Source organism: Chloracidobacterium validum (assembly GCF_018304825.1).
Classification (GTDB): Bacteria; Acidobacteriota; Blastocatellia; order Chloracidobacteriales; family Chloracidobacteriaceae; genus Chloracidobacterium; species Chloracidobacterium validum.
Window position 1 is genome coordinate 568,874 of the sequence record NZ_CP072648.1, and the last position, 115,343, is coordinate 684,216.

Annotated in this window: 101 protein-coding genes and 1 other RNA gene (2 of these 102 running past the window's edge); 55 read left to right on the forward strand and 47 right to left on the reverse strand. The window is 58.8% G+C overall.

Translation table 11 applies throughout. The features are described from left to right. Positions 1-1,542: the 3' portion of a protein kinase domain-containing protein gene (locus J8C06_RS02375; protein ID WP_211429197.1), read on the forward strand. Its footprint begins 567 nt before the window's first position; only the last 1,542 of its 2,109 coding nucleotides appear in the window; its start codon lies off the left edge, out of view; its stop codon occupies positions 1,540-1,542. Between the two features lie 127 nt (positions 1,543-1,669). Next, entirely contained in the window at positions 1,670-2,845 is a 1,176-nt protein-coding gene (locus tag J8C06_RS02380) for an alpha/beta hydrolase family protein (protein ID WP_211429198.1), read from the forward strand. Between the two features lie 96 nt (positions 2,846-2,941). Here J8C06_RS02380 and J8C06_RS02385 read toward each other — a convergent pair whose 3' ends face one another. From J8C06_RS02385 to J8C06_RS02405, 5 genes are all read right to left on the reverse strand, one after another. Continuing rightward, a complete protein-coding gene (locus tag J8C06_RS02385; protein ID WP_211429199.1) occupies positions 2,942-4,126 on the reverse strand; it encodes an acyl-CoA dehydrogenase family protein in 1,185 nt (394 codons plus the stop codon). Between the two features lie 92 nt (positions 4,127-4,218). Further along, positions 4,219-5,361 carry a peptidylprolyl isomerase gene (locus J8C06_RS02390; RefSeq protein ID WP_211429200.1) on the reverse strand — a complete coding sequence of 381 codons (1,143 nt, stop codon included), beginning with the start codon at positions 5,359-5,361 and terminating at the stop codon, positions 4,219-4,221. A gap of 105 nt (positions 5,362-5,466) precedes the next feature. Beyond that, a complete protein-coding gene (gene mce / locus J8C06_RS02395) occupies positions 5,467-5,916 on the reverse strand; it encodes a methylmalonyl-CoA epimerase (protein ID WP_211429201.1) in 450 nt (149 codons plus the stop codon). A 163-nt stretch (positions 5,917-6,079) separates the two neighbouring features. After that, positions 6,080-7,336: an ABC transporter permease gene (locus tag J8C06_RS02400; RefSeq protein WP_211429202.1), complete on the reverse strand. Its 1,257-nt coding sequence runs from the start codon at positions 7,334-7,336 to the stop codon at positions 6,080-6,082. Between the two features lie 56 nt (positions 7,337-7,392). Further along, positions 7,393-8,139 (reverse strand): ABC transporter ATP-binding protein, encoded by a 747-nt coding sequence (locus J8C06_RS02405; protein ID WP_211429203.1) that lies wholly within the window; start codon positions 8,137-8,139, stop codon positions 7,393-7,395. A 146-nt stretch (positions 8,140-8,285) separates the two neighbouring features. On the opposite strand from J8C06_RS02405, the gene J8C06_RS02410 reads away from it, so the two are divergent. Together J8C06_RS02410 and J8C06_RS02415 are read left to right on the forward strand one after the other, a co-directional pair. Continuing rightward, the gene (locus J8C06_RS02410) at positions 8,286-10,574 is read left to right on the forward strand and encodes a S9 family peptidase (protein ID WP_211429204.1); all 2,289 of its coding nucleotides are present in this window, start codon (positions 8,286-8,288) and stop codon (positions 10,572-10,574) included. Positions 10,575-10,839: 265 nt separating this feature from the next. After that, positions 10,840-11,583: a PspA/IM30 family protein gene (locus tag J8C06_RS02415; RefSeq protein WP_211429205.1), complete on the forward strand. Its 744-nt coding sequence runs from the start codon at positions 10,840-10,842 to the stop codon at positions 11,581-11,583. A gap of 93 nt (positions 11,584-11,676) precedes the next feature. On the opposite strand, the gene xth is transcribed toward J8C06_RS02415, so the two are convergent. Next, positions 11,677-12,471, reverse strand: a complete 795-nt coding sequence (gene xth, locus J8C06_RS02420) for an exodeoxyribonuclease III (RefSeq protein ID WP_246602065.1) — start codon at positions 12,469-12,471, stop codon at positions 11,677-11,679. Positions 12,472-12,527: 56 nt separating this feature from the next. On the opposite strand from xth, the gene dnaX reads away from it, so the two are divergent. Beyond that, a complete protein-coding gene (gene dnaX / locus J8C06_RS02425) occupies positions 12,528-14,312 on the forward strand; it encodes a DNA polymerase III subunit gamma/tau (RefSeq protein WP_211429206.1) in 1,785 nt (594 codons plus the stop codon). 29 nt (positions 14,313-14,341) lie between these two features. Here the strand turns inward: dnaX and J8C06_RS02430 are convergent, their stop codons facing one another. From J8C06_RS02430 to kynU, 9 genes are all read right to left on the reverse strand, one after another. Next, positions 14,342-14,890, reverse strand: coding sequence for a uracil-DNA glycosylase (locus J8C06_RS02430; RefSeq protein ID WP_343216869.1), 549 nt, complete (start codon positions 14,888-14,890; stop codon positions 14,342-14,344). A 152-nt stretch (positions 14,891-15,042) separates the two neighbouring features. After that, entirely contained in the window at positions 15,043-15,963 is a 921-nt protein-coding gene (locus J8C06_RS02435; protein WP_211429208.1) for a branched-chain amino acid transaminase, read from the reverse strand. An 83-nt stretch (positions 15,964-16,046) separates the two neighbouring features. Then, positions 16,047-16,985 (reverse strand): arginase, encoded by a 939-nt coding sequence (gene rocF, locus J8C06_RS02440; protein WP_211429209.1) that lies wholly within the window; start codon positions 16,983-16,985, stop codon positions 16,047-16,049. 76 nt (positions 16,986-17,061) lie between these two features. After that, positions 17,062-17,538, reverse strand: coding sequence for a S24/S26 family peptidase (locus tag J8C06_RS02445; RefSeq protein ID WP_211429210.1), 477 nt, complete (start codon positions 17,536-17,538; stop codon positions 17,062-17,064). A gap of 165 nt (positions 17,539-17,703) precedes the next feature. Next, positions 17,704-19,929 carry a tetratricopeptide repeat protein gene (locus tag J8C06_RS02450; RefSeq protein ID WP_211429211.1) on the reverse strand — a complete coding sequence of 742 codons (2,226 nt, stop codon included), beginning with the start codon at positions 19,927-19,929 and terminating at the stop codon, positions 17,704-17,706. 29 nt (positions 19,930-19,958) lie between these two features. After that, positions 19,959-21,149 carry a serine/threonine-protein kinase gene (locus J8C06_RS02455; protein ID WP_211429212.1) on the reverse strand — a complete coding sequence of 397 codons (1,191 nt, stop codon included), beginning with the start codon at positions 21,147-21,149 and terminating at the stop codon, positions 19,959-19,961. 7 nt (positions 21,150-21,156) lie between these two features. Further along, positions 21,157-21,537, reverse strand: a complete 381-nt coding sequence (locus tag J8C06_RS02460; RefSeq protein ID WP_211429213.1) for a DUF1987 domain-containing protein — start codon at positions 21,535-21,537, stop codon at positions 21,157-21,159. A 212-nt stretch (positions 21,538-21,749) separates the two neighbouring features. Then, the gene (locus J8C06_RS02465; RefSeq protein ID WP_211429214.1) at positions 21,750-22,415 is read right to left on the reverse strand and encodes a hypothetical protein; all 666 of its coding nucleotides are present in this window, start codon (positions 22,413-22,415) and stop codon (positions 21,750-21,752) included. Beyond that, positions 22,412-23,692, reverse strand: a complete 1,281-nt coding sequence (gene kynU, locus J8C06_RS02470) for a kynureninase (RefSeq protein WP_455423708.1) — start codon at positions 23,690-23,692, stop codon at positions 22,412-22,414. The genes J8C06_RS02465 and kynU overlap by 4 nt, the downstream gene beginning before the upstream one ends. A gap of 82 nt (positions 23,693-23,774) precedes the next feature. On the opposite strand from kynU, the gene prmC reads away from it, so the two are divergent. The 3 genes from prmC to J8C06_RS02485 all read left to right on the forward strand — a co-directional run bounded on the left by prmC (position 23,775) and on the right by J8C06_RS02485 (position 25,798). Continuing rightward, positions 23,775-24,701, forward strand: coding sequence for a peptide chain release factor N(5)-glutamine methyltransferase (gene prmC / locus J8C06_RS02475; protein ID WP_211429215.1), 927 nt, complete (start codon positions 23,775-23,777; stop codon positions 24,699-24,701). A gap of 17 nt (positions 24,702-24,718) precedes the next feature. Next, positions 24,719-25,282 (forward strand): hypothetical protein, encoded by a 564-nt coding sequence (locus J8C06_RS02480; RefSeq protein WP_211429216.1) that lies wholly within the window; start codon positions 24,719-24,721, stop codon positions 25,280-25,282. Between the two features lie 96 nt (positions 25,283-25,378). After that, a complete protein-coding gene (locus J8C06_RS02485; protein WP_211429217.1) occupies positions 25,379-25,798 on the forward strand; it encodes a hypothetical protein in 420 nt (139 codons plus the stop codon). 23 nt (positions 25,799-25,821) lie between these two features. On the opposite strand, the gene J8C06_RS02490 is transcribed toward J8C06_RS02485, so the two are convergent. The 4 genes from J8C06_RS02490 to J8C06_RS02505 form a co-directional block, all read right to left on the reverse strand. Further along, complete coding sequence (locus J8C06_RS02490; protein ID WP_211429218.1) at positions 25,822-27,381, reverse strand: glycosyltransferase family 39 protein; 1,560 nt, start codon at positions 27,379-27,381, stop codon at positions 25,822-25,824. Positions 27,382-27,399: 18 nt separating this feature from the next. Next, positions 27,400-28,512, reverse strand: coding sequence for a radical SAM protein (locus tag J8C06_RS02495; protein ID WP_211429219.1), 1,113 nt, complete (start codon positions 28,510-28,512; stop codon positions 27,400-27,402). A gap of 185 nt (positions 28,513-28,697) precedes the next feature. Next, a complete protein-coding gene (locus J8C06_RS02500; RefSeq protein ID WP_211429220.1) occupies positions 28,698-29,990 on the reverse strand; it encodes a DUF1501 domain-containing protein in 1,293 nt (430 codons plus the stop codon). 38 nt (positions 29,991-30,028) lie between these two features. Beyond that, the gene (locus J8C06_RS02505; RefSeq protein WP_211429221.1) at positions 30,029-32,107 is read right to left on the reverse strand and encodes a DUF1800 domain-containing protein; all 2,079 of its coding nucleotides are present in this window, start codon (positions 32,105-32,107) and stop codon (positions 30,029-30,031) included. Positions 32,108-32,311: 204 nt separating this feature from the next. On the opposite strand from J8C06_RS02505, the gene J8C06_RS02510 reads away from it, so the two are divergent. The 6 genes from J8C06_RS02510 to rpsR all read left to right on the forward strand — a co-directional run bounded on the left by J8C06_RS02510 (position 32,312) and on the right by rpsR (position 39,727). Then, positions 32,312-33,652 (forward strand): inositol-3-phosphate synthase, encoded by a 1,341-nt coding sequence (locus J8C06_RS02510; RefSeq protein WP_211429222.1) that lies wholly within the window; start codon positions 32,312-32,314, stop codon positions 33,650-33,652. Positions 33,653-33,669: 17 nt separating this feature from the next. Further along, positions 33,670-35,262, forward strand: a complete 1,593-nt coding sequence (gene lnt, locus J8C06_RS02515; protein WP_211429223.1) for an apolipoprotein N-acyltransferase — start codon at positions 33,670-33,672, stop codon at positions 35,260-35,262. 325 nt (positions 35,263-35,587) lie between these two features. Further along, on the forward strand, positions 35,588-37,018 hold the full coding sequence (gene pyk / locus J8C06_RS02520) for a pyruvate kinase (RefSeq protein ID WP_211429224.1): 1,431 nt from the start codon (positions 35,588-35,590) through the stop codon (positions 37,016-37,018). Positions 37,019-37,150: 132 nt separating this feature from the next. Next, positions 37,151-38,143 (forward strand): CobW family GTP-binding protein, encoded by a 993-nt coding sequence (locus tag J8C06_RS02525; protein ID WP_211429225.1) that lies wholly within the window; start codon positions 37,151-37,153, stop codon positions 38,141-38,143. A 43-nt stretch (positions 38,144-38,186) separates the two neighbouring features. Beyond that, positions 38,187-39,293 carry a tetratricopeptide repeat protein gene (locus J8C06_RS02530; RefSeq protein ID WP_211429226.1) on the forward strand — a complete coding sequence of 369 codons (1,107 nt, stop codon included), beginning with the start codon at positions 38,187-38,189 and terminating at the stop codon, positions 39,291-39,293. 227 nt (positions 39,294-39,520) lie between these two features. Next, positions 39,521-39,727: a 30S ribosomal protein S18 gene (rpsR, locus tag J8C06_RS15120; RefSeq protein ID WP_246602066.1), complete on the forward strand. Its 207-nt coding sequence runs from the start codon at positions 39,521-39,523 to the stop codon at positions 39,725-39,727. 140 nt (positions 39,728-39,867) lie between these two features. On the opposite strand, the gene J8C06_RS02540 is transcribed toward rpsR, so the two are convergent. The 8 genes from J8C06_RS02540 to J8C06_RS02575 all read right to left on the reverse strand — a co-directional run bounded on the left by J8C06_RS02540 (position 39,868) and on the right by J8C06_RS02575 (position 48,557). After that, positions 39,868-40,863, reverse strand: coding sequence for a Gfo/Idh/MocA family protein (locus J8C06_RS02540; RefSeq protein ID WP_211429228.1), 996 nt, complete (start codon positions 40,861-40,863; stop codon positions 39,868-39,870). Positions 40,864-40,872: 9 nt separating this feature from the next. Next, the gene (gene acsF, locus J8C06_RS02545; RefSeq protein WP_211429229.1) at positions 40,873-41,973 is read right to left on the reverse strand and encodes a magnesium-protoporphyrin IX monomethyl ester (oxidative) cyclase; all 1,101 of its coding nucleotides are present in this window, start codon (positions 41,971-41,973) and stop codon (positions 40,873-40,875) included. Positions 41,974-42,092: 119 nt separating this feature from the next. Then, positions 42,093-42,935, reverse strand: coding sequence for a signal peptidase I (gene lepB / locus J8C06_RS02550; RefSeq protein WP_211429230.1), 843 nt, complete (start codon positions 42,933-42,935; stop codon positions 42,093-42,095). 15 nt (positions 42,936-42,950) lie between these two features. Then, a complete protein-coding gene (gene ychF, locus J8C06_RS02555; protein ID WP_211429231.1) occupies positions 42,951-44,009 on the reverse strand; it encodes a redox-regulated ATPase YchF in 1,059 nt (352 codons plus the stop codon). 188 nt (positions 44,010-44,197) lie between these two features. Continuing rightward, positions 44,198-44,569: a c-type cytochrome gene (locus J8C06_RS02560; protein ID WP_211429232.1), complete on the reverse strand. Its 372-nt coding sequence runs from the start codon at positions 44,567-44,569 to the stop codon at positions 44,198-44,200. A 102-nt stretch (positions 44,570-44,671) separates the two neighbouring features. Continuing rightward, positions 44,672-45,148, reverse strand: a complete 477-nt coding sequence (locus J8C06_RS02565) for a c-type cytochrome (RefSeq protein WP_211429233.1) — start codon at positions 45,146-45,148, stop codon at positions 44,672-44,674. A 62-nt stretch (positions 45,149-45,210) separates the two neighbouring features. Next, positions 45,211-46,659 (reverse strand): glycine--tRNA ligase, encoded by a 1,449-nt coding sequence (locus tag J8C06_RS02570; protein WP_211429234.1) that lies wholly within the window; start codon positions 46,657-46,659, stop codon positions 45,211-45,213. Between the two features lie 152 nt (positions 46,660-46,811). Then, complete coding sequence (locus tag J8C06_RS02575; protein ID WP_211429235.1) at positions 46,812-48,557, reverse strand: type IV pilus twitching motility protein PilT; 1,746 nt, start codon at positions 48,555-48,557, stop codon at positions 46,812-46,814. A gap of 297 nt (positions 48,558-48,854) precedes the next feature. Here J8C06_RS02575 and J8C06_RS02580 point away from each other — a divergent pair, with 297 nt between their 5' ends. The 3 genes from J8C06_RS02580 to J8C06_RS02590 are packed head-to-tail and all read left to right on the forward strand — an operon-like array spanning position 48,855 to position 53,764. Beyond that, positions 48,855-50,672: a peptidase domain-containing ABC transporter gene (locus J8C06_RS02580; RefSeq protein WP_211429236.1), complete on the forward strand. Its 1,818-nt coding sequence runs from the start codon at positions 48,855-48,857 to the stop codon at positions 50,670-50,672. A gap of 52 nt (positions 50,673-50,724) precedes the next feature. Beyond that, positions 50,725-52,218 carry an HlyD family secretion protein gene (locus J8C06_RS02585; protein WP_211429237.1) on the forward strand — a complete coding sequence of 498 codons (1,494 nt, stop codon included), beginning with the start codon at positions 50,725-50,727 and terminating at the stop codon, positions 52,216-52,218. Next, positions 52,208-53,764, forward strand: a complete 1,557-nt coding sequence (locus tag J8C06_RS02590) for a TolC family protein (RefSeq protein ID WP_211429238.1) — start codon at positions 52,208-52,210, stop codon at positions 53,762-53,764. The genes J8C06_RS02585 and J8C06_RS02590 overlap by 11 nt, the downstream gene beginning before the upstream one ends. A gap of 57 nt (positions 53,765-53,821) precedes the next feature. On the opposite strand, the gene J8C06_RS02595 is transcribed toward J8C06_RS02590, so the two are convergent. Both J8C06_RS02595 and J8C06_RS02600 read right to left on the reverse strand, forming a co-directional pair. After that, positions 53,822-55,108, reverse strand: coding sequence for a DUF1501 domain-containing protein (locus J8C06_RS02595; RefSeq protein WP_211429239.1), 1,287 nt, complete (start codon positions 55,106-55,108; stop codon positions 53,822-53,824). 17 nt (positions 55,109-55,125) lie between these two features. Then, positions 55,126-56,835 (reverse strand): DUF1800 domain-containing protein, encoded by a 1,710-nt coding sequence (locus J8C06_RS02600; protein ID WP_211429240.1) that lies wholly within the window; start codon positions 56,833-56,835, stop codon positions 55,126-55,128. Positions 56,836-57,181: 346 nt separating this feature from the next. Between J8C06_RS02600 and J8C06_RS02605 the strand changes: the two genes are divergently transcribed. From J8C06_RS02605 to lipA, 11 genes are all read left to right on the forward strand, one after another. Continuing rightward, positions 57,182-57,811, forward strand: coding sequence for a 4Fe-4S binding protein (locus J8C06_RS02605; RefSeq protein WP_211429241.1), 630 nt, complete (start codon positions 57,182-57,184; stop codon positions 57,809-57,811). Continuing rightward, complete coding sequence (locus J8C06_RS02610; RefSeq protein WP_211429242.1) at positions 57,811-58,110, forward strand: hypothetical protein; 300 nt, start codon at positions 57,811-57,813, stop codon at positions 58,108-58,110. The genes J8C06_RS02605 and J8C06_RS02610 overlap by 1 nt, the downstream gene beginning before the upstream one ends. Positions 58,111-58,161: 51 nt before the next feature. Continuing rightward, a complete protein-coding gene (locus J8C06_RS02615) occupies positions 58,162-58,536 on the forward strand; it encodes a CBS domain-containing protein (RefSeq protein ID WP_211429243.1) in 375 nt (124 codons plus the stop codon). A 349-nt stretch (positions 58,537-58,885) separates the two neighbouring features. Further along, positions 58,886-60,109: a hypothetical protein gene (locus J8C06_RS02620; protein ID WP_211429244.1), complete on the forward strand. Its 1,224-nt coding sequence runs from the start codon at positions 58,886-58,888 to the stop codon at positions 60,107-60,109. A 539-nt stretch (positions 60,110-60,648) separates the two neighbouring features. Beyond that, positions 60,649-61,146, forward strand: coding sequence for an NADH-quinone oxidoreductase subunit J family protein (locus tag J8C06_RS02625; protein WP_211429245.1), 498 nt, complete (start codon positions 60,649-60,651; stop codon positions 61,144-61,146). A gap of 4 nt (positions 61,147-61,150) precedes the next feature. Beyond that, a complete protein-coding gene (locus tag J8C06_RS02630) occupies positions 61,151-61,846 on the forward strand; it encodes a hypothetical protein (RefSeq protein WP_211429246.1) in 696 nt (231 codons plus the stop codon). Between the two features lie 11 nt (positions 61,847-61,857). After that, positions 61,858-62,160, forward strand: coding sequence for an NADH-quinone oxidoreductase subunit NuoK (gene nuoK / locus J8C06_RS02635; protein WP_211429247.1), 303 nt, complete (start codon positions 61,858-61,860; stop codon positions 62,158-62,160). A 52-nt stretch (positions 62,161-62,212) separates the two neighbouring features. Beyond that, entirely contained in the window at positions 62,213-64,147 is a 1,935-nt protein-coding gene (nuoL, locus tag J8C06_RS02640) for an NADH-quinone oxidoreductase subunit L (RefSeq protein ID WP_211429248.1), read from the forward strand. 4 nt (positions 64,148-64,151) lie between these two features. Continuing rightward, the gene (locus tag J8C06_RS02645; protein WP_211429249.1) at positions 64,152-65,675 is read left to right on the forward strand and encodes a complex I subunit 4 family protein; all 1,524 of its coding nucleotides are present in this window, start codon (positions 64,152-64,154) and stop codon (positions 65,673-65,675) included. A 42-nt stretch (positions 65,676-65,717) separates the two neighbouring features. Beyond that, complete coding sequence (locus J8C06_RS02650; RefSeq protein WP_211429250.1) at positions 65,718-66,740, forward strand: DUF4351 domain-containing protein; 1,023 nt, start codon at positions 65,718-65,720, stop codon at positions 66,738-66,740. Positions 66,741-66,867: 127 nt separating this feature from the next. Further along, on the forward strand, positions 66,868-67,833 hold the full coding sequence (gene lipA / locus J8C06_RS02655) for a lipoyl synthase (RefSeq protein WP_211429251.1): 966 nt from the start codon (positions 66,868-66,870) through the stop codon (positions 67,831-67,833). A gap of 61 nt (positions 67,834-67,894) precedes the next feature. On the opposite strand, the gene J8C06_RS02660 is transcribed toward lipA, so the two are convergent. The 5 genes from J8C06_RS02660 to ffs all read right to left on the reverse strand — a co-directional run bounded on the left by J8C06_RS02660 (position 67,895) and on the right by ffs (position 71,740). After that, positions 67,895-68,623 (reverse strand): SIR2 family NAD-dependent protein deacylase, encoded by a 729-nt coding sequence (locus tag J8C06_RS02660; protein WP_211429252.1) that lies wholly within the window; start codon positions 68,621-68,623, stop codon positions 67,895-67,897. A 15-nt stretch (positions 68,624-68,638) separates the two neighbouring features. Continuing rightward, positions 68,639-69,550, reverse strand: coding sequence for a CDP-alcohol phosphatidyltransferase family protein (locus J8C06_RS02665; RefSeq protein ID WP_211429253.1), 912 nt, complete (start codon positions 69,548-69,550; stop codon positions 68,639-68,641). A 20-nt stretch (positions 69,551-69,570) separates the two neighbouring features. Then, a complete protein-coding gene (locus J8C06_RS02670) occupies positions 69,571-70,209 on the reverse strand; it encodes a phosphatidylserine decarboxylase (protein ID WP_211429254.1) in 639 nt (212 codons plus the stop codon). Between the two features lie 13 nt (positions 70,210-70,222). After that, on the reverse strand, positions 70,223-71,560 hold the full coding sequence (gene eno, locus J8C06_RS02675) for a phosphopyruvate hydratase (protein ID WP_211429255.1): 1,338 nt from the start codon (positions 71,558-71,560) through the stop codon (positions 70,223-70,225). Positions 71,561-71,642: 82 nt separating this feature from the next. Continuing rightward, an RNA gene (gene ffs / locus J8C06_RS02680) (signal recognition particle sRNA small type) lies at positions 71,643-71,740 on the reverse strand. Positions 71,741-71,948: 208 nt separating this feature from the next. On the opposite strand from ffs, the gene J8C06_RS02685 reads away from it, so the two are divergent. Further along, entirely contained in the window at positions 71,949-72,560 is a 612-nt protein-coding gene (locus J8C06_RS02685; protein WP_211429256.1) for a hypothetical protein, read from the forward strand. A 64-nt stretch (positions 72,561-72,624) separates the two neighbouring features. Here J8C06_RS02685 and J8C06_RS02690 read toward each other — a convergent pair whose 3' ends face one another. Together J8C06_RS02690 and J8C06_RS02695 are read right to left on the reverse strand one after the other, a co-directional pair. Further along, a complete protein-coding gene (locus tag J8C06_RS02690; RefSeq protein WP_211429257.1) occupies positions 72,625-73,215 on the reverse strand; it encodes a hypothetical protein in 591 nt (196 codons plus the stop codon). Between the two features lie 65 nt (positions 73,216-73,280). Further along, a complete protein-coding gene (locus J8C06_RS02695; RefSeq protein WP_211429258.1) occupies positions 73,281-74,906 on the reverse strand; it encodes a long-chain fatty acid--CoA ligase in 1,626 nt (541 codons plus the stop codon). A gap of 311 nt (positions 74,907-75,217) precedes the next feature. Here J8C06_RS02695 and J8C06_RS02700 point away from each other — a divergent pair, with 311 nt between their 5' ends. The 3 genes from J8C06_RS02700 to J8C06_RS02710 all read left to right on the forward strand — a co-directional run bounded on the left by J8C06_RS02700 (position 75,218) and on the right by J8C06_RS02710 (position 78,121). Further along, positions 75,218-76,552: a M48 family metallopeptidase gene (locus J8C06_RS02700; RefSeq protein WP_211429259.1), complete on the forward strand. Its 1,335-nt coding sequence runs from the start codon at positions 75,218-75,220 to the stop codon at positions 76,550-76,552. A 63-nt stretch (positions 76,553-76,615) separates the two neighbouring features. Continuing rightward, positions 76,616-77,179: a Fur family transcriptional regulator gene (locus tag J8C06_RS02705; RefSeq protein WP_246602067.1), complete on the forward strand. Its 564-nt coding sequence runs from the start codon at positions 76,616-76,618 to the stop codon at positions 77,177-77,179. A 42-nt stretch (positions 77,180-77,221) separates the two neighbouring features. Next, entirely contained in the window at positions 77,222-78,121 is a 900-nt protein-coding gene (locus J8C06_RS02710; protein ID WP_211429260.1) for a histone deacetylase family protein, read from the forward strand. A gap of 10 nt (positions 78,122-78,131) precedes the next feature. Here J8C06_RS02710 and J8C06_RS02715 read toward each other — a convergent pair whose 3' ends face one another. From J8C06_RS02715 to J8C06_RS02725, 3 genes are all read right to left on the reverse strand, one after another. Continuing rightward, positions 78,132-79,358 (reverse strand): ABC transporter permease, encoded by a 1,227-nt coding sequence (locus J8C06_RS02715; RefSeq protein ID WP_211429261.1) that lies wholly within the window; start codon positions 79,356-79,358, stop codon positions 78,132-78,134. 247 nt (positions 79,359-79,605) lie between these two features. Further along, positions 79,606-80,892, reverse strand: a complete 1,287-nt coding sequence (locus J8C06_RS02720; RefSeq protein ID WP_211429262.1) for a hypothetical protein — start codon at positions 80,890-80,892, stop codon at positions 79,606-79,608. Positions 80,893-80,983: 91 nt separating this feature from the next. Then, on the reverse strand, positions 80,984-81,967 hold the full coding sequence (locus J8C06_RS02725) for a CsgG/HfaB family protein (protein WP_211429263.1): 984 nt from the start codon (positions 81,965-81,967) through the stop codon (positions 80,984-80,986). Positions 81,968-82,120: 153 nt separating this feature from the next. Between J8C06_RS02725 and J8C06_RS02730 the strand changes: the two genes are divergently transcribed. The 6 genes from J8C06_RS02730 to J8C06_RS02755 all read left to right on the forward strand — a co-directional run bounded on the left by J8C06_RS02730 (position 82,121) and on the right by J8C06_RS02755 (position 86,819). Beyond that, complete coding sequence (locus J8C06_RS02730; RefSeq protein WP_211429264.1) at positions 82,121-82,414, forward strand: chorismate mutase; 294 nt, start codon at positions 82,121-82,123, stop codon at positions 82,412-82,414. 181 nt (positions 82,415-82,595) lie between these two features. Beyond that, the gene (locus tag J8C06_RS02735) at positions 82,596-83,420 is read left to right on the forward strand and encodes an LOG family protein (RefSeq protein WP_211429265.1); all 825 of its coding nucleotides are present in this window, start codon (positions 82,596-82,598) and stop codon (positions 83,418-83,420) included. Positions 83,421-83,467: 47 nt separating this feature from the next. Beyond that, positions 83,468-84,253, forward strand: coding sequence for an ABC transporter ATP-binding protein (locus tag J8C06_RS02740; RefSeq protein WP_211429266.1), 786 nt, complete (start codon positions 83,468-83,470; stop codon positions 84,251-84,253). A gap of 17 nt (positions 84,254-84,270) precedes the next feature. Next, entirely contained in the window at positions 84,271-85,317 is a 1,047-nt protein-coding gene (locus tag J8C06_RS02745) for a DNA-methyltransferase (protein ID WP_246602068.1), read from the forward strand. A gap of 27 nt (positions 85,318-85,344) precedes the next feature. After that, entirely contained in the window at positions 85,345-86,085 is a 741-nt protein-coding gene (locus J8C06_RS02750) for an ABC transporter ATP-binding protein (protein ID WP_211429268.1), read from the forward strand. Beyond that, a complete protein-coding gene (locus tag J8C06_RS02755) occupies positions 86,082-86,819 on the forward strand; it encodes an FkbM family methyltransferase (RefSeq protein WP_211429269.1) in 738 nt (245 codons plus the stop codon). Before J8C06_RS02750 ends, J8C06_RS02755 begins: the two co-directional genes overlap by 4 nt. 62 nt (positions 86,820-86,881) lie before the next feature. Here J8C06_RS02755 and hemE read toward each other — a convergent pair whose 3' ends face one another. After that, on the reverse strand, positions 86,882-87,913 hold the full coding sequence (gene hemE, locus J8C06_RS02760; protein WP_211429270.1) for a uroporphyrinogen decarboxylase: 1,032 nt from the start codon (positions 87,911-87,913) through the stop codon (positions 86,882-86,884). A 47-nt stretch (positions 87,914-87,960) separates the two neighbouring features. Between hemE and J8C06_RS02765 the strand changes: the two genes are divergently transcribed. The 7 genes from J8C06_RS02765 (at position 87,961) to purD (ending at position 96,419) form a co-directional block, all read left to right on the forward strand. Then, positions 87,961-88,536 (forward strand): DUF6941 family protein, encoded by a 576-nt coding sequence (locus J8C06_RS02765; RefSeq protein ID WP_211429271.1) that lies wholly within the window; start codon positions 87,961-87,963, stop codon positions 88,534-88,536. Between the two features lie 174 nt (positions 88,537-88,710). Beyond that, positions 88,711-89,274, forward strand: a complete 564-nt coding sequence (gene hslV, locus J8C06_RS02770; RefSeq protein ID WP_281423836.1) for an ATP-dependent protease subunit HslV — start codon at positions 88,711-88,713, stop codon at positions 89,272-89,274. A gap of 25 nt (positions 89,275-89,299) precedes the next feature. Then, positions 89,300-90,268 carry a stage II sporulation protein M gene (locus J8C06_RS02775; RefSeq protein WP_211429272.1) on the forward strand — a complete coding sequence of 323 codons (969 nt, stop codon included), beginning with the start codon at positions 89,300-89,302 and terminating at the stop codon, positions 90,266-90,268. Between the two features lie 71 nt (positions 90,269-90,339). Next, the gene (locus J8C06_RS02780) at positions 90,340-90,789 is read left to right on the forward strand and encodes a ferritin-like domain-containing protein (RefSeq protein ID WP_211429273.1); all 450 of its coding nucleotides are present in this window, start codon (positions 90,340-90,342) and stop codon (positions 90,787-90,789) included. Then, a complete protein-coding gene (rfaE2, locus tag J8C06_RS02785) occupies positions 90,779-91,336 on the forward strand; it encodes a D-glycero-beta-D-manno-heptose 1-phosphate adenylyltransferase (protein ID WP_211429274.1) in 558 nt (185 codons plus the stop codon). Before J8C06_RS02780 ends, rfaE2 begins: the two co-directional genes overlap by 11 nt. A gap of 13 nt (positions 91,337-91,349) precedes the next feature. Further along, positions 91,350-95,012 (forward strand): transcription-repair coupling factor, encoded by a 3,663-nt coding sequence (gene mfd / locus J8C06_RS02790; RefSeq protein WP_211429275.1) that lies wholly within the window; start codon positions 91,350-91,352, stop codon positions 95,010-95,012. A 123-nt stretch (positions 95,013-95,135) separates the two neighbouring features. Further along, complete coding sequence (gene purD / locus J8C06_RS02795; RefSeq protein WP_211429276.1) at positions 95,136-96,419, forward strand: phosphoribosylamine--glycine ligase; 1,284 nt, start codon at positions 95,136-95,138, stop codon at positions 96,417-96,419. An 87-nt stretch (positions 96,420-96,506) separates the two neighbouring features. On the opposite strand, the gene J8C06_RS02800 is transcribed toward purD, so the two are convergent. After that, positions 96,507-97,508 (reverse strand): alpha/beta hydrolase, encoded by a 1,002-nt coding sequence (locus J8C06_RS02800; protein ID WP_211429277.1) that lies wholly within the window; start codon positions 97,506-97,508, stop codon positions 96,507-96,509. 330 nt (positions 97,509-97,838) lie between these two features. On the opposite strand from J8C06_RS02800, the gene J8C06_RS02805 reads away from it, so the two are divergent. From J8C06_RS02805 to J8C06_RS02845, 9 genes are all read left to right on the forward strand, one after another. Further along, positions 97,839-98,708: a Uma2 family endonuclease gene (locus tag J8C06_RS02805; RefSeq protein WP_211429278.1), complete on the forward strand. Its 870-nt coding sequence runs from the start codon at positions 97,839-97,841 to the stop codon at positions 98,706-98,708. A 240-nt stretch (positions 98,709-98,948) separates the two neighbouring features. Then, entirely contained in the window at positions 98,949-100,166 is a 1,218-nt protein-coding gene (locus J8C06_RS02810) for a type II secretion system F family protein (RefSeq protein WP_211429279.1), read from the forward strand. Between the two features lie 29 nt (positions 100,167-100,195). Further along, the gene (locus J8C06_RS02815; protein WP_407064905.1) at positions 100,196-101,830 is read left to right on the forward strand and encodes a GspE/PulE family protein; all 1,635 of its coding nucleotides are present in this window, start codon (positions 100,196-100,198) and stop codon (positions 101,828-101,830) included. A gap of 92 nt (positions 101,831-101,922) precedes the next feature. Then, positions 101,923-104,616 carry a secretin N-terminal domain-containing protein gene (locus J8C06_RS02820; RefSeq protein WP_211429280.1) on the forward strand — a complete coding sequence of 898 codons (2,694 nt, stop codon included), beginning with the start codon at positions 101,923-101,925 and terminating at the stop codon, positions 104,614-104,616. 27 nt (positions 104,617-104,643) lie between these two features. Further along, positions 104,644-105,186, forward strand: coding sequence for a prepilin-type N-terminal cleavage/methylation domain-containing protein (locus J8C06_RS02825; protein WP_281423837.1), 543 nt, complete (start codon positions 104,644-104,646; stop codon positions 105,184-105,186). A 21-nt stretch (positions 105,187-105,207) separates the two neighbouring features. Beyond that, positions 105,208-105,612, forward strand: coding sequence for a type II secretion system protein (locus J8C06_RS02830; protein WP_246602069.1), 405 nt, complete (start codon positions 105,208-105,210; stop codon positions 105,610-105,612). A gap of 38 nt (positions 105,613-105,650) precedes the next feature. Next, positions 105,651-106,589, forward strand: a complete 939-nt coding sequence (locus J8C06_RS02835) for a type IV pilus biogenesis protein PilM (RefSeq protein WP_211429283.1) — start codon at positions 105,651-105,653, stop codon at positions 106,587-106,589. Between the two features lie 15 nt (positions 106,590-106,604). Next, positions 106,605-107,831: a M20/M25/M40 family metallo-hydrolase gene (locus tag J8C06_RS02840; protein ID WP_211429284.1), complete on the forward strand. Its 1,227-nt coding sequence runs from the start codon at positions 106,605-106,607 to the stop codon at positions 107,829-107,831. A gap of 63 nt (positions 107,832-107,894) precedes the next feature. Continuing rightward, on the forward strand, positions 107,895-108,377 hold the full coding sequence (locus tag J8C06_RS02845; RefSeq protein ID WP_211429285.1) for an EVE domain-containing protein: 483 nt from the start codon (positions 107,895-107,897) through the stop codon (positions 108,375-108,377). Between the two features lie 158 nt (positions 108,378-108,535). On the opposite strand, the gene groL is transcribed toward J8C06_RS02845, so the two are convergent. The 5 genes from groL to J8C06_RS02870 form a co-directional block, all read right to left on the reverse strand. Continuing rightward, a complete protein-coding gene (gene groL / locus J8C06_RS02850; protein WP_211429286.1) occupies positions 108,536-110,164 on the reverse strand; it encodes a chaperonin GroEL in 1,629 nt (542 codons plus the stop codon). 146 nt (positions 110,165-110,310) lie between these two features. After that, on the reverse strand, positions 110,311-110,634 hold the full coding sequence (groES, locus tag J8C06_RS02855) for a co-chaperone GroES (RefSeq protein WP_211429287.1): 324 nt from the start codon (positions 110,632-110,634) through the stop codon (positions 110,311-110,313). Between the two features lie 207 nt (positions 110,635-110,841). After that, positions 110,842-111,537 (reverse strand): DUF1361 domain-containing protein, encoded by a 696-nt coding sequence (locus tag J8C06_RS02860; RefSeq protein ID WP_211429288.1) that lies wholly within the window; start codon positions 111,535-111,537, stop codon positions 110,842-110,844. Further along, positions 111,534-112,787 carry a beta-ketoacyl-ACP synthase II gene (gene fabF, locus J8C06_RS02865; protein ID WP_211429289.1) on the reverse strand — a complete coding sequence of 418 codons (1,254 nt, stop codon included), beginning with the start codon at positions 112,785-112,787 and terminating at the stop codon, positions 111,534-111,536. Before fabF ends, J8C06_RS02860 begins: the two co-directional genes overlap by 4 nt. A 180-nt stretch (positions 112,788-112,967) precedes the next feature. Further along, a complete protein-coding gene (locus J8C06_RS02870; RefSeq protein WP_211429290.1) occupies positions 112,968-113,534 on the reverse strand; it encodes a DJ-1 family glyoxalase III in 567 nt (188 codons plus the stop codon). Positions 113,535-113,662: 128 nt separating this feature from the next. On the opposite strand from J8C06_RS02870, the gene nth reads away from it, so the two are divergent. Then, positions 113,663-114,340: an endonuclease III gene (gene nth / locus J8C06_RS02875; RefSeq protein WP_211429291.1), complete on the forward strand. Its 678-nt coding sequence runs from the start codon at positions 113,663-113,665 to the stop codon at positions 114,338-114,340. 21 nt (positions 114,341-114,361) lie between these two features. Here nth and J8C06_RS02880 read toward each other — a convergent pair whose 3' ends face one another. Next, positions 114,362-115,343 carry the 3' portion of a hypothetical protein gene (locus J8C06_RS02880; RefSeq protein WP_211429292.1) on the reverse strand. It continues 206 nt past the right edge of the window, so 982 of the gene's 1,188 nt are visible here — the last part of the coding sequence; its start codon lies beyond the right edge, outside the window; it ends in the stop codon at positions 114,362-114,364.

A 115,343-nucleotide genomic window follows, 5' to 3' on the forward strand; every position in this document is an offset into this window, starting at 1 on the left:
GCGAAGGCCGTTGGTGGACAGGAAAGCCTGGTTCCGATGACGCAAGTTGGGTTTATCGTGGGGACGCCGCAGTACATGTCGCCTGAGCAGGCAATGGGTGAACCGCTCGATGCCCGCTCGGATGTCTATGCGTTGGCGCTGGTCACCTACGAGATGCTGACCGGTGAACCCGCCTTCCAGGGCGATTCGATGCAGGCCCAGATGGTCGTCCGCTTGTCGGAGCCTCCCCGTCCGATGGCCCAGGCCGCGCCGCATGTCTCAGTTCCCCCTTCGATTGAAGCCGTGGTGCGACAAGGTTTGGCGCAGTCGCCGGCCCATCGTCCGGCTTCCGCCGGCGCGTTTGCCACGCAGCTCGAAAAGGCTTTTGCCGCCGATGGTACGCAGGCCATGTCCGCCACGCCGGCCGCCAGCCAGCCAACTCGGTATCAAGGGGTGACCATTGCCACGGCCGGGGCGCGCTCGCCAGTGGACACCCAACCCTCGTCCCCGGTGCCGGACGACGTGTTCCGTCCGCCCGCTGCCTATGCCGCGCCGCCGGGTGCGACCGTTGTGCAGCCGACGCCGTCTGCCCAACCAACGCCGTCATCCACGCCAATCCCACGCTTTGAGCCATCCCCCACGCTGCCAACGCCACCGGCGCATCCCATTGCCAAGCCAAGCGCCTCGAAGTCAAACGTCGTCCTGATCGGCGGTCTGGTCGCGGTGGTTAGCGTGGTGCTGCTTGCCATCGTGCTTGGCGTCGGGCTGTATGTTTTCTACGCGCCGCGCGAATCCAGCTCGGCCAAGCCTGACAATCCCGCGTCGCCGGCTAAAACTGACAGCACGGCGATACTTCAGCAGTCCCGCTCGTCGCGTGAAGCCGGCAACTACCCCGCTGCCTTGGAGTTGGTTGACCAGGCACTGACTACCAACCCGACCTCCCCTGAGTTGCGAATTGAAAAAGCTGAAATTCTGTTTGAGCAAGAGCGTTTCGTGGAGTCGGAAGACATCGTGTATGGTGTCTTACGCTCGCACCCCAATTATGGCCCGGCTTACCAGAATTTGGGTGTGTTGAAGTACCGCCAGGCAAAGACCGAGGAAGCGATTGCCCATCAGAAGCGGTGCCTGGAGCTTGATCCAGAGCCGGAATACGCTTGTTACGCCCACGCCTGTCTCGCCCAAATCTACGCCGATCAATACTTTTCCAACAAACGGAAGTTTGCCTCTGCCTCGGAAGCGGCTGAACGCGAGGCCCGCGCTGCCCTGTCAACTGCGACCCGAAAAAGCCTGGAAGCGCCGCCCCGGCTCGTGCTGGCGATGCTTTTCGTTGACCGCCAGCAGTTTGGACTGGCGCGTGAGCAGTTAGAAAAAATTTTGCAGGACAACGCGCTCCGGCGCGACCGCGACCTAGCGGCCGTCTATGCTCAACTGGCCGTGGTTGCTTTCTTCGAGAAACGCTATGCTGAAGCAGCGGAAGCTGCTGACCAGGCTGTTCAACTCGACCCCCAAAACAAAAGCTATCAAAAACTTGCCGACACCCTGCGCCGGTATCGAAAGCGTTAGGTCAACGAAATTTTTAGGCCGCCTTGGGCGCAACAATTCACGCACTGTTTCGATAACCAGAAAAACAGTGATTGATGCTGTGCGTTAGGCCCGCGCTACGGGTCATCACGCCAAGGAGTTTGCCGCTATGACGAACCGGATTCAGCCCCAACGAACAGCCCCACTTACCCGCGCCGTCCAGCCGAAGGTTTCCGAGCCACGGGCGACGCCGGCCGCGCCAACCAATACTGTGGCACCGGCGAATACGACCCGCCTCTCCGAGCTACAGATGATGGGTGCGCTGCGCAAGGGCCAGGTGTTGGCGGCTTCAGCCACGACTGCCGTTGCGACGCCAACGCGCTTGTCCCCAACCGGTCCGCTGGCCGGCGCGCGCCCCAACCCGGCGGCGCCAACCCGTTTGTCTCCACTGGCGGCTGACAGTCATCTCAACGGCGCGGCCTTTCGTGTCACTGCGCCCGGAGCGAATCCGAATGCGGCTCCGCCCGTCATTGTCGTGAATGGCATCAGCACGCCATTCTCTGGCGCGAGCCGTCTCGCCCAGGAAGTTTCGCGGGTGACGGGACGACCGGTTGAGATGGTCTATAACAACTCCGATCCGGCGGTGGCCGCTGGTGTCACCCTCGCCCACCACACCCGGCAAGCCCGCGCCCGCGCCGAGGCTGATTACAACAACCTTCCATTGCCGGTGCGGTTGGCAATCGGGATCAACCCCGCCAATCGGGAAGCGTTCATTCTGGGTCGGACGGCACGCTATGTCGCCGAGGCTGCGGTCAACCCGGCCACCGCAGACTGGACCAAGCGCAACGCGCTGCAAAATCCGCCGGCCGCCCAGACGCAGGCCAACTTAATTTTGTCCCAACTCGAAAACTATCCAAACAGTCCGGTTCGGGTTGTTGGGTACAGTCAGGGCGCGGCCATCAGCGCGGAGGCGCTCCGCTTGGTCGAGCAACATCTCGCGCGTCAACATGGCCAGGCTGCGGCGAACCAAATGCTGGCCCGCGTCCAGGTCATGACGCTTGGCGGGGCTGCCAACGCCAATGATTTTCCGGCCGCCGTCAACGTGACTTCCATTGCCCACCAGACCGACATCGTGAGTCAGTATTTTGGCGCGAATCGTAGCGCCTTCGGACGCGGCAACGTCGGCGACTTTGTGAACTTCATCCGCGAAGGTTTTGGTGTGCGCCAGCACCTGAACTACCTCGGCGCGAACGGCAACCCCGAAGTCACCCGCCGGATGCAGGATTGGATGGCCAATCCGGCCGGCAGTGATCGCAACATCATTCTGCCGGATTATCGCGGCTAGTCTGGTTCACCGGCTCAGGCTTGCGGGGCGGCTTCAAGGCTGAAGCCGCCCCGCGCTTGGTTTAAGTCTCAGATTGGTTTCGGGTCGAGGAATCGCCTAGGCGGTGGCTGATTTGGTTGAAGCGACCCGCGGACGCTCACTGTAGAAGCCCTCATACTTGGCAATAATGCCCATCATGATTTCATCCGCGCCACCGCCAATCGGGAAGAGCCGCGTATCGCGGAAGTACCGCGCCAGCGGGTATTCCTCGGTGTACCCCATGCCGCCGTGGAACTGGAGGCACACATCGGCGACCAGTCGAACGAGTTGCCCGCCCTTGAGCTTGGCCATGGAAGCTTCGCGCGTCATGTCCTGCCCGGCGATGAGCTTTTCCGTGCAGTGGTAGCAAAGTTGCCGCAGGCACTCAATCTCCGTGACGACTTCCGCCAATCGGAACTGAATGTATTGGTTGTCAATCAGTGGCTTGCCAAAGGTTTTACGTGTTTTGAGGTAGTTCTTCGTGATTTCGACGATGCGTTCCGCGCCGGCATAGCAGGTCACGGCGGCAATGAGCCGTTCTTTCTGGAACTGCTGCATCTGAAGCCTGAACCCCTGTCCCTCGTCGCCAATCCGGAAGGCCTTCGGTACGCGCACACCTTCAAACGCCAGCTCGGCGGTGTCGGATGACCAGTTACCCAGCTTCTCGATTTTCCGGCTTACGACAAAGCCTGGCGTATCGGTTGGCACCATGATGAGTGACATGCCCTCAAATGATTCGCCCGGGGAGGTGCGTGCCAACAGGCAGACCCAGTCGGCCTGGGTGCCGTTGGTAATCCACATTTTGTTGCCGTGAATCACGTAGTGGTCGCCATCCGACTCGGCGCGCGTCCGAATGCGGGCGACATCCGAACCGGCATCAGGCTCGGAAACCGCGATGGCGCCAACCTGTGTCCCCCGAATGGCCGGCTCAAGAAAGCGCTTCTTGAGGTCATGGGAACCAAACTCAGCCAAAGCTGGCGTGCACATGTCTGTGTGCACGGTGATCCCCATTGGAACTCCCCCACAGGGAATGCGCCCAAGCTCTTCGGCGCGAATCACGTTGTACCAGTAATCTAGGCCAAGTCCGCCATACTCGGTCGGATAGTTCACGCCAAGAAAGTCCAAGTCACCCATTTTTTTGAGGATGTCATGGGCGGGCCAAATGCCATCTTTTTCCCACTGGTCAACGTGTGGGTTAATTTCTTTCTCGATGAAATCACGAAGCGTTTTGCGAAAGAGTTGGTGTTCTTCATCAAACTGCATGGGGCAAGCCTCCTTACCGATGGGGATGGGGGAACTACTTCTCCGGGCTTGAGCAACTTCTGAGCTGGGGGCAAGCGCTGAGCGGAGCGCCCCTATGAAGTTGGTTCAGATGGGATGGTAAAATCGCTTGGGATGACAATGCCATATCGCGTGACAAGCTCATCGAGCTTGGTTTCGACCTTTCGCTGGCGGAGCTTTTCGCCAATCTCGCGCTTGGTTGGTTCGTCGAGCGCCTTGGGCCGTTTATCCTCAAGCTTGATGATATGAAATCCAAACTGGGTCTGCACGGGCATGGTTGAAATCCCCCCGACCTGGAGCGCTTTGACGCCTTCAAAGAAGGGCGCGACCATCATGCCTTCCCGAAAGTAGCCCAAGTCGCCGCCCTGCTTCTTTGAGCCAGGGTCATCGGAATACTGCTCGGCCAGTTTGGCGAAATCAGCGCCACCTTGAAGCTGCTTGATGATGTTTTCAGCCTTGGCGCGGGCTTCTGCCTCGGTAAGCGGCTTGGAGGGCGCTTTACCATCCGGCGGCGCGGTCGCCGGGGTGGTGGAAATCAAGATGTGGCTGGCCTTGTATTCTTCAAATTCTTCTGGATGTGCCTTGTGGTACGCCTCAATCTCTTCATCTGAAGGCTTGGCTGCTTCCTGAAGCTTGGCAATGATTTCATTGCCAACGATGTTAGCCTGGAAGAGTCGCCACTGGAGTTGAAAAGCCGGTGTTTTATTGACGCCGGCCGCTTCACCACGAGTCCGCGCGACTTGAAACTCACCGTATTTTTCCTTCAGTTCATCCATCTTCGGCGCTTGGCGAAACTGCGGATTCTGGGTCAGGAAATCTTCAAAAGCAGTCGGCTGGTCGCGGTAAAAGGCAGCCACATCTTCACTGGTGATTGGTTTTTCCTTGGCTTCAGGGCGGCGTTTCCACATTTCGCCAACCAGTTGCCCATAGGTAAGGTCGAGTTGGCTTTTGAGTTCAGGCTTTTGGAAAAGACCGCGCTGTTCGGCTTCCGCCACAATGGCTAAGGAACGGGCAATTTGTTTGCGGAATTCATCCTTGCCTTTGGGGTCTTCGCGGAGGCTGGCCAGATTGGCAGCCGGAAGTTCGGCTAAAAAGGCATTGATGTCAGCCGTGCTCAGGGTAAGTGGAGGCTGGGGTTTGGTCAGGTAGCTTTGGGCAACCAGCGCGCCGGACGCGAGAACGCACACGGCGGCGAAAATGATGAGTGATTTTTTCATGGAAGGACAGTTTCCTCAGCAATACAGTTCCTCAACAATACAGGGCTGTTGGTTGATGTTGTCTGCCACCACCAACCTACCCTCAATGTCAAGCAGAGCAGGCAGTCAATCGGCAGGGGCATCGGTTGGAGATAAAACGCTCGCCGATAATATGGTCTGAGTCGGCTTTTGGGAAAGCTCAACGAGCACCCCGCCCGTGCCTTTGGGATGAACGAAAGCCACGAGGCATCCTTCAGCGCCAAGGCGTGGCGTCTCGTCAATCAACGGAATGCCCTGCGCCTTGAGGCGTGCCAGAGTGGCTTCGATGTCATCCACGCCAACACAAATGTGGTGAATGCCGCCGCCGCGTTTGCTGATAAACTTGCCCACCGGCGTTTCTGGGCCGGTCGGTTCGAGCAGCTCGATACGGCTTTCCCCAATCGGAAGCATGGCGACCCGAACCCCTTGTTCATTGACGGTCTCGGTGTGGGTGAGGGTCAGTCCAAGCGCCGCTTGGTAGAAATCCAGGGCCTTTTCTATGGATTCAACGGCGATGCCAAGGTGGTCAACGTTCATAAAACACCGGCTCGGTCTTTCTTCAAAGCGTTCTACAAAAGTACCAATCGCTTGCCCAGCGAATGGCCACTGCATATTGCACGGCGCATCACGCAAGCGCCAGTGGGTACTGCCAGTGGGTACTGCCTGAAGTGTTTCCGCCAGCCAAAGCCCTACCCAAACACTAGGAGCGGAACAAAATTTCTTCACGGTTGAAAAGGGCTGTCCCCACGGCGACTGCAATTGCCGCGTAAATAGCTGAAGACAAAAAGGTAAGGCTAAAAAAGCCGACCGTGAGCGACCCGGCGAGCGACTGCTTGATGGCCAAGGCGCAGTTGAGCAACGGAATGAGGCTCATACCAAGTGGGTTTTCATCACCGACAAACAGCGACAGCATCGCCGGCAGGATGACTACCATCACGAAGGGCAGGGAATAGGACTGGGCTTCTTTTTGGTTGCGCGCAAAGGACGACAAAATCATGAGCAGCGACGAGGTAAACAGCGTGAGCGGCAGTGTAACCAGCGTCATGACGGCCACCGCCGTATAGGAAATGGCAATTTTCCCCTGCGTGAGTTGCGCAAAGTAGCTCAATCCAATGACAAACGACCCAACGAGTCCAATAATGGTGAAAACGGCGGAAGCAAAGCTAACGGTCGTAATCGTCAGGGTCTTGCCTAGGATGATTTCGGTCCGGGTGGCCGGCGAGACCAGCAGGGTTTCCATCGTGCCCCGTTCCTTTTCGCCAGCGCCCAAGTCAAAGGCGCTGGTCATGCCGCCAAACGCCGCCGTCATCACAATGAGGTAAGGCAGCAGTGCCCCCAGGATGAGTCCACCAACGCTTTTGTCGGAAGCAACGCTGCGTTTGGCGAGTGTCGTCGGCGTGATGAGCGCCGCATCGAGGTTGAGTCGCTTGAGGCGTTCGTTGGTGGTTGTCCGGTTGAACTCATCAATCACATCCTGAATGCGCCGCATCGCCGAAATGGATTTCTCATTGGATGGGTCAAAGACGAGTTCAAGCGCGAGCGTTCCATTCGCCACAAGGGTTTGCTCGCTGTCAGCCGGCGCAATGATGGCGGCCCGCGCGGTGCGTTGCTGCACGAGGGCGTCCGCTTGGCTCGTATCCTGGACCGTAATCACCGAAAGGGACGCATCGCGCGCGATGGCTTCCCGAAGCGCTGCCGGTCCATCAACGATGGCAATCGTGAGCACCTCGGCTTTGTCCTCGGCCGCCTTTCGGTTGGCAAAGTATCCAATTACGACCAGCAGCAGAGGTGTAATCAGCAGCGGCGAGATGAAAACGCCAAACAACACGCGCTTGTCGCGCAGTGTTTCGCGCATTTCTTTCTCATAGACGAAGCCAATGCGTTGCCATGACCACGGCGAGACCGGGTGGCGGTGTGGTGGCGGTGTGCGCGGGGAAGTTGGAAAGTCGTTTGGCATGGTTGAGCGTCATTGTCCAAGGTGAATGTCTGTGGTCGCCAACGGGACTGGCGGCATCAGTTGTCGGGATCATCTGGCGCGACGAGTCGGAGAAAGACGTCTTCCAGAAAGGTCGCGCCGGTCTGGTGGCGGAGTTCGGCCAGTGTCCCCACCGCCACAAGCCGGCCAGCATGGATGATACCGATCCGGTCGCAGAGCCGTTCGGCCTCGCTCATGATGTGCGTTGAAAAAACGACTGTGCGTCCCTCGTCCCGACAGCGCCGAATGAAGCCAACAATTGTGCGTGAGGTCATCACATCGAGACCAGTTGTCGGCTCATCGAAAATCATGACCGGCGGCTCATGGATAATCGAACGGGCAATTGACGTGCGTTGTTTTTGTCCGGTCGAAAGCGTATCGCAGCGCGCCTTGGCGAAGTCGTGCATGTCGAGCGTCGTAAAGATGTTCTCGATGCGCGTTCGTAGCGTCGCGCTGTCAAGGCCGTGCAAGCGCCCGAAGTATTCCACCATCTCACGGACGGTCAGCCGACCATACAATGCCGTGGTGGTTGAGAGAAAGCCAATGTTGGCGCGAACGTTTTCGGGTTCAAGTCGGACGTCGAAGCCCGCCACATAGGCTGTGCCGTCCGTTGGTTGAAGCAATGTTCCCAGCATGCGCAACGTCGTGGTTTTGCCGGCCCCATTCGCGCCGAGGAGTCCAAAAATTTCCCCGGCCTGAACGGAGAAGCTCACGCCATCCACCGCGCGGACATCGCCCCGCTTTCGGTCCCGGTAAACTTTGACGAGGTTTTCCGCTGCAATCATGCGCGCTAGTGTGCCGGAAGTCAGCGTGCCCGGACAAGTCAGTAACGTTCACGCCATCAAACAGTTGCTCTAATGGGCAGACATCGCATAAGGCATGGCGAAGCATCAACCCCGTGACTATCGCGTTAAACCAAGGAGAATCCGGTATGTACTTTCAACGGCAGGTAAGCTGGTCTGAGTGGTGGCTTGGTGTCCTGCTCACCGCTTCGCTGGTTGTGCCGGTGGCGGCCCAGTCGGCGCCGACCGCCGCCAAAAAAGCCACCAAGCAACTCACGCTCGAAGCGCTTTTTGACCCCGTTCAGCGCGTCAACTTCTCCGGCAGCCTGCCACGGCTTGTCTGGCTGCCCGGTGGCCAGCACTACCTAGCATTTGAGGTCAACGCGCAAACCCGCCAAACTGAAGTCGTTCGGGTCGAAACTGCGACCGGTAAGCGCACACCATTTCATGACCCGGCGCGCATGCAGTCCGCGCTCGAAGCGGCCGGCATGGCGGCCGATGACAGCCGCGCCGCCGCCAGCTTGCGGACGGCGGTCTTTGACGCCGGCTTTCGCCGGGCGCTCCTCAGCGGTGACAATGACCTGTACTGCTATGACTTCGTTGCCGAACGGGCGGAGCGCCTCACCATGTCGCCCGCCGCCGCCGAAGAAGAATATGACTTCAGCCCCGATGGCAGGCGGGTCAGTTTCGTGCGTGGCAACGATCTCTTTGTTCTTGATTTGGCGGCTTCGCCCCGGACTGAGCGCCGCCTGACGCAAGACGGTTCAACGAGTATTTTCAATGGCATTCTCGATTGGGTTTACGAAGAAGAAGTCTATGGGCGCGGGAAGCGCCGTGGCTATTGGTGGGATCCGTCGGGAACGCTGCTGGCTTACCTGCGCCTGGATGACACGAATGTTCCGGTTCACATCCTGACGGATGATGTTCCCTTTCGGCAGCAGGTGGAACGGACGCACTATCCGCAGGCCGGCGATCCAAACCCGCTGGTCTCGCTTCGAGTGGTGACGGTTGATGGCGAGCAGGCGGAAGTCGGTCTGCCGGACTACCCGGCCGACGACCGTATCATCACCCGTGTGGGATGGCACCCACGCGAGGCGAACCGGCTGCTGTTCGAGGTTCAAAATCGGCGGCAAACCCGGCTTGACCTGAATGCGACGACCGTTCTGATGCTGGAGAGCATGCCACCGCAGCCGCGTCCGGCGGCCGTGGAGCGCCTGCTCCGCGAAGAAAGCACAACGGCCTGGGTCGAAGTCGTCGAGCTTCCCCTGTTTCTTCCTGACGGTTCGTTCCTCTGGCAGAGCGATGAAAGTGGCTTTCGGCATATCTATCGCCATGCCGCTGATGGAAAGCGCCTCCGCGCGCTCACGCAGGGGGAATGGGACGTGCGTGAGGTGTATGGCGTCGGAGATACCCACGTGTATTTTTCCGCTGCCGCCCACTCACCCATTGCCAACCACCTGTACCGCGTCAAGCTCGATGGTCGTGAGCTAACGCGCCTGAGCCAAACCGAGGGGACGCATGCGGCCGACTTCAATGCTGACTGTACGGCGTATTTCGATGTGTCGAGCACGGCGGCTGAACCCCCGCGCCTGAGCCTTCACCGGGCAGATGGAACGCCCATCCGGGTGGTCGCGGATAACGCTGAAGCGCGCGCCCTGGCGGATGAGTATGGCGTCGCGCGACCAGACTTCCTGCAAGTCAAAACCCGCGACGGCTTCGTGATGGAAGCCATGGTGTTGCGTCCACCGGATTTCGATCCACAGAAAAAGTATCCGGTCTGGTGTTATGCCTACAGTGGACCCGGCGCGCAGTCGGTTGTGGATCGGTGGGGCGGACAGCGCATGCTCTGGCATCAACTGCTGGCGCAGCGGGGCTATCTGGTTTGGGTATGCGACAATCGTTCGGCCAGTGGCAAGGGGATGCGTTCGATGGCCCCAGTCTATGGCAAGCTGGGCGAGTTGGAGCTGCGTGACCTTGAAGATGGCATCGCCTACCTAAAAACCTTGCCTTACGTGGACGGCAACCGGATTGGCCTGTGGGGTTGGAGTTATGGCGGCTACATGACCGCCTATGCGTTGACGCACAGCACGGCGTTCAAGTGCGGTATTGCCGGCGCGCCCGTCACGGATTGGCGCAACTACGACTCAATCTACACAGAACGCTACATGAAGCTGCCGGAGGATAACCCGGAGGGCTATGCGCGTAGCTCGGTTGTCGCGGCTGCCAAACAACTCCACGGCCCGCTGCTGCTCATCCACGGTCTGATGGATGACAACGTCCATCCGCGCAACTCCGTGCAGTTGATGGATGCGTTACAGAAAGCTGACCGTCCTTTCGACTTTCTGGCTTATCCACAGTCTCGGCATGGGGTGGTCACGCCCTACCGGGTCAAGCATCTGTATGGTCGTATGCTCGCGTTCATCGAGCGGCATCTGTAGCTTCTCAAAGCGCGGCGGAAAATCCCGCCGGGTATCGCGCCCCCGTTTCTCCCCGTCAGAGCTTTTCAGACGAAATGCTCCGGGGAACTAACCGGCTTCCGTCCGACTGCGTGACGTGGCGCTTGGAACTTCCAACCAAGGCTGTTAGACTCGCGCCTGATTGGGCACGACTTGGGCTGCGTGAGCCGGTTGAAGCGGGCAAGTAACGTGTGACGCGGTCCTTGGAGGTTGGTTCAAGATACTTTGTCGCGGAGGCAACTGGCACATGTGGGAAAGGTTGAAGCGCCTGTTCCGTTCAATTTTCGGGGGTATGATTGACGCGGCTGAAGACCCCGAACTCATTCTTCAGCAAATCATTCGAGACATGCGCGACCAGGTTCCGAAGCTCAATGAGAACGTGGCGCAGGTGATGTCGAATGAAAAGCTGCTCGAACGCGAAGTTGCCACGCTCGAACGAGAGATTCCAGAGCTTGATAGCAAGGTCAAGGCTGCTATCAAGATGGGACGCGATGATATTGCCACGACCTACATCGCCTCATTGCAGGAAAAGCAAAACACACTGACCCGTGTCAAAGAACAGCTCGTCGTCGCAAAGAAAGCTTCGCAGCAGGCGATTCGCTTTCGGGATGACTACTTGCTCAAGATGAAGCGCAAGCAGGACGAAGCCACGCAACTCATCAGCGAGAGCAAGCGCGCGCGGATGCAAGAGCAACTTGCCGCAACGATGGCCTCCTTCCAGATTGGTGACACGGCGGGTTCATTTGATGAAATGCGCGAGAAGATCAATCGGCGCGCGGCGGCGGCAGAAGCCAAGATGGAACTGTCCAACTCTGGTGTTGACGCTCAAATGATGCAGCTTGAACGTGATTCCTACAACATCCAAGCCCAGGATGCGCTCATGGCGTACAAGCGGCAGATGGGGCTGATCCCCGACGAGCCGGCGGCCCTGACGGAATCAACCGGTGGCGAGCGAACCCTGGGCCCGGCGCAAAAGAAAGCTCTGGAATAACCAGCCCTGATGGACCGTGTTTGACCGCCCAGACGCCCACCCTCTCCGTGGGCGTCTGGTGTTTGGCGCGGAACAGCCGGCCCGGCCTGCCAATCACGCTGAAAGGCGAAAGGTTGCGATGACCGGCGCGTGATCGGAAGGTCGCTCCTTGCCACGCTCGGCGCGGTCAATCGAGGCGGAAGTGCAAGCCTTGGCCAAAGCCTCAGTCGCCCAAATATGGTCAATGCGCCAGCCACGGTTACGGGCGAATCCGCCAGTCCGGTAATCCCACCAGCTATAGAGGCCTAGTGTGTCTGGATGCTGTTGACGGACACTATCCCGCAGTCCCCAGTCCTCCCAGCGTCTTAGAAAGGCATGCTCCTGAGTATGAAACATGACGGTTTCGCGGTTGCCCTCTGGATCATGGAGGTCAATGTCCGCCGGGGCGATGTTGTAATCTCCGCAGAGCAGTAGCGGCTCGCTGGATGCGAGATACCCCTTGAGAGCATTGGATAGGCGTTCGAGGAAGGCCAGTTTGTAGGCAAATTTCGGCGAACTCACCGCTTCGCCATTCGGGACATATACCGAGGCCACGCGAACCCCCCGAATGGTCGCCATCAAGAAACGACGCTGGTCGTCAGGCACATCGTCCGGCAGGCCACGCTGCACGTCCGTCTGTGACTCGAATGACAAAATGGCGACGCCATTATAGGTTTTCTGGCCGTACACGCTGGCAATATAACCAAGCTGCTCAAATGCTTCGCAGGGAAAGTCAGCATCCGGTATTTTGGTTTCCTGGAGGCACAAAACGTCCGGTTCGGTGCGTTTGAGCCAGTCCAGGACGTGCGGTAGCCGAACGCGAATGGAGTTGACGTTCCAGGTGGCGACAGTCAGTGTTTCACTCGTCATGCGCCAAAGTGTATTCGGGCATCCAATGCAAGGCAAATCGGTGAACTTTTCTGTCTATGGCGTATCAGGTTATTGCTCGCAAGTGGCGGCCTCGGCAATTTGATGATGTGGTGGGGCAAGGCGCGATCACGCGCGCTTTGCAGAATGCTCTGCGAACGGGGCGACTCCACCACGCTTACTTGTTTGCCGGCCCGCGCGGCGTTGGAAAAACGACCTGCGCCCGGCTTTTGGCGCGGGCGCTCAACTGTGTGGCTGGCCCAACCCCGCACCCCTGCGGTGAGTGTCCATCCTGCCGGGAAACGATGTCGGGTGATGCCCTTGATGTCCTGGAAATTGACGCGGCTTCCCACACCGGTGTGGACAACATCCGGGAAGTCATCCTGGCTACCGTGGGGAATCGTCCGGCACGAGACCGCTACCGGGTGTTCATCATTGACGAAGTCCACATGCTTTCGACGAGCGCCTTCAACGCCTTGCTCAAGACGCTCGAAGAGCCGCCTGCGCATGTGATGTTCATTCTGGCTACGACGGAGTTACACAAGCTCCCGGAAACGATTCTCTCGCGCTGCCAGCAGTACGAGTTCCGAACCATTGGCGTTGAGGTCATTGCCGACCGGCTGGAGCGAATTGCTGAAGCCGAGAAGATCAACATTTCACGGGCGGCACTCATTCAAATCGCCCATGCCGGTCGCGGTAGCCTGCGGGATGCGCAATCGGCTTTCGATCAAGTGCTGGCTTTTACCGGGTCGGACGCCGTTATTGACGAAGCGGACGTCCGCGAATCGCTGGGTCTGATTGGCTTGAACGTGCTCGGCGAGGTCGTGGCTGCCATCGCGGCGGCCGATGCCGCCGCCGTCGTGCGACAAGTGGAGCAACTCATCCGCGCCGGACATGACTTGCGGCAGTTTTTGCGTGAACTCATGACCTATTTGCGTCATTTGCTGGTTGCCCAAGTCGTTGGACTCGACCGCGAGTTGTTGCCGGTCGCCGACCGTGAAATGGCACTGATCGAACGCCAGTGTCGGCACTTCACGGTGGCTGACTTGGTGCGGCTTTTCTCGCTCGTGGCCGACTTGGAAACCCAGGTTCGAGCGTCTGAAGATGCGCGCCCGCTCGTTGAAGTCGGTTTGGTGAAGCTGACGCAACTTGGGCAGCTCAAACCGCTCGAAGACCTCCTGACCCGACTCAATCGGTGGTTGGACGACGGACTGCCGCCAGCCCAGTTGCCGGCGTCAACAGTTCCGTCGGTTACCCCCAAGTCGGCGTCAACCCTGAATCCACCAGCTCGCCCGTCTGGAGCAGCGGCCAGGGACCGGCCTAAAGCTTCATCGGAGCGGCCGTCCCTGCGATTGGCCGCGCCGCCGCCTGAACCACCAAGCACGGAACTTATCGAACCGTCGCCAGCCAACTTGGTCGAAGCTGAAGATTCACTCGTGGAAGGTGTAGGCGATCCCACGAATGCCGATGAGCTTTTGACGCGCCTCAAAAAGCAGGCTGAAAAAGAGCGACGCCTGCTGTCAGTTCACCTTGACTCGGTCAGGGCCGCGCGCTGGCAGGGAAATGATTTTGAGCTGCTGTTTGGACCGGGCGCAAAAGCGGCGGAGGAATATGTCGCCCAGCCACGCGAAAAGATTTACCTGCGCGAACGGCTTCAGCCGCTCGTTGGCCGGGTAGTCAACGTTGTCACGCGCCTCGACCGCGACCAAGCGCAATCCCCAGTATCCGAGCAGAAGACTCGTGAGATAGACCTGCGGGCTGAAGCCGAACGACACCCGGCCGTGAAAGAGGTTCAGAAGTCTTTTGGGGCTGAACTGTTGGAAGTCAAGCTACCACTTGAGTAGCTTTCACTTGTTCGCCCTTGGTTCAGGCTTCAGCGCAATATCTGACGTGCCGTGGCAAACACGCTATCGAGCATCGGCGCGGTCAAGCGTCCGGTCAGCGTGTTTTGCTGGCTTGGGTGGTAGCAGCCAAGCAACGTCAGGTGGTTGTCGAGTTCATGACGCGCGCCATGAGAGAAGACTGGCTTCGGGGTAGGGATAGATACGCCAAGCTGGCGCATCGTTTTGAGTAAGTGCTCAAAGGCAAACCGACCGAGTGCCACGATGACGCGCACTTGGGTTAGTGCGCGCATTTCACGCGCTAGAAACGGCAAACACTGCCTTGCCTCGTCCGGGCTTGGGCGGTTGTCGGGTGGTGCGCAGCGAACCACCGCGCAAACGTAGCAGTCTGCAAGCTGCAAGCCATCATCCAGATGGGTCGAGGTCGGCTGATTGGCGAATCCAGACCGATGTAGCGCGCGAAAGAGCCAGTCTCCACTCCGGTCGCCGGTGAAGATGCGCCCAGTCCGGTTGCCGCCATGGGCGGCCGGCGCCAGTCCAACCACGAGCAGCTTGGCGCGCGGGTCTCCGAACCCGGGCACGGGTTTTCCCCAATAGGCGTCAGCCCGAAAGCGACGTACTTTCTCCAGCGCCACCTGCTCACGCCAAGTCACCAAACGCGGACAGCTTCGGCAAGCTATGATCTCTTGCCGAAGCTGCTCCAAGTGCCGCAAGTTTTCAGCCTGGGGCTTGACTATACCGCGGTGAGCCATTCGTGCCGGTCTTCGCGCTCCCCTTGAATGATGCCGAAGTAGGCATCCTGAAGCTGTTTGGTGATTGGACCACGCTTGCCTTCGCCAATCTTGATTTTGTCGAGGGTGCGGGCCGGCGTGATTTCACAGGCCGTACCAGTGAGGAACATTTCATCGGCAATGTAGAGTTCTTCACGCAGGATGCTCCGTTCGACGACTGGAATGCCCAGGTCTTCGCACAGGCGCATGACGGCGTCGCGGGTAATGCCCGGAAGCACCGCCCGCCCAATAGGAGGCGTGATGACCGTGCCATCGCGCACCATGAAGATGTTTTCCCCACTGCCCTCGCTGACATAACCGGCTGCGTCGAGCGCAATGCCCTCAGCGTAGCCGTTGACGATGGCTTCCATCTTGATGAGTTGGGAGTTCATGTAGTTAGCCCCGGCCTTGGCTGTGGTGGGAAGCGTATTGGGTGACATCCGCGCCCACGAGGACGTGCACAGGTCAACCCCGGCTTCAAGGGCGTCGCTGCCAAGATACCGTCCCCAGGGAAAGCAGATGATGTAGGTCTCGACCGGCGCGGGAAAAGGGTTGACGCCAAACGCCCCATAGCCCCGGAAGACAATCGGGCGCACGTAGCACTGCTGGAGCTTGTTGACCCGTACGGTTTCAATACAGGCCGTGAAAATTTGTTCCATGGTGAATGGAATGGTCATCCGATAGATATGGCAGGAGTCAAACAAGCGGCGAACGTGCTCACGCAGGCGGACGAGCCGCGGCCCGCGTGGCGTTTGATAGCAGCGAATCCCCTCGAACACTGAGGAGCCATAATGGATGACGTGCGACATGACGTGAATGCGCGCGTCCTCCCACGGGAGCAGTTTGCCGTTGTGCCAGATTTTTTCGGACGTTTCGAGTGCCATGGTCGGTTCCTCCGTGGAAAGCGAGACCGAGCCAGCCGCGCGTCGGCTACATCCAAGACTAGCTCGCCCAGCGCCCCGAAAACTTACAGGATTTTTTTGCCAAGCGCGGAAAGAAGAAGTTCTGCGCCAAGTTCGCCGGTTCGATTATGGGTATCGAGAACGGCATTAATCTCGACCATCTCGACCGAGAGCATGTTGCCCGAATCGTGAATTTTCTCCATCGCTAAGTGGCTTTCACGATAGGTGCCGCCGCCTGGAACAGGCGTTCCAACACCTGGAGCATAATACGGATCAACGAAGTCCATGTCGAATGTCGCGTGAAAGCCAATGGTGTGGCGCGTCACGAGGTCAAGCGCTTCATCCATGACCGCGCTCATGCCGCGCTCATCGAGGTCACGCATGGTGTAAACCCGCAGTCCTAATTGACGCGCCAATTGACGCTCGCCGTCATCAATTTGACGCACGCCAATAATAGCACAGTCTTCCGGGCGAACCTTGGGTGCAAAACCCCCGATCTGCGTCAAAAGGGCAGGCCCATAACCGAGCAATACAGCCAGCGGCATACCATGAATGTTGCCCGATGGTGAAGATTCTGGAGTATTGATGTCGGCGTGGGCATCAATCCAGATAATACCAATCCGGTGGCCGCGTCGCCGGTAATAGGCGGCAATCCCCGCAACGCTACCAATCGCAATCGAGTGGTCCCCGCCAAGCACAACTGGTAGCGCGCCCTGTTCGAGAATCGCTTCAACGTGATTGGCCAGAATCTCATTTGATTTTGCCACTTCGGATAAGTACTTGTGCCGAGCATCGGTGTCAGTCACCCGGCGCATTTCGGCCAGTGCCACTGGGACGTTCCCGATGTCTTCGACGGTGTAGCCCAGTTCGGTCAACTTGGCGCTCAGACCGGCGATGCGCACGACGGATGGCCCCATATCCACCCCACGCCGGTCTGCCCCCAAGTCCATGGGGACACCGACAATGGTTGCCTTGCGCTGCCGGGAAGGATGGTTGTTTGCCATGGAGAACCTCCAGCAAGTCCTTGGGCGCGCGGCATGTGGAATGGCTTGCCCCTGACGAAAAAGGTGCGCCCTCGGGCTAAAAGGATTTGACTTTGCGGAAGCGCCAGCGATTGAGCCAGCCGGCAAGCCGAGTCCGTAGGCGACGCCAGAAAGTGGTCAGGTCTTGGCGGACGCCGTTGCTTTCAATCCGCAGCACGCGCCCAATGACATTCGAGACCGGAACCGATACGTCTAACTCTTCCGCCGCATCGCCGCGTGTCACGACGTACAGGGTCGCATGACGCTGTTCAAAGCGCAGGATACGATGAACGACAGCGGTCTGGCTGCTCGTGCACAGAAGCACGATGTCCCCGGCGCCAAGTTGCGCTGTGGAGATTTGCTCAATCGTAAGCCAATCGCCGTCGGCAATGGTCGGGCGCATGGCGCTCCCATTGACCCGAAAACGATAGAAACCCTCCCGCAGGAGTTCAGCGCGGGCCGTCCGTAAAATGTCAGGCGATTCTAAGGTGTGCTCTCGGATTGGAGACGCTTTTGTTTTCCCGGTCGTCCGCATGCGCCACGCCCCACCGGATGGTAAGAATGGGTAGTATTCTCAAGGTTATAGCCAAGGCATATTAGTTTGAGCCACGGCTGCATTTCAATCTGACTGGTCATCTTTTAGCTGGTCATCTTTGCGCCCAGCCGCTATCGCTGACTTAAGACTTTGCCAAGTTTGAAGTCAAGTGCGTCGGTAAGCGGCTGGGGCCACGACGGTGGCATTGCCGCCGCGGGTTGTCACGTGGGCTAGCGCATCCTGGAGGACTGAAACAAACTTGTTGAACGGCATGCCTTCAAACAAAGGAAGATCGCTCGTAACGGCAACGCTGATGGTCACGACCCGATGTGGCGACGCCGCATGCGGGATGCCTTTGTTCTGGATGGACTGTCGCAGGGCTTCCGCCTGAGCATAGGCCTGATCGGCGTCCGCATCTGGAATGAGCACAAAGAACCCCTCATTCGGGTCATAGGCGGCCATCCCGCCTGACTCAGCGAGTTGCGCATCAAAGAGTCCGGCGACGATTTCCAGGCACGGCTGGCGGAAAGCCACTGGGTATGATTCAAAGAAATCAAGTCGCGCCAAGCAAAGCGCTAGTGGGTAGCCGTGGCGGGCAGCGCGTGTCCACTCCCGCTCATGGAGCTTCTGAAACTGGGCTGGGGTGAGAAGCTCACCGAGCCGACTTGTGCTGAACGGCATTTCGCTTGGTGGCCCTGGTGTCAGCAAGTTGCCCAACCCGCCTGGTATTTCAAAAGAAAGGGGTGGTGGGGCTGTCACGCTCGGCGGCGCCACCGGTAGCAACTCGGCCTGAGGGTCGAGCGCCAAAGCTTCGGCGCGCAAGTCGGCTGCCTTGTCGCTGTCGCCGCGGGATTGGTAAAGCCGCGCCAAGACCATGCACTCACGGGCTGCATCCGTTTGGCGTCCGGCGTCCAGGTAGAGTTCCTTGAGCTGGAGGCGGGTTTCGATGGCGTCTGGCTGGGAGGCGGCCATGCGTTCGACGAGTGCCAGCCGGGCCTGCATCAGTTCAGGGTTTTGAGCCAGCAGGCTATCGAGCAACGCGACGCTATACTCACCAGAAGTCGTATCGGCGCGGTTCGGCGTGGGGGCTGAACTGGCTTTGGCGCCTGCCTCAGATGCCGTGGTCATGCGGTCGTAGTAACCGGCTGCTGAAGGCGACTCGAAGCCTTCGGGAAATCCGGCCGATGGGGGTGGCTCGGCTTGCTCAGGCTTCTGGCTGGTTAGGGCTTCAAGTCGCTGCCGCGCCTTGCGGCTGGGTTGGTAGTGGATGGATTGTTCAAGCGCCCGGATGGCATCCGCTTCACGACCGGCGTCAAGGTAAGCCTGGGCCAAGAGGTCAAGCGTGCTGGCCAGCTTACGCTTTTCGCCAACCCGCTCATACGCCTCAGCCAGGCACTCAATGGCCGGAATGTGGTTCGGTTGGTGTTCGATGATGCTCCGAAGCAGCGCCGTCGCGCGTTTTTTCTGTCCCCGGTCAATGATGATACCCAACAGGCTACGGACAATCTGAACGGCGCGGTCGGGCTGTCCGTGTTGAACGCAGGCTTCGGCGACTTCGAGGCGGTGTTCAAAGCGGCTTTGATCAATGGCATACAGGCGGTCGAACGTGGCTTCGGCCGCGTCGAGTTCGCCGCTCCGAAGATAAGCGCGCCCCAAAATCACAGTGAGGTCAAGGTTATTTGGCGTACGACGAATCTGTTGTTGAATGCGCTCGTAACCGATCAACGCTTGTCCAGCCGCGGTGCACGTTTCCGCGTAGCCGTCAAGCGCGCTGGTGCTGTCTGGGTGGATGGCCATCGCCCGGTCGTAGGCGGCCAGCGAACCTTCCCAATCCTGGCTGCCCCGGAGGACGGCTCCGGCAGCCAGAAACTGCTCAAAAGCATCAGTTCGTTGACCAGCCCGCACATAGGCTTCCGCCAAGTCCAGTTTGATTCGTCCATCGGCAGGATCAAGTTTGGCCAGTTCGCGCAGTGCGGAAATCAGCGTTCCATCCGCGCCTTGTTTACGAGCGACGTCAACGGCCAGCCGATAGGCTTGTTTGGCGTCAGCCAATGTGCCTTGTTTTCGATGGAGGTTTCCCAGCGCCAAGGGATACTCTGGCCGCTCCGGCTGAAGTCGGGTAACTTTTCTGTAGAGTGCAATCGCCTGGGGTAACTGTTGTTGGCGGACGTAATGCTCAGCGACAAAGACAAACCGTTCAGCGGCTTCGTCGGTGCGGTTCACCCGTTGGTATAGGTCGCCCAGAATGTTGGCGATGGTGATATCCCGTGGGTCGGTGCGCGCCACGAGTTCATAGTCCTTGATAGCCGCATCGAGCTTGCCTTGCTGGGCATGCTTTTCAGCCTGCTTCAGTGTCTTTTCGCGGTCAAACGAGCGGGAGAATAGGGCCATAGCCGTCTCCGTGTGTTATGGAAGTGAGGTCAGTGATTGCTTAGTGGTCTCAAGATACGTACGACTTCCTGCGCCGTTGGGCGGGCAGACGGGACTTTGTGCAGCATGCGCATCGTAACAGCTTCGAGAATGGGTGGCACATCTGGGGCAAAGCTCGCTAGTGGCGGGGGCGCGCTCTGCAAGTGAGCTGTCATCAGTGCTGCCACATTGCCGTTCTCGGCCGTGAAGGGAGGCCGCCCGGCGAGAATTTCATAGGCCACGACCCCCAGGCTGTAGATGTCCGCCCGCCCATCGTAGGGCAGAAAGCTGAGTCGCTCCGGCGGCATGTACTTGGGTGTTCCGACAATCAACCCGCGGGTGGCTTCTGGGTGGAAGCCGTCCTCGCCCATCAGTTTGGCGAGTCCAAAGTCAAGCAGTTTGACAACTTCGCCGGTTGGTGGGCGATGCAGAAAAATGTTATCCGGCTTGATGTCGCGGTGAACGATGTGCATGGCGTGGGCTTCAACCAGCACTGAGGCGACTGGAAGGATGATCTCCAGGCAGCGTTGAGCGGACATTTGCCCCAATCGCTTGAGTTCCTGCCCAAGGGTCGCGCCGTGCAGAATTTCCATCACCAAGTAGGCAAATCCATTTGAGGAAATGCCAAAATCGAGGACATTGACGGCGTTGGGATGCTGGACCCGGCAGGCCGATATTCCCTCTCGTTTGAACCGTTCGAGTTCCTCGGGCGTGACGCTCCCGCCGCGCGGCTGCAAAATCTTGACCGCGACCGAGGTGTTCAGCGCCAGGTGGGTTGCTTCATAGACCGCGCCGTAGCCACCAGCCCCGATCTTTCGTTCGAGCCGGTAGCGTCCATCGAGAACGGTTCCGGGCAAGGCTTCCGTGTAGGCCGAAAAAATTGTTTGCGCCCGCGCCTGGGACTGCAACAACGCTTCCTGAGCGCGAACTAGGGCTTGATTCTTTTCAAGCAGCTCACGGTTTTTGGCCTCAAGCTCGTGCTGGATGCGGAGGAGGCGACTCTGGGTGGTGTCGCCAATCCCGGTCATCTTGACGGCTTGCTTGAGGAGCGCACGATACTTTTTCGTCAGCTCTGAAAACTGATGCTGCCATTCTTCAGGTTTGGCAAGACCTTCAGCCGCTATTCGCTCGGCCGTGGTTAGAACGGCAAACTCCGTGGCAAAGACTTCTTCAGCGGCTGTTTTGGGTTTTGGTTCAGGCATGCGACCGTCAGGAGGGGATCGCTACAAATTTGAATGGAATCGAGAAGTCTTCGGCAAACTCTTCCCCGTGTTCTTTCATGTCGTCGTCGTCTTCGTAGTAGTGCCAGTTCATGACGACGGGGCGTCCTGATCTCACGGCATTTTCGACCATTTCCAGAATCGTGATGATGCACTTTGAGGAACTGGTATTGAAGTAGTCCAAACGGAAGTTGAACGTAACCGGCGTAGAAGACTCATTCAGAAAACGGGATAGCCACTCCAGCACCGGTTGATAGAAGTGCATCGCATTTTCGGGGTAGGAGTCGCCTTCCATTTCGAGAACGCCGGTTGTGGCGTCGAAAGCGATACGTGGCGTCGCCTTGGCTTTCTCGATGACCAGATTTTCCATGGATCCACTCTCTTCAGATGGTTGGCTTTTTGGGGTGGCCGCAACCGCGACCAGCGCCAGTGTGAAGCATGCTTCAACACAGAGTTTTGCACTGAACACCGGTTGATTGATTCAGAGCCAACAATAAACGAAGTCTGTCCAGACTGCAAAATAGTAAGGACACGGCTTGTTCTTGAGCCGGTTACCTACCAGTTGGCTACGGTGAGTGCCGGCTACGCTGGCCACCGCGCGTAAAAATCTGCCAGCTCTGGTAGATGCAGGGTATGTCCCAGTTCTGTGATCCGCGCTTGGCAATCTGGTTCTGAACCGTAGGGCGGCGGGTGGAGGCGGGCGTCGCCGCGCGCCACGGTTTTGACCGTCAGAAGACCGCGCCGTCCTCCACGGCGGGCCTGCCAGTGAACATACAGACGCAGCCCATTCCAGGCAATGAAGACGTTTGGGCCGGGCAACAGGCCGAGGAGTAAGGTGATGGGGAGTAACCCGATGTTGAGCCAAAACCCTCGCTCGTGGACGCCAACCCGCGCCGCAAGCCACTGTCTCCATTGGCTTTGGATGGCTTCGTCAGCCAATTCCCCATCATGGATGAGTTCGACGGCATCAGCGTGTCCAATGGCCCGCAGCAGCCCTTCACCGGGATGGGTCCACCGCTCAAGCCACTGCCAGACCCGCCGGATGCCACGCCAGAACCGGTTGGGTGGCTCATGCAAGAGCGTCTGGGCCGCGTCGTGAATGCGATGAACCCGGTGCAGTAGCTTGTCCAGAAAACCACTTGGTGGTCTTTCATCATAGGCGGTCAACATTTCGGGCGGCGCATAAAATACCCAGCCCCGCATCTGGCAACGGATGACATAGACTCGAATGACACGTCGTTGTTTCACGACTCACCACGCTCCGTCGTCAGGGCGCGCCAGGCCGTTGCAAGTCGCCAGATGTCCTGGAAGCTGTTGTAAAGCGGCGCTACGGCGCAGCGCAGGATGTCTGGTTCGCGCACATCCACAATGACGCCATGGCTTTGCAGCCAGTTCGCCAATCGGCGCGGCTCAGGCACGCGCCACGAAAGCTGGCCGCCCCGCAGTGCCGGGGCGCGTGGGGTCAAGAGCTGGAGATTGAGTCCATCGAGGAGCGCCAGAGCGTACTCGGTCAGCCGCAGTGATTTGGCCCGTAGCCGCGCCATTTTCGCCTGGTGGAACAAATCCAATGAGGCCCGCAGCGCCGCCATGGACAAAATCGGCAGATTGCTGAGTTGCCAGCCCGCCGCGCCGGGAGCCAGTTCGTAGGTGTCCGGCATCAGAAAGCGCGTGTCGGAACGGTGTCCCCACCAGCCGACCAAGCGCGGCAGGTCAAACCGACGGGCATGCCGGGCGTGAACAAAGAAGCCGGCGACCGCCCCAGGCCCGGCATTGACGTACTTGTAGTGACACCAGACCGCGCAATCCACATTCCAGTCATGTAACGCCAACGGGACGTTGCCAATGGCATGGGCCGCGTCAACACACACGACACAGCCCTTGGCATGGGCGAGTTCAACGATGGGGGCGATGTCAAAAAACTGTCCGGTGGCGTAATTGACGGCTGCCAGCAGAACGACCGCAACTTGGTCGCCTTCCCGATCCAGTTGCTCCAGCATATCTTCCGTGCGTAGCAGGTCCTCACCGGGCCGGGGACGGATTTCAACAATGGCTTCCTGGGCGTTGAAGCCGTGGAAGGCCGCTTGACTGGCTGCCGCGTAACGGTCAGAAGGAAAGGGACGCGCTTCGAGCATGATTTTGAAGCGTTGCTGGGTTGGGCGATAAAACGACGCCATGAGCAGGTGTAAATTGACGGTCAGCCCGTTGGCGATGGCGACTTCCTCCGGTTGCGCGCCGACGAGTTCGGCGACCAAGGGCAGCAAGTCGGCCGCATAGTCAGCCCAGGGATGCGGCGGCGTGAAATGGCCGGCAACGCCCAGCGACGCCCAGCGATCGAGTTCGGCCAGGACGGCTTGCCGAACCGTTTTGGGTTGCAATCCAAGTGAATGACCGCAGAAATAGTGTTGTGGCTGCCCGGTTGACGGGGCGATGGGCAGGCAAAAATGCTCACGGAAGCTGGCGAGTTCGTCAGCTTGGTCTTGTTCGCGGGCAAAGGTTTCATCGGCGCGAAAACGAAAGTCCATCATAACCATCCGTGGGGTGTGAGCGGGGGAAGTGACGTGCAGCTGCCACGTCCCTAGCGTATAACGGCTGGGCGGTTGAGGTGCAATGTCAGTGACACTGGGTGAACTCGTCAAGGAAGGCGCTCAACGCCTGGCCGCCGGTCAGGTTCCAGACCCCTACCGAACGGCGGTCCACTTGGTCCGGGAAACTTTGGAGGTTGACGCTGCCAAGCTCATTGCCCATCCCGAACACCAAGTGGATGAGGACGTGGTCGCCTTGGTTCGGCAAGCGTTCGCGCGTCGCGCCGGCGGTGAGCCGTTACAATACATCACGGGGCGACAGTCGTTCTACGGACGCACGTTTCAGGTTACGTCGGATGTGCTCATCCCACGCCCAGAAACCGAGCTACTGGTGGAGGCGGTGCTTGACTACACTCGTGGCCAGGTGCGAACCGACTGGCGCGTCCTCGATGTAGGAACTGGGTCCGGCTGTTTGGCGGTGACACTGGCGGCTGAACTGCCCGGCGCTCAGGTGTGGGCCGTGGATATTTCACCGGCCGCGCTGGCTGTCGCCACCGCCAACGCGCAATGCCAGGGGGTTGCCGAGCGCGTTGCATTCGTCGAAAGCGACTGGCTATCGGCATTGCCGACAGACACGCCGCCATTCGACATCATCGTATCGAACCCGCCATACATCGCCGAACATGAGTTCACCGGGCTACAACGCGAGGTGCGCGATCACGAGCCATACGTCGCCCTCATTGCCGGACCGTCCGGGACTGAGGCTTACGAGCGACTCCTATCCGAGCTGCCACCATGGCTTGCGCCAGGCGGTATCCTGGCGTGCGAAGTTGGTTTTGGTCAGGCCACACAGGTCGGCGCGCTCGCCGAAATCCACGGCTGGCAGGTGCAGCGCGTCATGAACGATCTCCAAGGTATTCCACGTGCGTTGCTGTTTACGCCGTTACCGATGTGGTGGACAATCAACGAGCGCGTCAACTACCCACCTGGGTCGTCAAGCGACACATACTGACCGTGCGGGGTTGTTATATGGAAACAAAGCCAACGCTTGAAACCATCCTTGACCGTCTGAACGCCATCGAAGCGCAAGTCATCACTCGCATGGACAATGTTTCAGATCACCTTACCCAACTGACGAAGCAGGTTCAGGGCTTGGAAGCACAGGTCATGCAGCTTGCGGGGCGGATTGACCGACTCGAAACGCAGTCCACGCAGCTTGTGGGACGGATTGACGGATTGGAAGCACAGGTCACGCAGCTTGCGGGGCGGATTGACCGACTCGAAACGCAGTCCACGCAGCTTGTGGGACGCATTGACGGATTGGAAGCACAGGTCACACAGCTTGTGGGGCGGATTGAGAGCCTAGAAACACAGGTCGCGCAATTTGCGGGGCGTATGGATGGTCTCGATGCGCGCGTCGGTCGCTTGGAAGAGCAAGTTATCGCCGGGTTTGATGTTGTTCGGAGCGAACTGAAGCTCATGAACCGCAAGCTCACCGTGTTGGCCAAAACAAGTCTCGACCATGAGGCACGGCTTGACCAGCTTGAAGATCTCACGGAAGCCGCCCTATCGGCCTCAAATGGGAAGGGCTAGACTTTGGCGCTGTTTCCAGTTGTCTGTGCCACCGGTCAACGTCCTTCCACACTTTCTGATGCTGAAACTGGACTCAAAACGAAGAAAGGATTCCGTATGGAAACGAAGCCAACCCTTGAGACCATCCTTGAACGAATGAACGCCATGGAGTCACGTCTGATGACCCGGATTGATGATGTAGAGAACCGGTTATCTGCCCGGATTGATGACGTAGAGAGCCGGTTATCTGCCCGGATTGATGATGTAGAGAACCGGTTATCTGCTCGGATTGATGATGTAGAGAACCGGTTATCTGCCCGGATTGATGACGTGGAGAACCGGTTGACCACACGCATCGAGACGCTTGAGACACAGGTCAGGGAAGGCTTCCAGCAGGTGCAGGCTGAACTCAAGCTCATGAACCGAAAACTCGAGGTGATGACGCAGGACATCATGGACATGCGCGCCCGTGTGCGCGATGTCGAGCACCGGATGGATGAGGTCGAAAACGAAGTCCGGGCGAAAATTGCCAGTTGACCCGGCAAGTGACCGCAGTTCCTTCACCGTGTCACCTGGACTACCCGCACCTTGGGATAGTCGCTTGGAAAGTCAACGACCTGTCTGACTTGGAAACCTGGCAGGGCCGGCGCTTCAAACCGTTCCGAGCGGTAGTCGAGGATGACCCAGGCCCGCCGAACCTCACGCTCGAGGGATAAACGGTCAACTTGGCTGTGTCCGTTTGGTTCTCCGGTTGGCACCGGCTGAGTTGAATAGATCATCGCTCCCAACCCATAGCGTGGCGCATAGTAGGCAAGGCACACATCTACGGCGTCTGGGTCAATCACCACCCGGTCGCCTGGCTCGGCCTGCTGGCGAATAAAAGCCAACGCCGGACGCACATCGCTGTCACGGGCGGTCGTCGTGTAGTGCAGGCGCGTACCTTGCCAAAACAAACCGGCAACACAGAACCCAAGCGCCAAGGGTCGTTGCCACCCGCGCACTTGGTCGAGCGCCACAGCGATACAGAACCACACCGCCGGTGTCGTAAAGAGTAGGTAGCGGCCTAACTCCATGCCACCTTTCCGCAGCGATAGCCCGCTGGCAATCAACAGCGGGAGCATCAGCAACATGACGGGAAGCGCGGCGCGCACATCCGTTCGTGCCAAGTGAAGGCAGCGCCCAAGCCCAATCCCGGTCAGGAGAGCAAACCACAAGATCAACAGGACGTTGAAAGCTAAAGGCTGCCAGAAGAAGCTCCCCGGCAGGGTGATGTGTTCTGTCATGAGCCGGGTGAGCCATTCGCGGGTGTGGTCGAGATAGACGGCGTATCCGAGAACGGTTTCCTGGATATAGCCAAAGGCTTGCCATCCGACGTCCCCCAGCGTCAGTGGCTTGCGCCAAGTTTGTCCGCGCCGCATCTGGGCAAGCATGACCGCAACCCACGGCGCGTAAAGAAGTCCCATCGTCCCGTGTGCGATGAGCCACCGGTAGGTTTGGCGGCGCGTTCCAGCCTGTGTCGGCCCGAATGCGGAAAGCAAAAAGTGCGCGTTGAAGGCCAGGATGGCCAGCAGGGCGAAGTAGTGACAATACAGTGCTGCCAATGAGCACCACACATAGATTGCCAATCCGCGTTCAATACCGGTTTCACGCCACATGGCGTAGCCGCGTGCCGCGCCGAGCACAAGCGCCATCACCAGTGCATACATCCGGGCTTCTTGGGCAAAGAAAACTTGGTGGGCAGATGTGGCCATCAGGAGCGTCATGGTCAGCGCCGCCCATCCGCCGTAACGTGGTGCGACCAAACGAAACGCTGCGATCAGTGCCGCAAGGCTGGCAACGACGGAAAGCGACCGCACGGCAGCGGCACTGTCGCCAAAGAGTCGCATCCAGCCCTTCAGCACAAAGTAAAACAGTGGTGGGTGGACATCTGCCGCCGCACACCGGACGATCTCGGCCAGCGGTTTGCGCGCTACGTCAATGGAATACAGCTCATCCAGCCAGAGGTTTTGCGTCGCGATCCCCCACCACCGCAGCCCAAGCGCCAATGGCAACACGCCAAGCCAAAACAGCCGTCCCGTCCCGTCCGAAACCGCATTTTCAGCTCTGACGTGGTTAGCCACACGCGCTGTCACGAAGCGTCACACGAAGTTGGGGTTGTTGCCTGGATGGCGCAGCGTCCAGAGCATTTTGTTGATGGGGTGGCACCGGCAAATCGGTTGGCACTCATCAACGTTGATGGAGGCTATGACCTGCCGCCGCCGGTCGCTTTCCCAAATTTCTTTGAAGGTGTGCGTGCTGAGATCGCCTAAACAAAACTCTTCCTGCCCACGGGTCTGTGAGCAGTAATAGACTTTCTTGTTGGCCTCGATGACCGGAAAGAAGGTGGCGTAACACTTGCGGTAGGCGCTGCGTTCCAAATCGGGCGAGAGCACGCCCGCGAATTGATCTTCTTTGACAAACACGCGAAACGTTTCCGTTTCGTGGGCTTGCTTGGCCGCGCGGGCGCGGTAGAGCGCGTCAAGGTAAAAATCGCGGTCGTAAAATTCGTTTGATGACTTTGGATGCAGAATGACCGGCTTGACTTGGAAATAGTCAATGCCGGTTTCCTTGACGCGCCGGGTCGCTTCCTCGATCTCGGCAATGTTTGTCGGCTCAACGGAAATTTGCGCGCCAATCTGAACCTTCGTTCCCTGGCGACGTTTTTCTTCGGCAAGATTCGTGAGGTTCTCCAGAACTTTCTCAAAGTCGTTGACCTTGTGAATTTTCTCACGAGTCTCAGGCGTGCCGGCGTTGAGTGAAATCCGAATCCAAGTGCAGTGGCGGGCGACAACCTTGGCTTTTTCGGGCGTCAGCAAACCACCGTGCGTGATAATCGCGGAATCTACCGCTTTGTGCGAGGTATATTCGACGAACTCCATGAGATTCGGGTTGACGAACGGCTCGCCACTGCCCGAAAAAATCATGCTCTTCGTGCCGAGCGTGACTAGCTCATCGAGCAACGTCCGGTAAAAGGCCAACGGCATGATGCTGGCGTCTGGGTTGGCTTTTTTGGATTTGTCGTCCCCCTTGTGCGAGCCAAAGTAGCCACCATGCATGCACCATGTGCAAAAGTGATTGCAGATGGTCGAAGGGCTAAGTTCCATCGTGATCGGATAGACATTCTTGCCCTGCCACCAGTCATGCATCACGTCCATGTGCGTGAAAAGTTTGAGAGGTGAGAACACATCCGTTCGGAGGTCAGGTTGGTGCATGGCCGCTAGGTTTCCTTTGCCAGAACAAACGAAAAATGCGTACGAATCCGTACGCATCATTCGGAGAACCTGCCTTGCCGTCAAGCCGTGAGGGTGAATGGCTCCCATCACGCGCCAAGTTGGCTCTCCACACTCCGCCAGGCTCAGACCGGGTGCGCAACCGCTCCGGTGGGTGGCTCTGGTTGCTACCGGCCGAGAAAACCCACCAAGCCGGACGGCTTGATCGGGTAGCCAGGAAGCACCGACCCGGACTGGGCTAGCCCCAAATGGTGGGTGATGGTTTCAGCCAAGACGGTGCGGAAGTCGGTAGTCACGGGCAAGTCCCGCCCGTCGGCCAGATTGGCCGGCGCAAGCTTTGGCACATCCCCATAGACTCGTCCGCCCCGGACACTGCCCCCGACTGCGAACATACAGGAAGCGCGGCCGTGGTCGGTGCCGCCAGCGCCGTTTTGCCGGACTGTTCGCCCAAACTCGGTCATCGTCAGCACGAGCGTATCGCGCATCCGCTCCGGCCCCAGGTCCTGGACGAAAGCGGCAATCGCCCCGGCAAAATCACGAAAGAGCCGATTGAGCTGCCCAAACGATTGTCCCGGCGCGCCCTGGTTGGCATGTGTATCCCAGCCGCCACAGTCGGCAAAAGCAATCTCAAGCCCAACATTGGCCTTGATGAGTTGCGCGGTTTGCCGCAGCGCGTTACCTAGCGGTGAGCTGGGATAGGTTGCGCCATGTTCTGGTTGAAACCGGCCTGGATTGGCTCGTTTGAGAAACTTCACGGCTTCAAGGCTTTCCTGGCCCGTGCCACGCAGGGCATCGGCCGCCGCCTGTGCGTACATTTCTTCAAAGCCAGTTGTGACGTGCTTGGTAGCACTGCCAGCCTGGAGCTTGAAGGCCTGTATATCAGCCAAGGCAATGACATTGGCTTTGCCCTGTAGGGTGCGCGGCGTTAGCTGGGTAAACGACACCGCCCGAAACGGCGACGCCCGGTGAAGTGGCGCGGCTTGCAGGTAGCGGTTCAGCCATCCGTCTGGTGTCCCCTTGCGCCCCGGCGTGGCGGATTCCATGTAGTCCTGAGCATCAAAGTGTGAGCGCGTCCCATCCGGCGACCCCACGCCGTGGATAACGGCCAGTGTTCCGGCTTGAAACAAGGGCAAGAGAGGTGCCAGGTGTGGGTTGAGTCCGAAGCGTCCATCGAGGTCAAGCGCCGTAGATGGGTCCCCGGCCTTTGGAGGCGCAACCGCCAGCAGTGGACGTAGCTGGCGGTAATGTTCATCGGCAAGCGGCATGACGGCGCTCAGCCCATCCATCGCGCCACGCTGAAAAATCACCACAAGCCGTTTGCGCGGTTGGGTAACGTGAGGCTCCTGAGCGCTTACGTGCCAACCCAACCACTGCTCGAAAACTGGGAGTGCCAGCGCCGTTGCACCCAGTCCGGTCGCGCCAAAGCGCACGAACTGCCGACGAGAGCATGAATGTCGCATCTTGGTTTCTACCTTTCTCAACTGCTGCGCCGATTGACCTAGCGGCGCTGGAACTCTGGTGAACCCAGGACAAGTCCGGTGAGTTGGGCGGTCAGCGGGAGCGGCATGCCGGCTTGGGACAACGTTTCAATTGCCCGGTCGTAGCGCCGGATAGCAGGCGTTGTGCCCGGCCCAAAAGCTTTTCCGCCGGATGCCATTCGTCCCCGACGCGGTTCTGCGGGCGCATCGTCGTCATCGGCGTCCTCCGCCAGGCCCAAGTCGGTCTCAGCGGGAGTTGGCTTGGCTACCTTGAGACGGTGCGGGTCGGCGACAACATCCAGGAGCGCCTGGCGCGTTGTGTCAGACACGTCACCTCCGACATAACGGTTGAGCAGCGTATCAACAACAGCCTCACTGCCGGCGTTCGGCGTTGCCGTCGAGACTTTGATCCCAGGCAGGTTTCCACTGGAAAGCGCGAGGGCAAAGTTGAGCCGATTGAGCAGCGCACCGGTGTTGACCCACGCTTCGGCCACATCCTTGTAGCCGGTCGGCGGTTGGCAACCATAGAGTGGCATGCCAAGCCGCGCCAGTGCCCCGATCAGCGCCTGCGCATCGGTGATGTCCGCGTTGGTTGCGCGGAGCGTACTAGCCACAAATTCAAGCGGCGTTTTGACCTTGGCGCGATAGGTTTCCGGCGCAAAGAACGCTGGATCATCAAACAGCGTTTGCAGACAGGCGCGAATGTCCCCTTGTGTGCGCTCAAAGGTTGCCGCCACCGCCGCGACCAGCGACGCCGGAGGCTCGTCGGCGACAAACCGGCGGCACAGTTTGGTTGCAATGAACTTGGCCGTGGATGGATGTCGCGCCAGCAGCGTGAGCACCAGTTCGCCATCCCGTTTGCCACCGCCGGCTGGAATCTTCGTGCCCAGGACGATCTTCTCGCCCTGGTCATGCGCCCAGTCACGGTAGATGAACGAGCCGGGCGGCAGGTCTGGGGCGTCAAGTCCTCCAAAACGGTTGCGCCGCTGTCCACCGAATGGCTGGTGGATGCTCCAGCCGGTAAAGCACCGGGCGACTTCCTGCACATCCTTCTGCGTATAGCCACCGTCCACGCCGAGCGTGTGAAGCTCCAGGAGTTCGCGGGCGTAGTTTTCGTTGATGCCTGGTTGCCGCCGCTGCGCCGCTCCAGGCGTAACACCCGGCCGTTCCGGTTGCGGCCCTGCGGTCGGTGGCGGAGGGAATGGGCGCTGGCCACCACGGTTGAAAATACCGCCCTGTCCCAAACGTCCGCCAATCCTGCCTTGTCCGCGAGGTGCTTGTCCCATCTGCCCTGACCCTGGGCGTCCGGCATCTGGTGGGCGTTGTCCCCGACCAGGCAACTTCACATCCGGCGTCACGGATTGCCAGTTGTCGAGATAGAACAGCATGGCCGGACTCTGCGCCGTCGCTCGCAACAGGTCTTCAAACCGCCCCAGCGCATGCGGGCGGATGGCTTCCCGCTCGTATTCATTGATGAACACGCGCACGAGATTTTTTCCGGCAAAGACATTGAAATGGTTGAACCAAAAGTCAGTCATGACTTCCTGCAACTGGCGTTCGCTATAGACGGCGCGCAGCAGCTTGGCTTCCTGAAGGTCGCTGACCATGCGATATGGCGCGCGCTTGCCGTCGCCGAAGGCTTCACGGTACCGTTCCATCATCTGTCGGCGCTCGTCCGGCGATAGCGTGGACAGAGCTTCCCCAGGACGCTCCGGGGCGCTGCCTTGATTGCGGCGTATCAACGCCTGCCGCATTTCACGGGCTTGCGCTTCAATTCGCACCATATCGGCCGTTGGCAGGTCGAGCATCGAGAGGCGCTTCAATCGGACGTGAAGGGCGCTGTCATCAATGGTTGCGGGCTGAAGCTGCTGGGCAACGTACTGGCGCAGTCCCATGCGGCGGACCCGCTCAACGTCGCCGGGGCGTGGGCCATAGCCCAAACGGTTGAGGACGTGCAGGACGCGCTGCTCTTCGGTCAGGGCCGCCGGTGTTTTAGGCGCGGTGGCCGGTACGCGCGGCGTAGCCGCCAGTGACATGAGCGGCAGCAAGCACAGGGTGCCAGCCAAAACAAAGTTCAATCCACGGAACATACGGGGCATCGGTTGCGTCTCCTGGCTCAAGCAAACTCAATTGCCTTGCGGCTTCCATCGTCGTGGTATGAGTTGCGGCAACCCAAAAAAGTTTGAGAAACAGCTTGTTCCAGCGCCTGTCCGCGCTGGCTGATTGTTCATGCCTACGCAGTTTGTGGTACTTACGCACCTTTGCGCCGAAAACGCGCGCATCTCTTTGCACGAGGCTTTTTCATGACTGAGAAAAACAAAACGGCTGTCCCCAGTCCCGCGCCGATTGCCGAGCCAAAGGGCAAACTAGGCGTCTTGCTGGTTGGGCTTGGGGCGGTAAGCACGACGTTTATTGCCGGCATCGAGGCCGTTCGGGCGGGCAAGGCGCTGCCGATTGGCTCGCTGACCCAGATGGCATCCATTCGGCTCGGCCAACGGACCGAAAATCGCAACCCGCGCATCAAGGATTTCGTCCCGTTGGCGACGCTCGACGACTTGGTTTTTGGCGCTTGGGACATTTTCCCGGACTCCGCCTATGAAGCGGCGCTCCATGCCGGTGTTCTCGACCAAACGCTCATCGAGGACCTCAAACCATTTCTCTCGAAAATCAAGCCGATGCCGGCCGCCTTCGACCGGAACTATGTCAAGCGACTTGATGGCACAAACGTCAAAACAGCCGCCAACAAGTATGAACTTGCCGAACAGCTCATCGCCGACATCGAAAACTTCAAGAAAAAAAACAAATGCACACGGCTGGTGATGATCTGGTGCGCTTCGACCGAGGTGTACCTGGCGCCGTCGCCAAAGCACCATGGCACGCTCAAGGCCTTTGAAGCCGCGATGAAGGCGAACCACAAAAGCATTGCTCCTTCGATGCTCTATGCCTACGCCGCCCTCACGTGTGGCGTTCCCTTTGCCAATGGCGCGCCCAACCTGACGGTGGACATTCCGGCGCTTATCGAGCTGGCCCAAAAGAACAACGTCCCGATTTGTGGCAAAGACTTCAAAACTGGGCAAACATTTATGAAAACGCTCATCGCGCCGGGGCTGAAGTCGCGCATGCTGGGTTTGCAGGGCTGGTACTCAACCAACATTCTTGGCAACCGGGATGGTGAAGTGCTGGATGACCCAGAGTCCTTCAAAACCAAGGAAGAATCGAAACTCTCCGTTCTCGAATACATCCTCCAACCGGAGCTATACCCAGAGCTGTACAAGGATTTTTCGCACGTCGTGCGCATCAACTATTACCCACCCCGCGGCGACAACAAGGAAGGCTGGGACAACATTGATATTGTCGGTTGGCTCGGCTACCCAATGCAAATCAAGATTAACTTCCTGTGTCGGGATTCGATTCTGGCGGCGCCCATTGTGCTGGACTTGGCGCTTTTCCTTGACTTGGCGCAGCGCGCCGGGATGCGCGGAATTCAAGAGTGGCTGAGCTTCTACTTCAAAAGCCCGATGGTCGCGCCACAGCTTTACCCGGAACACGACATTTTCATTCAGCTCATGAAGCTGAAGAACACGCTTCGCCATCTGCGGGGCGAAGACCTCATCACGCACCTGGGGTTGGAGTATTACGACTGACCACGGAGCAGGATTCAATGGCTTGTCCGGCATCCCTGGAAGTGACGCGGATTCCCTTTTTGTCGAGGCTGCGTCAGACACGGCCCTGGCCCTGGTGGATGGCTGCCGGTAGTGCTTTGCTCTTCGTCCTGGCCTTGCCGCCATTCAGGCTGTGGCCGCTGGCTTTTGTGGCGTTTGGGCTACTGCTCTGGACGATTACACGGGCTGAACGGATGACGACCGCGACGCTGCTTGGCTGGCTGGCCGGGACGCTGTTTTATTACGGGTCAAGTTGGTGGGCGACGCACTCGTTGATCGTCTATGGCAACATTCCGACACCTGTGGCGCATGGGTTGATCATCATTGCTGCCGGACTGGTGGCGCTGCCAACGGCAGTATTTGCCTGGGGCGTTCACCTGACGACGCGCCACGGCACCGGGCTGGGGTGGTGGTGTGTCCCAGCTTGGTGGTGTGTAAGCGAGTGGCTGCGCGGGGAGCTGTTTGCCTTTGGCTGGAATCCGCTGGCCAACGCCGTTGCCACCGAACCCTGGCTGGCGCGTACGGCGATGCTTGGCGGACATTACCTAGTTGGCACCCTGGTGGCTGCTTTTGCCACCGGTGTCATCTATGCCCTTCAACCGCGGCAGCCTTTCCGGCGGGCGGTCGGCGCGTTGGCCGTCGGTATGTCGGCAATCCTCGTGCCGGCCGTGGTGGCGCTGGGGTTCGTGTCACGGCCGGTTGAAACCACGCGCCTGACGGTCATCGCCGTGCAGCCCTGCGCGCCGCTGATGGCAACCGAAGCCGCGGCCTATCGTCAAGCTGAACGCCGCCAGATGCAGCTTGCTCTGGAAGGTCTGCGCCAAGCCCCCCCAGAAGCGCCGCGCTTGGTGGTTTTTCCCGAATCACAGATTGCGCTGGAGGCTGATCGGCCGGGCGCGGATGACCAGCTTCGACCGTTGCTGGAACAAGGCGCGCATGTCCTCACGAACGCGACGCGCCGGGTACGAGGAGGCTTTGCCAACGCCGCCTTGCTTTATGCGCCTGACGGTCGCGTTGTCGAATATCAAAAAACGCACCTGATGCCCTTTGGTGAGTACATCCCTTTCCATCGCTATGTTCCGGTCACGCTACCGACCCTGGCGATGGAAGCCGTGCCGGGCACGCAGGTCAGCGCCTTGCCGATGACAAACGACCTCCGGCTTGGTGTCAGTATCTGCTTTGAGTCCACGTTTCCGGGGCTCCATCGTCAGCTCCGTCAACAGGGCGCCACCCTGCTGGTCAATCTGGCCAACGACGGTTGGTTTGGCGATACGCCGGGCAGTGAACAGCACCTTCGGCATCTAGTCTATCGGGCAATCGAGACGGGGTGCCCGGTGGTTCGTGTGACAAACGATGGCGTCAGTGCGCTCCTCGACAGTGGTGGGCAAGTATGGGATAGCATGCCGCATAATCAGCCTGATGTGCGTATCTGGCAGGTCAGCCCAACTCTGCCATCCACGCCCTATGTGGTGATTGGCGACGCGGTGCCTTTTGTTTGCTTGGCTGTAGCGGTGGCCATAACGCTGTGGACACTCTGGACGCGAGTCCGGTTTTATACCGAAGCGATTACCGACCTCGTGGCCGGAGAGTAGGCCTCTCCACGCGCCGCGGATGTTCTGAAGCGTGGAGAGGACGCCGGCCACCGACCACGACGCTTGTTCAGGGGCGGCTCAAAAGCCGTTCTTTCCTGGTTTCGTGGGCTTGTTCGCCCCCGATGCCACAACCGGATGGTGTGCGCCGTGGGGCCGCGACCGGCAGCCATTGCGGTATGCGCTTTGGGTGGTACAGTTGACGCAGCCGATCCGGTGGCGAGCGCGTTGCTGCGTGATGGCGGCTGGAATGGCTTGGCGTCCACGAAAAGCATTTTGACCTGGAGCGCTGCGCTCCAATCCCCCTTGGAAGGAACCCCGGAACCCTATGGCGCGCGCCAAAATTGTCGCTACGATTGGACCAGCTTCTCGTCATCCAGACATTCTCCGAACCCTGCTGACATCCGGCGTCAACGTCGCGCGGATCAACATGTCGCATGGCACGCACGAGGGCCATGCTGAGGTTATCCACTCACTTCGCCAGTTGGCAGCGGAACTTCACCAGCCGTTGGCGATCTTGCTTGACCTGTGCGGACCTAAAATTCGCACCGGCCGACTGGTGGGAGGTGAGCCGGTCACGCTCTTGACCGGCCATCGCATTGTCATCACACCGGAGGATATTCCCGGCAATGCCGAGCGAATCAGTTGTAGCTACGATGGCTTGGCTTACGATGCAAAGCCAGGCGACCGGATATTGATTGATGATGGGCTTATTGAGTTGAGCGTCACAGCCGTTCACGGCACTGACGTGGAATGCCTCATTCTCAACGGTGGTGTCCTGAGCGAGCGAAAGGGCATCAACTTGCCCAGCATTCCAACCTCGCTCCCTTCGATGACGGACAAGGACCGGGATGACCTGCGGTTCGGTATCGAACATAAGGTGGATTATGTCGCGTTGTCATTTGTCCGCTCGGCCGAGGATTGCCGCCAGTGCAAAAGCTACATTGCCGAGCTGGGGGCGCAGACGCCGCTCATTGCCAAGATCGAAAAGCCCGAAGCCCTCAACCACCTGGATGAAATCCTTGACATCGTAGATGGCGTCATGGTGGCGCGTGGCGACCTGGGCGTCGAGGCTGAAACCGAGCGGGTTCCAATTTTCCAGAAGGAAATTATCCGCCACGCCAACCGCAAGGGACGGCTCGTCATTACGGCAACGCAGATGCTGCAATCCATGGTGGAAAATCCGCGCCCAACACGCGCCGAAGCCTCGGATGTCGCCAACGCCATCCTCGACGGCACTGACGCCGTCATGCTGTCGGCTGAATCCGCCGCCGGAAAATTTCCGGTCGAATCCGTGCGAACGATGCGGCGCATCGTGGGGTACACCGAGGATGCTTTTGCCGGCCAGCAATCCTGGCGAGCCGGAGCCAGCAAGTTCATGAACCTCCAGGGCAGTTCTTCACTGCGCGCACTTTCAGAAGCGGCCGTTTTTGCCGCCGAGGGCCTGGGCATTCGGGTGATTGCCGTCTTCACCGAGGGGGGGAAAATGGCCCGGGCCCTGGCGCTGCTGCGCCCCCAACAGCGAATTGCTGCCATCACCGCCGACGTGAATACGTATCAGCAACTTTCGGCCGTGTGGGGCATCGAGCCGTTGCTGATGCCGAATCCAGCCGACATGAGCCAACTGTTTGCAGACGGCGTCGGGTTGTTGCTGCGTCTAGGGTGGGTTGAGCCGAATGAGCGGTTGGTTGTTCTGGCCGGGAAGATCAAGGGCTTGCCGGTGAACAATCTCGTCCATTTGCTGCGTGTTGAGCCATAACCTTCACGGGAGCGCTTGGCTTCCGATAGAGGGCCGTGCTATTGGTTAGGGCTTTGCATCAGTCAGGCGAAAGCAGCTTGGCGAACTGGTGCTACGGCTTGCTTGAGACGAACTCAATGCTTGGAGGTTCACATGGCGACTCCATCGCTCATTCCCACCGTCGTTATCTCTGGTTTTCTTGGAAGTGGTAAGACAACGCTCCTGCTCGCCCTGTTGCACCACATGCGCAGCTTGGGACGTAAGGCGGCGGTCTTGATGAATGAGTTCGGCGACATCAGCATTGACGGTGAAATCCTTCGCGGCGAAGGCTTCAGCGTCATGGAACTCAGTGACGGGTGCATCTGTTGCCAGATCGGTGAAGATTTCGTCCAGGCTTTTACTGAGGTTGCATCCCGCAACCCGGAGATTATTTTCGTTGAAGCTACGGGATTGGCCGATCCGGTGGACCTTCTGGATCAGGCAACCGCGCCGCATCTGTTGGATCGGGTGACGATTGCCAAAATGGTAACAGTGGCCGACCCAAAAAACTTTACCCGCTTGTCAAAAGTGCTCAAAGCCATCGTCAAGCGCCAAACCCAGTTTGCCGATGTCGTCGTGATTAGCAAAGCGGATGAAGCGACACCGAAGCAGATTGCTGACATTCGAGCATATGTCGAGGAAAACAACCCCCATGCCCCGGTGTATCTGGTGACCAATGGCCAGGTGGCTGGGGATGAAGAATTCCGGTGGCTCCTGGCGGATGTCGAGCCGGCCGAACGTGAGCGGCGGCGGGCTGCCATGCGAGCCAGTCTGGAGGCGTTGAGCGAGGCGGACTACAAAGCGCATACCGACTTTCATTCAATGTCCTGCCGATTGTTGCGGCCGTTGGTGCGGTCTCGCTTCGAGCACTTCATGCGGAATCTGCCGTCAGACATCATTCGAGCCAAGGGGTTTCTCCGGTTTGCGGGAGAAGATGGGCTGTGGGTGATGATGTATGTCAATGGCGACCTCTACATCCGGCCGGTGACCCTTTCTCCGTCACCAGAGGAGCACTTGGTCTTTATCGGTGCTACACTCGACCATGCGCGACTGGCGAGTGACTTGACGGCCTGCGAAGCGCAGCGGCGCGCGCTGGCTGTTTTGTAAGCCCACTCCCCTTCTGAGACTTTTCAAGCAGTACGACAAACTTATGCCTGGTAAATCACGCAAGTCTAAGACCTCTCCCAAATCCGAAGCTGCCTCTCTGGAAAAGCTCTTGGAAAAGGGAGATAGCTATCTTGAAGAAGGCGACTTGGACGGAGCTGAGGCGGCCTATGCCAAAGCGCTGACGCTTGCCCCGCAGTCTCCGGAGGTGCTCGTTCGGCTCGGTGCGTTACTGCTTGAGACGGAGCGGTATGAAGAAGGTGTGGATCACTTACGCGAGGTTCAGCGCCTGGCCCCGGATGACGTGCGTCCACTGCACTTGTTGGGGGCGTTTTATATCGAGGAAGGGGAGTTCGATCTCGCCGAAGAACATTTTTTGCGCGCGCTCAGGCTGGAGCCCGACGAGGCCCTGAGTCACTACAACTATGGCAACTTTTTGTCCGAGGCCGGGCGCCTGCCAGAAGCCGAAGCTGCTTACCGCCGCGCCATCGAACTTGGACCAGACGAGCCGCTGCACTACCTTGGGCTTGGCGGATTGCTGGCTGACCTTGAAAAATACGATGAAGCCCTCAAGCAGTTTCAGGTTGCGCTTGATCTCGACCCCAATGATCCACGTGTTTATCTCGATCTTGGCGACCTGTTGATGGCAATGGAGCGGGTTGCGGAAGCCATCGAAGCGTATCGTGAGTCTGTGACAATTGACCCAGGCAATCCTCTGGCGCGCTATGGCTTGGGCGCGGCTTTGCTGGCGAGTGGTGAGGCTGAAAATGCGGCGCGGGAGTTGAAAGACGCGATTGTGGATGGCTTGGAAGTTCCGCTGACGTTTGTCAAACTCGGCATTGCGCTCCGCATGGCGGGCAAAATGGATGAATCCCGCGAAGCTTTTCAGCAAGCGTACGAGTTACTCGAAGAAGAACGTACCCAGGGCGGAGAGGCAAGTGATATGTGCTACGAGGAAATCATAACGCTTCTGGGGCTTGGGCGGGCAGCGGCGGCCCGAGAAGTCATCGAGGGGCTGCACGGAGATGACCTCGATGCCCAAGCGGTGGCTGAGCTACGCGCGGACCTGAAGCGCCTGGCAAACCTTGGTGTTGCCGAGGCCAATGATGCTCTCCGCCGGCTCACCTTACCACCTGGAGAACTCATTCACTGAATGATTGACCATCAAAAAATAAACTCACGAAGCTGCCGAAATCGGCGCACCGTGGCAAATCTGACTCATCGAGTGGGAGAATAAGCAGGAGTATGGCCGAAATGACTCAAACACCCGAATCAGCCGCTGGAGCGGCACAGACTCAAGACCGGCGTTCATCGGGAGCTGGCAGTGCTGGCCTCCGCCGCGCTGGCGGCGGTGGCGGACGTCCCGGAGGAAACCGCCGCATGGGGCGTCGCAAAAAACGGTGTCCGCTGCTGGAAGCCAAGATTGACTACATTGACTACAAAGACGTGAAGCTGCTTGAACGGTTTATCGGTGATAACAAGCGCATTCTGCCGCGCCGTTTGACCGGCGTGAACACCACCATGCAGCGCCGACTCGCCCGCGCCATCAAGCGCGCCAAGCATCTGGCACTGCTGCCTTACGTCTAAGCAGAACAACAAGCTGCTAGCAAAACCGTGGCATTGGCTTGGGCGCACTGAAGCAACGGGCTGGCTTCAGTGTGCCTGAGACTTGGGCCAGGGCAGCATGGTCCCGATGAAGAAGCCGCTCTGGTCAGGTGGCGAGTGGGTTAAGCGGTAGAGGGCGACAAGACAATCCGCTGTCCGCTTTTGACAGCGCGTTCAGCCGCATCCGCAAAGCGCAGGGTTTCGAGCACATGGTTGAGCGCGGCGTATGGCCGCCCCTGCCCGGCAATGGTGTCGAGAAAGACGGCAATATCTTGTGCGAAGAGTCCGCTTCGGGGCATGACTGGCAGCGCCTCAAAGCTGTTGCCCGTTGGGTTGGCGTACCAGACCTCACGATGCTGCTTCCCCACCAATGCGCCCTGTTCGCCAGTGACCTGAAATTCCGCGGACGGTCCGGTTTCAGGCTCTGATGTGAGAATATCTTCGATCTCACCCACGCCCTCCTTGCCAAACCCAAAGCGTAGGCGGGTGGCGCGGCGTCCGAAGCGCGTGCCTTGCTCTCCAAGGAACGTCTCTTCGCCCTCAATCCACGTTGCTTGTCCAACACAGGTGATGATGCGGCTGGGGAGGCTGGCCTGCTGGAAGAGTGAAAAGCCGTGGGCGCGGTCATAGGTCCAGTCTTCGGGCGTGGCTGCGCGGTGACTGAGGTTGTGCCACGTGAGGTGGTGTAACTGCCCCAGGCGAGGCAGGGCATCCCGCAGCGTGACGAACCAGGCGGAGAGCAACTCGATGTGTTCGACGTGGAGCACCACCCCACGGGACTGGGCAAGTTCGACGAGCCCTTCAGCTTCGGCCAATGACAACGCGAGCGGGTAATCAACACTGACCGGCTTACCGGCTTCGATGGAAGCCCTGACCATCGGCGCATGGTACGGGTTGGTGGAACACACCATGACCGCATCCACATCCCGACGGGCAATCGCCTCTTCCCACTCATCGGTTGCCGCTGCCGCAATGGGAAATGCCAGCTCGTAGGCGCGGTCAAAGTTGCGCGAGGCCACGACCGCCACTCGCGTGTCGTAGCGTTCGTTGAGTTCACGCAAGCGGGCGCGCGCGACACGCCCGCTCCCCAAAATCGCAATGCCAAGCACGGTCGGCATTGTCACACCTCAAGCCATGGCTGGTTCAGCGCCGTGCTTGACCGAACAACCTTTGATGATCGGGGCCACGGGATAGTCTGGAATGGGTGGCGGAGCGTCTTTGCGGACCTTCATCATGAAAAGCCGCAGGTAGTCCACGCCCATGGCAGCCTTCATTGGCGCGAGCGCCAGCTTGCCAGCCCCAGAGGCTTCGCGTTCGGTCATCTTGGTGTAGCGTTCGGCCATGCGGTCCAGAATTTGAATGAACTGCGGATGATCGACGTCAAGCCGGAGTCCAAAGACGCGCTGGGCGTAGGCATTGGTTTCGCGGATGACCTTCAGATCATATTCTCGCCAGTTCATGCCAATCGAGGCGTAAAAGTCCTGCGCCTTGAGGTCGCGCAGCCACATGGTCACATAGACGGCCAGCGAGAAGAAGCGAATGAGCAGCCGGTTGACGCCGCCATCCAGGTAGAGGTTCTTCTGCGCTTCGAGCTGAAGACCGATGAAGTCGCCATGCTTGAGTTCATCCTGGCACCAGCCACCGAAGTACTTGAAAATCGGATGGTAGCGGTGTTCCGGGTGCGCCTGGAGGTGGGAATAAATGTTGATGTAGCGGAAATAACCGATGACCTCCGAGAGGTACGTCGTGTAGAGAATGATCTTCGGGTGCATGCTGACGAATTCTTTTTCGCCCTGGAGTAACTGTAGATCGAGGTCTGCGCTGATGTCGCGCATGGCCAAGCGGATGAAGCCGCTGTGCCGTCCTTCATCGCGGGCCATCAACCGGTAGGTATCGCTGAGGATGGGGTCTTCAATCCGTTCGGCGATCTCTTTGTAGAGCAACGCGCCTGAAAACTCGCCCAAACAGCCACGGATGAGAAATTCCTTGAATGATGCCGGAAGTTTGGAGAAGTCCTGGTCGAAGTCAGGATCGTCATCGCGCTTGAAGAAATGCTTGTTCGGGTCGTCGGCAAACCGCTTGTGCATGGCTTTGAACGCATCCGCCATGTGGTCAAAGCGCAGGGCATTCATCTTTTTATAGTCGGTGACATAAAAACGCGGACTAATCAGGCTCTTGTCCGCCGCGGCAGCCTTTGTGTCTTGAATGACCGATTCCGTAGCAATCATGGGGCACGACCTCACAGAGGAACCAAAGTGGAAGTCGAAACTTCGTTTCCAACCTACTTTGCGGCGGCCCGGATTTGAAACGGAATTTTGGACAGATGCCCCGTTTGGGCGTTTGACAGCTATTTCACCAGCGCGCCCAGCCGTTTCCAGCGTCCCTTGGAAAAAAACGATCCCAGTCGTTCACCCAGGGAAGCGTGAGGGCTGGGGTCAAACGAGGCATAGACGAACAGCGGGCGTCCGATGACGTGGTCGCGCGGAACTGGCCCCCAGTACCGGCTGTCCAGGCTGTTGTCGCGGTTGTCTCCCATGGCGAAGTAGCAGCCTTCGGGAATTTTGAACGGCCGGCCAATGCCGTAGTGGGGTTCATTTTTGTAGTCGCGGTAGCGTCCACTCGGCAGCGGAACCTCGGCGAGCGGCTCATCTTCCCGATCGTCGTACTCGAAGTCTGAGCCGGGGCGGTAGTACACGTTCCACTGCGCTCCCTCGGCCGGATATTCTTCGAGAACGTTCAGGCGTCCGCCATCGGTCAGATCGTTTTCAGCAATGATGCGAGTTTCAGGCAACTCTTTGCCGTCAATGTAAACGCGCTGACCGCGAATCTCTATCGTTTCACCGGGGAGACCGATGACGCGCTTGACGTAGTTCTGGTCCTCGCTTTGTGGGAACTTGAACACGACGATGTCGCCACGCCGAATCGGTCGGTGTGGCGTGAAACCATCCAGTGGAAGGCCGCCTTCGTAGCCGAAGATGAATTTGTTGACGAGTAAAAAGTCCCCTGAATAAATCGCATTGTTCATCGAGCCGGTCGGGACGTTGACCGACCGCACAACGAAGGTAATCCCAAACAACGCCATAATCAGCGTCGTGATGATCATCTCGACGAACTCCCGCAGCTCAGAACGCTTGGGTCGGCTCGTTTCCAGGCTTTCTTCTGGCTTGGTGGTGGTCGTGTTGTCTGCCATGGACAAAGCGATGCCTCAGACGTTGAAGCGAAAATGAATGATGTCTCCATCCTGAACGACGTAGTCCTTGCCTTCGAGCCGGAGCTTGCCAGCTTCCTTGCACTTGGACTCAGACCCGTAGGTGATGAAGTCCGCATAAGCAATGACTTCGGCCCGAATGAAGCCGCGTTCGATGTCGGAGTGAATTTTACCTGCCGCGCGCTGGGCTTTCGTGCCCCGTTGGATGGGCCAGGCCCGACACTCATCTTCTCCGGCAGTGAGAAAGCTCATCAGGTCGAGCAACCCATAGGCCGCGACGATAAAGCGGTCACGCGCTGGAGCGGTTAGCCCCAAGTCCCGGAGGAAGTCCCCCTGTTCTTCCGGCGCAAGCTGGGCAATATCCATCTCGGCCTGCCCACACATGGCGACGGTCGTCGGAATGGCGCGTCCCTGGGCAGCTTCCTGGACGGATGCCGGCACGCCGGCGCTGATGTCGGCTTCGGGTACGTTGAGCAAAATCATCTGCGGTTTGAGCGAAAGAAAACGAAATCCGGTCATCAAGTGCCGTTCTTCGTCATCAAAGTCAAGCGTTCGCAACGCTTGCTCGGCTTCGAGCGCGGCTTTGCACCGTTCAAACAAGTCGCGTTCACGCGGTGTTGCCTTTGGTTCTTTTTTGAGCCGCGTGAGACGGTTTTCAACCTGAATCAAATCCGACAGGATGAGTTCCGCGTCAAAAGCGGCAATGTCGGCGGACGGATCGCTTGGGCGAGTTCCCAGCGGATCGGGAAACGCCCGAACGACGTGCGCCAGCGCGTCCACATCGCGCATGGCCGCAACCAGCTTGGCGTCGAGGCCGGCTGAACCGCCTTGTTCCGTTGGGCCGGCCACGTCAACAAATGCCACTTCGGCGTAGGTTCGTTTCTTCGTCCGATAGATGTTGCCCAGGGTATCCACGCGGGCGTCCGGCACCTTGATGTTCCCCAGGTTGGGGCGGTCTTTGGCGCCGTAGCCGCCGACTTCTGCCGTCAGCCCGGTCAGGGCGTTGAAAACCGTTGTTTTACCGGCACCGGCAAAGCCGACGATGCCCACTTTCATGGCGTATTATTCCAATCCTTCCACGGATGAGTGAGAAATGTTCCGCCGTTGCTTTGGCAGCTCATCAGCGAAGCCATCCCAGCCCACGGCAACCCGGCTGCCGCGCCGCCGAGGTCGGCCGGGCAACCTTTGAAAAGAAGGGCTTTGCCAAACCGTCAGGCTGATTTTCCGGCTTCGCTGCCCCTGCATCACTTGGCAAATGAGCGAACATAAGCCGTGAGTGCCTCAACATCGGCCGCCGAGCCTTTGAAGGCCGGCATCGTGCCTTTGCCGTTGGCAATGGCTTGGGCAATGTCAGCGTCCGTGTGCTTGCGCTGCCAGGCGGTATCGGTGAAGTCCGGCGCGTCGGGAACTGTCGGTCGCCCATCGGTACCGTGACAAGCCACGCACGCCCCGGCCCCTAGGTAGAGCCGCTTGCCCCGCGCCAACCGCTTGGATGTGGCTTCATCCGAAACCGATGTGACCCGAATGCCGCGCCACCCTGTTGCCAACCTGTCGCCGGTGAGTGTCACGAGACTGAAGAGTGCTAGGACTGTCAAGTGGCAGGCTGATCGAAGCATGCTTTGTTATATCCCTAGACCGTCGTTTATGGCGCATAGCCAAGTGGATCGCTCCGACCCTGACCCGGCTATGCGCAACTGTTGATTGCGTGGGATGTCCGGCTACTTGCCGGCAGACTTGCCGAGAAAGCGAACGTAGGCTACCAGTGCCTTGTGTTCCTCATCCGTCCCAGCGCCCCCTTTGAACGCTGGCATGCCTTGAGCAGCTTTGGCTCCCTTGAGGGATGCAACAATTTCTTCGTCCTTTTCCTTTTGCTGCCATGCCGCGTCAGTGAACTTGGGAGCGTTTGGAAGAACGCCCTGGCCTTTGTCACCGTGGCAGCCAGCACAGGCGTTGGCATTGTAAAGCTCACGCCCCTTCGCCACGAGCGGGTCTTCGGTGCCCGCCGCCGGTGGCGTGGTTTCTGGCGCTTTGGCGCTTGTTTCTGTGGCGGGTTTGGTTGGTTCTACCGTCTTGACTTGTTCCTCTTTAGGCTTCATCGGCGGCGGCGGCGGAACATTGTCTTTGACGACACAGGCGGCCAAGGCGCCGGCTACCGCAACGGAGCAAAGGGTCAGGAATCGCTTGAAGTTCGGCATGATCAGTGAAAACTCCTTGGAAGTGATTGTGTTCGAGAGGGACATCCGTCCCGACGTGACCATTAGGCGGCTGTCAGTCGCTCGGCGAAGAACTCCCTTAGCCGCGCTACCGGGATGCGCACCTGCTCCCACGTATCACGGTCGCGCACGGTGACGGTATCCGTCAGGGCAGCCGCTGAGGAAGGGGTGGTCTCGGCGGCCGCAGCCTCCTTGGGTTTGCCAATACCCAGGGTGTCGTAGTCTACTGTGACGCAAAACGGCGTGCCAATCTCATCTTGCCGGGCGTAGAGCTTGCCAATCGCTGCCGTGTCGTCATAAACGGCCCGAATTCCGTGGCGCTGCAAATCGGCCTTGATGGCCTTGGCCTTTTCGACCAGCTCCGACTTGTTGCGTGCCAGTGGCAAAACGGCAACCTTGATCGGCGCGAGCGCCGGATGTAGCTTGAGCACCACCCGCGGTTCGCCGTCCGTACCTGGTTTTTCACTGTAGGCATCCATCAGAAACGCCAACGTGGCCCGGTCGGCTCCGGCTGACGGTTCGATGACATAGGGAATGAATTTTTCGTTGGTCACCGGGTCGCGGTACACCAGGCTCTGGGTGGCGTGCTCATTGTGGATACCCCACTTTTCCTGCTTGCCCTTGGAGTGAACACTGAGGTCATAGTCTGTCCGGTTGGCAATGCCCTCCAGTTCATCCCACTGCTTTTCTTGGTCTTCGCGGTCAGGGAAAAACCGGTACTGCAAGTCGGTGCAGGCGCGGGCATAGTGGGCTAGCTCATCCGGTTGCTGCACGTAGCGGCGCAGGTTTTCAGCCCGCAGGCCATAGCGTAGATACCAGTTATGGCGTTCTTCAATCCAGTGCGCGTGCCAGTCCTCGTCGGTGCCGGGTTTGCAGAAAAACTCAATTTCCATCTGCTCAAACTCGCGCGTCCGAAACGTAAAGTTACCCGGCACAATTTCGTTGCGGAACGCCTTGCCAATTTGGGCAATGCCAAAGGGAACTTTGCGCCAGCGCGAATCCACAATGTTCTTGAAGTTGACGAACATGCTCTGCGCTGTTTCAGGGCGCAAGTACGCTAGGGCTGCCTCCTCTTCGACCGGGCCAACCTGGGTTTTGAACATCAAGTTGAAGGCGCGTGGCTCGGTAAGGTTGGACTGGCATTCGATGACCTTGCGTTTGTGGCGCGGGCAGTCCAACTCATAGGTTTTATCGGCCCGGAAGCGCCCCTTGCACTCCCGGCAATCTACGAGCGGGTCGCTAAAGGTTGCTTCGTGGCCAGAGTACTTCCAAACGAGCCGGTTCATCAGAATGGCCCCGTCCATGCCTTCAATGTCATCCCGGTCATAGACGATGCTTTTCCACCAGGCGCGCTTGACGTTGTTTTTGAGTTCGACGCCGAGTGGCCCATAGTCCCACGTCGAACCAAGTCCGCCATAGATTTCGCTTGAAGGAAAGATAAACCCCCGTCGCTTGCACAGCGAAACAATCGTACCGATGTCAACCGTCGCCATGGTGGATTGCTACTGCCTTTGCATCAGGTCGGCGTGCCCACGTTCTTCGTATGGCGTGAACGTTGGCCCATTGCACAAGTGGGCAATCATACACAGGGATGCAAGGTTTGTCTCACCTTTTTCGCGTTCGACTGTGGATGTCACGCCTAAGCTCAGGCATTGGCATTAGCCAAGTTGGTCAGGAAGCTAACATCCAGGTTGTTCCGCTTGAGCAGACCCTCAAACCCGGCTTTATCTACGGCCTTGATGTAGGCTTCCTGGGCTTCAACCCGCTTGTTCTTGACATGGTCAAGCAGGGCGTCATTGAGCGTGACGTTGCCTTTAGCCTTCCCAGTCTGCATGGCTGAAGGAATCTGGAATGTTTTCCCCTCGCGGATGAGGTTGGCAATGCCGGTGTCGCAGATCAGTGTTTCGAGGGCCGCCACACGCCCACCACCAATTTTCTTACAGAGTGTCTGGGCGATGACACCCTTGAGCGATTCAGACAACATGACCCGAATCTGTGACTGCCGGTCGGCCGGAAACTGGTCAATAATGCGATCCACCGTTGAGGGTGCCGTTGAGGTATGCAGTGTTCCAAACACGAGGTGCCCGGTTTCGGCCGTTTCAATGGCAATCGAGATGGTTTCGAGGTCACGCATTTCACCGACCAGTACAATGTCCGGGTCCTCACGCAATGCAGCCCGTAGAGCGTCTTTGAACGAGTCGGTATGGTTGTGGACTTCGCGCTGATTGATGAGGCACTGTTTGTTTTCGTGGACGAACTCAATGGGGTCTTCGATGGTGATGATGTGGTCCCGCCGATTGCGGTTGATGAAGTCAATCAACGCGCACAGAGTGGTGGATTTACCACTCCCGGTCGGGCCCGTGACGAGCACCAGTCCCTTGCTGAGGTAGCAGAGCTTGAGGATTTCCTTCGATAGCCCCAGCATTTCCGCCGTCAGAATTTTGCTTGGGATGACTCGAAAAACGCCACCCATGCCTTTCCGGTCCATGAACACATTGCACCGAAAGCGGGCCATGTCACCAAACTCATAGGCAAAGTCGGTGTCGTGGCGGCGATTGAACTCTTCACGGTTTTTGTCGGGCATCAACTCCCACAGAATGCGTTCCGTATCGGCCGCCGTGAGCGGCTGCCCCTCGTAGCCCTGCATGATAACCATGTCGCCATCGAGGCGCAGCATCGGCGGCATCGAGGCGGAAATGTGCATGTCAGACGCCTTGAGTTCGAGTTGCTTCTCAAACAGCTTGTCAATTTCGAGCGGACCGCGTTTGCGCAGGTGGACGGCTGGACCCTGCCCGGTTGCGGTCGGGGTAGGACTCGGACTAGAACTCGCTGCGCTGGCTGTATTGGAGAGATGCGGGCCGGTGGGCGGTGGTGTGACGGGGGCCTGCTTCCCCGATACCGTCCCCGAGAATGCGGTGCCAGAGGGTGGGGTCATCGGTCGGGGTGTGGGCCGCGGCGGCGTCATCGGCGGAACCGGGCGGGGCGGCGTCACGTTTTGGGGCGGGTTGAAGTGGCCTGATGGCCGCGGTGGCTGGATTGGAGGGGGGAGCGGCGCACTGGGCGTCGGTGGCTTGGCTTCCATCGCTCCAACCGGCACAAAGGCGACTCTCATGCCCCCGCCTTCTTTCGTAATGGAAACATCAAACGTGCCGGCTCCGTTGACAGTCAGCCGAAAGTTTGTCGTCGGCTGACTCATCAAGGCAGTTTTTTTGTCGTCGGGAAGGTGTGGTTGGAGCAGCCGGTAAATATCAAATGGCGTCATCGGGCTGCGGCTAAGCTCGGTTGCTCCCGACGAGTTCAGCACTGTCGGAGCCTTGCCGGCCTGTAAGACAAGCTGGTCAGCACCCGCCATTCGCGGGTCTTTGAGCATGCTTTCGATTGTCGCCGACATGGCGCACACTCCACGGGGACACTAGCGTTCGGAACTATTCAGAGTCCGAGAATCTAACTTGTCGGTTTGATTTCATGCAAGGGAGGGCGCAAGGTTTGGTTCAGGTTCCGGTCATGAGTCACTGAGGGGGAAAGTCCTCATGCGGCTTACGCTTTCACGAAAATTAGGAACGTGCGGAATCTCGCACTGCTGCTCTGTCACACTCGGCTACAAAGCGGTAGCCTAATTTTAGTCACAATATCGAAGGCTAAAGAAAACTCTGGGTATTTTCATAAGGCGAGGAGTGTAGATGTCATCATGGGTGACTCTGGGGGCCACGGCGTAACCGCTGCCTTTTCGGCGGCAGACAGCGATCATGCACACCCAACGCCTACCCAGCGGCTCTGGCGTCTTCTGGTGCTCGACTCGCGCGATATGCTGGCGATTCTAGCCTACACAACGGTGGCTGGGCTGTTTTCGCTCGCTGTTCCCATTACGGCGCAAGTACTTGTCAACACCATTGCCCAGGGACAAGCCTTACAGCAACTTGTGGTGTTAGCCGCGCTGGTTTTGTTTTTCCTCAGTTTTGCCGGCGTCCTGCGCCTTTTTCAACTCGTGCTGCTTGAGCGCTTGCAGCAACGCATCTTCGTGCGGGTGTCCATGAACCTTGGCGACCGCCTCCCGCGGTTGCAGCTTGGGGCCTTGACCGGTGAATACGCTCCAGAACTGGTCAACCGATTTTTTGATGTCATCAACATTCAGAAGGCGTTTGCCAAACTGGCGCTCGACGGTCTCGACGCGGTTCTCAAGGTCTTTGTAGGACTGCTCCTGCTGGCATTTTACAGCCCAATCCTCCTCGGCTTCGATCTGGCTGTCGTTTTCGCCGGGTTGTTCATCATTTTCGTGCTCGGTATCAACGGCCTGCGGACCAGCATTCTGGAATCCAAAAAGAAATACAAGGTCGCCGCTTGGCTCGAAGAGCTGGCGCGCTGCCACATCAGTTTCAAAATGAGTGGCACACTGGACTTTATCACCGAGCAGACGAATGCGTTGTCAGTGGCGTATCTCAAGGCGCGACGCTCGCACTTCGCCGTTTTGTTCCGGCAAGCGGTTGGCAACTACTTTTTTTATGCGCTCGCCAGTGCCGGCATTTTGGCGATAGGTGGCTGGCTAGTCATCAATCGGCAACTCACCATCGGGCAGTTGGTGGCGGCCGAAATCGTCGTGGTGTCTGTGCTCGCCGGCTTGGATAAAGTCATTAGCCAACTCGAACATGTTTACGACCTCCTCACCGCGCTCGACAAGGTCGGGCATGTGGAAGACCTCCCGATTGAGCGAAAGGGCGGGATCGAAGTCCCAGACCGGGAAAATGGAGCGTCGGTGGTGTGTCGCAATGTCCGTTTTAGCTATCGCCCGGGCACGGAGGTCCTGTCAGGGGTAGACTTGAGTGTGGGCACTGGCGAGTGGGTCAGCGTCGTTGGATTGAGCGGCGCTGGCAAATCCACGCTGATGGCATTGATTTGTGGGTTGCTTGAACCCTCGCATGGGACGGTCGAAGTCAATGGCGTGGATGTTCGGGACGCAAACCTGGACACGCTACGCCTGCTTGTTGGCATGGTTGGTGACCGGGAGGAAATCTTTGAGGGAACGATTGAAGAAAACCTGCGGGTCGGGGCGGACTGGCTGACCCAAGAAGACATTCGGTGGGCAATTGACCTCATGCAGCTCACGAATGAGTTAGCTGAACTGCCGCAGGGACTGCAAACACCGCTGGTGAGTGGGGGCTACAACTTGTCCCGTGGGCAGGTGCAGCGACTGCTGCTGGCGCGCACGATTGCCCGGCGTCCGAAGCTCCTTATCCTCGACGAAGCGTTCATGGGCATCGATGAGTGCGCCAAGCTCAAAATTCTCGATGCAATCTATGACCGCGCCCACCGCTGGACAATTATTGACATCTCCCACGATTCCGAAGTGGTTGTTCGGTCGTCCACCATTCACGTCCTGGACAAAGGCATGATTATTGAAACTGGCTCGCCGGAGGAACTGTCGTGGCGGCGCGGCGGGGCTTTTGCTTCATTGTTCCCGGAAGTCTCGCGGCAATTGATCGGGAAACGACTGCCCACTGGCAGAAGTTGAGCACCGGTAAGATTGAGTTTGGTGACTTCGATAAGCGAGGAAGTGATTGGTCATGGCGCAACCTGCACGTCAACTCAAAGCCATCCCCGGTAAGTTTCCATCCTCGGCCCCACAGGCGCTGAAGTTGGTTGAGTCGCCGCGTCCGGCGCGGCCGCTGGCGCTGATTCTCATGTTGGTGCTGGTCTTGTTTGTACTGGCGCTGATTTACGTGCCCTGGCAGCAGTCCATCACGGGCGTTGGGCAAGTCATCGTCTTTTCCCCAAATGATCGCCCGCAAAACGTGCAGGCACAGATTTCTGGCCGCCTCAAAGGCTGGAGAGTCAAGGAAGGCGATTTCGTGGAAGCTGGAACGGTTATTGCCGAAATCGCTGAAATCGATCCGAAATTTCTCGATCCAAATCAGCTCGAACGACTGGAGCGGCAGCGTGAATTTTTGGTGGCGCAGCGTGAGGCGGCCCAGAATCGAGCGGCGGCGCTGGCGAAACAAATTGCGGCGCTCGAGCAATCCCGGAACCTGGCCATCCCGGCGGCGGACGAGCGGGCGCGGCAAGCCGCCGACCGGCTCCGGTCGGCCGAGCAATCCCTGGAAGCCGCCAAGCAAAAGCTGCTGGCGGATGAACTCAACTTTGAACGTATCCGAGACCTGAACAAGGGTAAAAAAGACGCCGATGGCAACTGGATCATTCAACCTGGCTTGCGCTCCGACCGTGACTTTGAATTGGCTCGGCAAACGGTTGAAACATCGCGGGCGGATGTTGTTCGGTTACAGGCGCTCCTGGATGCCGCCGTCCGTGACACCAAGGTGGCCGACCTCGATGCGCGTCGGGTTGAAAATGACACCCTCGCCACATTGAGCAGTGCGCAAAGCTCCTATGCGTCCGCCCAGGAAACCATTGCTTCGCTGAGCAACAGCATCCAGAAGCTCGACATCGAGATTCAGAACTTCCGAGAACGGGTGACCCAGCGGCAGGTGGTTGCGCCACGCGCCGGTCAAGTCACCCAGTTGCGGGCGGTGGGTGAGACCGAGACGCTCAAATCAGGCGATGTCTTGTGCGTCCTTGTGCCCCAAGCCAAAGAAGAAGAACAGGCCGTGGAACTCCTGGTGAGCGACTTCGACGCCCCACTGGTGCGGGTGGGTGATCCCGTCCGGTTGCAGTTTGAGGGGTTTCCGGCTGTCCAGTTTGTCGCCTGGCCATCCGTGGCCATCGGCACGTTTGGCGGACGGATTGTCGCCATTGACTCAGTGGACGATGGGATGAACCGCTTCCGCCTGCTCGTCCGCCCGGACTATGACGCCATTGAACAGGGCAAGGATGATCCGTGGCCGGAAACGGCGATGCTGCGCCCCGGAACCCAAGCCACCGGCTGGGTCATGCTCCGGGTCGTCTCGCTCGGATTCGAGTTATGGCGGCAGTTCAACGGTTTCCCGCCGATGTTTGACCATAACCCAATCGAGCGGAAGAAGAAGCCCAAGGACGAAAAGGCGAAAGCCAAGACCGTCGGCAAAGGCAGCAAGGAAGACGATGGCGACAAAGATGACAAGTAAAGCAAAACAGAAGTGGATTGTCGTCCTAGGCCTATCGTTGCTCTGCGGGGCTGGAAGCCGTGATGAGGTGTTACTGGCGCAATCGGTGCCGCTTGGCATTGTTCAGACACCGACTGATGATGAGCGGCGATTGGCGTCCGCGGTCGCTCACGCCGCTGGCAGTCCACAGTCGGGCCGGCGGCCCGGGTTACCGCCGCCGGGGAATCCAAACCCTCCGTTGCTGCTGGAGCGCGTTTTTCAAATCATTGATGACCAGCATCCCAAACTGCGTGGCTCGGTGATCGAGCGCCAAGTTGCGACGGCTAAACGGATTGAAAAGCAAGGCGCGTTTGACCCCATCCTCTCGGCCTCGACCGATTACCTGCGCTACAACAGCTCCTCCAAACGCGGCCAGGTATCGGAAGCTTTCGGCATCGGAACCGAAGTCAATTTTCTGACGCGCTCCGGGATCAAGTTTTTTGTTGCGTCCAATCTCAACTTGGGAGCCACGAAGTCCCCGCTTTCGGCGACTGGTGACGCCGGTGAATACGTCTTCGGATTGAAAGTTCCGCTGTTCCGCGACTTCCGGGTGAATGAAAAGTCAATTGGCGAACGCCAGGCCCTGCTTGGCGAGTCACAAGCCGACATTGCCGTGACGCAGACGCGGCTAGAACTGTTTCGGAAGGCGGCCGACGATTATTGGGACTGGGTCGCGGCCAAGCGCCGCCTGGATGTGGCGCGCGACCTACTCAAGCTGGCTGAGATTCGGAATGACGCCATCCGCCAGCGAACTGTCGTCGGCGACTTGCCGCCGATTGATGCGGTCGAAGCCGAACAAGAAGTGCAGCGCCGGCAAGCTGGCGTGACCAAAGCCGAGCGGGATTTTCAAAAAGCTCAGTTCAAGCTGTCGTTGTCCCTATGGTTGGATGATGTCACCGCCCAGCCGCCGCCCGACGAACGGGTGGTCCTGGATGTCAGCCTTCAGCTCGAACCAACTGAAGTGACGGATGCCGAAATCGCTGATGCCATCAATTTGGCTATTCAGCGCCGTCCAGAGCTACAGGCGATTGCCATTTTGAAGGACACCACCCGCCTTGACCTCGATTTGGCGCGCAACCAGCGGCGTCCAGTGCTGGATTTTGCCCTCGTGCCAGGGCGCGACATTGGTCCGGGGGGTATTGGAACGACCCTCAAGGCCGGCGTCCTCTTTGAGCTTCCGCTTCGGCAACGCACGGCGGATGGACGCATTGCCCAGGCGCAGTTGAAGCTCCAGAAGCTGGATTTGGAAGAGCGGACGCTTCGGCAACAAATCACGACCGAAATTTACGATACGGCCTCGGCCATCAATACCGCCTGGCAGCGCTATCTGGCGACGAAACGCGAATTGGAAGCTGCCATCGTGCTCGAACGCGGTGAAAATCAACGCTTCCTACTGGGCGACAGCTCACTGTTTCTGGTCAACCAGCGTGAGCGAGCGACCGCCGAAGCGCGCAACAAGCTCATTGATGTGCAGGCTGAGTATGAACAGGCCCGCGCCGCGCTGCGTCTGGCGACAATGCAGTTCTGACACCGGCTGAAACCGGCTTCCCGGTGCGGGAGCCGGCTTCAGTGTTGTGGACGCTCATCAGGTGGTGGGGAGGTCGCTCCCCTGAACGATGCCCAGCGGATGATACGCGCCCAGCCCTGGAAATACCGTGCTGATTTGCGGGTTTTGTAACCGTCTGACAACCAGCTCGGCCAGCACTTGCCGATAATCGGTCGTCACCGCTAGGTCGCCGCCATCCAGCGCCGGATTTGAGAGTCCCGGCCACTGGCCGTACATACGCCCGCCGTTCACGCTGCCGCCCAGGACCAGCATGATCGAGGCTCGTCCGTGGTCGGTGCCGCCGCTTTGGTTTTCGCGCAGCGTTCGTCCGAACTCACTCATCGCCACGAGCGTGACGCGCTGGCGGTAGCGCACCATGTCGTTGTAGAAGGCGAGCAAGTTACGGGCCAGGGAGTCCACATTGGTGGCATAAGTTCCGGTCGTCAACCCTTGGTTGTTATGGGTATCCCAGCCGCCGACATCGAGGGTTGCGATCCGCAGACCAATGTCGAGCTTGATGAGCCGGGCAATGGTCATCAGCGCCGCACCCAGCGAGCCACTCTGGGTTTCCGGCTGGGCGTACACCGCGCCGTTTTCCGGTGTGTAAGCCGGAATCGCGCCACCCGTCGGTGGCCGTCCGATGGCGCTGTTGACATTCTGGATGGCCTGAATGGCATTGAACCCAGCCATGTGCAAGGCCGTTGTGCCGTTGTACATGCGGGTCATCGCCGGGAAAATGGTCGGGTCGCCGGGGAGCGCGAAATTATTGAGGTTGGGCATGGCAACGGCACTGCTGCCTTGAAGCGCGCCGGGCAGGCTGTTGGACGCCGCTACCGTCGGCAAGGGGCCGCCTTGTCCACCCGAGGTCGTGATGTGGCGTGTCAGCCAGCCGGTTTGCTGGCGTGCCGTTGGAACCCCACCTTCCATCAAGCTCTGGGCGTCAAAGTGGCTCCGGTTGGCGACGGTCAGTCCAACCGCTTGGACAATGGCCAACGCGCCGGCCTGATAGACATCCAGCAGCGGTTGGGCGCTTGGGTGCAGGCGAAAATCAATCCCGTTGCCAATGGGATTGGCCAGAGGCAGACCGGCGTTTTGCCCACTGTCGCGCAGCCGCAAGTTTGAGCGCAGCGCCACATAGTTTGGTTCATTGACCGGCGCGGCAAAGTTGAGACCGTCAATGCCGCCGCGTAAGTAAAGGACGACGAGAATTTCGTTTGTCCCGGCCGTTTGCCCGTAAACCAGTCCCCCGATGCGGGCCATGCCGCTGGCGGCATAGGCGGCCGTCAAGCTCGAACCGACAACAAATTGGCGTCTTGTCAATGGCATACGTTGGCTTCCTCCACTTATCGCCACCAGAAATCCGGCGACACGCACAGCCGTGCCGCCGTCAGGTTGATGCGGTTCGTAACTTCAGTTGTCGTTCCAGATGGCGGCGCATCGGCTGAAGCCGTTCCACGCAGGTATTCGATGAGTTCCTGATACACCTCCGGCCGAGCCGGTCGTCCCAGGATGCGGGCGACAAGGTAATCCACGATCTGGCGGGTGGTCGTGACGCCAGATGGGAAACTGGCGCGCAGGTTGTGTTGGAGCGCTGTGTAGCCGTTGGTGAGGGTGACGATGACGTTGCGCCAACTGGCGCGGAAGGTATTGGTGTTGAGCCAGTACCCGCTGACATCTGGAAACCCATTGGGCGGCGCCCAGGCAAAGAGCTGGTGGCCGGCTTCACTCGCCAATGTATAGGGTTGGTAGCTGCCGCCATTGTCGGCGAGATTGGCGTCAATGGCGCGCAGAAATGACATCAGGTAGTCGAATGGCCGTTTGGTTTTTTGGCCCCACGTCTCGGCAAATTCCGGCGATAACAGGATGGCCCGAACAACCCGCGCGATTTGGTCAGGCGCGTTCACGTGCTCGCGCCAGGCGACGATGGCCCGCTTGATCACGCTGGGCGGTGGGGTATCGGCGACGAGCCGGCGGCAGAGCTTCGTGCAGACAAACCGGGCCGTGCTGGGATTGGCAGCCAGGAGGTCGAGGATGCGCTGTCCTTGTATCATCGGGTTGGCCGAGGTTGCCGCGGGAAGGGGAACGTTGAGAACCGTCCGGGCCGCTGGGTCGTTCCACTGCGGGACGAAAATAAACTGCCCGGTGTTGGGCAGATTCGTCGTGCCAATGCGCTGTCCGGCCGCAATGGTCCAACCGGTCAACGCGGCTGCCACCTGCGTGACATCGTTTTCTGTGTAGCCGGTGGACATCTGTCCGCTTGGAAAGACCGGCGCATCGGCCGCATTGGGGAAATAGTTGGTGGCGCCAAGCGTATGCAGCTCAAGCAGCTCGCGGGCGAAATTCTTGTTGGGGGCCGTATTCCGGCTGCTAACCAAGTTGAGGTAATACATCATGGCAATGCTCTTGGTAACTTCCTCGAGCATGACGCGGAAGTTGCCTAGGGCATGCTGCCGGAATAACCGGTTGTACAGCGGCCAGGTGGCATAGATGCGGCCATTGCTGCGAGCGTCCACGTTGAAGTGGTCCTGCCAGAAGTCCACCAGCACTTCTCGGAGTTGCCACTTGCTATACACTGCCCGCAGCACCGTTTCGGCGCGCACTTCTTCCAGCGGACGGAAGCGTTCCGCTCCGGCCATCGGAATGTTGAAGTCACCGAGTGGCCAGAGTTCACTGAGCGGCTTGTTGAGTGCCGTGAGCGGACGCAACTCATCCAATGCGGGGTAGCCATCTCCGGCGCTGTAAGCAATGCGCAGGCGCGCGCTCTGGCGTTTGCTCAGAAATGCTGCATCATCGGCGTCGTTGGGGCGAATCTGTTCTTCGACGTAAGCGGTAAAGCCAATGGCGCGAATGCGGTCGAGGTCGCCTGGACGGGGTCCAAATCCCATGCGATTGGCCGCGATGACTTCCAGCGGCGGCAAGTTGGGAACGCCCGCTGCCTGGGACGTGTCGCGGTAAAGAGGAGCATTGTCATCCGTAGCTGGGTCGCCAGAGGCAAATAGGTCCCCAACCCAACCACGGCGCGAGAGCGCGGATGAAGATGTAGCCAAGGTCATACCTAGTCTCCGTAATAGATTCCCTTTTGCCTGGTTTGCGCCGTGTCAGGATGGGCGTTCAAGCCAGCGGTCAAGCTAGGGTGGCGGATTTGTCGAGAGAAAGAGTCATCGAAAGGTAAAAAAGTTTGAAATATTTTCAGCCGCACTGGCGACACGTCGCCACGCGCCAGACGATAGTCGTTCGTGACGGTAACGAGTCGTCCGGTAACGCTTGCGCGCGTTTCCAAAAAACGATGACGCAAGTTTTGTAGCCACAGTGTAGCGTGGAAGTAAGCGCGCTGTCGTCCCTCACTCTGCCAACCGGCTTACAAAGTAGAGATTTTCCCGCAGAAAGTTGGGTTTTTCTATGTCATCTGGAATGGTGTCAAGTGCCACGCTGGCTCGCCCACGTCGAAGTCTCCTGCCCTATCGCTTGGCGACGCAAATGGTGTTTGTGATCATCCATGTCCTTCTCATTCGGGCCGCGATCCCAAATCTCGCCTGGGCGATATATGGCATCATCTTCTGGGCGGTGCTGGTCTATCTGACCATGCGGACAGGCCGGTGGGTCTGTGCCTGGATTTGCTGGCTTGGTGGGGCGCAAGACCTCGTCGCGCGTTTTGCCAAGGCGCGGGTGACGTTCAATCCGCGTATTACGCAAGTTGGTGTCTTGGTGATTGCTGCGCTGTGGGTTCCGCTAGCTTGGTTATTTTGGCGCGATGCCATGACGGCACACACCAGTTCGGTGGGTTTTGACGCGCAAAACCTATGGTCACATGCGCTGCACCTGGGGTTGCTAGCGTTTGTGGTGGGTAGTGTTTTCGTTTTTGGAAAGCGTGGAGCTTGCCGGTATTTCTGTCCGTTTGGCATGGTGGTGGACGGATGCCGTAAGATACACCAGTCACCAACGCAGCCGGGGTTTGTTCAGCTTGGGCGGCGACGCGCAACGACAGTTTCAACGGCTGCCGAGAGCAAAGCCAATCCAGGAGAAACTTGATGATTTGTCAGGCCTGTGGGCGAGAGGTTCGCCTTTTAGGACGAGTTGGGCGGCTCGACCGCTGTAACGAGTGCGGTGCTGATTTACACTGCTGTCGTAATTGCCGATTTTTCGATGCCGGAGCGCGGTTTGAGTGCCGGGAGCCGATTGCCGAACCAGTCCGGGACAAGGCGGCGGCCAATCACTGTGAGCATTTCGCCCCAAACACGAAGATTCCACTGACCAGTGCCTCACGCACCCGAACGACTTCCGACGACGCCCGCAAAGCTTTTGAACAGCTTTTCAAAAAGAAAAACTAAAAACTCATTCCCGCGCCGGGTATGTAACTGCTGAGTTCTGGAGCCGTAGGCATGCGAGCCAAAGACCTGATGACAAGTGACTTTGACTTCATCTCTGGTGAAGCGACCGTGCGCGAAGCCCTAGAGTTGATGAACCAGACCCGTGTCCACTGCCTGATTGTCCAGCCCCGCGACGAGTACGATGGACATGGCATCATCACTGACCGCGATATTGTTTACAAGGTTATTGCGACCGGCGGGAGTCTCGACAAGGCCCATGTTCATCAAGTGATGACCAAGCCGATGTTTTTCGTTGAGCCGCTGCATGACATTCGCGCCGTTGCGCGGCTTCTTCGCGCGCACAAACTCACCCGCGCGCCGGTGGTTGAAGTCGGTAAAATCATTGGGATTGTCTCGATTACCGATATTGTCCGACACATCCAGTAGCCCACGGTAGGGACCGTCTTCTTCAAAGCTGCGTCTGAAGATGTGGCTCGCCGTTGATAACGGTGCGACAGGACACATATTGCCATTCAGCAGAAAATCCCCAACTTTCCTCTTCCGTGCAACGTCCAAGGGATATTCGCGGGAAACCGCCAGCGTTCTCTGCAGGAGGAAACCCCCAGTGAAGACAAGCTGTATGGTGGTCTGGTTGTTGCTTACCGCATGGCTGACGAGCACCCCAACGTCGGCTCAAGGCACACCCGCGGACCAGGACTGGCGTCCCAGAGTCCGTCCAATAGGAGATCCAAAAATCAATTACCTCAACGTGGAATTTACGGTGGACGGAAGCTACATGGTCTGGTTTGAGGGGACGGATACGAGCGGGGGGAGCGGGATTGTCTGGCACTGCGGCGTGAACCCAAAGACCGGAGACCTGATACCACCTGATGGACGTGGTTTCCGAGCTTTTGAATCCACTTCTTGGGGGCGTGCTAATCCGGGCTATGACCGGCTGGGGCCCTACTACGTTGGGGCTGATCAAGAAGGGAAGTTGCGGTTGGTGCGGCCGGAAAGCCCAACCAAGGGGCAGGTGGTAACACTGGCAACGCCACCTGATCCACGACGACGGGCAATTTATCCAACCAGCCTGCCGGAGCGAGACGGTGGCTTTGTCTTCTTTATTCAAAATGAGAAAACACCTGGTGCCGGCATGCGTGCCAACGAGAACACGTGGGTGGAGTTACAGTACATCAGCTTGTCTGAGCCAACCAAAGTCCGTCCCATTGAGCGGCAGGAAACGCCGCGATTTGGCTTTGCGCCCATGGACACCGGGTTTGCCCGCTGGATGCGCAGGCGTCCACTGCTGACGTTTGGTGCGCTTTCCAAGACAACTGGCAAGGTAGAGGTGCGGGTTTTCGACGCCGATGCGCCAGGGCGTGGAGCCGTGGATGTCATCATGGATGGTTACACCAAGATTGATCCTTACCCAGCGGCGCTTGGTGATTTTGAGTATGTCTTTGCCGGCATTGACGCAACGGCGACCAGTCATATTTATCGGCGGCCGGCTGGTCAGGCTGCGGATGCACCGTTTGCGTTGTTGGGGAAGCTTTCCCCATCTGGCACCCGCCTAGCTGAGCCGAGCCTAGCGCAGTCGCATGAGCCATTTATGTACAATGGAGGGCTTTACACGGTGTACCAGGTCAACAACCGGGGGCGTGGTTTTTTCGATACGACATTTCGCCAGCCAGGGGAACTGTGGTTGGCCGACCTCAGCCGTGAACCGATTCGGCAGTGGTTGATTGCACCAGATGAGGGTGGGATGGTCGCTGAACCGGAGCCGTTAGCGACAGCGCATGGCGTTTGGGTTTTCTACACCTGTCCAATCCTGGAGGAAGTGATGGGCGACCGGTCAGGTGGCACGCCACCGGCCGCTCCTAGCGGTCGTTGGCGCGAGCGTCTCAGGCAGCGGCGTGGCACGTTGCCCGGACGTCGCCAGCCGATGCCACGTTTCGCGCTTTTTCGGGCTGAACTTCCAATCCGTGCCACAACCAGCAGCACGGTTTCAGCTTGTTGGTAGGCCTGGCATTGTATTCACCTACCAAACTGACGCCTAAGGGTGTGCTGAAAACCCCTGGCTGACCGGTTTGTGGTGCGTTGAGGTCTGACATTTGGGTAAAACCCCATCAAGAGCTAGCCGCAACCCGCCTACCACGTGGGTTACCGGTCAAACCTACTCCCAAGTGCACCGGCTCCATGTGCGCCGGTTAAGCGTGAAGCACCGACACACTAATGGCTCGGGGCAACCCGATGGGGTTTCACACCGGCCCCGCGTGTGCCAGTGGTGTGGTGTCGCGGCTTCACGCCTTGGGGTGTTCAGTGGGCAAGGCAAGTCAAGGTGCGCAGTCTGGGGGGCATCTGCACTCTTTCTGCCCTGACGGGGGCAGCGATCCCCTCGACGGCGGGCACACCCTAGGCCGTCGAGCGGCAGCTGAGCTTGGCTTTCAGCACTAAAGGCTTGATTTTTGACCAAGAAAAGCATTCCAATCGGCGTGTATGAAAACTCACGGTGAGGTGGTGACGCAACGTCACCATCCCAACCACCGCAGCTAGGCGGTTATGACCTTTCAACAGCTTTTGTTCATTGGCTTTGCAAGCTTGGTTCTGGGCGGAGCCGTGTCGGTGGTGATCCTGCGGAATCCACTCTATGGGGCTTTTGCGCTCATTACGTCCTTCGTTGGCTTGTCGGCGCTTTATGTGATGATGGGCGCGCAGTTTATTGGCGCGGCGCAGATCGTCGTCTATGCCGGCGCGATCATGATGCTTTTTGTTTTTGTCATCATGCTGCTCAACGTCCGCGCTGATGAAGAACGTCCGCCACGACATCGTTTTCTCACCTGGTTGGCCGTCCCATTTGGACTCTTGTTCAGTGTGCAGGTTTGGCTGGCCGTCTCGGATGTTACGGCCGACCGCACGCCATCCGGCGAAGCGGGAACTGTCGAGCGGGTTGGCAAAAACCTCATGACCCGCTATTTGTTGCCGTTTGAGCTGACATCGGTGCTGATTCTCCTGGCGGTCGTCGGCGCGCTGCATCTGGCGAAGCGTGAAAAGGAATAATGTGATGCGACATAGAGCAGGGGTCTGGGCGATGGTGGGTCTCGGCTGGTTGCTGCTGCTAACCGGCGGGGGACACCCCGTTGCTGAAGCATTTGCCCAGGGTGGCGACCGAACCGAATACCTGATGGTAGGTTACGCCCCGAAGGGCCGCGTGCCGGGCGTGGTCGTCTATCGCAATGACGGTGGGACACTCCGGGGGAAGTGGACAAACGGACAGGCCCAAGGGCGTATTCTGACCGAAACAGCCATTCCCCAAACACTCACCGAGGGCATCGAAGGAACCTACGAAACAACTGGCACAAACCCGGACGGGCGGACCTACCGGGGCAAGTTAGGCATTCGTAAGGTAGGCGACAAAGTGTACACCCTTGCCTGGACAAATGGCGACACTGGGATCGGTATTCTGGCCGGGCAGGTGTTGGTCGTTGGTTATGGTGACCAAGCTGGGGTAGCACTCTATGCACTCAAAGCCGATGGAAGTGGTGAAGGTGGTTGGACGACCGTCGCTACAGATGGCGGGATTGGGCGCGAGCGGTTTTTCGGCGGTGGCGGGCTGACAGCAACCCACCGGACGGCCGGCACGCTCCCGAATGGGGCTGCCTATGAAGCGACGGTGACGATTACGCGGGAAGGCAATGTGTACCGTTTGGTTTGGTCAACCGGTGAGGTTGGTATTGGGTTGCTGACCACCGCTAAATGAAGTGAGCGATTATGGTTCCTCTGTCGTGGTATCTCATCTTGAGCGCCCTTCTCTTTGCGACCGGCGCGGTCGGCGTGTTTGTCAAAAACAACATCATCTCGACACTGTTGTGTCTGGAGCTCATGCTCAACGCCGCTAACCTGGCGTTTGTCGCCTTCTCGATGTTTCAGGGGACGATTGAAGGACAGTTGTTCGTCATTCTCGTCATGGCCGTGGCGGCGGCGGAAGCCGGGGTTGGTCTGGCCATCGTCATTGCTCTTTTCCGCAACCGTGAAACCCTTGACGTAGATGAATCGAGCTTATTGAAACTCTGACGTTGGATTTTGAGTCTGCCACCCTGTTCCGCGCGGGGTGACGAAAACTGGCATGCTGACGCTGATGATCCTCGCGCCGCTGGTCGGCGCACTCCTGCTGACGTTTGCGGGTCGCCGATTAGGCGAGCGGCCGGCAGGTATTGTCGCCTGCCTGTCTGTGGCCGTAGCGACTGGCTGCGCTTTCGCTGTCTTTTTTCTCCGGCTGCTGCCGGCTGCGCCCGGTGCCGACGGTGTCCGACGGGTGACCGAACGCCTGGGGACATGGTTCGCGGTTGGCAACTTCACGGCCGACCTTGGTTTGACACTCGATCCACTGTCGGGCGTGATGGCGCTGTTCATTACAGGTGTTGGCCTGCTGATTCACGTGTTTGCGACCGGTTACATGCACGGCGATGATGGGTACGTGCGCTTTTTTGCCGCCTTGAACCTCTTTGTCGCGGCAATGCTGACGCTCGTCTTGGCTGACAACCTACTGTTGATGTTTGTTGGGTGGGAAGGCGTTGGCGTCTGCTCCTACTTGCTCATCGGACATTACTTCACCCGTGACGAAGCGGCCGACGCTGCCCGCAAGGCTTTTGTGTACAACCGGATCGGCGATGCCGGCATCGTTCTGGCGACCTTTCTGCTGTTTATGCAAGCCGGCAGCGTGAACTTTGCCGCCATCAACCGGTGGGCAGCCCAGCAACCGGTAGAGAGCCTCGGCTGGGCGGCAATGGGGGCCGGCGGACTCACGACAGTTGGGTTGTTGCTCCTGTTGGGCGCTGCCGGCAAGAGCGCGCAAATCCCACTGTTTGTTTGGCTGCCCGATGCCATGGCCGGCCCAACGCCAGTTTCGGCCCTGATCCATGCCGCGACGATGGTCACGGCTGGGGTCTATCTGCTGGTCCGGTTGAACGTCGTGTTTCTTCATGCGCCGACGGCTGCCGTCGTTGTGGCGGTGGTCGGTGCGGCAACCGCGCTCCTGGCCGCGACGATTGCGGTGGGACAGGATGACATCAAGCGCGTGCTTGCCTACTCAACCGTTTCGCAGCTTGGTTTGATGGTTATGGCCTGTGGTGCCGGAGCCTTTACGGCCGGCGTCTTTCACGTCACAACCCACGCTTTCTTCAAGGCGCTCCTCTTCCTGGGGGCTGGCAGTGTCATTCACGCCCTGCATGAGGAACAAAACCTACGCAAGATGGGTGGGCTTGGGGCGTTCCTGCCCATCACGCGCTGGACAATGACGGCCGGGTGGCTGGCGATTGCCGGCTTCCCCTTGCTCTCCGGCTTTTTCAGTAAGGATGAACTGCTGTTTGAAACCTTCACTTCTGCCCTCTTACCCAGTGGCTTGGCCAAAGTCCTGTGGGGCGTCGGATGGCTGACTTCGTTGCTCACGGCTTTCTACATGACACGTCTCATGGTGTTGACCTTCCACGGTGAGCCACGCGAAGCCGTCATCCACGGCCAACCGCATGAGTCGCCGCCGGTGATGACGATTCCACTGATCATCTTGGCGGTGCTGTCCGTGTTTGGCGGACTGCTGGGTTTGCCGGAAGCCTTTGGGCTGCATCCGTGGATGCGTGACTTTTTGTCACCACTGGTGTTGATACCAGCCGAGTCGTCGCCGAAAGCAGCCGCGCACAGCTTGGAGCTAATCCTGATGGGTGTTTCAGCAGCGACGGCGCTGGGTGGCATCGCCGCCGGATGGTTCTTCTTTGGACGGCAGCCGCTCTGGGAAGCTCCGCAGGTTGTACGGTCGAAGTACTGGGTAGATGAAGCCTATGCCGCCGTTGTCGCGCATCCACTGGTGGTACTGGCGCGGCGTGGGTTGTGGATGGGCTTGGATGTCTCGGTCGTCGATGGACTGGTGGGGGGCGTTGGGCGTACCGTGTCCAGCCTGGGGGCAACGTTGCGAGAAATGCAGTCGGGTTACGCCCGTGGCTATGTCGTGATGCTGTTTATCGCGGCACTTCTGATTTTGGGCTACTTCGTTTTCGGTCAGGTTTGAGGTTGTGACGTTTCTCGATACCGGTTTGCTGCTCATCCTGCTTGTGGTGCTGCCAATCGCCGGCGCACTGGCTATCATCGGGGTTTCTGCGGCTTCGATTGAGTTTGGTCGGCGCCATGCGCTGACCGTGGCGTTGGTCGCGGCACTGATGACCTTCGGACTGGCGCTGCGACTTATTTCCCAGCATGCCAACCCGGCGCTGGTCGTGGATGCTCCGTGGATTCCGATCCTCGGCGTCAACTTCCACTTGGCCATTGATGGTCTGAGCCTGTGGCTCGTGCTGCTCGTCGCGCTGCTGACCCCGCTGGCGATGCTGGTCAGCACGTCCATCACGGCGCGTCGTCAGGTGTACTTTTTGCTCATCCTGGTCTTGGAAAGCGGACTCATTGGCGTCTTTTTGGCCCGTGACTTGGTGACCTTCTACGTTTTCTGGGAAATCGTACTGATTCCTGCCTACTTCCTGATCGGGATATGGGGAGGGGAAGGCCGCCTGGCGGCTGTGACGAAGTTTTTCCTCTACACGGTCGTTGGCAGCCTGCTGATGCTGTCCGCCATCATCGGTCTTTACGTGGCGCATGGCGAGGCAACCGGACGTTACACCTTCGATCTGGATGCGCTGGTCGCAGCGCGCAACCTGCTTCCCATGGAGTTGCGCACGTGGTGTTTCTGGGGCTTCGCGGTTGCCTTTTTCGTCAAGATTCCACTGTTTCCGTTCCACACTTGGCAGGCCGATACCTATGCTGAATGCCCGACGCCGGTGACGGCGCTCCTGTCCGGCGCAATGTCAAAGATGGGAACCTATGCCCTGGTTCGGTTTGGCATGGGATTGTTCCCGGATATTGCCCGCGAGTGGGCGTTGCCGATCCTTGCGCTGGCGGTCGTGAGCATTCTCCATGGCGCGCTCGTGGCGATAGTTCAAACGGATTTGAAACGCCTGCTAGCATATTCGTCACTGAGTCACTTGGGATTTGTCACGCTCGGTGTGTTTTCCTTCACGGTCTATGGCGTGGAAGGCGCGGTGTTTCACATGGCGGCGCATGGGGTGACGACCGGGGCGCTCTTCTTGCTGGTTGCCATGCTTGAAACGCGCCGGCGGACGACGGCGCTGGACGGCTTCGGGGGACTGGCGAGTACGATGCCCAGATTTGCTTTTCTGATGGTTGTGGCAAGCCTGGCGTCGGCCGGCGTACCGTTCACCAACGGCTTCATCGGTGAGTTTCTCACGTTGCTTGGCGCGTTTACATCGGTTGCCGGACCCTGGTTTGCCGTGGCTGCCGCCGCCGGCATGGTGTTGTCGGCGGTATATCTCTTGACGGCCATTCGGGAGACGCTCTTTGGCCCGCACCAGTCCGTGTTTGAGTCACCAGACATGGACTGGCGGGAGATCGCCGCTGTCGTTCCGCTGGTCGTGCTGATGCTTGTCATGGGCATTGCGCCGGGCTTTTTTCTAGGGCCGACGCGACCGGCCATTCCGTCGGCAGCCGTGGCAGCGCGAAACCCTGCGGGGCCGTCACCTAGTGCGCCCTGAAGTCGCTCGCCTCACGCCGGCAGACACATAACCATTCTGGTCATGACCGATGCTGCTCATCACAATGCTTACGACCAGGCGTTCAAGTATCTCGCCGACACTGACCCGCATGCCCTGCTTACCCTGTTTGGTGCGCTCCCGGTCAATGTTCCCGCCACGATTACCCCACTTGCTAGGGAACTCATCACCTCGACCCGCATTCCCGACGCAATCTACTTGATTGAGTCCGGCGGGGAGCGCTGGATTGCCCACATCGAGGTTCAAACCCGTTATGACCCAGAAATTCCCCAGCGGCTGCTGGACTATGCCGACCGGTTGCGGATTGCCCACAACAACCTACCGGTGCAGGCATTTTTGGTGTTGTTGACGGCACGGGGCGTCCCCGATCCGATTCCGACGGAAGGTGTGTTGGCGTTGGGGAGGCTACGGATGAGTTTTGGGTACACAGTGGTGAAGTGGTGGGAGCTGGCGGCAGATGCGGTACTGGCGATGGGGCAGACGGCGCTGCTGCCGTTAGTGCCGCTGATGCGGGGCGAGCGGTCAGTATTGGCGAAGGCAGCGGAGCGGCTGCAATCCGTAACCGATGAAGGGCAGCAGCAGGAGTTGCAGTTGCACTTTTTGGTTCTAGGTGGGCTTCGGTATGATATTGAAGAGTTAATCGGAGTTTTGGGAGGAACGGCGATGATTCGGTTAGAGCAGCTCCGAGAGTCGAGTGTATATCAGATGATTTTGCAAGAAGGCCGAGCCGAAGGACTTGCTCAGGGGTTTGAGCGTGGGTTGGAGCAAGGGCTTGAGCGTGGGTTGGAGCAAGGGCTTGAGCGTGGGCTGGAGCAGGGCCTTGAGCGTGGGCTGGAGCAGGGCCTTGAGCAAGGGTTTGAGCGCGGTCTTGAGCACGAGCGTTTGTTAATGACGCGCCTGTTGCAGCGCAAGTTTAGTGTATTACCATCTGACGTCGCAGCGCGCGTACAGATGCTAGGGAGGGAAGCCCTCGAACGGCTGGCTGACGATCTTTTTGACCTTCCCGATGCGGACGCCCTTGCCGCTTGGCTTAATCGCGCTGAATAGAATGTCAAACGAAACGATGAGGTCCGGTGTGCCGACCCGAGGGGCGGCGGTCTTGCCGTTGCCGCTTGCGGCAAGGGCGTTAGGGTGACTTGTTTCTCACGGAAGCCGCTCCTAGAATGGGCCAGCTATGGCTGATCGCACCTTTACCCGTCGTGACCTCCGCCCGGAGCGCAAGCCCGAATGGCTCAAAATTCGGCTCAACGCGCGTGAAAAGTTCCAGGAAGTCGCCCACATGGTGGACGACCTTTCCCTCAATACGGTTTGCCAGGAAGCGCGCTGCCCAAACATCTGGGAATGCTTTTCTAACCGGACGGCTACCTTCATGCTCATGGGAGACATCTGCACCCGGCACTGTGGTTTTTGTGCCGTCTCCAAAGGTGCGCCGCGTCCACTTGATCCTGATGAGCCGGGTCACGTAGCGGAAGCTGTTCGCAAGCTCGAACTCCGCCATGCCGTGATTACATCCGTCAACCGCGACGAACTCCCGGACGGTGGCGCGCAGCACTTTGCGGCTACGATTCGGGCTGTGCGCCGTCTCAACCCAGGTTGCCGGGTCGAAGTGCTGATCCCTGATTTTTGCGGCAACTGGGATGCCCTCGCCACGGTCATGGACGCCCGTCCGGATGTGCTCAACCACAACACCGAGACGGTCAAGGCGCTGTACAAACGTGTCCGGCCAGACGCTGTGTATGCTCGCTCGATGGAATTACTCCAGCGGGCGGCTGCGTATCGTTCATCCGACTACCCGGTGCTGACCAAATCCGGTGTCATGTTAGGTCTGGGTGAGACCCGCGACGAACTACTGGAAACCATGCGCGACCTGCGCGCTCATGATTGCGACATCCTCACCTTAGGGCAGTACTTGCGCCCAAGCCTGCGCCATCTGCCGGTAGAGAAGTTTTATCACCCAGACGAATTCGCCGAACTCAAGCAGATTGGGTTGGCGATGGGATTCAAGCACGTTGAGGCCGGCCCATTGGTCAGAAGTTCTTACCATGCCCATGAGCAAGTGGCCGAGGTGGATGCACCCATGGCTGGCCCCCCGGCGCGGCCATCGCTTGTACAACTGATGCGCCGTCCATCGGCGTCGTGATGGCGCTGCGCTTCAACCCAACGACACGTCTCCTGTGACCGCTTTCAGCTCCACACTGGGACTACGCTTCAAACAACTGTGGCACGATGTCACCAGCCCTGCCGCGGAGCGAAAGGGTCACATGAGGGGTGAGATCGGTCGCCTCTGGGTTGACTTCAATGACGGCCGCCCCGGCGTCACGGGCTGCCAGGGGAATGAGCGCCGCCGGATAGACCACCCCGGACGTGCCGATCACCAGGCAGGCGTCACAGCGCATGGCGGCAAGCTCGGCTTCTTCAAAAGCGCCGGCCGGGAGCATTTCGCCAAAGAGAACCACGTCTGGCCGGATTGGCTCATCCGCGTCGCCGCGCGGTGGCAGGGTTGGTAGTGGCGTTTCAGGCAGGTCATAGCGTTTGCCGGTGCGAAGCCCGCGCCCGCGCCAGATGTTGCCGTGAAGCTCGATGATATGCTTGCTGCCGGCCTTCTGATGCAGTCCGTCCACGTTTTGGGTGACAACCAAAAACTCGGCAAAACAGGACTCGGCCTGGGCAACGGCGACATGCGCTGCGTTTGGCGACACGGCCTTGAGCAGTGTCCGGCGGTAATCGAACCATTCCCACGCGGTCGTGAGGTCCTGTTCCAATAAGCCAAGCGATGAGGCCACGGCGGCCGGCATGCCTTTCCAGGTGGCGTCACTGCCACGAAACGTTGGCACGCCTGATTCAGCCGAAATACCGGCCCCTGTGAAGATCACCACGCGCTTGGCCTGGGCCAGGTAACGGCGCGCCAACTTGAGCTGGTCGTCTGTCATACCGGCAAGGAAACCTCATTGAACCGTTTCTGCGGAAGCCGGGGTCGTCGTCGGCGTGGCTTTGCGGCGAAACAGTCCGGCCAGTTTTCCGGCCGGGCCCTGTCCGGCGTACAAAATCGCCAGAATCAGGAGCGTCCACTCTGAATAGTTGTAAACGAAAAAAATCAACAGCCCCAACGACAACAGCACAACCTGCGGTCGCTGGGCGTAAGGGCCAAGGTCCTTGAACGAGTTGAACCGCAGCGTGCTGACCATCAGCAGTGCCAGCGTCACGGCCAGCGCAAACAACCCAATGGCCCACTCCACCGGCGTAATCACGAACTCCTGCCCAAACATTCGATAGTAGGTTTCCTGATAGACCACCGGAAGCGGCGTGAAGTGTACGATTGCCGCCAGCAGTCCAGCGGCGGCCGGCGTCGGCAGCCCGACAAAAAAGCGTTTGGCAGTTTTGGCATTGGTCTCGACCGGCAGTGGCTTACTCGCCTGTACATTGAAACGCGCCAGCCGCAACGCGCAGCAAATCAAGTGAATGAAGGCCGCGCCCCAAGCCAGCTTCTGGAACGCCGGGATGCCTGAAAACCCCCAGGTGTACAGCAGTACCGCCGGGGCAATGCCAAAACTCAGCACGTCGGCTAGGCTGTCAAGCTGTACCCCAAAGTCACTCGTGGCCTTCATCAGGCGCGCAATGCGTCCATCAAGGAAGTCACATAACACCGACCAGCCAATGCACAACGCTGCAATATCAAAGTGCCGGGTTGCCGTCTCCGGATCGTTCAACGCAATGTACTTGTAGCCTTTTACGCTTTCGACCACTGCGTAGAACCCCATGTAGATATTGATACAGGTGATGAAGCTTGGCAGGACATAGACGCCTTTGCGCAGGCGGCGGCGCGTGAGACGTTGCTTGGCTTCCGTGTCGCGGTTCATGGTGTTGTCAGGCGTCCCAGTCACTCCGGTGAGCAGATCCGTCCAATAATGGTCGCGCCGCCAACCACCCGCTGCCCCTGCCGAACGCAGAGCGCCACTTCCGGTGGAACGAGCAAGTCAGTGCGCGAGCTAAACTTAATCAGCCCAATTCGTTCGCCGCAAGCCACCTGGTCGCCCGTTCCTTTCCACAGCACACATCGCCGGGCAATGAGTCCGGCAATTTGCTTGAGCGTGACGGTGATCCGCGCTCCTTCAAGAACAACAATAAACTGCTCGTTGGTGAGTGCCGCATCGTCCCGTAGCGCGCTCTTGAACTGTCCCGGCCGGTGCATGACATCCCGAATGACACCGGCAATCGGCGCGCGGTTGATGTGAACATCAAGCGGCGACAAAAAGATGCTGACCAGCCAGGGGGATGCCGGATCATCCGGCGTGATTGGTCCAAGACGAGTGATCAGTCCGTCTGCCGGGGCAACGACGATGTCATCACCGGGCGGAATGGCGCGCTCTGGGTCACGGAAGAAATAGGCGACAAAGACCGCCAGCAGCCCTACCAGCACAACCAGCCCCCACACTAGCGGAAGCCAAAACGCCACCAGCGCCAGCAGGAGCGCCGCGCCGCCGCACCATAGCAGGTATGGATAGGCTTCCTTGGCCATACATCCGATTGCGTTAGCGTCCGCCGCGGGCCGAGCGAGAGGTCGTTGCCTTGGGTGGCTCGAACTTCACGTTGTAAAACGCCCCGACGCCCGGATAGATGGCATTAGCGCCAAGTTGTTCTTCAATCCGCAGCAGGCGATTGTACTTTGCCAGGCGGTCGCTGCGGCTGGCCGAACCAGTTTTGATCTGTCCCGTATTGAGCGCAACCGCTAGGTCGGCAATGAACGCATCTTCGGTTTCGCCTGACCGATGCGAAATGATGGCCGTGTAGCCGTGTGTCCGTGCTAGCTCAACGGTATCCATGGTTTCGGTGAGCGTCCCAATCTGGTTGACTTTGACGAGAATCGAGTTGCCGACGCGCTGTTCAATCCCCTTCCGCAAGTAAGTGACGTTCGTCACGAACAAGTCATCGCCGACAAGTTGTACCTTGTCACCCATTGCCTTGGTCAGCAGCGCCCAGCCCGTCCAGTCGTTTTCGGCCAAGCCGTCTTCGATGGAAACAATCGGGTATTTCCGCGCCCAGTCATCCCAGTAGGCCACCATGTCTTCAGGGCTGTGTTTCGATTGATCAGACTTTTTGAAGATGTAGTGACCGTTTTCAAAAAACTCGCTCGCCGCCGGATCAAGCGCAATGGCGACTTGGACGCCGGGCTTATAACCAGCCTGCGTGATGGCTTCGAGCACCAGTTCAATGGCTTCTTCGTTGGAGCGCAGGTTGGGCGCAAAGCCGCCCTCATCCCCAACCGCCGTGTTGTAGTTGCGCTTGCGCAGGACGCCCTTGAGGGTATGAAAAACTTCCACGCCCCAGCGCAGGGCTTCGGCAAAGGTGGCCGCGCCGCAGGGAGCGATCATGAATTCCTGAAAGTCAACGTTGTTATCCGCATGCGCGCCGCCGTTGAGAATGTTCATCAGCGGAACGGGGAGGGTTCGGGCGTGCGTTCCCCCCAAGTAGCGATACAGCGGCAACCCAACCGCCTGGGCTGCCACACGCGCCGTGGCCAGCGATACGGCCAGCATCGCATTAGCGCCCAGTTTGCGTTTATTGGGTGTACCATCGAGCGCCAGCATTTCGCGGTCAATGCCCTGCTGGTCAAGCGGGTCACGTCCGACGAGTCGTTTGGCAATGGTCGTATTGATGTTGGTGACGGCTTTCTGAACCCCCTTACCGAGATAACGGCGTTTGTCACCGTCACGCAGTTCGAGGGCCTCATGTTCACCCGTCGAGGCTCCAGACGGAACGGCGGCCGTGCCAACCAGTCCGTTGGACAAGGTCACATCGGCTTCGACCGTCGGGTTGCCGCGTGAATCCAAGACTTCACGGGCGTGGATACGTTCAATCGTGAGTGCCATAGAAGGATGCCTCGTTGTCGCAACCCAGTGAGGGGAAGGATAGGCGGGCGCGCAGCCGCAGATCAGGCGCAAAACGAAGCCAGGCTTCCGAGCTTCCCCGCACACTCCGCAAACTCACTACCGTTGCTGTATCTCTACCCTGGCGGGGTTCGTCAGCCCTTGGACGCGCGGGACCCGAAAGCCTGATAAGCGCTCGCCTCGTGACAAGCCAAAGGACTATAGGCAGCTCAAACGCTTGTGTCAATCGTTCCACAAAAGCTCGATTCCAAAAGCTCGAACCGAAAGACAGGAAATGGCACGAACGCCTGACCGCCACGTTAGAACAAGCACCCCACTCTAGAAGAGCAATCCATACTGCAAGAGCAATCCATAACAGGCTTCCCAATGTGTGAGTTTTGATTACAATGCCCCGCTTATGCCAAATGCCGCGACTCAAGTAACGCCAGGCTTTCTTTACATGCGCTTCTTACTGCTTTTCTGCACGCTCCTTTTCTTTCCGTTCTTTGCCAAACCGGCGGTTTCGCAATGCAATATGCGCGTGATGGACACCCGTGAACTTGTCCTCAATGCCGACCTCATCGCTCGGGTGCGCGTCCGTTCCACCAAGAACATTCGCAATCCAATGTACGGGCAGGTAGCGGTGCTTGAAATTCTTGAAGTGATTTACGGCGACCCACGCCGCCGTGAAGTGCGCGTTTGGGCCATGAGCACAACCTACTGCGCCCGCGATGCTTACGCACCTCAGCAAGAAATGCTGGTGTTTCTGGCGCGCGACCAGACTTCCTTCCACACGGTCAACTGGCAATATGGTCAGTTCCTAGTGACGAATGACATCGTTGAAGCCTGGCGGGGCCGTTCGGCGGAGAGTGCCACTACCCTAGCAGCTACGCGGCAGCCGGACGTGCCGCTTGGTCAACCGCGTCCGTTTACTGAAGTCAAACAAGAAATCTTGACGTTGCTTGAAGAGGTTCGCCAGAGCAGCAAGGCACGCCGTCCGTAGCCGGTTGCCGATTGAAGCGCCAGCCGGACACGACGTGCGTTAGAAGATATTCGGCCTAAAGCCATCAGGATTTGCCGTTGACCCGCAAGTACAGCCGCTTGGCGTGGTTCCGCGCAATCAGCGAGAGCCGTAGATCATTGGCAAGGCTCGAAAACAGCTCGGCGAGCGCTGCCGGTTCCGCAATGCGCTGGCCATTCAGGTCGGCTTCCACGTCGCGCAGAAGTTTTGGCATATCGAGCGGCTGATACCGTCGCGCGGTCTCTATCTGGCTGACGCGCTGGTGCTGGGTCACGAGCCCGCGGAAAAATTTCCCCAAGTCGAGCAACACCGGGTTTGGTGTGTAAGTGAAAGCCAACGAAATTGACCTACCGTTGACGAGCAGGGTCAGCTTGTTGAGTCCCAAGTTGGCATGTTTTTCTGATGGTGGCATGGGCGACAGTTCAGCCGCTTTAGTCGCCAGTTGCTGAAGCCGGAGCAGGGATTCCGGGCGCAGCGCGACTGGAGCATGGGTGAGGTCGGGTACGTCTTTTTCAACGTACTCCAGCCTTCCACGTCCGGTCGCGTCGAGTGTGATAAGGATACGTGTGATGAGAAAGTTTGGCTGCTCAAACTCGTAGCGATAAGCTTCCGCCTGCGGCGCGGCATCTGACCTCATCCAGCCGCCGCCTCCCGCCAAAAGCCCTAACCCAATCAAAAAGCGCCGTCTCGGATGTTTCGGATTCACAGCTTGCCCTCGGCGTACATTTGACGCAGCGCTTTTTTGTCGAACTTGCCAACCGATGTTTTGGGGATGCTCTCAATAAAGCGAAACTCATCAGGAATCCAAAACTTGGCACAGTGCTCCGCCACCAAGTTGTGTAACTCTTCTGATGTCGGCCGGTCGTCGGCCCTGCGCGGCACAACGAGCGCCAGTGGTCGCTCGCTCCATTTTTCATCTGGGATGGCAATGACGGCAGCTTCGAGCACCTTTGGATGTGCCATGATGACGTTTTCCAGCGTGACACTGGAAATCCACTCGCCCCCACTCTTGACGAGGTCTTTGGTGCGGTCGGTGATCGTCAGGAGACCCTTGGGATCAATGGTTGCCACATCGCCGGTGCGAAACCAACCATCTGGCGTGAACTGTGCCGCTGCCGACTCGTCGTTGTAGTACGCGCCAACGATCCACGGGCCGCGCACCTGGATTTCACCTACCGACTTGCCATCCCACGGCATTTCCTGGCCTTCATCGCCGACAATGCGTATTTCGACGCCGGGCGGCGCATAGCCCTGGTGGGTTTTGAGTGCAATTTTCTCGTCAATCGAGAGGTCGGTTCGGGCGCTCAACGTCCCGGTCGAGGTGCCCATCGGCGACATCTCGGTCATCCCCCAGGCGTGGACGACCGGCACGCCTAGCTCTTTTTCATAGGCTTCGATCCAGGTCTTCGGAAATGCCGCGCCACCCACGATGAGCGCCCGAAGACTTGACACGTCAAAGCCGTGCGCCTTGATCGCCTGATACATGCCAATCCAGAGGGTCGGGACGCCAGCCGCCACCGTCACCTTTTCATCCTGAATGAGCTGCGCCAGGGTTTCCGGTTTGAGGTGCGGCCCGGGCAAAACGAATTTGAAGCCGAGAGAGGCGCTCAAGTAAGGTAACGCCCAAGCGTTGGCGTGAAACATCGGCACGACGGCAATGACCGTATCCGTTCCACTGAGTGACAGCGCATCGCCCGCGCCGGCCGCAATCGTGTGGATAAACTGTGAGCGATGGCTATACAGGACACCTTTCGGTTGACCGGTCGTGCCGCTGGTGTAACACAGTCCGGCGGCCGCTCGCTCGTCCAACACCGGAAAGTCAAACGTTTCGGGTTCGTCCGCCAGCAAGTCTTCGTAGTGTCGGACGTTGGGCAGCTTCGTCTCGAAGCCCGGCGGGGCATTGATGATGACAATGTCCCTGACGCTGGTCAGGTGGCTGTGGATGGCTTCGAGCATGGGAACCAGGCTGGCATCCACGAAAACCATGCGGTCGGCCGCGTGATTGATGACGTAGGCGAGCTGTTCCGGTGCAAGGCGTAGATTGAGCGTGTGCATAACCGCGCCGTAGCAGGGGACGGCAAAGTACAACTCCAGATGCTGGTAATGATTCCACGCCAGTGAGCCAATCCGGTCGCCCGATTCGACTCCCAGCTTGGCCAAGGCATTGGCCAAGCGGCAGATGCGTCGGTAGGCAGCGCCATACGTGTAGCGGTGCAGCGAGCCATCCGGGCATTTTGTCACGATTTCAACATCGTGGTGATAGCGGCGGGCGCGGTCAAGAAAGTGCAGCATCGTCAATGGGTAATCCATCATCAGACCGTGTAACATGGGTAGGCTCTCGCTCCTTGCATGGAATGGTTTGTCCGGTACAATTGTTTTCACTCTACACGGCGGTCGTGAATCGGTAAGCAGCGCACATTGGGCATCGTTCATCACAAAGGCCGGCCGGGCAACCTTTGAGTAGGCTTTCAGGCACCTGAGCTAGAGATTGTTTCTGGTCAACGTTGTTTTGATATGCGCGCGTTATGACGCAAGCCATCAGAGAGGTAATGATACTCATGCTAACCAGCGATTTGAAGTCAATGTCAGCGGAAACTGGATCGGCAAGCAAAAGCGGCCGAAAGGTCGCCGGCTCGCGCATGACGCGCAGTATGGCCCTGCTGATGGCCGCATTACTGGTGGTTAGCGCGGCGGGCGTGCCAGTGTGGGCCGGTGATCGCACACGACCATCGGGGCCAAATCCATACGACAAGTTCCGCCGCCAGGATGATCGCTCGCGTTCCCGTGGCGCGCTTTCGCTTCAGGATGAGCTGACTTTTGCCGAAATGGCCCATCAGGAAATTTCAAAGCAATACCGTTTCGTGACCGATCCGGTCATCGTCAACTATGTCAACCGGGTCGGGCGGCGCGTCGCTGAAGTCTCTGGACGGCCGGACCTACCATACCAGTTCTATGTGGTTCAAAACGATCAGATCAATGCCTTCACGCCGGGTGGTGGCCGGATATACATCCATACCGGTTTGATCAAGCAAGCTACCACCGAAGGGCAGGTCGCTGCCGTGCTGGCGCACGAAGTCGGCCATAACGTCGGTTATCACCTGAGTGCGACGTTGCGCCGCGCTCAGACCACCGGGTTACTGGTTGGCATTGCTGGGGCGATTTTGGGCGGCGGAGCGGTTGGCCAACTTGGCCAACTGGCTGTGGCGCTCATTGCCAATGGCAGAATGTTTCAGCGGTCGCGTGACCAGGAACGCGAAGCTGATTTCCTCGGTCTGTATGACATGCACAACGCCGGCTATAACACCGAGGAAATGAACAATATGTTTCGCTTGCTTGGCTCGCTGATGCAGCGCAGCCCTGGCGCATTCGACAAAATCTTTGCTTCCCACCCACCCCCGACCGAGCGGCTGCAAAACACGCAGCGTGAAATCGCACAGTACCTTGCCGGCTCAGACCGCCGCGGAACACGTACCACCCAGGAATTCATCAACATCCAGCGCCGGCTGGGCGTGACTGGTCGTGCTTTACCACCCACGCCGGATGACGGAGACCTTCCGCCTTCGCGCAATAGCGACACCGCGACTGAGCCGCTGCCCTCCCGTGGCCGGGAAGTGACTTACGACGATGCAGAAGAGATTTTCAGTCGCGCAGGACTTCAGGGGGTGACGCCGCTACGCGCTGTTCGGGGCGATCTGCTTGGCGGCAACGTCGGTAATGACACCGTCATTGCTTATGAGCGGGGCGGGGACGTCGGCGCACTGGTGGACGTTAGCGGGCGTGTCTATCCGCTGCACATCGAAGACCGCGGACGCCACACGCCCATCCTCCCACTCGTGCCGGACGAGGTATCGGCGGTCGGTATTGTCCCGGTTGGACGCGGTCGGCGTGCGCAAGTCGTTGTGGTCAGCCGGCGACGACTCAGCTATGTTTGGGAATGGACTGGCCGCGGCTTTCGCTACCTTGGGAGTCAGTAGCGCCTGCCCGAACCAACGGCAAATGTTGCTTTCTGTAAGGAAGTCTGTAAGGAAGAATGAGGCATGCCGGAATACCCGGAGACGCATGACGCGCCGCTTTCCGCATCCAAAAGCACGGCGTCAACCGACCCTTTTCACGAAGAGTTTGAGCTGTTTCACCGGCACTTGGTCAAACACCGGCTGAAACGGACGGCCCAGCGGGACTTGATCCTACGAACCTTTCTTGAGACCGAGGCGCACCTGAGCGTTGAGGAACTCTATGACCTGGTGAAACAGCGGGATAAAACGGTTGGCTTCACGACGGTGTACCGAACGCTGCGGTTGCTGGTCGAGGCGCGACTTGCGCGTGAAGTGAACTTCAATGATGGCCGCGCGCGCTACGAGCACGAATACAAACACGACCACCACGACCATCTGATCTGCACGGAATGCGACGCGCTGATTGAGTTCTTCAGCCCAGACATCGAGCGCCTCCAGGAAGAAATTGCCAAGCAGTACGGCTTTGTCATCTCCGACCATAGTCATCGGGTGTTTGGGATGTGCCAGGCCTATTACACCGGCAGCGACGCCTACCCCCCCTATTGTCGCAAGCGCCCAGGCGTAGGACAGGAGGGCAAGGTGCGTTGATTGTTGGCGTCAGTCCGGCGACTGGCAAGCGCACCTAGGGTTATGTTCGTTTCTTACGCGCCCGGCTACTTTGTGGACATTGGCGATGCGCATGTGTTTCCGATGCAGAAATTTCCCTTGGTCCATGCGCGATTGACCGAGGATGGAACGCTTTCGCCAGATGACGTTGTCGCCCCTGCCCCAGCCCGCGATGAAGACATTTTGCTGGCGCACACCCGTGACTACTGGACACGGCTGGCTACTGGACAGTTGACCGCACGCGAACTACGTCGCTTGGGGTTGCCCTGGTCGGATGGACTGGTCATGCGCTCCCGCTTGGCTGCGCAGGGAACACTCAACGCGGCCCGACATGCCCTGGCTGAGGGGATTGCTGGCAACCTGGCCGGCGGCACGCACCATGCCTTTCCCGATCACGGTGAGGGCTTTTGTGTCCTCAACGACATTGCCGTGGCCGTGCGCGTTTTGCAGCGTGACGGTGACGTAGGGCGGGTGGCGCTGATTGATTGCGATGTCCATCAGGGCAACGCCAACGCGGTTATTTTTGCCGGTGAGTCAGATGTGTTTACATTCTCGATGCACGGCAAGAACAACTACCCCCTCCGCAAGCCGCCCAGTTCACTTGATTTGGAACTGCCGGACGGCATGACCGATGCGGCCTATCTGGAGGTGCTCGGCGAGTACGTTCCACAGGTGCTTGGAAAGTTTCGGCCGGACTTGGTGTTTTACCTAGCCGGTGTGGACCCATACGTCCACGACCGTTTCGGTCGCCTGGCGCTGACGCTGGAAGGCCTCAAGCGCCGCGATGAATTGGTCTTGCGCGCCTGTCGGCGAGCTGGCATTCCGGTGACGATCACGCTCTCTGGGGGGTACGCCCGCGACCGGCAGGACACGGTAGAAGCTCACTGCAATACCTATCGCGCCGCCCGCGAGGTATTTGGCTAACCGGGCGGTATCAATCGGCGCGTAATGCCTGAATCGGATCAAGTCGGGCGGCTTTATTGGCCGGATAGATACCGAAAAATAGCCCAACCCCGCCAGACACGAGCAACGCCAACGCAACCGCCCAGAGCGGCAACGCCACAGGCAACCCGGAAAAGTGGGAAACGACCAACATCACCACATAAGCCAGCGCCAACCCAATCATCCCGCCAATCAGGGACAGTAGCGCCGACTCGGCCAGAAACTGCCGGAGGATGTCGCGGCGACGCGCGCCAAGACTTTTGCGAATCCCGATTTCGCGCGTCCGTTCGGTCACGGAAACCAGCATGATGTTCATGATGACGATGCCGCCGACCACCAGTGAAATGCCGGTAATCGGCAGGACGACCGCACTGACGGTGGCGAGCAAGGTCGTGAAGATGCCCTGGGTGGCCGGATCGCTCGTGATGCTGAAGTCGTCTTCCTCAGCAGGTGACAAATGATGTCGTGTCCGCAGGATGGTGCGGATTTCGTCCGCGACGAGTTCGCTGTCCATGCCGCGCCGTGGCCGGACGTAAAGTGTCAGCGACCGCCGTTCGCCATAGACCTTGTGAAAGGTACTGAGTGGAATTTGAACGTAATTATCCTGGGACTGACCAAGAAACGTGCCGAGTGGTTTGGCGACACCGATGACTTCGTATGGGTCGCGTCCAAGCTTGACCGTTTTGCCAACGGCGTCGCCGCGTGGAAATAACTCCTTGGCAATGTCCGCACCCAGAATGCACACGGCGCGCCGGTTGTCTTCATCAAATGGGCTGATGACGCGCCCGGCAGCCAGTTCAACGGTCGAAAGGTCATTGAAGTTGGCTGTGACACCTTGAATGCCAACCGTGGCGACGACCGTGTTGCCATACCGTACGTCCGCGGCTGAACCATCTTGTGCCGCGACTTCATCCGCCAGTGTCAGCCGTTCCCGCAGGGCTTGCAGGTCCTCGGTGGTCAGGTCTGGGTTGCGCTGGATAGCCCGCAGAAACTTTTCAAAATCAGTGAATCCCTGAAAAGCAGCCTTCTCGACCGTCAGCGCCCCGGCCCCATAGACGGCCACCTTTTCGCTAACGTACTCACTGAAGCCTTCAATGACTGTCGCCACCGCCGTCACGCTGGCGACACCAATGATGATGCCGAGCAGGGTCAGAAACGACCGCAACTTGTGTGCCCGGATTGCATCGAAAGCCAGGCGAAAGACTTCGTACCAGCTCATAGGCCGCTGATTGTAGCAAGTTGTTGCTGCTTGTCAGTACGTGTCTGTCCGAACGGAAGCGTAGCGACCAAAGAAATGGCGACCAAACAGTGGCGACTCAAGAAACGGCCGAGAAGTGAAACAGGAAATAAAATCAGCTCACGCCGCGACGCTAGGGCGCAGTGTGCCTGAAGTCCGTGGCGTCGTTGCGTGAGCGTGGCGTTGTCTGAGGCGTACTCAAGGGGGTCGAGCGCCACTCGCGATGTGACTACTGGACGAAGGATGGTGCCCGGAGCGAGGGTTTCAGGTTACAGACGATGCCTTTAGGCTTGGTTGAGGCTCCGGTATTGGACGGGCGTGCCTGACGCGCTGGCGGCGTGGTCGCCCGCGCTTTTTTGGGTTGTCCGTTGAGCGGCACGATCTCGACTTCGAGCGTATTCTCTCCATAGCCGACAACGGGCGCTTTGAATTTCGCCCCGCCAGCTTCAAAGGTCCGATCGTTGAAGAAGTTATAGAGGTCAAGCACATCCATCGTGGTTTCAACGGTCATTCGGTCGCCGCCCGCGCCGACGCCAAGCGTCACATAAGCATTTTGGGCTTGCAGCGCCTTGATGATGGACTGGGTCTGCTGGGGTGAAGTCTTGAAATACACCGTCAAGGCGATGTTGTTCTTGAGCTGTTTCTGGTCGTAGATAACATCACTATCAGCGAAAATCGACTGGTAAAGCTGCCCAACGGCGCGAGTAATCAGAATCGGCGCGGCGTCATCCATCGCCTTGCCAAAGGCCACCATGTTGGAGTTGGCGCTGCCACGGGTTGAAATGACCCCTTCGCCAAGGATGCGGTTGTCGTTTGGGCGCATGACCGTGTAGATGAAGTTCGCGTCGCAGATGTAACCGCCAATGCTGGCCGGGCGGTTGTCGGTTTCTGGGTCAATATAGATCAGGTAGTCGGCGCCATACTGGAGCGCCTGCTTGGCCAGCATCCGCAGACCATTTGGCGACTGCTTGATTTGGACAGATGTAATCTCGGTGACACCCTCGAACGCCACGGACTGAAGCCCCGCCTGGCGCATTTGCTCATAGACGAGGGCCCGCAGCGTCTTGGCGGCTTTGGGATCGTTGAAGCGGTTAGACGGGATGAACATCACCCGTGGCGGACGCTCGCCAAAGCTCAGTACCTTGTTCTGTACCAACGCCGATACCATCGCTGGCAGGTTCACCTCCCCCTCGACCGTGAGGATGATTTTGGTTTCGTCGTCGTTGTAGCGCGTGTTCGTGATTTTGAAATCGGTTAGAAATTCATCCGGCGGGTCGAGGGCAATATCAATCTCCTCGGCCAGGCTCTCGATGATGGCGCGTGAGAACTTGGCTTCGAGGAAGTCGGCCAGGAACTGCTTTCTGGCTTTTGACTTGGCGCGCGCTTCCGACGCCGAGCGCGTCGTCGCGTTGTAGTCAAATGTGTAGCGTTTTTTGAGCGTATCTCCGTTAACCGTAAGTGTGGCGGCGAAAAAGATGCCACAAGTTATTGCAACCAAGCGGCGTATGAGTCTCACAGGCAATCTCCCCAAAATCTGAAATAAGCTGAAACGACGGCTGAAAAAAACAACCCAGCGTGAAGGTCGCTGGGTCTATCAAGCTGGGTATTTACCGACGGCGTGGTGGTTGAGCATTGGGCGTCCGGGCGACCTGCCGAACGGTCATGTCAGTTTGAATCCGTCCTAGATTCGGCGTTGGGTCGGCAACTTTTGAGTTTGGGTCAAAGGTTTGAACGACATCGCAGTACGCCACCTTTTCACTCACCTTGGCGGCGCGGAGCGTCGCCACCCGATTGGTAATGCGTTCCAGAATGGTTCCATCGGCGTCACGGATGGGTTCGCCTTCCAGGATGACATCAAACTGAATCCCTTCCTGAACGCCATCCGCGCTGCCGCTGCGGATGATGACCTGCCCATCGCGCACCATGGCAACCGTCGTCTCAAAAGGCACCTCGAGACTGACAACTTCCGCAAAACGCTGCGCGAAGGTTTTCATCATTTTGGTGAACGATTCTTGTCCGGGCGCGTCGCTGCTGCTGCTGCCGAGGCTTCCGACTTGTGTCGAGGTTGTCGCATCACTCGCATCGTAGTTCTCAGACTTGATAACCGAGCCGGTCTCCGCATTGATAAGCTGCATGTTGACCTTGCTCGTCATCTTTTTCTTCCGCTGGCCAAAGCCACCAACGCTGATACCTTCTTCCTTGACATCAATTGAGACGCACTTGGCGACAATGATGTACTGCGCCGAGCCGAGTCGTCCAACTTGGATGGCGTTGTTAGGATCGGCCAAGTCGGAGTTGGCAAGTTTTTGCTCGGCGATAATAGAGTTGAGCGAGTCGCGCGACAGAATGTCAAACCGTCCACCGGTGAGTGCTGTTTCCAGCTCAGCCACCATGATGTCCTTAGTCCAGCCGCGCTGGTTATCCTGCGGAATGATAGCGACCTTGATCTTGCCTTTCTTCGGCTTATTGTCGCGCATGTCGTTTGACGGGGCGGTGCTGGTCTGACGCTGAGCCATCGCCGGTGCGGGATTGATGGCAAGCAGCAGACACCCACCTAAAACAAGGATGAGAAAAAGTTTCCAGTTTTTCATAAAGCTTTGTGTTGTCTCCTGAATGAATGGCTTAACGTCTTGGGTAAGACTAGAGGGTACCACAAGGCGTTGTGTAGTGTGATGAATCACACGTTTTATGGTGCTGTCAACTGTATGTTTGGTGGCCGCGCGCCGACAGCTTGGCTTTGTCCCATGACATTGAGTGAATATCGCCGCCTGATTGATGAAACTGACGCTCAACTGGTCGCCTTGCTGAATCAGCGGGCTGAACTGGTTATCGCCATTGCGCGGCTCAAGCACGCGCAGGGACTTCCAGTGCGCATCCCAGCCCGTGAGGATGAGGTTTTGACGCAAGTGACGGCACACAACACCGGGCCGCTTGACCACCAGGCTATGCGTCGTCTCTTCGAGCAAATCATTGCTGAGTCGCGCCGCCTTGAACATCACATCTTGGGGACATCGGAAGACAGTCCGCCCAAGTCTTGAAAGCCAAGCCAATCGTCGTCCACGCGGGAGTCCCAAGCGTATGTCGTTCCGAGTGGTTGATGCGCCGCACTTTTTAGTCGTTGCTTGAGAATCACTGTGCTACAAACAGCCCGATCGGCTGGTCAGGTAACCGATTTGGCCAGGTAAGCAGCCGAACCTACGTTTTGAATGGAACGACTCAATGACGGAAAGTCTAAAGCGACTGGTTAAGCCTCCCAAGGCATATCGCAATCACGAATTTCTGGAAAGTCGCCCCGCGCGCATCATCCGCATCCAAAGTGAGTATCTCGAGCCGGCTACCCGGCTGCATGAACACAACGTGCGTGACACGATTGTGTTCTTTGGTTCAGCGCGAATTCACCCACGCGCGGATAGCAAGTACCCCCCAGAGTATGAACCCGACGATCACGGTGATAGCGTGACCGACCCAGCCATGGCGCGCTTTTATGACGACGCCGTTGATTTGGCCCGCCTGCTCACCACCTGGGCTATGGGCTTGCCAACCACGCAGCGGCGGTTTTTGATTTGTTCTGGCGGTGGTCCGGGCATCATGGAAGCCGCCAATCGCGGCGCTGCCCTTGCGGGTGGCAAGTCGGTTGGCTTCAACATCAGCCTGCCATTCGAGCAATACCCCAATCCGTACATCTCGCCGGAACTGTGCTTTGAGTTTCATTACTTCTTCATGCGGAAGTTCTGGCTGGTGTATCCGGCCAAAGCGTTGGTGATTTTCCCCGGCGGCTTTGGGACGCTTGACGAGTTACTGGAAGTCCTGACCCTGCTCCAAACCCGCAAGCTCAATCGCCGCATCCCGATTGTCATCTATGGGGAGGCATATTGGCGGGAAGTCGTCAACTTCGAGGCGCTTGTCAAATGGGGTATGATTTCGCCATCTGACTTGGAATTTTTTCGTTATGCCAATACGCCGGAAGAAGCCTTTGTGTATCTTCGGGATTGTCTGATGGAAATCTACGGCCAGACCGATGATGAACCAGCCTTCAGCGATTGACCTGTCGCATCGTTGCCGCGCGGATTTCCCATGGTTGCGGATTTCCCATGGTTTTAGCTGTCTCTTCTGAGTCGCCCCTGTTGGCAACCAAGGCCACGACGGTCCGCTTTGGCGGCATCGTCGCCGTCAAAGACCTTGACCTGACGGTGCCATCCAACCAGGTCTTCGGACTCATCGGGCCGAATGGGGCCGGCAAGACGACCGTTTTCAACATCTTGACCGGCGTTTACCGTCCAACGTCGGGCGATGTGCAGTTTGAAGGGCGCAGCATCGTGGGCTTGCCGCCACACGCCATCGCGCAGCTTGGATTGGCCCGAACGTTTCAAAACATCCGCCTCTTTGGGGAGTTGTCGGTACTTGAAAACGTCATGACGGCCTGTCATCCACGGAGCCGGTCGGGGGTGCTGGCAACAATGTTCCGCACCCGCCGTCAGCAGTCTGAAGAACGCGAACAGCGGGATTTTGCGCTGGCGTTGCTGGAACGTTTTGGGCTGGCCGCCCAGCGTCACGCGCCGGCCAAAAGCCTTGCTTACGGCAATCAGCGGCGGCTCGAAATTGCGCGGGCGCTGGCGACACGGCCGAAGGCGTTGCTGCTGGATGAGCCGGCCGCCGGGATGAATCCCCAGGAGTCGGTGGCGCTGATGCGCCAAATCCAGCAGCTTAGGGACGATTTCAAGCTGACGATTGTCCTTGTCGAACACAACATGCGCGTGGTCATGGGGGCCTGCGAGCGCATCCAGGTCGTTGAGCAAGGGCAGACCATTGCCATTGGCTCACCAGACGACATCAAGCGCGATCCGCGGGTTATCGCAGCTTACCTAGGGACGGCTTGAGGGAGGATTCTCAATTCTTGGCTACGCCATCTGAAGCGTTCTTAGGGACAGGGGCTTCCTATCCGCTGGATGCTGTTCTATGCGGGGATAGCCGACAGCTTCTTCAAGGGCTACCGACCAAGTCCGTAGATTTGGTCTTGACCTCGCCGCCCTACTTCCGCCAACGGGATTACGGAGGCGGCATTGGGAATGAGGCGAGTCTGGATGCCTATCTGGAATCCCTGCTTACCATCTTTGGGGAGTGCCTGCGCATTCTGAAACCGACCGGAAGCTTGGTCTTCAATGTTGGGGATAAGTACTTGCGCCAGAGCTTGATGCTGATTCCGTACCGCTTTGCCACGGCGGCGCTGGAGCGATTCCCGGTGCGGCTGGTCAATGCAGTGACCTGGGTCAAGCGCAATCCGACGCCACGGCATTTTCGGCGGCGGTTGGTCTCCAGCACTGAGCCTTTTTTCCATTTTGTCGTTTCGGATGATTACCAGTACTTCCCGGAGAATTTTTTACGCCGGGCCGCGTCGCCCACGCCTTCGCGCCAGCGGGCGCGGATCGGACAGCGTTACTTCCGGCTCGTTGAGGCGTCACCCCTGACGCCAGAGGAAAAGGCCAATGCCCGCGCGGCGCTGGAAGGCTGTATTGCCGAGGTCCAGCGCGGAGAAATTCAGGACTTCCGCATGAAAATCCGCGGCGTGCACTCCGCTCCCTTTGGGGGACGCGAGGGCGGGCGCAATATCCACCTGGAACGCGACGGCTTCACGATGATTCGCATGCACGGCGAACGGCTCAAGCGAGATGTGATTGAAATGCCGGTCGAATCACTCAAGGGCTGTCCCCACCGCGCTGTCTTCCCTGAAGCCATCGTGGCGGAGTTTATCGAACTGCTGACGCGCCCTGGCGATGTCGTCCTCGATCCCTTTCTTGGCGCGGGCACGACGGCCGTGGTCGCCAAGAAACACGACCGGCGCTACCTTGGATTCGAGATCAATCCAGAGTACTGCGCCTATGCGCGTCACCGGGTCGCCAGCGTTGCCTGCCAGACGTCATTCCTGGATACAGTCACACCGTAACGCCCTGACGAGCGTGAGCCACACCCGATGTCCGAGCCTCATCCTTTATCCGTCGCGCTGCCGCTACTGACCGTCGAAAATGTTTGCGTCGCCTATGGCGCAATCGAGGCGGTGCATGACATATCGCTGACGGTGAACCCAGGTGAAGTGGTGACCCTGATCGGCGCAAACGGGGCCGGGAAAACCACCTTGCTCAAGACGATCATGGGCTTGCTCAAACCCACGCGCGGTCGGGTCGTCTTCAATGGCGAAGACCTGACCGGCTACCCAACCCATGCCATCGTTGCCCGTGGGCTTGCGCTGTCACCGGAAGGGCGCGGTATCTTCCCCGACCTGACGGTGCTGGAAAATCTCGAACTCGGCGCTTACCGTCAGCCGGACCGCGCGCAGTTTCGCCGTGACTTGGAGCACGTCAGGACGCTGTTTCCCCGTGTCAACGAGCGCCTCCATCAGCGCGCCGGGACGCTCTCCGGTGGCGAGCAGCAAATGGTAGCAATCGGGCGGGCGCTGATGAGCCGTCCGAAGCTCTTGTTGCTGGATGAGCCATCATTGGGACTCGCGCCGATGGTGACCCAGTCCATTTTCGACGCGCTCGGTGAACTCAACCGTGAAGGCTTGACCATTCTCTTGGTCGAGCAAAATGCGCACCTAGCGTTGGCGCGTTCCCATCGGGGCTACGTGTTGGAAACCGGACGAATTTGGCTTGCGGGGAACGCCGCCGAACTGGCGCGGGACGCACGTGTCCAGGAGGCCTATCTGGGGCAGTGAAGCACTTCGTTCGACAACTCCTTGAAAAAGCCGGCTACTTGGTCTTTCGGACGGCTTACGCGCCAAAACAAATAGACGTGACCCTGGACATTCGGCGGCTTGTTCCACCGGAGTCTATCAACGTGATTTACGATGTTGGGGCAAACGTTGGCCAGACCGTCACGTGGTTTCGGAGAGCGTTTCCACAGGCGCATATTGTCGCTTTTGAGCCGATCAAGGCCACCTTCAGCCAACTTCAAGCCAACGTCGGGCAGTTGCCCAACGTGACGCTGTTCAACCTCGCGCTGGGTGCATCACCCGGGACAGCAGTGGTTCATCTGCAAGCCAGTAGTGGTCACAATTCACTCAATCCCGTCGTCAACCACGCTACGTCGGCCGGTGCTTCCGAAATGGTTCGGATCGAAACGCTGGCCGCCGTGACTCGCCAGCTTGGTTTCTCACGGATCGATCTTCTCAAGATCGACACCGAAGGCTATGAGCTTGCCGTTCTGGCCGGAGCAACGGATTTCCTGCCAAAGCTCACCTTTGTGTATGCCGAGATTGACTTTGAGCCAGCGGGACGCCACACAAATTTCTTTGCCTTGTATGAGCTGCTCGCCGGATATGGCTTCAACTTCTTTGGTTTGTATGACATGTACCACTACGACGACGGACGCCTCAATTTTGCCAATGCGTTGTTTGTCAATCCCAAGCTGATTGGCTCAAACACGACCCACCAAGCTGAGCCAAGTTAAGGGTGGCCGGTGGCGGATGCCACCGGCCGGATGTCACGCCCGGAACAACCGGCGTCGCCGCACTAAACTGGTCGTCCTTGCGCCGCCGCGATGAAGGCCTGGGCATGTTCGACTGGCGTTGGCGGCAGGATACCGTGACCGAGGTTCATGATGTGGCCCGGCGCATCCTTGGCTTTGGCGCGGACTTCCTCTACGCCACGGATGATCCCCTCGCGCGGTCCAAGCAGCCGACAGGGATCGAGATTGCCCTGGAGCGCCACCCGTCCCCGGGTGCGTTGGACGGCTTCGGCCAGGTCGGTACGCCAGTCAATGCTGAGTACTTCCGCCCCAGAAGCCGCCATGCCCTCCAACAGGTGCGCACTGCCGTTGACGTAGAGGATTCGTGGCACGGCCGTTCCGACTTGCTCAAATACCCGTTGAATGTAGGGCAGGGCAAACGCGCCAAAATCTTCTGGCGACAACTCACCGGCCCACGAGTCAAACAGTTGGAGCGCATCAATGCCGGCCTCAATCTGGGCTTTGAGGTAGAGCGCCTGGGTATCGGCGAGCTTTTCCATCAGTCGGTGGAAAGTCGCCGGTTCGTTGTACATCATGGACTTGATCAAGTGGTAATTCTTTGAGCTGCCGCCTTCGATCATGTAGGCCGCGAGTGTCCACGGCGCGCCTGCAAATCCCAACAGCGGGACGGTATCGGCAATTTCACGCTTGAGCGTTCGGATGATGTCATAGACAAACGGCATGGTCTCGACCGGGTCCGGCACGCGCAGCGACGCCACATCGGCCGCCGAACGAACCGGGTTGGGCATTTTGGGACCAATTTTTTCCGTCAACTGGACTTCCAGCCCCATGGCTTCGACCGGAATGAGGATGTCGGAAAACATGATGACCGCATCCACGCCCAGAATGCGGAGTGGTTGCAGTGACACTTCCACGGCAAGGTCAACGGTCTTGCAGAGTGTCAGGAAAGGCAAATCCTTACGGACGGCGCGGTACTCCGGCAGGTAGCGCCCGGCCTGGCGCATCATCCAAACTGGGGTTCGTTCGACCGGTTGACGGCGGGCAGCGCGAACCAGGAGGTCATTCTTCAAGGGCATGGGCTAAACTCGCGGATGAGGGAAATGGTCGTCGCAAAGGCGCGACCTTGCAAGCAATCTACATTGCGCGCCATCGGAAAGTCATTGCTGAATTGACCGGGCTGTGCATGCTTAGGCGCGGCTGTCCGCAGCCGGCCGCGGCTGCGCTGCAAGCGGATGTCACCAGAAGGATACTCAACACTATGCCTGCGGTTGGGACAAATCATGCAAAAACCATCGAACTCGTTTACCAAATCCTGTGCGACGACGTGCGCCTCGAAGTCGGCAACAAGTTGAGCTTCATGGGCGTCTTCCAGGAAATTTACGTTCCTGAAATTCCCTTCGGGCTATCGCGCATGGCGGTGTGCAATCACTGGCGCGGTACTGGAGAGTATTTGTCCGAGGTGCGGATCCTGTATCCCGGACGCCAACAGGCGCTGGCGGTTTCGACGCCTTCCCAGTTGAGCCTGCCGGTTCACGGCTTCAACACCAACGTCACGTTTTTTCTCAACTTGCACTTCACACAGGCTGGCGACTATGCCGTGCAGACACTGCTGGACTCGAATCTTTTCTGCGAGACGGTGCTGCGCGTGGGGCGCATCATGCCCCCTGATGATGACCGCTCCAATCCACTGCTCAACTGAGCGTGGCGTCAAGCGTGGCGCGCCGGTTTCCCACCTAGCTGGGACAGTCAGGCGGAGCGCCCTGGTCTGATCCGCCAGACCGGGGAGGCGTGTCGGGCAGTATTGGCGCGTGCCGGTGGGCTATGCTACAGACGAGGTTGCTCAAGACTTTCTTTGCCGAATTGAAGGAACATCGTGACTCGTTTGCGTTTGACTGAAACTCGTCCAGAGATTCGCAGCACAACCGTTTTGGTCGTGCGCCGTGAAGGTAAGGTCGTCATGGCTGCCGATGGCCAAGTAACCATGGGGTCGAATGTGGTCAAGGGCAGCGCCCGCAAGCTTCGTCGCCTGTATAACGACAAAATTTTGGCCGGCTTTGCCGGGGCCACAGCGGACGCCTTTTCACTCTTCACGCGCTTCGAGGCCAAGCTTGACCAGTATCATGGGCAGTTGCAACGGGCGGCCGTCGAGCTGGCCAAGGATTGGCGAACCGACCGCATGCTTCGCCACCTGGAAGCCTTGCTCTTGGTGGCGGATGAAAAAGCCACACTGCTTTTGTCCGGCACGGGTGACATCATCGAGCCAGACAATGACTGCATGGCGATTGGTTCAGGGGGCCACTATGCCGAAGCTGCCGCTCGGACGTTGCTCAAGCACACTGACTTTCCCGCCCGCCAAGTGGCTGAAGAAGCCATGAGTATTGCCGCCAGTATTTGTATCTACACCAACCACAACATCGCGTACGAAGAGCTGGGCTAATCGCCGGACGTCATGGGTTTTCAGTATGGCGCGCGAGCATGATTTCATCGAACGTCGGCGGGCAAACTGGCAGCGCCTGGAAATGCTGCTCGCGCAGGTCGGGGGCGGCGGGCTGCGCCGCCTCCGGCGTGAACAAGTGCGTGAGTTTGGGCAGCTCTACCAGCGAACGGCGGCTGACCTAGCCGTTGCGCGGCACGATGTGCGCGATCCCCAACTCATCAACTATCTCAACCACTTGGCGGTCCGCGCGCATGCGGCGATTTATCGCACTGAGCGGGGTAGTTGGCGAAAGCTCTGGCACTTCTACCGCTATGATGCGCCGGCGCTCTTTCAGACCTACCGTGGCTATGTCTTCGCCGCGTTTCTGGTGTTTGCTGGATTCGCGCTCTTTGGGGGACTGTTTGTTTGTTATGACGAAGCGTTTGCCCAGGTGATGGGGCTATCTTCCGCGCTCGAGCAAATCAAGCGTGGTGATAATTGGACGGACCGGATCAACGGCGAAAATCAGCTCGCCGCCTCATTCATCATGACGAACAATCTGCAAGTGGCGCTTGGGGCTTTCGCCATGGGCATATTTGCCGGACTTGGCACGTTTTACGTTTTGGCGTTCAACGGGCTGCATATCGGCAGCATTTTGGCGCTGGCGGTGAAATACAGCTTCACGCCGCTTTTGGTTTTTGTTTGCGCGCATGGCGTGTTTGAGTTGACGGCCATTTTTATTTCTGGCGGGGCGGGATTCCTGATCGGAGGGGCATTGATTGCGCCTGGCGACCGAACCCGCGGAGAAGCCCTCCTGGAACGCGGTATCGCCGCCGTCAAGCTCCTTGCGCTGTGCTTTCCGTTGCTGGTGGTCGCCGGCATCATCGAGGGCTTTTTGTCACCGGCGAGAGTTCCCAGTATCTTCAAATTTTCGGTAGCCCTGCTTTGCGTAGTCTTTCTTGTGGTCTATCTTGGGTCGCCAGTGCCGCCGCGCCCAGCGGACACCTCTAGGTAAAAACATCGGCTACCCCCGGCTAACACAGGGCTAATACGAACTTGGATTGACTTCTGTGAAAGGGTTGAAGCATGAAAGCCATTCTTGAGGACATTGATACCGAACAAACCACGGCACTGCTGTCTGAGATCATGGAGTGTGAGCTGGCCGGTGTGGTGTGCTACACCCACTTTGCCTTGATGATTACGGGACCAAATCGCATTCCAATTGTAGATTTCTTCAAGCGGCAAGCGAGTGAGTCGCTCGCGCATGCCCAGCAAGTGGGAGAAATTTTGACCGGATTGGAAGGGCATCCCAGCCTGCGCATTGCCGCTATTGAAGAAACCCACCGCCACAGCGTCCGGGATATTTTGGAAGAAAGCTTGGCGCATGAGCGGCGGGCGCTTGATCTCTACAAGAAACTGCTGGCTGTCGTCGCTGACCGCAGCGTGTATATCGAGGAGTTTGCCCGCACGATGATTGGGCAGGAAGAGTTGCACTGCATCGAACTCAAAAAGATGCTGCGCGATTATGGTCAGTGATCTGAGTCGCCTGGCCACGGCCGCGGCTAGGACGCCAAATGGCGCCACGCCAAACAAGCGGTATGCGCTGCCCGACCTCGTTGCCCAGCGGGATGTCTGGCGTCGCGCGGGGTTGCGGGTTGTTTTCACCAACGGATGCTTTGACCTGTTGCATCCTGGGCATGTCGCCTACCTACGCCATGCCCGCCAGTTGGGCGATGTCCTCATTGTTGCGCTCAACAGCGACCACTCCATCCACGAACTCAAGGGTGACACGCGCCCCATTCTGACCGAAGATGAACGCTGCCAAGTGATGGCCGCGCTCGAAATGGTGGATGCCGTGACTGTGTTTGACGCTCCGACGCCGTTGGCGGTCATCGAGGCGCTGTTGCCCGATGTGTTGGTCAAGGGCGGGGATTGGGCGATTGAACAAATCGTCGGTCGGGAGGTCGTCGAGGCGCAAGGTGGCGTCGTTTGTGCGTTGCCCTTCGTGCCCGGCATCTCGACGACCGAAATCATTCAGCGCATCCTGGCGCGCCATCCTCACGCCCCGTCACGCCGACTGTAATGTGAAGCCCACCGTGTCAACTGTGACGCCCACCCCTACGTTACCCGCGCCGTTGAGCGATTTGGCCCACAGTTCAGAAGGTGCGCGCCTCCTCAATCAACTGTGTCAGCCTGACCGCGTCGGTGTGGTTTCCGGCTTGACCGGCAGTGCGCGTGCCCTCATCCCGGCACTCCTGCACACGCTGACGGGGAAGCCAGTCGCCTTTGTCGTTCCCACGCCCCAGGATGTGGAACAACTCGAGGCGGATGTCCGCTACTTCGTGCGTCTTTTGCAGAAACTCGAGGCGCGCGTTCCAGATGGGGTGCAGGTGTTTCCGGTGGTGGAAGGCGGCCCGTACTGCGCCGCGCCGCCACACCCGGATGTCCTTGAAGCCCGCGCCATGTGCCTGACGCATCTGCTCGAAGGCAACTGCCGGGTAACGCTGCTGCCGGCGCGCGCCCTCATCGAAAGACTCGCGCCGCCCCGGACGCTGACCGTTGGCCAGGTCACGCTCGATGTGGGTGAGGAGTACCCACTCGACGACCTGCTCAAGCTGTTGGCCGGGACGGGTTATGTCCGGCGTGAGCCGGTGACGGCGGTGGGTGAGTTTAGCTTGCGTGGCGGTATCTTGGATATGTACTCGCCCGCGCATGACAATCCCGTACGGCTGGAGTTTTTTGGCGATACGTTGGAGTCCATCCGCGAATTCGACATTGAGAGCCAGCGCTCCGTTGCCCGCCGGACGAGTTGCCGGGTCCTGCCCCTGCGCGAGCTTGCCACACTGCCGGAAGGCGTGCGGGCGTGGGCGTCCCGCGCCCGTGAACACTGGGCAGATGCCCGCTTTGCCGACGAACTACGCCCGCGGCTGGCCCTGGCGGAACGTGGCGAACTGTTCAGCGGCTGGGAGACCTTGCTGCCACTGGCCCATCCGCTGACCGGTAGCCTTTTTGATTACCTTGGTCCGGCGCGATTGGTGATTGACGAGCCGGTAGCGGTCGAGCAGGTGCTGGAGAGCTATTTGCGACGATTGCGCGACCAGTTCGTGGCGGCTGATGAAGCCGGTGAGCTGGTGCTCTCGCCGGAACACTTCGTGCTGGATGCCGTGACGCTCCGGGCGGCGCTTGGCAGTCGTCCGCGCATCGAACTGCGGGCGCTCGGTGTGACGGCCGACCAAGTGGACGCCGGTTTCATCGGTGCCATGCAGGGCGATGCTCCGAATGGCAGGTCACCCAGCGGCAACCCACTGTTCCTCTTTCCGCCGCCAGAACCGCAGACTGAATGTGCGTTGCGCACCCAGCCCATGCGCCGCTTTCACGGCCGGTTGGCGCAGCTTGTGGCGGAACTCCGTGAGCTGCGCCAGCGTGGGGTGACAACGTTGTTCGTCATGCCGTCGCTGGGCGTGGCGGAGCGGGTGCGCGACATCCTCCGCGAATATGACATTGCCGCCGGTTGCTACCCGGAGACCTCGGCGCTCTGCCAAGCCATGGCGGAAACCAGTCGGGCCGGCTGCTTTATTACGGTGGGGAGCCTGCTCAACGGCTTTCGTTTCCCGGCCGCGCAACTGGCCTTTGTCGTGGAGCGGGAACTCTTTGACGAAGCGCCTTCGGTCGAAGAAGTCCGCTTGACGCCAAGCGGCAGCCCAAGACGCAAGGTCTCGGTCAGCAGCTTTCTGTCGGATTTTCGAGACCTAAAAGTTGGTGACTTCGTCGTTCACGTCAACCATGGCATCGGGCGATTTGTGGGCTTGCAGCAGGTGCAGGTGGACCACCGGACACCCCCCTGTGAGTTCATGGTGCTCGAATATGCGGACAGGCAGCAGCTTTCCGTTCCGGTTGAGCGCCTCGACCTCGTGCAGAAATTTGCGAGCGCGGAAGCGCGTGAGCCCCGGCTGGACAAGCTGGGCGGCGTAGCGTGGGACAAAACCAAAGCGCGCGCCAAGCGCGCCATGCGCGACATGACCGAGGAGTTACTCCGGCTCTATGCCGAGCGGCAGCTCGTGCAGGGGAATGCCTGTGGGACAGACACCCCGTGGCAGCAGGAGTTTGAGGATGCTTTCCCCTATGAACTCACCCGCGATCAGGCGAGCGCCCTGGCTGACATCAAGCGTGATCTCGAAGCCTCCGTCCCCATGGACCGCCTTCTGTGTGGTGATGTCGGCTTTGGCAAGACGGAAGTGGCGATGCGAGCGGCTTTCAAGGTCGTGATGGAAAATCGGCAGGTGGCCGTGTTATCACCAACGACCGTTTTGACCTTTCAACACACCAAAACCTTCCGCGAGCGCTTTGCCTCATTTCCAGTGACGATTGATACGATATCGCGTTTCCGCGCGGCCAAGGAAATCAAGGATGTTCTGGAGCGAACGGCGCGCGGTGAGGTGGATATTCTCATCGGAACCCACCGGCTGTTGTCGAAGGACGTGGTTTTCAAAAATCTAGGCTTGGTCATCATTGATGAAGAACAGCGCTTTGGCGTCACGCACAAGGAGAAGCTCAAGCAACTGCGGCGCAAGGTGGATGTCCTGACGCTGTCGGCAACGCCCATCCCCCGCACGCTCAATCTAGCCATTGCCGGACTGCGCGATATGTCAGTGATTGAAACGCCGCCGCGGGACCGTCTGCCGATTCACACGGTGGTGGCGCAGTTTTCAGAGAATGTCATCCGTGGCGCGCTTGAAACCGAACTGGCGCGAGGCGGGCAGGTCTTTTTCGTTCACAATCGCGTCGAGACCATTTTCACCATGGCCGAGTTGGTGCACCGCCTCGTGCCACACGCGCGTATTGGGGTTGGTCATGGGCAAATGGGCGAAAAGGAACTCGAAACCGTCATGATGCGCTTCGTCAATCATGAGCTGGATGTGCTGGTTTCGACGACCATCATCGAAAACGGCATTGATATTCCACTGGCCAACACGATCATCATCAACCACGCCGACCACTACGGGTTGGCGCAGCTTTACCAGTTGCGCGGACGAGTCGGGCGTTCCAATCGGCGGGCCTTTGCGTATTTGCTCATTCCGCCGGAAGCTGAACTTTCCAGCGTCGCGCGTCAGCGACTGGCGGCCATTCGGGAGTTTTCCGACTTGGGGTCGGGTTTTCGGATTGCAGCCCTGGATTTGGAGCTGCGCGGGGCGGGTAACTTGCTTGGCGGACAGCAATCCGGCCATCTCGACACGATTGGTTTTGATCTTTACTGCCGGTTGCTGGATGAAACCGTGCGTGAGTTGCGTGGCATGCCGATTGAGGAAGACATCCAAACCAGCATCAATCTGCGGATGGATATTCGGATACCTGAAGATTACATCAGCGATGTCGGCCAGCGATTGCGAACCTATAAGCGAATTTCATCCGCTTCCGATGAGGCGGCCCTGGAGACGCTGGGGCAGGAACTGGACGACCGCTATGGCGCGCGTCCCCCACAGGTGATGGCGCTCCTGGCTTATGCGCGCTTACGGCAGGTGGCATCGGCGTTGGGTATATTGTCACTGGACTGGGATGGTGGAACACTGAGTATCAAGTTCGCCGAAAAGCCCTGTATCAATGTCGCGGCGTTGACGCAATTGGTCGCCGAGACGCCTGGTGCGCGGCTCACCGGTGCGCAGATGTTGCGGCTCCCACTGGCGGAAACTGAGCCGGCCGCCGTATTGGCAGCAGTTCAGCGGTGGTTGGCGCAACTCAGTCCGGCGGCGACGCCGAACTAGACTTGCGATAGCTTACTTGGATTAGGCGCACGCTATGGAGAGTCAACCGCATCTGGCCTGGTTTGCTCAAGGCAATCGGCAGACTGACAACGACGCGGCGCACTGCCCGGTCAGGAGGCTTGCATGAAACTTCTGGTCCTCGGCGGCGGTGGACGGGAAGCCGCTGTGGTGTGGAAAATTCTCCAGTCGGCGCGGGTTGAGCAGGTTTATTGCGCTCCAGGCAACGCCGGCATTGCGCGCATGGCAACGTGCCTCGATCTGGATTTGAAAAAGCCTGACAAACTGGCTGCCGTTGCCAAAGACCTTGGGGTCAACTTGACCGTTTGCGGACCGGAACAGCCCTTGGTCATGGGCGTTGCGGATGCTTTCAACCGGCTGGGGTTGCGCTTCGTTGGCCCGTCACGCGCGGCGGCTTGTTTGGAAGGCAGCAAAGTGTTTGCCAAGGAATTCATGTCACGCCACCACATCCCGACGGCAACCTTTGCGGTTTGTGAGACGGTTGACGAGGCAAAAGACATTTTTGACTCCAACCTGCTCGATGGCTTTCCGGTCGTGGTCAAGGCCGATGGGCTGGCAGCGGGCAAAGGTGTTTTCATTGCTCAGGATCGAGAACAGGCGATGGATGTGATTCAAAGCCTGCTGGTCGAACGGAAGCTGGGCGATGCCGGCCGACGCATTGTGCTGGAGGCCTGTTTGTCAGGGGTTGAAACGTCCTTTCTTATCTTTACGGATGGCAAGACGATGTCGCCGCTTGTGCCGGCCCGCGACTACAAGCGCATTGGCGACGGCGATACAGGGCCGAATACCGGGGGGATGGGGGCGTATTCCAGTCCTGACCTACTGGATGCGAGCCTCCAGCGAAAAATCCTGCGCCAGATTGTACAGCCGACACTGACCGGGCTTCAGTCGGAGGGAACCGTCTTCAAGGGTGTGCTGTACGTCGGGTTGATGCTGACCGAGCAGGGGCCGAAAGTGCTGGAATACAATGCGCGGCTGGGCGATCCCGAAGCCCAGGTGATCCTCCCACGGCTGAAAACACCGTTCGTGGACGTGTTGGCGTCCATCGCCGATGGCACGCTCGATACGCTTGAACTCAAGTGGTCGGATGAGTCCGCTGTCTGTGTCGTGTTAGCCTCGGAAGGCTACCCTGAAACTGCAACAAGCGGCTGCCCAATCACGGGCATTGAAAAAGCCGAACTCCATCCAGGCGTGCTACTTTTCCACGCTGCGACGAAACGGGATGAGACGGGTCAACTCGTGACAAGCGGTGGACGGGTCATCGGGGTGACGGCGCTTGGGGACACGCTGGCGCAGGCGCGCCAGCGCGCTTACGCAGCCGCTGCAGAAATTACCTTTCCCGGTAAACAATACCGCACGGATATTGCCAGTCCGCAACCGGTAACTTGACATCGCGTCCGGCCGCTTCATCCAAAAAGCCATCCTTCATCCAAAACGTCATCAGTGAACTGCCGGCTGCCTTCACAGGGCTGAAGACTAGCGCCCAAGGTGGCGGTGAAAGAAATCAGGCAAGCGCGTATGGTGCTCGTCGGGCGCGGCACGGTAGCAGCGGGCATGCGTGGCACGTTCAATCAGCCAGAGGTCTTTTTCCGCCGCATTGACCAAAGCTTCAAAAATGGCTTGGGAGTGATGAGGACGCACGAAATCGTCGGCGAGTCCGTGGACAAGTTGAACCGGGCAGGTGATTTTTCCGGCGATCGCCAGCGGGTTGACATCCGAAACTGAAAAGTTGCCCCGGTAGTTGGCGATGAGTTCCGCCACCCACGTCGTCGGCGCAAGTGCCGTGGATGGCACGCGCAAAATATCGGCCACGTACTCGCGGGAAATTTTCTGTAGCGATGAAAAGGGGCTTTCAGCCCAAACCGCGGCAATACGTGGATCGCGGGCCGCCGCCTGGAGGGCAATGGCCGCGCCCATGGAGATACCGACGAGTCCGAACCGCTGATCGCGCAGGCGAAACTTTTTTGAAATGTGGTCGAGCGCGGCGCTGACATCACGAACTTCGTGATAGCCGTAGGTGACAAAGCGTCCGCCACTGTGCCCGTGCGCGCGCCCGTCATAGAGGAACACATTGAAGCCGGCCGTATAAAGTATCGCTCCAAATCGGATGAGGCTCGTGCGGTTGCCCGTCACGCCATGGAGTGCCACCACCGTCGGCCGCCACCAGCCGCGGTCAAGAAACCAGCCCGTGAGTTTCGTCCCGTCATAGGACGTGAACTGGGTTTCACGATAGGGAATGCGCCGCGCCCAGAGGTAGTCCCGTAACCGCATGCTTTCCAAGTGCCGCCGGCGCTTGGGGCGGGGTGAAACCAGCATGATCGAAAGCGGGATGGCAACGGCGACGGAGGCCAACACATAGCCGGCCGTTGCGCCTGCCACAGCAATGCCAAGCCGACGAAACCAACGCCCGAGGTGCGATGCTGTTTTTGGGGCGGCAGTGGGCGGGGTTTCAGGTGACAAAGGCGAAGGTTGCGACATGGATGTGACTCCAAGTTTGGTTCTGGATCAAAGAAGCGTGCCGTTCGTCCATTTCATGTGCAAGGCTGACCGAGCAAAGCATGGGATTTGCAGGCTGTGCTAGGTTCCGACCCTGACGCAGAGCCGAGGTTACCAACGCATCGTTATGGTCATGGAGTGGTCTGCGCGGTAAACCCTGAATGGTACGTCAAGCTTTGCAGCCAAGATTCCGTCAGATAGCCTGCTCGAATGCATATTGACCACTGCGTATTGATTGACCACTGCGTATTGGAAGTTGAACTACCAACCATTACACTTGCCAAGCTTCACTCGTGAAAAAGGAGGCGCGGTATGTCCACCTCGTACAAGTCGGTGCTTCCGACCATGGATGACCTCCCCAGCGAGTTTGAAGGAGAGGAAGCCTTGCCCGACGAGTTTCACGCTTTCCTGGCTTACTTGCTCATCGAGACCTTCCGTCCCCCCAAGTTCCTCCCCGACCGCTACTTCTCGGCACTCGACATGTATCTCTACTACCAGGCGCAGCCGACCTTGCACGGGCTGCGTCCCGACTGGTTTGGCGTCGTGGATGTGCCGCTGCTGCGCGATGGGCGGCAGCGGACAAGCTTCGTGGTGTGGGAGGAAAAGGCCACGCCGCTCATCATCGTGGAGGCGCTTTCGCCCGGCACGACGCGGAATGACCTTGGCCGGGGGGCGTTGCCGGCGCAGGACGGCCCGACGAAGTGGGAGGTGTATGAGCGGCATTTGAAAGTACCGTACTACGTGACGGTGAATCACCATCGGCGGCCGGCGGAGGTGCGGTTTTTCCGGCACGATGGGGTTGGGTTGCGGGAGGTGACGAGTGGGGAGGGGCGGCTGTGGCTGCCGGAAGCCGGGTTGGGGATCGGGATTTGGCGTGGGCGGTTCAAGCGGCTGGAGGGAGATTGGGTGAGGTTTTACGACGCGGAAGGGCGGTGGCTACCGACGGACGAGGAGCGGGCGGCGGCGGAACAGGCGGCAAAGGAACGCGAACGAGCAGAGAAAGAGCTGGCTTGGCGGCAAGCTGAACAAGAGCGCGCCGAGAAAGAGCGTGAGCGCGCTGAGAAAGAGCGTGAGCGCGCTGAGAAAGAGCGTGAGCGTGCCGAAAAAGAGCGTGAGCGTGCCGAGAAGGAACGCCTGGCAGCGAAGCTTCGCGCCCTAGGTATTGACCTGGATACCTTGTGAATCAGGCAAGCACACCGCCAACTTCAGAAGCGAGCCTGAAAAAAAGTAATATAACTTTCTTCCAGATATGCGCGCGGCGGGGCTTTTATATGGCGCTATACGCTTTTCAATAAGCCCAACCAGAAAAAACGGCACAGTGCGTTTCCAAGTGGAAAACTTCGGAACTTTCCTTATCCACGGCGTGCTATAGTCCTGAGCCTATGATTTGGTTAGATGTCTTCTTCCCACACGGTTTGCCTCATGCCTGAGTTCACTTGTCGCTTGGGAACACCCGGTGGCGATATTGTCACCCGCGTTGTTGAAGCTAATGGCATTGAAGAGCTGCGGGCGCGTCTTCAGACGGAAGGCTTTCGGGTTTTTGCGATTGAACGCCCGATGCGTCGCGCCCTACAGCAATCCTTGTTCGGTGGCGTCAAGGTCAAGCCGCAGGAGTTTCTCCTATATAATCAGCAGCTAGCGACGCTTCTGCGAGCCGGGCTGCCGCTCCTTCAGGTGTTGAGCATCCTCATCCGCCGTCAGCCGCCGGGTGCGTTCCGCACCGTGTTGGAAGACGTGGAGCGGCGAATCACGCGCGGCGGCCTGCTCTCGGAAGCCTACGGCGAGCATCCAGATGTCTTCCCCCGGTTGTTGACGGCTTCGGTGCTGGCCGGCGAACGCTCTGGCGAGCTAGATACGGTGCTGGAGCGCTACGTCAACCATGCCAAAGCGACGGCTGAAGTTCGGCGCAAGCTGATCAAGACGTTGACCTATCCAGTGATTCTCATCGTCGCTTCGGTGGCACTGGTGGCCTTGCTCACAACCTACGTGATTCCAAAGTTCGCTACTTTGTATGAATCTTCCAATACTGAATTGCCACTCGTGACGGTCTATGTGGTGACGGTATCAAAAGCGGTTGAAGGCAACTTGGTGTGGCTGGGTCCGACGCTTTTTATCACGATCGTTGGGTTTTTCATTTGGCGACGCACCACCCATGGACGCAGCACATTGGACGCTTTTTTCCTCAAGCTGCCGATTATTGGGGACATCATTCGACAGTCCACCACCGCGCGTTTCTGCCGGAGTGCTGCAACACTGCTCAACGGTGGGTTGCCGCTCCTCGAATCCCTCGACATCGCATCGGAAGTGATCGGCAACCGACGCATCGCCAGAACGATGCCGGATGTCGTGCGCGGTATTCAGGAAGGCCAAACGCTCGTGGACGTGCTTGAACGGGCAAACTGGATGCCAGCCCTCGCTACCGACATGATCGGCGTAGGGGAAAAATCCGGATCGCTGGTGACGATGCTCGATGAAGTTGCTCAGTTTTACGAAGCCGAACTGGATGTCAAAATTGCCTCGCTGACGGCGCTCATCGAACCCATCGTTCTGGGCTTTATGGGAACGATTGTGCTGATTGTCGTGATGGCGCTTTACTTACCAATCCTGAGTTTTGCAACCGGAGGCGCGGCTGTCCGCTAACCAGCGAGCGCGCCAATGGCCAGACGAATATGTCTCTAGATACAACCCCTGATTTACCTTCGATGCTCCCGTCGGCGGAAGAAGCTGACCGGGAGCTGGCGGCTGCCCAGGAACTGGCGCGACGCTACCGGCTGGAGTTCGTGGATTTGACCACGGCCAACCTAGACTATGAGCTGATCCACACGCATCCAGTGGATTTGATGACCCGCTATAAATTCGTTCCCCTGCGGCGGGAAAACGGTCGGCTTTTTGCCGCCATGGCCGACCCGACCAACCTCGACGCGCTGGATGAGCTATCTGCGCAGTTGAAAGTGCGCATCAAGCCGGCGGTCGCCACGCGCTCGGCGATTGAAAATGCGCTGCGGCGCAGTGACTCAGCGCAAAGAGTGTTGGAAGGCGCGACCGAGTCGTTTCGTATCAAGCTGGTCAAGGAAACCGAGCAGGGCGAGCAGGACCTTGACCTTGACCGTCTGGCTGATGAAACCGCGCCGGTGATCAAGCTTGTGGACACCATCGTGCTGACGGCACTTGAGCGCCGGGTTTCTGACATCCACATCGAAGCCCATGAGTCGGAAGTCCACGTGAAGTACCGGATTGATGGCGCACTGTACCCGGCTATGAATCCAATTGATGCCAGCTATCACCAAATGCTGATTTCCCGGATCAAGGTCATGTCGGAGCTTGACATTGCCGAGCGCCGTACCCCACAGGACGGCCGGTTCCGCGTGCGCGTCAAGGGACGCACGATTGATTTTCGGGTCTCCATCATTCCGTCCGCCTTTGGTGAAAACTGCGTCATCCGTATTCTGGACAAGGAACAAATCAACGAAGCCTTTCGTGAACTCACGCTCAACGTCGTGGGGTTTGACCCGGCCGATCTGATCCGGTTTCGACGGTTCATCAGTGAACCCTACGGGATGGTGCTCGTCACCGGGCCAACCGGCTCCGGCAAAACAACGACGTTGTATGCCGCACTCAACGAAATCGCTAACCCAGAAGACAAAATCATCACGATTGAAGACCCAGTGGAGTATCAGTTGCGCGGTATCATGCAGATTCCGGTCAACGAGAAGAAGGGACTCACCTTTGCCCGCGGACTGCGCGCCATCTTGCGCCACGATCCCGATAAGGTCATGGTCGGCGAAATCCGCGATACGGAAACCGCTCAGATTGCCATCAACGCGGCGTTGACCGGGCATTTGGTGTTTACGACGGTTCACGCCAACAATGTCATTGACGTTATCGGCCGATTTGTCAATATGGGCGTTGAAGTGTACAACTTTGTCAGCTCGCTCAACTGTGTGCTGGCGCAACGCTTGGTGCGGCAGTTATGCCCGGCTTGCAAGCGCCAGTACCAACCGACTGACCGCGAACTCGAGGAAGCCGGTCTCAATCCAAGCAAGTTTCGTGACCAGGTCTTTTACGAAAACGTTGGCTGCCCGGAGTGTAACGGCACAGGGTATCGTGGGCGAACCGCCATTCATGAGATGCTTGATCTAACTGATCGAATTCGGGAACTCATTCTTGACCGCCGCCCCGGCTCCGAAATCCGCCGTGCGGCGCGCGAAGAAGGACTTGGGTCGCTGCGCGAGTCAGCTTTAAAGAAAGTTTTTGCTGGGATTTCAACGTTGCGTGAAATCAATCGTGTGACGTTTGTCGAGTAAGTTCTGTCGAGTAAGTTCTGTCGAGTAAGTTCTGTCGAGTAAGTTTGGACTCTGTTGATTAGGTGATCCATCGCGCCGAGCGAGGTATGCTTATGTTGAAATTAATGCTGGTCTCTAACGTTTTGTCCTGTGCGCGCCGTGCCGCCGCCATGGGGATGGCCACCGCGTTGATCTTCGTCACCTTGTCGCCGGCGGTGCTTGCTGGCAACGGCAAGAAGTACTTCAAAGAAGGTCTCAAGTACGAAGCTGTCAAGCAGTGGGACAAGGCGGCTGAACTGTTTGCCCAAGCGCTCCAGGAAGAGCCGGCAAATGTGGAGTATCAGCTTCACCTTCAGCGGTCGCTGTTCAATGCCTCGGTGCTCTGCGCCATGCGCGCACGCCAAATGGAAGAGCAGGGCGATTATGAAGGGGCTTATCACGCCTACCGGGAAGCCTATCGCTACGACCAGACCAACGAGGTTGCCTTCGCCAAAATGAAAGAGATGCTCAAAAAGCAGGGCATTGACGCAACCCCACAGGGCGAGCCGTCCCCTTACCAGCGAACGGCTGCTGAGGCCACCGAAGCCGAGACCCGTAAGGCGGCTGAACTCGCGGCGCGCCAACGCTACGTTGGACGCTGGCAAGGGTTCATGAACCAGCCGGTTGAAACCATCGTCCGTACGCTCTGTGACAAGATGCGCTTGAATGTCGTCTTTGAAAGCACGACGCTTCAGCAGATTGCCAACACGCGCTTCACGCTCGACATCAAGCAGGACATGACGGCCGGCAAAGCCCTGGAGCTGGTCCTGGATGCCAATGGGTTTCAGTATTTTCGCGTGGATACCCGCACGATCCTGATCGTCAAGCGTGGGTTGGGACAATTTCCCAACGGCGGCTCGCTGGCCCAAAAGTATGAAGATTCGCTCGTCAAGCCCTTCTATATCAAAAATGCCAAGCTGGATGACGTCAAGCAAATGCTCACGTTGCTCGGTCCGGCCATGGCCCAGCAGGTCGTGGCTGTGCCGCAGTCAAACATGCTGCTCGTTCGCTCGTCAGGTGAAAACCTGAAAATCATCGAGCGGATGATCAACACCGTGGATCGCCCCCAGGCTGAAGTCGTCATGGATGTCAATATCTATGAGGTCACGCAGCAGGAAGCGCTACAGTTGGGAAATCAGTTTGCAACTCAACCACCGACTATCAGTAGCACGGGCGGAACGGCCGTTACACTGACCCCCCCAAGCGCTTCCAACTTGGGCGGGATTGGTCAGGGGCCGCTACTGCGTCCGGTCTCGCCGGCCGGGGTTTTTAGCAGCACCCTTGGGTTTGGACTGGGTTTGCCGCCGTCAACCATTACCGCCCTTCAGAGCCGCGGACTGGGGCGGCTCATCTCGCAAATCCAAGTTCGGGCCTTTGAAGACAAGGAAGGCAAAGTCAACATTGGCCAGTCGGTGCCCATCCAAATTGGCAACCCTGGCTTTGGTCCGGGACAACCCCCACCACCTGGGCAAATCTTCTTTCCTGGTTTTAATCAGGTGCAGTACCGCGACGTTGGGTTGAATATCGCGGTCAAGCCGCACATCACAGACGACATTGTTCAGATGGACATCTCGATTGAAACCTCAACCGTGCCACCGTCCACTGGAGCTACCCAGGACTTGACCCCAACCATCTCACAGCGCAAAGTGACAGGCGTGGCGCGGGTGCGCGATGGTTACACGGCTTTGGCAGCCAGCGTCATGCGCGTGGACGATACCGATTCACGTACCGGGTTGCCCGTATTGAGCTTTATTCCGGTTTTTGGTCGGTTGTTCTCCGCGCCTTCTCGGAATAAACAGGCCACGCACATTGTCATTACGATTACCCCGCACATTGTGCGGGGCGGTGCCGTCACCGAAGAAGAACTCAAGACGGCCTTTGGTCCGCTGGATGTATCGGTTGGCGTCGGCGGGTTGAGCTATGGTCGGTTTCTCACGATTGATGAAATCGTGGCGGATGCCGACCGCGAAGAAATGCGTGAGGCCAATCAGCTTCGGGAGACGCCGGTCACAAGCCAGCCTCCAGACAAGTCCGTAGGGACACCTGCCGCCGCTCCACCGGTGAGCGCGAATGGAGAAAATGGGCGTTTTACCATTGCCTCTCCTGGGACGGTTAGCTCACCACCGACGGCGCCAGTTGTGGCCACGCCTAGTATGACGCCGAATATGATGCCCTCCGGTGGGGGAGGAAGCTTTGGCGGCACGATTCAGCCCGCGCCGGTGTCTGACCTGCCGGCGACTGGCATGGCTCCCGCAGGTGGTGTGCCGGCCAACCAACCCTTCAACCCCAACGACCCCACTTCACCCACGCCACAGCGTCCATCGTCTGGCACCGGGGCCCCGGTGCGCTCCCTGCTGATGGTGTCACCGAGTTTGCGCCCAATGGTTGGCCAGGTTGTCTCCGTGGCGGTCATTCTCAATAGCGAAGGCACAAACATCTCGGCGGCTTCTATCTTTCTGCACTACAACCAGGCGGTACTCAAGCTGGTCGGCATCCGGGACGGTGGGCTGTTGTCGCCCGGCAACTTCCAGACTGGCGATAATGGGGGACAGGCCTTTGCCACCGCCCTCATCTCGTCAAGCCTGACCAGTGGTCGTCCGGCAAATGGTCCGGTCGCAATTTTTGATTTTCAGGTTCTTGCGCCGGGCAATGGGGATATCCGCCTCGATGTGCTCGATCTACGTGGACTCACCAACGAACTGGTCCCGGTCATCCCAAGCCCTGCGCCACCGGTCATCGCCGGTGGTGCGCCCAACGGCAAGCAGTAACCCAAGCCGTAACCAAGGATGACAAGCATGTGCCGCCGCAACACCAGGGTACTTGAAAGAGCGCTGCCGGTTTGCTTGGAGAGGCAAACCAGGCAGCGTCGCCTCGCCCAAGCTGGGTCGTCATTGCTCGAAATGATCATCACGCTGGCGATCTTGGCCGTGTTGACGAGTGCGGCCCTGCCACTGGCGCGGACGGCGGCTCGCAGCCGCCAAGAGACAGAGCTTCGCCGGGCGCTGCGTGAAATTCGCTTTGCGATTGACCGCTACAAGGAATTCAACGACCAGAGTGGCGGGCAGCGCGTTCCGGCTGAACTGCGCACAACCAGCGGCTACCCTAAACGTTTGGAAGTGCTTTATGAAGGATTTGTTCCGGCCGGCAACGTGGACGGAAAGAAGATCTTCTTTCTGCGGCGGTTGCCAAAAGACCCAATGACTGGCAAAGCAGACTGGCAAATTCGTACCTCAACCGATGATCCAGATTCGGCGCTTTCGACGGGCGATGATGTTTTTGATGTTCGGTCGCGTTCAACCGCCGTCGCTTTGGATGGGACGCGCTACGACGAATGGTAATGGTGATCAATGGTGAGAGTTATGAAGCTGGGCCGCGTTAGTCGAAAAAGCCGTGGGTTTACTTTGCTGGAACTGGTCATCGTGATGACCATCATGGTGATTCTGCTGGCGGTGAGTATTCCGATCTACCGCAACCTTTTGTTGCGGGCGCGTGAAACCGTGCTGCGCGATGATCTTTTCAAGATGCGGGACGCCATCAACCGCTACACCTACGATAAGAATCGCGCTCCAGAAAGCCTCAAGGACCTTGAGCGAGCCAAGTACCTACGCGAAATTCCGATTGACCCGCTGACGGAGAGCCGTGATACCTGGGTGGTACGTTTGGAAGATGAACCCGTTGTCCCGTCGGCGCCACGCGGGATTGTAGATGTTTTCAGCGGCGCCGAAGGGATTGGCACGGATGGCGTTCCCTACAATGAGTGGTAAGTCAGCCGGGCTTGCTACTGCGAACGGTTTGGATGCGTATGAATGTATTTGAATGGGCTTGGCGACGGTTGGTGTCTCCGATACCATCGCGGGCGCTGTGCGCACTGGTGGCGGATGGCGTTGTCATGCTAGACCGACGCAGCCAGCAATCTATCTTTCGTCCGTGGCTCGAAAACGTCTTTCAGCCGTCGTTTGACGCAGAAAACGTCCTCCTCCCAGAAGCTTTTACTGCTGCGTTGCAGACCGCCGCCGAGACGCTAGGGCTAGCCGGAGAACGCCGCTGGTCGGTGCTTTTGCCCGCATCCACCGCGCGCACCCATGTCATCACGATTGAGGCTCCGACGCCACGCCAGGACGTGCCACAGGTAATGGTCTGGAAGGCCGAGCGCCTGACCGGCCTTGCCGCCGGTGATATTTGGATGACGACATCCGAGCTTGGTCGAACTGAGTTCGAGGCTGGGCGTGTCGGACGAAGGTTTTTGATGGTAGCCATGCACCGGCGGGTCGCTTTGGATTTGCAGTCCCACTTGCAGCGGTTGAACTGGCAGCCTGGACTGGTTCTTCCCCAGCTCCTGTGTGAATCGCTGTGGTTGCAGCGCGCGCCAAGGCAAGACCACCAGATGCTGATTAGCGTTGAGGGCGATGCCTTGGCGGTCATGCTGCTGCGCAAAGGCCTTCCGTTGGCGGTACGAACATTACCCCTGGCTGGTGAAGCACCGGCCGAGCAGTTGTTGCGCTTGCTGCTTTTCTTCCGGGAGCATGCCGCTGAAATTGGTCTCAGCCAGGGAGCAGCGGACATCCACTTTGAGGTTTTGGCGATCAATGTGCCCCTTGACGTGGAAGACATCCGCCAGCCTGTTGCCGAGACGTTTGGCGCCTCCCCAAGCGTGATCGAGCCGCGTCACCTTGGGTTTGCATCGCCACTTGAATTTTCTCGACTGGCCGGGGTTGCTGGATTGGCTGCGGCGACCGCCTGATCGGAGTGACTGTTTGTGTCTGTCCAGCTTGCCAAGCCGACACCAGAGGCAGTCGTCCAGTTCTTATCCCAGTCACCGCTCCTGGAGCAGCTCCGGGAGCACTTCACGGCATCGGCTGAAGCTATTACCTGCGAGCAAATCGCCATCACTGAAATTCCGGCGCCACCCTTTCACGAGTCCGTGCGGTCTGGATTTGTGGCTGCCCAGTTACGCGAGGCAGGGCTAACTGGTGTGCGGCAGGATGCCGAAGGAAATGTTTATGGCTGGTTGCCGGGGGCGGATACCACGCATCCGCCAGTGGTCGTTGCGGCGCACTTGGATACGGTGTTCCCGCCGGGAACGGAGGTCAAGGTCCGCCGCCAAGGACCACGGCTCCACGCGCCAGGTATTGCCGATAACGCTTGTGGTGTTGCCGGACTACTGGCGCTGGCGCGCGCGTTTGTCCGGTATGAGGTGCAACCGTCCGTCCCGCTGTGCTTTGTGGGTACTGTCGGCGAGGAAGGACCCGGCAATCTCCGAGGCGTCCGTGCTGTGGTGAAGGACATCGCCCCAATGCTGTGTTTCATCGCCCTTGATGGGCCTGGAATAGAGCGAATCACGCACCGCGCAATCGGCTCGCGCCGCTTCCGGGTGACATTTGGCGGGCCAGGCGGACACTCTTGGGCAAACTTTGGCATCGTCAACCCGGTTCACGCCCTAGGTGAGTTTATCAGCTTGTTGCGACAAATCCCGTTGCGGCGCGCCATGACCTGTACGGTCGCTGCCGTTGGCGGTGGCACAGGGATTAATGCCATTCCAGCCGAAGCGCACGGGGACATTGACTGCCGCGCTCCGGCCCTGACTGACCTGAACTATCTGGAGACCGAGTTGCGACTGGCAGCCGTCAAGGCTCAGCAAGCCGAGCTACAACGTGCAACCCAGCAAAGCCATTTGACGACTACGGTTCAGCGATTGGGTGATCGTCCGGCCGGGGAAACCCCACGAACCTCCGACCTCGTACGTTGTGCGGTAGCGGCAACCCGCATTTGTGGGCAGCGCCCAGTTCTGGACAGCGGTTCAACGGATGCCAACGTGCCAATGGCGCTGGGCATTCCGGCGATTGTGATCGGCGCTGGTGGCGAGTATGGGGGCTGCCATACGCTGGAAGAATGGTACGATCCGGTCGGTCGCCCCCAAAGTTTGGCACGCGCGGCACTCCTGCTGCTGTCGCTTGATCGTTTGGCGGCTGAGGCCGTTGAATGACACTCACTCACCGATCCCAAGTCCAGCACGTCGGTTGTCCGGCGGGTTCGCAGCCCTTCAGCCATGGCACGCTACTGGTTACTCAAGTCTGAGCCAAGCGTCTTTTCGATTGATGACCTACGTCGCGCACCGCGCCAAACCACAAGCTGGGAAGGTGTGCGCAACTACCAGGCGCGCAACTTTCTGCGCGACGACATGCAGGTTGGCGACCAGGCGTTGTTCTACCATAGCAACGTAACCCCGGCCGGCATTGCCGGTATCGTTGAGGTTGTGCGGGCGGGCTACCCGGACCATACGGCGTTCGACCCAGAGAGCCGCTACTACGATGTGAAAAGTGACCCGGCGCGTCCAACTTGGTTCATGGTGGATGTCCGCTTGGTGCGAGTGTTTCCGCGCCTGATTACGCTCGATGAACTCAAACGAACGCCCGGATTAGAAACCATGCTGGTGATTCGGCGTGGGATGCGGCTTTCCGTCCAGCCCGTGACTGAATCGGAATGGCACGTCGTACTGGCATTGGCTGGTGGTGAGCCTGCCCTCGCCTGAAGGCCTGCGTGGCGGAGACTGGGTTGCCTTGAGTCGAAGCGCGGCCATACTGTTGACCTACGTGTTCGCGGCGCTCTGTCGCTCTCTCCGGCGCACTGGGGAAGAAAAAAGGCGGCGCTTGGTGAGCGCCGCCCGGAGGACAACACAGAGGCTGCGGATCAATAGTCACCCATGCCTGGCATGCCCGCTGGCGCACCACCGGCCTTCTTTTCTTCCGGCAGTTCGGTGATGAGAGCTTCGGTCGTGAGCATCAAGCCAGCGATGGAGGCCGCATTTTGAAGCGCCGTGCGCGTTACCTTGGCTGGATCGATGACGCCTGCCTTGACTAGGTCTTCGAACTCGCCCGTTGCGGCATTGAAGCCAAAGCTTTCTGACTTCTCGCTGGCCACTCGGTTGACGACAACCGCGCCTTCCATACCAGCGTTGATCGCGATTTGGCGAAGTGGCTCTTCAAGGGCCCGGCGAACAATCTGCACCCCGAAACGCTCTTCATCTTCACCAACCTCAATATTTTCGAGTCCCTTCTGGGCGCGCAGCAGGGCGACCCCACCACCCGGTACGATCCCTTCTTCAACGGCCGCGCGGGTAGCGTGCATGGCGTCTTCAACGCGAGCTTTCTTTTCCTTCAGGGCCGTTTCCGTAGCCGCGCCGACCTTGATGACGGCGACGCCACCGACCAGCTTCGCCAGCCGCTCCTGAAGCTTCTCGCGGTCATAGTCGGAGGTCGTGTTTTCGATCTGCACGCGAATCTGCTCAACACGGGCTTTGATCTTTTCGGCCTTGCCAGCGCCTTCGACAATGGTCGTGTTGTCCTTGTCAATGGTCACACGCTTGGCGCGGCCCAAGTCCTCGAGCTTGACGTTTTCGAGCTTGATGCCAAGGTCTTCGCTGATGACCTGCCCACCGGTCAGCACGGCGATGTCTTCGAGCATCGCTTTGCGGCGATCCCCAAAGCCAGGCGCTTTGACGGCGCAGACCTGTAGCGTGCCACGGAGTTTGTTGACCACGAGCGTTGCCAAGGCTTCGCCATCCACATCTTCAGCAATGATGACAAGTGGCTTGCCCTGCCGCGCAACCTGTTCGAGTAGCGGAAGCAAATCTTTCATCGCGCTGATTTTCTTCTCATGGATGAGAATGAGCGCGTTTTCCAACGAGGCTTCCATGCGCTCGGCATCGGTCACAAAGTAGGGCGACAGGTAGCCACGGTCAAACTGCATCCCTTCGACGACTTCAAGCGTCGTTTCAAGCGACTTTGACTCTTCGACCGTAATGACGCCATCCTTGCCAACCTTCTTCATGGCTTCGGCAATGATTTCGCCGATTTGCTTGTCGCCGTTGGCTGAGATCGTGCCGACCTGGGCAATCGCCTCGCCCTTCACCGGCTTGGACATATCCTTGACCCGTGCCACGGCTGCTTCCACGGCCCGGTCAATCCCCCGCTTGAGCGCCATTGGGTTGTGACCCGCCGCCACCAGCCGTGCTCCTTCGCGGAAAATCGCCTGGGCGAGCACGGTCGCGGTCGTCGTGCCATCGCCAGCCACATCCGAAGTCTTCGACGCGACTTCGCGCACCATCTGGGCGCCAGCGTTTTCAAGCGCGTCCTTGAGTTCGATTTCCTTTGCCACCGTCACGCCATCCTTTGTGATGGTTGGGCTGCCAAACTTTTTCTCGATAACGACATTGCGCCCCTTGGGTCCGAGCGTGACCTTGACGGCATCCGCGAGCTGATTGACACCACGGAGGATTGCCTGCCGTGACTCTTCACCGTGAATGACTTGCTTTGCCATAACGTACGTTACTCCTTGAAACGTATTTCCTGAGATCTAAAGCTGTTTCCTGCTGTCTTGTTTCTTGCCTGTCTGGCGCTTGTGGGCTCCTGAACGCTCAAACGGGCAAGCTCACTGAATGAACTTGCCCGTATCACGTCGAACCATCACTTGGCTGCGGCTTTGCCTTTGCCCGCGCTCTCAAGAATGCCGAGAATTTCGTCCTCCCGCATGATGAGGAACTCTTCGCCATCAATCTTGACTTCCGAACCGGAATACTTGCCAAACAACACTCGGTCGCCAACCTGTACATCAAGCGGCGTCCGGCTGCCATCTTCCCGCAGCTTCCCGCTGCCAACAGCAATCACTTCACCTTCCTGTGGCTTTTCCTTCGCCGTGTCGGGGATGATGATGCCCCCGCGAACCTGCTCTGTTTCCGTGATGCGTTTGACAATCACGCGGTCATAGAGCGGACGAATCGTCGTAGCCATATCCTGTACTCCTTGCCTAAATGTTGATTCGACTTATGATAGCGGCGCGGATTAGCACCCGCACCACACGAGTGCTAATATAGCGAAAAATACAAGCCTGTCAAGCCACGTCCTGGCGCCACTACCGCCGGACAGAGGTTGCCTTGGTGCGGTCTTGACGAGATATGCCGTGCGGCTGGCGAGGTTGATGGCAGGGGCGTGCCGGCCTCAGTGTTTTCTGGTCTGGCCAAGTCCCAGCGGCCGCCCATGCGCCCACCAGATGCCGTACGTCACAAATAACAGGCCGGCAAAGCCAAGCGTCATGGCAATCGCTCGCGCGGCACTCTGTGGCGTGGTGAGCTGAATGGCGACATCCGTCAGCAAAGCCACCGGACGCTGAACGACATCCCAGCTATTCCACCGTCCGAAGCGGCCCAAGTAAACTCCAAAACCAGCCAGGGGGCAGATCAGAATGGTCACGGTCCAGCCGATGAGGGCCGAAAACTGAGCTTCCACCCACTCGTGGACGAGTTGCAAAGACGCTAATCCCATCCCGAGTGCCGCCATGGCGAACGAGGCCAGCAACAGCACGTCAAACCAGAGTGGGGCGCGTCCGTACGGCGACAGGTGGATGAGGTCCGTTACCACGTAGGGAGCATTGGGGAAGAAGACGAGCCATCCAAGCAACACCACCAGTCCCAGCGGGCGCTGGTGAATACGTGACAACCACAGGGCCAGCCCAAGCGGCACGACGGCCAGAAAGAGATTCCAGGCTAAAAAAGCGTAGTGCAGGTTGTTGGTCAAGCGCCACCGCAGGCACAGCAGCCCAAGACACCACAACGTGGCAAATCCAAGCGCCGCCAGCGTAAGTGGTAACCTAGCTCGGTTGTCGCGCCCTGTCGGAAGAAGTGGTTCAGAATTCATTCAACCCGCTTGAAGAGGAGCCCACCGTTGGTTCCACCAAACCCGGCCGCGTTGGAAAGCACGTACCTAAGCTCGGCCGGGCGCGGCTCATTTGGCGTATAGTCAAGGTCACATTCCGGGTCTGGCGTCTCATAGTTGATGGTCGGCGGAATCATTTGGCGGGCAACCGCCAGGGCGCTGTAGCAGGCCTCGATGCCGCCCGCCGCCCCCAGGGTATGTCCGGTCATGGATTTGGTCGAACTGACGGCCAACCGGTACGCATGGTCTCCAAACGCTCGCTTGATGGCCACGGTTTCAAACTTATCGTTATACGGCGTCGAAGTCCCATGGGCATTGATGTAGTCCACTTGGTCTGGCGTCACGCCCGCATCCTGGAGCGTGGCGAGCATCATCCGGTACATGCCATCCCCTTCCGGGGCTGGCGCGGTGATGTGGTAGGCGTCGCCGCTCAGGCCGTACCCGACCAGTTCGGCGTAGATTGACGCGCCGCGTGCCAGGGCCTGCTCATACGCTTCAAGCACCATGACACCAGCCCCTTCGCCCAACAGAAAGCCATCTCGCTGGGCGTCGAACGGCCGCGAGGCGCGTTGTGGGTCATCGTTGCGCGTGGACATCGCCTTGGCGGCTGAGAAGCCGCCTACTCCCATTGGGGTAATCGCGCCTTCGGTGCCCCCGCATACCATGACTTCAGCTTCGCCGCGCTGGATAATCCGGAAGGCTTCGCCAATGGCGTGAACGCCAGCGGCGCAGGCCGTCGCGGTTGCGCCCAGGGGGCCCTGCAGGCCGTGGCGAATCGAGATGTGACCGGCCGCCATGTTGACGAGAAAACTGATCATGAAGTACGGCGAAATATGGCGTGGGCCTTCATCGAGAATCCGCGCGTTTTCCCGTTCAATGACGTTGAAGCCGCCAATGCCGCTACTGACATAGACGCCGCACCGCTGGCGATCGAGCCGAGTGAAATCAAGCTGGCTGTCGGCCAGGGCTTCTTCAGCCGCTGCCACGGCATAGTGGATGTAAGGGGCGGTGCGCTTGACTTCACGGGCGTCAAAGTACTGACGCGGGTCGAAGTTCTTGACTTCCGCCGCAAAGCGGACCTCATACCCGGTGGCGTCAAAATGCGTGATGGGTCCGGCACCGGAGCGCCCAGCCATCAGCGACTGCCAATTGTCCTCGCGGGTGTTGCCGATGGGGGTAACCAGGCCAATGCCTGTCACCACCACACGTTTCTTTTGGGGGAGTGGATTCATGTTCGCTGACCTGATGACAGCCTTCCGGCATCCGGGATTGAGGAAGTCTCCCGACATAGGTCTTGGCGACCTAACGCCAGCAGAGCCAGTTTGCGGGACGCACTCTGGTATCAACGGCTCTGCTTGAGCTTCCGCCCTTCAGGGCAAAGGCCAACTAATAAACCAGAGAAAAACGTTGTTTCAAGCCGTCGGTGGCCCGACGAGCATGGCCGCGGCTAGTTTCTGAGCTGCTGTTTCATCCACCAGTTGAGCCACGAGCGCCAGGGCAAACTCGAATGCCGTGCCGGGACTGCGACTGGTGACCGTACGACCATCTGTGACGACGCGCTCCTCGACATACGTGCCACCGGCGTCTGACAATCGCTCACGAACGCTTGGATGCGAAGTGAAGCGCTTTTCGCGCAACATACCAAACGCCGCCAGCGCCAGCGGCGCGGCGCAGATGGCCGCCGTCCAGCCGCCTTGTTCGGCCGTCCGCTGAACAAGCGCCGCCACTCGCGTATCATCACGCAGGTTGGTCGCGCCAGGCAGCCCACCGGGGAGAACCACCGCGTCAAAATGGTCATTCAGCACTTGGTCCAGGGTCGTATCGGCCACGACCGGAATGCAGTGGGAGCCGGTGACGGTCAGTGCTGGCGTCAGTGAAGCCGTGACCACGGCGATGTCGGCGCGGCGGAGAACGTCCACGACGATAACCGCTTCCATTTCCTCGAAACCTTCCGCGAGGGGAACCAAGACCTTCGGCATGACACGATGTACTGTGAAGCGTGTTGAAATAGACCGTGACATATATTCACGTCTGGAAAGATAGCGGTATGCTGGTGGCAAATACTCCCCACCGTCAAGTGGTTTCCTACACTTGAGTAGGCCAACCAATGCCCAAACCAACAGGTCATACGGTGAACGAACTAAATCTTGCGTCCCAGCGCCGGCGAATGCGGACGGTCATCGGGCGCTTACGCCGGGCCTACCCGGATGCCCGCTGCTCGCTCAACTACACGACGCCGCTTGAACTGCTGGTGGCGACAATCCTTTCTGCCCAGTGCACAGATGAACGGGTCAATCTCGTCACGAGAGAACTCTTTCAGAAGTACCGTACGGCGGCAGATTACGCCAACGCTGACCTTGAAGCGTTGCAGTCCGACATCCGCCCAACCGGCTTTTACCGAAACAAAGCCAAGGCCCTGCAAGGCATGGGACGCCAGCTCGTTGAGCGCTTTGGCGGCGAGGTTCCGCGCGCGATGGACGATTTGCTTGCGTTACCGGGCGTTGCCCGGAAAACAGCGAATGTCGTTCTGGGCAATGCTTTTGGACGAGCGCCGGGCGTGGTGGTGGATACCCATGTGACGCGGCTTTCCGCGCGACTAGGTTTTTCAACCGCGCCGACGCCTGAAAAGATCGAGCGTGACCTGATGGCAATTGTGCCGGAGCGGCACTACGTCATGTTGCCGCACTGGTTGATCTTTCACGGGCGGGCAGTCTGCCGCGCGCGCAGTCCCCGCTGCCAAGATTGCGTTTTGGCCGACCTGTGTCCATCGGCGGGCGCGGTCTAAACCCGAATGGTTGGGTTGGCCTCACCGTCGTTCCCGCTGGCGCTGGCGCCAATAGATGACCCCACCCCCAAGGATGAGCAGTAATGCTTCACCTGGGATGATGGCCGGCTGCTCACGGACGACGATATTGGCTGGCGGGCGAATCGTTGCCTGCGTCGTGGCTGGGACGATGACCGGATTGGTCTGAAACAGCCGCTGGTCGCGTTCGGTGTGAAAGAAGGTCGTCAGAAAGGTATCGCCGGTTGGTTGAAATTCGGGCTGCGTCGGAGCCAGCACGCGCTTCATCCAGTCAGCCGCCGGAATCCGGTCAGCAAATGGCGCGGCGGCCGGATCGAACAACACTGCGCCATCCGCGCGCACTTCCTTTCGCTCATCGGCAACGATGAACACCTTGAAGTTTCGGTATTGCGGTCCGTCCGTAAGCGCCGGGATGGGCGCTGGGCAAACCAGCGGCACGACTGGCTGATCCGTGGTGAAGGATACCGCAAAGGGTTGAATGGAAGCTTGCTCGTCGTAGCCAAGCGAAACGTCAGGCACATCCGTGCGCGCCGTCACGACGACCCAGGTGGCTTTCTGAGCGAAGTATGGCTTTGCCCAGGCCAGAAATGGCTCGGAGAGCCGAAGCGGCTTGTCTGGTTTTGGCGGCTTGGTGGGGTCAAATGGTATTTCGTCAGGGTCACGCGATACGGCTCGCTGCAGGGCCTTTTCGACTTCTTCCTGCGTACCGCGGGGAAAGGTTTCAATCCCGGCTTCAACCACCCGCCGCGCCACAACGACCTGACCCGGTTGCGGCTTGGGAAGCTCACTTGGTTTGACGACGGGCTTTGGCTTGAGCCACTCCCACGACCAAAAGGCTAGTTTCCACCGCAGCTTGGTTTCGATGATGGTGGGCGCGAGGTATTCACTCAAACGCAGAAAAATCTGCGGCCCGGCCGCCGCCAACTGCACCTCACCGGGGAAGGGCATGGCCCAGGCGAAGCGGTCTCCCCGAAAGCGGATGGTT

What these genes read in the sequence shown, in the direction of transcription:
- J8C06_RS02380 (WP_211429198.1), top strand. Translation starts at nt 1,670, where the DNA reads ATGACGAACCGGATTCAGCCCCAACGAACAGCCCCACTTACCCGCGCC.
- J8C06_RS02385 (WP_211429199.1), bottom strand. Translation starts at nt 4,126, where the DNA reads ATGCAGTTTGATGAAGAACACCAACTCTTTCGCAAAACGCTTCGTGAT.
- J8C06_RS02390 (WP_211429200.1), bottom strand. Translation starts at nt 5,361, where the DNA reads ATGAAAAAATCACTCATCATTTTCGCCGCCGTGTGCGTTCTCGCGTCC.
- mce (WP_211429201.1), bottom strand. Translation starts at nt 5,916, where the DNA reads ATGAACGTTGACCACCTTGGCATCGCCGTTGAATCCATAGAAAAGGCC.
- J8C06_RS02400 (WP_211429202.1), bottom strand. Translation starts at nt 7,336, where the DNA reads ATGCCAAACGACTTTCCAACTTCCCCGCGCACACCGCCACCACACCGC.
- J8C06_RS02405 (WP_211429203.1), bottom strand. Translation starts at nt 8,139, where the DNA reads ATGATTGCAGCGGAAAACCTCGTCAAAGTTTACCGGGACCGAAAGCGG.
- J8C06_RS02410 (WP_211429204.1), top strand. Translation starts at nt 8,286, where the DNA reads ATGTACTTTCAACGGCAGGTAAGCTGGTCTGAGTGGTGGCTTGGTGTC.
- J8C06_RS02415 (WP_211429205.1), top strand. Translation starts at nt 10,840, where the DNA reads ATGTGGGAAAGGTTGAAGCGCCTGTTCCGTTCAATTTTCGGGGGTATG.
- xth (WP_246602065.1), bottom strand. Translation starts at nt 12,471, where the DNA reads ATGACGAGTGAAACACTGACTGTCGCCACCTGGAACGTCAACTCCATT.
- dnaX (WP_211429206.1), top strand. Translation starts at nt 12,528, where the DNA reads ATGGCGTATCAGGTTATTGCTCGCAAGTGGCGGCCTCGGCAATTTGAT.
- J8C06_RS02435 (WP_211429208.1), bottom strand. Translation starts at nt 15,963, where the DNA reads ATGGCACTCGAAACGTCCGAAAAAATCTGGCACAACGGCAAACTGCTC.
- rocF (WP_211429209.1), bottom strand. Translation starts at nt 16,985, where the DNA reads ATGGCAAACAACCATCCTTCCCGGCAGCGCAAGGCAACCATTGTCGGT.
- J8C06_RS02445 (WP_211429210.1), bottom strand. Translation starts at nt 17,538, where the DNA reads ATGCGGACGACCGGGAAAACAAAAGCGTCTCCAATCCGAGAGCACACC.
- J8C06_RS02450 (WP_211429211.1), bottom strand. Translation starts at nt 19,929, where the DNA reads ATGGCCCTATTCTCCCGCTCGTTTGACCGCGAAAAGACACTGAAGCAG.
- J8C06_RS02455 (WP_211429212.1), bottom strand. Translation starts at nt 21,149, where the DNA reads ATGCCTGAACCAAAACCCAAAACAGCCGCTGAAGAAGTCTTTGCCACG.
- J8C06_RS02460 (WP_211429213.1), bottom strand. Translation starts at nt 21,537, where the DNA reads ATGGAAAATCTGGTCATCGAGAAAGCCAAGGCGACGCCACGTATCGCT.
- kynU (WP_455423708.1), bottom strand. Translation starts at nt 23,692, where the DNA reads ATGATGGACTTTCGTTTTCGCGCCGATGAAACCTTTGCCCGCGAACAA.
- prmC (WP_211429215.1), top strand. Translation starts at nt 23,775, where the DNA reads ATGTCAGTGACACTGGGTGAACTCGTCAAGGAAGGCGCTCAACGCCTG.
- J8C06_RS02480 (WP_211429216.1), top strand. Translation starts at nt 24,719, where the DNA reads ATGGAAACAAAGCCAACGCTTGAAACCATCCTTGACCGTCTGAACGCC.
- J8C06_RS02485 (WP_211429217.1), top strand. Translation starts at nt 25,379, where the DNA reads ATGGAAACGAAGCCAACCCTTGAGACCATCCTTGAACGAATGAACGCC.
- J8C06_RS02495 (WP_211429219.1), bottom strand. Translation starts at nt 28,512, where the DNA reads ATGCACCAACCTGACCTCCGAACGGATGTGTTCTCACCTCTCAAACTT.
- J8C06_RS02500 (WP_211429220.1), bottom strand. Translation starts at nt 29,990, where the DNA reads ATGCGACATTCATGCTCTCGTCGGCAGTTCGTGCGCTTTGGCGCGACC.
- J8C06_RS02505 (WP_211429221.1), bottom strand. Translation starts at nt 32,107, where the DNA reads ATGCCCCGTATGTTCCGTGGATTGAACTTTGTTTTGGCTGGCACCCTG.
- J8C06_RS02510 (WP_211429222.1), top strand. Translation starts at nt 32,312, where the DNA reads ATGACTGAGAAAAACAAAACGGCTGTCCCCAGTCCCGCGCCGATTGCC.
- lnt (WP_211429223.1), top strand. Translation starts at nt 33,670, where the DNA reads ATGGCTTGTCCGGCATCCCTGGAAGTGACGCGGATTCCCTTTTTGTCG.
- pyk (WP_211429224.1), top strand. Translation starts at nt 35,588, where the DNA reads ATGGCGCGCGCCAAAATTGTCGCTACGATTGGACCAGCTTCTCGTCAT.
- J8C06_RS02525 (WP_211429225.1), top strand. Translation starts at nt 37,151, where the DNA reads ATGGCGACTCCATCGCTCATTCCCACCGTCGTTATCTCTGGTTTTCTT.
- J8C06_RS02530 (WP_211429226.1), top strand. Translation starts at nt 38,187, where the DNA reads ATGCCTGGTAAATCACGCAAGTCTAAGACCTCTCCCAAATCCGAAGCT.
- rpsR (WP_246602066.1), top strand. Translation starts at nt 39,521, where the DNA reads ATGGGGCGTCGCAAAAAACGGTGTCCGCTGCTGGAAGCCAAGATTGAC.
- J8C06_RS02540 (WP_211429228.1), bottom strand. Translation starts at nt 40,863, where the DNA reads ATGCCGACCGTGCTTGGCATTGCGATTTTGGGGAGCGGGCGTGTCGCG.
- acsF (WP_211429229.1), bottom strand. Translation starts at nt 41,973, where the DNA reads ATGATTGCTACGGAATCGGTCATTCAAGACACAAAGGCTGCCGCGGCG.
- lepB (WP_211429230.1), bottom strand. Translation starts at nt 42,935, where the DNA reads ATGGCAGACAACACGACCACCACCAAGCCAGAAGAAAGCCTGGAAACG.
- ychF (WP_211429231.1), bottom strand. Translation starts at nt 44,009, where the DNA reads ATGAAAGTGGGCATCGTCGGCTTTGCCGGTGCCGGTAAAACAACGGTT.
- J8C06_RS02560 (WP_211429232.1), bottom strand. Translation starts at nt 44,569, where the DNA reads ATGCTTCGATCAGCCTGCCACTTGACAGTCCTAGCACTCTTCAGTCTC.
- J8C06_RS02565 (WP_211429233.1), bottom strand. Translation starts at nt 45,148, where the DNA reads ATGCCGAACTTCAAGCGATTCCTGACCCTTTGCTCCGTTGCGGTAGCC.
- J8C06_RS02570 (WP_211429234.1), bottom strand. Translation starts at nt 46,659, where the DNA reads ATGGCGACGGTTGACATCGGTACGATTGTTTCGCTGTGCAAGCGACGG.
- J8C06_RS02575 (WP_211429235.1), bottom strand. Translation starts at nt 48,557, where the DNA reads ATGTCGGCGACAATCGAAAGCATGCTCAAAGACCCGCGAATGGCGGGT.
- J8C06_RS02580 (WP_211429236.1), top strand. Translation starts at nt 48,855, where the DNA reads ATGGGTGACTCTGGGGGCCACGGCGTAACCGCTGCCTTTTCGGCGGCA.
- J8C06_RS02585 (WP_211429237.1), top strand. Translation starts at nt 50,725, where the DNA reads ATGGCGCAACCTGCACGTCAACTCAAAGCCATCCCCGGTAAGTTTCCA.
- J8C06_RS02590 (WP_211429238.1), top strand. Translation starts at nt 52,208, where the DNA reads ATGACAAGTAAAGCAAAACAGAAGTGGATTGTCGTCCTAGGCCTATCG.
- J8C06_RS02595 (WP_211429239.1), bottom strand. Translation starts at nt 55,108, where the DNA reads ATGCCATTGACAAGACGCCAATTTGTTGTCGGTTCGAGCTTGACGGCC.
- J8C06_RS02600 (WP_211429240.1), bottom strand. Translation starts at nt 56,835, where the DNA reads ATGACCTTGGCTACATCTTCATCCGCGCTCTCGCGCCGTGGTTGGGTT.
- J8C06_RS02605 (WP_211429241.1), top strand. Translation starts at nt 57,182, where the DNA reads ATGTCATCTGGAATGGTGTCAAGTGCCACGCTGGCTCGCCCACGTCGA.
- J8C06_RS02610 (WP_211429242.1), top strand. Translation starts at nt 57,811, where the DNA reads ATGATTTGTCAGGCCTGTGGGCGAGAGGTTCGCCTTTTAGGACGAGTT.
- J8C06_RS02615 (WP_211429243.1), top strand. Translation starts at nt 58,162, where the DNA reads ATGCGAGCCAAAGACCTGATGACAAGTGACTTTGACTTCATCTCTGGT.
- J8C06_RS02620 (WP_211429244.1), top strand. Translation starts at nt 58,886, where the DNA reads ATGGTCTGGTTTGAGGGGACGGATACGAGCGGGGGGAGCGGGATTGTC.
- J8C06_RS02625 (WP_211429245.1), top strand. Translation starts at nt 60,649, where the DNA reads ATGACCTTTCAACAGCTTTTGTTCATTGGCTTTGCAAGCTTGGTTCTG.
- J8C06_RS02630 (WP_211429246.1), top strand. Translation starts at nt 61,151, where the DNA reads ATGCGACATAGAGCAGGGGTCTGGGCGATGGTGGGTCTCGGCTGGTTG.
- nuoK (WP_211429247.1), top strand. Translation starts at nt 61,858, where the DNA reads ATGGTTCCTCTGTCGTGGTATCTCATCTTGAGCGCCCTTCTCTTTGCG.
- nuoL (WP_211429248.1), top strand. Translation starts at nt 62,213, where the DNA reads ATGCTGACGCTGATGATCCTCGCGCCGCTGGTCGGCGCACTCCTGCTG.
- J8C06_RS02650 (WP_211429250.1), top strand. Translation starts at nt 65,718, where the DNA reads ATGACCGATGCTGCTCATCACAATGCTTACGACCAGGCGTTCAAGTAT.
- lipA (WP_211429251.1), top strand. Translation starts at nt 66,868, where the DNA reads ATGGCTGATCGCACCTTTACCCGTCGTGACCTCCGCCCGGAGCGCAAG.
- J8C06_RS02660 (WP_211429252.1), bottom strand. Translation starts at nt 68,623, where the DNA reads ATGACAGACGACCAGCTCAAGTTGGCGCGCCGTTACCTGGCCCAGGCC.
- J8C06_RS02665 (WP_211429253.1), bottom strand. Translation starts at nt 69,550, where the DNA reads ATGAACCGCGACACGGAAGCCAAGCAACGTCTCACGCGCCGCCGCCTG.
- J8C06_RS02670 (WP_211429254.1), bottom strand. Translation starts at nt 70,209, where the DNA reads ATGGCCAAGGAAGCCTATCCATACCTGCTATGGTGCGGCGGCGCGGCG.
- eno (WP_211429255.1), bottom strand. Translation starts at nt 71,560, where the DNA reads ATGGCACTCACGATTGAACGTATCCACGCCCGTGAAGTCTTGGATTCA.
- J8C06_RS02690 (WP_211429257.1), bottom strand. Translation starts at nt 73,215, where the DNA reads ATGAGGTCAGATGCCGCGCCGCAGGCGGAAGCTTATCGCTACGAGTTT.
- J8C06_RS02695 (WP_211429258.1), bottom strand. Translation starts at nt 74,906, where the DNA reads ATGTTACACGGTCTGATGATGGATTACCCATTGACGATGCTGCACTTT.
- J8C06_RS02700 (WP_211429259.1), top strand. Translation starts at nt 75,218, where the DNA reads ATGACGCGCAGTATGGCCCTGCTGATGGCCGCATTACTGGTGGTTAGC.
- J8C06_RS02705 (WP_246602067.1), top strand. Translation starts at nt 76,616, where the DNA reads ATGCCGGAATACCCGGAGACGCATGACGCGCCGCTTTCCGCATCCAAA.
- J8C06_RS02710 (WP_211429260.1), top strand. Translation starts at nt 77,222, where the DNA reads ATGTTCGTTTCTTACGCGCCCGGCTACTTTGTGGACATTGGCGATGCG.
- J8C06_RS02715 (WP_211429261.1), bottom strand. Translation starts at nt 79,358, where the DNA reads ATGAGCTGGTACGAAGTCTTTCGCCTGGCTTTCGATGCAATCCGGGCA.
- J8C06_RS02725 (WP_211429263.1), bottom strand. Translation starts at nt 81,967, where the DNA reads ATGAAAAACTGGAAACTTTTTCTCATCCTTGTTTTAGGTGGGTGTCTG.
- J8C06_RS02730 (WP_211429264.1), top strand. Translation starts at nt 82,121, where the DNA reads ATGACATTGAGTGAATATCGCCGCCTGATTGATGAAACTGACGCTCAA.
- J8C06_RS02735 (WP_211429265.1), top strand. Translation starts at nt 82,596, where the DNA reads ATGACGGAAAGTCTAAAGCGACTGGTTAAGCCTCCCAAGGCATATCGC.
- J8C06_RS02740 (WP_211429266.1), top strand. Translation starts at nt 83,468, where the DNA reads ATGGTTTTAGCTGTCTCTTCTGAGTCGCCCCTGTTGGCAACCAAGGCC.
- J8C06_RS02750 (WP_211429268.1), top strand. Translation starts at nt 85,345, where the DNA reads ATGTCCGAGCCTCATCCTTTATCCGTCGCGCTGCCGCTACTGACCGTC.
- hemE (WP_211429270.1), bottom strand. Translation starts at nt 87,913, where the DNA reads ATGCCCTTGAAGAATGACCTCCTGGTTCGCGCTGCCCGCCGTCAACCG.
- J8C06_RS02775 (WP_211429272.1), top strand. Translation starts at nt 89,300, where the DNA reads ATGGCGCGCGAGCATGATTTCATCGAACGTCGGCGGGCAAACTGGCAG.
- J8C06_RS02780 (WP_211429273.1), top strand. Translation starts at nt 90,340, where the DNA reads ATGAAAGCCATTCTTGAGGACATTGATACCGAACAAACCACGGCACTG.
- rfaE2 (WP_211429274.1), top strand. Translation starts at nt 90,779, where the DNA reads ATGGTCAGTGATCTGAGTCGCCTGGCCACGGCCGCGGCTAGGACGCCA.
- purD (WP_211429276.1), top strand. Translation starts at nt 95,136, where the DNA reads ATGAAACTTCTGGTCCTCGGCGGCGGTGGACGGGAAGCCGCTGTGGTG.
- J8C06_RS02800 (WP_211429277.1), bottom strand. Translation starts at nt 97,508, where the DNA reads ATGTCGCAACCTTCGCCTTTGTCACCTGAAACCCCGCCCACTGCCGCC.
- J8C06_RS02805 (WP_211429278.1), top strand. Translation starts at nt 97,839, where the DNA reads ATGTCCACCTCGTACAAGTCGGTGCTTCCGACCATGGATGACCTCCCC.
- J8C06_RS02810 (WP_211429279.1), top strand. Translation starts at nt 98,949, where the DNA reads ATGCCTGAGTTCACTTGTCGCTTGGGAACACCCGGTGGCGATATTGTC.
- J8C06_RS02815 (WP_407064905.1), top strand. Translation starts at nt 100,196, where the DNA reads ATGTCTCTAGATACAACCCCTGATTTACCTTCGATGCTCCCGTCGGCG.
- J8C06_RS02820 (WP_211429280.1), top strand. Translation starts at nt 101,923, where the DNA reads ATGTTGAAATTAATGCTGGTCTCTAACGTTTTGTCCTGTGCGCGCCGT.
- J8C06_RS02825 (WP_281423837.1), top strand. Translation starts at nt 104,644, where the DNA reads ATGTGCCGCCGCAACACCAGGGTACTTGAAAGAGCGCTGCCGGTTTGC.
- J8C06_RS02830 (WP_246602069.1), top strand. Translation starts at nt 105,208, where the DNA reads ATGAAGCTGGGCCGCGTTAGTCGAAAAAGCCGTGGGTTTACTTTGCTG.
- J8C06_RS02835 (WP_211429283.1), top strand. Translation starts at nt 105,651, where the DNA reads ATGAATGTATTTGAATGGGCTTGGCGACGGTTGGTGTCTCCGATACCA.
- J8C06_RS02845 (WP_211429285.1), top strand. Translation starts at nt 107,895, where the DNA reads ATGGCACGCTACTGGTTACTCAAGTCTGAGCCAAGCGTCTTTTCGATT.
- groL (WP_211429286.1), bottom strand. Translation starts at nt 110,164, where the DNA reads ATGGCAAAGCAAGTCATTCACGGTGAAGAGTCACGGCAGGCAATCCTC.
- groES (WP_211429287.1), bottom strand. Translation starts at nt 110,634, where the DNA reads ATGGCTACGACGATTCGTCCGCTCTATGACCGCGTGATTGTCAAACGC.
- J8C06_RS02860 (WP_211429288.1), bottom strand. Translation starts at nt 111,537, where the DNA reads ATGAATTCTGAACCACTTCTTCCGACAGGGCGCGACAACCGAGCTAGG.
- fabF (WP_211429289.1), bottom strand. Translation starts at nt 112,787, where the DNA reads ATGAATCCACTCCCCCAAAAGAAACGTGTGGTGGTGACAGGCATTGGC.
- J8C06_RS02870 (WP_211429290.1), bottom strand. Translation starts at nt 113,534, where the DNA reads ATGCCGAAGGTCTTGGTTCCCCTCGCGGAAGGTTTCGAGGAAATGGAA.
- nth (WP_211429291.1), top strand. Translation starts at nt 113,663, where the DNA reads ATGCCCAAACCAACAGGTCATACGGTGAACGAACTAAATCTTGCGTCC.